At 50.5% G+C, this 115343-nt stretch carries 102 protein-coding genes, 2 tRNA genes, 1 riboswitch and 1 other annotated feature (1 of these 106 cut by a window edge); of the genes, 81 read left to right on the top strand and 23 right to left on the bottom strand.

The features are described from left to right. The 3 genes in view from QOS46_RS08310 to QOS46_RS08300 are tightly spaced (each overlapping or abutting the next) and all read right to left on the bottom strand, a layout consistent with a single transcriptional unit that may run on beyond the window. On the bottom strand, window positions 1-27 hold the 5' end (the start) of the coding sequence (locus QOS46_RS08310; protein ID WP_283608824.1) for a phage tail sheath subtilisin-like domain-containing protein. It extends 909 nt beyond the left edge of the window; only the first 27 of its 936 coding nucleotides appear in the window; its start codon is at window positions 25-27; the stop codon falls past the left edge of the window. After that, window positions 24-527: a phage tail terminator family protein gene (locus QOS46_RS08305; protein ID WP_283608823.1), complete on the bottom strand. Its 504-nt coding sequence runs from the start codon at window positions 525-527 to the stop codon at window positions 24-26. The genes QOS46_RS08310 and QOS46_RS08305 overlap by 4 nt, the downstream gene beginning before the upstream one ends. Next, window positions 524-838 carry a hypothetical protein gene (locus QOS46_RS08300; protein ID WP_326521344.1) on the bottom strand — a complete coding sequence of 105 codons (315 nt, stop codon included), beginning with the start codon at window positions 836-838 and terminating at the stop codon, window positions 524-526. Before QOS46_RS08300 ends, QOS46_RS08305 begins: the two co-directional genes overlap by 4 nt. Before the next feature lie 25 nt (window positions 839-863). On the opposite strand from QOS46_RS08300, the gene QOS46_RS08295 reads away from it, so the two are divergent. Both QOS46_RS08295 and QOS46_RS08290 read left to right on the top strand, forming a co-directional pair. Then, window positions 864-1556, top strand: a complete 693-nt coding sequence (locus QOS46_RS08295) for a hypothetical protein (protein ID WP_283608821.1) — start codon at window positions 864-866, stop codon at window positions 1554-1556. Then, window positions 1531-1908, top strand: coding sequence for a tyrosine-type recombinase/integrase (locus QOS46_RS08290; protein ID WP_326521343.1), 378 nt, complete (start codon window positions 1531-1533; stop codon window positions 1906-1908). The genes QOS46_RS08295 and QOS46_RS08290 overlap by 26 nt, the downstream gene beginning before the upstream one ends. A 127-nt stretch (window positions 1909-2035) precedes the next feature. Here QOS46_RS08290 and QOS46_RS08285 read toward each other — a convergent pair. Then, window positions 2036-2111 (bottom strand) — tRNA-Pro (locus QOS46_RS08285). A gap of 176 nt (window positions 2112-2287) precedes the next feature. Here QOS46_RS08285 and QOS46_RS08280 point away from each other — a divergent pair. Together QOS46_RS08280 and QOS46_RS08275 are read left to right on the top strand one after the other, a co-directional pair. Continuing rightward, complete coding sequence (locus QOS46_RS08280; protein ID WP_283608820.1) at window positions 2288-3016, top strand: NAD-dependent protein deacylase; 729 nt, start codon at window positions 2288-2290, stop codon at window positions 3014-3016. 96 nt (window positions 3017-3112) lie between these two features. Beyond that, window positions 3113-4063: a phosphodiester glycosidase family protein gene (locus QOS46_RS08275; RefSeq protein ID WP_283608819.1), complete on the top strand. Its 951-nt coding sequence runs from the start codon at window positions 3113-3115 to the stop codon at window positions 4061-4063. Window positions 4064-4148: 85 nt separating this feature from the next. Here QOS46_RS08275 and spo0A read toward each other — a convergent pair whose 3' ends face one another. The 3 genes from spo0A to QOS46_RS08260 all read right to left on the bottom strand — a co-directional run bounded on the left by spo0A (window position 4149) and on the right by QOS46_RS08260 (window position 7310). Further along, on the bottom strand, window positions 4149-4928 hold the full coding sequence (spo0A, locus tag QOS46_RS08270) for a sporulation transcription factor Spo0A (RefSeq protein ID WP_283608818.1): 780 nt from the start codon (window positions 4926-4928) through the stop codon (window positions 4149-4151). A gap of 129 nt (window positions 4929-5057) precedes the next feature. Continuing rightward, window positions 5058-6305 (bottom strand): SpoIVB peptidase, encoded by a 1248-nt coding sequence (gene spoIVB, locus QOS46_RS08265; protein WP_283608817.1) that lies wholly within the window; start codon window positions 6303-6305, stop codon window positions 5058-5060. A 243-nt stretch (window positions 6306-6548) separates the two neighbouring features. Continuing rightward, window positions 6549-7310: a M23 family metallopeptidase gene (locus QOS46_RS08260; RefSeq protein WP_283608816.1), complete on the bottom strand. Its 762-nt coding sequence runs from the start codon at window positions 7308-7310 to the stop codon at window positions 6549-6551. A gap of 496 nt (window positions 7311-7806) precedes the next feature. Between QOS46_RS08260 and lexA the strand changes: the two genes are divergently transcribed. After that, the gene (gene lexA / locus QOS46_RS08255) at window positions 7807-8394 is read left to right on the top strand and encodes a transcriptional repressor LexA (RefSeq protein WP_283608815.1); all 588 of its coding nucleotides are present in this window, start codon (window positions 7807-7809) and stop codon (window positions 8392-8394) included. 134 nt (window positions 8395-8528) lie between these two features. Further along, complete coding sequence (locus tag QOS46_RS08250) at window positions 8529-9080, top strand: hypothetical protein (protein ID WP_283608814.1); 552 nt, start codon at window positions 8529-8531, stop codon at window positions 9078-9080. Between the two features lie 123 nt (window positions 9081-9203). Here QOS46_RS08250 and QOS46_RS08245 read toward each other — a convergent pair whose 3' ends face one another. Then, window positions 9204-9635 carry a Fur family transcriptional regulator gene (locus QOS46_RS08245; protein WP_283608813.1) on the bottom strand — a complete coding sequence of 144 codons (432 nt, stop codon included), beginning with the start codon at window positions 9633-9635 and terminating at the stop codon, window positions 9204-9206. 254 nt (window positions 9636-9889) lie between these two features. On the opposite strand from QOS46_RS08245, the gene QOS46_RS08240 reads away from it, so the two are divergent. From QOS46_RS08240 to QOS46_RS08205, 8 genes are all read left to right on the top strand, one after another. Next, window positions 9890-11026, top strand: coding sequence for a cysteine desulfurase family protein (locus QOS46_RS08240; RefSeq protein WP_283608812.1), 1137 nt, complete (start codon window positions 9890-9892; stop codon window positions 11024-11026). 9 nt (window positions 11027-11035) lie between these two features. Further along, window positions 11036-12220 (top strand): tRNA uracil 4-sulfurtransferase ThiI, encoded by a 1185-nt coding sequence (gene thiI, locus QOS46_RS08235; protein WP_283608811.1) that lies wholly within the window; start codon window positions 11036-11038, stop codon window positions 12218-12220. 15 nt (window positions 12221-12235) lie between these two features. Further along, entirely contained in the window at window positions 12236-13480 is a 1245-nt protein-coding gene (locus QOS46_RS08230; protein ID WP_283608810.1) for a competence/damage-inducible protein A, read from the top strand. Then, entirely contained in the window at window positions 13477-15294 is a 1818-nt protein-coding gene (locus QOS46_RS08225; RefSeq protein WP_283608809.1) for a serine hydrolase domain-containing protein, read from the top strand. Before QOS46_RS08230 ends, QOS46_RS08225 begins: the two co-directional genes overlap by 4 nt. A gap of 180 nt (window positions 15295-15474) precedes the next feature. Further along, window positions 15475-15855 (top strand): BlaI/MecI/CopY family transcriptional regulator, encoded by a 381-nt coding sequence (locus tag QOS46_RS08220; protein ID WP_283608808.1) that lies wholly within the window; start codon window positions 15475-15477, stop codon window positions 15853-15855. A gap of 4 nt (window positions 15856-15859) precedes the next feature. Then, the gene (locus QOS46_RS08215) at window positions 15860-16963 is read left to right on the top strand and encodes a M56 family metallopeptidase (RefSeq protein ID WP_283608807.1); all 1104 of its coding nucleotides are present in this window, start codon (window positions 15860-15862) and stop codon (window positions 16961-16963) included. 350 nt (window positions 16964-17313) lie between these two features. Beyond that, window positions 17314-17928 carry a hypothetical protein gene (locus QOS46_RS08210; RefSeq protein WP_283608806.1) on the top strand — a complete coding sequence of 205 codons (615 nt, stop codon included), beginning with the start codon at window positions 17314-17316 and terminating at the stop codon, window positions 17926-17928. Between the two features lie 143 nt (window positions 17929-18071). Then, the gene (locus QOS46_RS08205) at window positions 18072-18494 is read left to right on the top strand and encodes a hypothetical protein (RefSeq protein WP_283608805.1); all 423 of its coding nucleotides are present in this window, start codon (window positions 18072-18074) and stop codon (window positions 18492-18494) included. 87 nt (window positions 18495-18581) lie between these two features. Here the strand turns inward: QOS46_RS08205 and gpmI are convergent, their stop codons facing one another. The 4 genes from gpmI to trmL all read right to left on the bottom strand — a co-directional run bounded on the left by gpmI (window position 18582) and on the right by trmL (window position 22948). Continuing rightward, window positions 18582-20096: a 2,3-bisphosphoglycerate-independent phosphoglycerate mutase gene (gene gpmI, locus QOS46_RS08200; RefSeq protein WP_283608804.1), complete on the bottom strand. Its 1515-nt coding sequence runs from the start codon at window positions 20094-20096 to the stop codon at window positions 18582-18584. Window positions 20097-20126: 30 nt separating this feature from the next. Next, window positions 20127-20897, bottom strand: coding sequence for a triose-phosphate isomerase (gene tpiA, locus QOS46_RS08195; RefSeq protein ID WP_283608803.1), 771 nt, complete (start codon window positions 20895-20897; stop codon window positions 20127-20129). A 106-nt stretch (window positions 20898-21003) separates the two neighbouring features. Further along, window positions 21004-22200, bottom strand: a complete 1197-nt coding sequence (locus QOS46_RS08190) for a phosphoglycerate kinase (protein WP_283608802.1) — start codon at window positions 22198-22200, stop codon at window positions 21004-21006. A gap of 253 nt (window positions 22201-22453) precedes the next feature. Further along, window positions 22454-22948, bottom strand: a complete 495-nt coding sequence (gene trmL / locus QOS46_RS08185) for a tRNA (uridine(34)/cytosine(34)/5-carboxymethylaminomethyluridine(34)-2'-O)-methyltransferase TrmL (protein ID WP_283608801.1) — start codon at window positions 22946-22948, stop codon at window positions 22454-22456. Between the two features lie 178 nt (window positions 22949-23126). On the opposite strand from trmL, the gene QOS46_RS08180 reads away from it, so the two are divergent. From QOS46_RS08180 to QOS46_RS08170, 3 genes are all read left to right on the top strand, one after another. Beyond that, a complete protein-coding gene (locus QOS46_RS08180; protein WP_283608800.1) occupies window positions 23127-23351 on the top strand; it encodes a hypothetical protein in 225 nt (74 codons plus the stop codon). Between the two features lie 260 nt (window positions 23352-23611). Further along, the gene (locus tag QOS46_RS08175; protein WP_283608799.1) at window positions 23612-25420 is read left to right on the top strand and encodes an MORN repeat-containing protein; all 1809 of its coding nucleotides are present in this window, start codon (window positions 23612-23614) and stop codon (window positions 25418-25420) included. Window positions 25421-25743: 323 nt separating this feature from the next. Then, complete coding sequence (locus tag QOS46_RS08170; protein WP_283608798.1) at window positions 25744-28932, top strand: hypothetical protein; 3189 nt, start codon at window positions 25744-25746, stop codon at window positions 28930-28932. 911 nt (window positions 28933-29843) lie between these two features. Here QOS46_RS08170 and spoIID read toward each other — a convergent pair. Further along, a complete protein-coding gene (spoIID, locus tag QOS46_RS08165) occupies window positions 29844-30869 on the bottom strand; it encodes a stage II sporulation protein D (protein WP_283608797.1) in 1026 nt (341 codons plus the stop codon). A gap of 144 nt (window positions 30870-31013) precedes the next feature. Here spoIID and QOS46_RS08160 point away from each other — a divergent pair, with 144 nt between their 5' ends. Next, entirely contained in the window at window positions 31014-31886 is an 873-nt protein-coding gene (locus QOS46_RS08160; RefSeq protein WP_283608796.1) for a hypothetical protein, read from the top strand. A 95-nt stretch (window positions 31887-31981) separates the two neighbouring features. Then, window positions 31982-32998: a type I glyceraldehyde-3-phosphate dehydrogenase gene (gene gap, locus QOS46_RS08155; protein WP_283608795.1), complete on the top strand. Its 1017-nt coding sequence runs from the start codon at window positions 31982-31984 to the stop codon at window positions 32996-32998. Window positions 32999-33468: 470 nt separating this feature from the next. On the opposite strand, the gene QOS46_RS08150 is transcribed toward gap, so the two are convergent. After that, the gene (locus QOS46_RS08150) at window positions 33469-34515 is read right to left on the bottom strand and encodes a PocR ligand-binding domain-containing protein (RefSeq protein WP_283608794.1); all 1047 of its coding nucleotides are present in this window, start codon (window positions 34513-34515) and stop codon (window positions 33469-33471) included. 701 nt (window positions 34516-35216) lie between these two features. Between QOS46_RS08150 and glgB the strand changes: the two genes are divergently transcribed. From glgB to QOS46_RS08120, 6 genes are all read left to right on the top strand, one after another. Further along, entirely contained in the window at window positions 35217-37154 is a 1938-nt protein-coding gene (glgB, locus tag QOS46_RS08145) for a 1,4-alpha-glucan branching protein GlgB (RefSeq protein ID WP_283608793.1), read from the top strand. Window positions 37155-37197: 43 nt separating this feature from the next. After that, on the top strand, window positions 37198-38409 hold the full coding sequence (locus QOS46_RS08140; protein WP_283608792.1) for a glucose-1-phosphate adenylyltransferase: 1212 nt from the start codon (window positions 37198-37200) through the stop codon (window positions 38407-38409). Then, the gene (gene glgD / locus QOS46_RS08135; protein WP_283608791.1) at window positions 38409-39524 is read left to right on the top strand and encodes a glucose-1-phosphate adenylyltransferase subunit GlgD; all 1116 of its coding nucleotides are present in this window, start codon (window positions 38409-38411) and stop codon (window positions 39522-39524) included. Before QOS46_RS08140 ends, glgD begins: the two co-directional genes overlap by 1 nt. Window positions 39525-39642: 118 nt before the next feature. Further along, complete coding sequence (gene glgA, locus QOS46_RS08130; RefSeq protein WP_283608790.1) at window positions 39643-41067, top strand: glycogen synthase GlgA; 1425 nt, start codon at window positions 39643-39645, stop codon at window positions 41065-41067. Next, window positions 41064-42332, top strand: a complete 1269-nt coding sequence (locus QOS46_RS08125) for a glycoside hydrolase family 3 N-terminal domain-containing protein (protein ID WP_283608789.1) — start codon at window positions 41064-41066, stop codon at window positions 42330-42332. Before glgA ends, QOS46_RS08125 begins: the two co-directional genes overlap by 4 nt. Window positions 42333-42440: 108 nt before the next feature. Continuing rightward, window positions 42441-42665, top strand: coding sequence for a hypothetical protein (locus tag QOS46_RS08120; protein WP_283608788.1), 225 nt, complete (start codon window positions 42441-42443; stop codon window positions 42663-42665). A gap of 208 nt (window positions 42666-42873) precedes the next feature. Here QOS46_RS08120 and QOS46_RS08115 read toward each other — a convergent pair whose 3' ends face one another. After that, window positions 42874-43578: a helix-turn-helix domain-containing protein gene (locus QOS46_RS08115; protein ID WP_283608787.1), complete on the bottom strand. Its 705-nt coding sequence runs from the start codon at window positions 43576-43578 to the stop codon at window positions 42874-42876. Between the two features lie 119 nt (window positions 43579-43697). Here QOS46_RS08115 and QOS46_RS08110 point away from each other — a divergent pair, with 119 nt between their 5' ends. The 8 genes from QOS46_RS08110 (at window position 43698) to QOS46_RS08075 (ending at window position 51205) form a co-directional block, all read left to right on the top strand. Further along, window positions 43698-44399, top strand: coding sequence for a histidine phosphatase family protein (locus QOS46_RS08110; RefSeq protein WP_283608786.1), 702 nt, complete (start codon window positions 43698-43700; stop codon window positions 44397-44399). 61 nt (window positions 44400-44460) lie between these two features. Further along, window positions 44461-44715 (top strand) — a binding site (T-box leader). Between the two features lie 125 nt (window positions 44716-44840). Continuing rightward, a complete protein-coding gene (leuA, locus tag QOS46_RS08105; RefSeq protein WP_283608785.1) occupies window positions 44841-46544 on the top strand; it encodes a 2-isopropylmalate synthase in 1704 nt (567 codons plus the stop codon). A gap of 192 nt (window positions 46545-46736) precedes the next feature. Next, on the top strand, window positions 46737-47810 hold the full coding sequence (gene leuB / locus QOS46_RS08100; RefSeq protein ID WP_283608784.1) for a 3-isopropylmalate dehydrogenase: 1074 nt from the start codon (window positions 46737-46739) through the stop codon (window positions 47808-47810). Then, window positions 47791-48561: an AzlC family ABC transporter permease gene (locus QOS46_RS08095; RefSeq protein ID WP_283608783.1), complete on the top strand. Its 771-nt coding sequence runs from the start codon at window positions 47791-47793 to the stop codon at window positions 48559-48561. Before leuB ends, QOS46_RS08095 begins: the two co-directional genes overlap by 20 nt. Continuing rightward, on the top strand, window positions 48558-48884 hold the full coding sequence (locus tag QOS46_RS08090; RefSeq protein WP_283608782.1) for an AzlD domain-containing protein: 327 nt from the start codon (window positions 48558-48560) through the stop codon (window positions 48882-48884). The genes QOS46_RS08095 and QOS46_RS08090 overlap by 4 nt, the downstream gene beginning before the upstream one ends. A gap of 307 nt (window positions 48885-49191) precedes the next feature. After that, on the top strand, window positions 49192-49869 hold the full coding sequence (locus QOS46_RS08085) for a Crp/Fnr family transcriptional regulator (protein ID WP_283608781.1): 678 nt from the start codon (window positions 49192-49194) through the stop codon (window positions 49867-49869). A 143-nt stretch (window positions 49870-50012) separates the two neighbouring features. Next, on the top strand, window positions 50013-50876 hold the full coding sequence (gene rsmA, locus QOS46_RS08080) for a 16S rRNA (adenine(1518)-N(6)/adenine(1519)-N(6))-dimethyltransferase RsmA (RefSeq protein WP_283608780.1): 864 nt from the start codon (window positions 50013-50015) through the stop codon (window positions 50874-50876). A gap of 5 nt (window positions 50877-50881) precedes the next feature. Then, window positions 50882-51205, top strand: a complete 324-nt coding sequence (locus tag QOS46_RS08075) for a hypothetical protein (protein ID WP_283608779.1) — start codon at window positions 50882-50884, stop codon at window positions 51203-51205. Between the two features lie 47 nt (window positions 51206-51252). On the opposite strand, the gene QOS46_RS08070 is transcribed toward QOS46_RS08075, so the two are convergent. Continuing rightward, entirely contained in the window at window positions 51253-51783 is a 531-nt protein-coding gene (locus tag QOS46_RS08070; protein ID WP_283608778.1) for a superoxide dismutase family protein, read from the bottom strand. A 169-nt stretch (window positions 51784-51952) separates the two neighbouring features. Between QOS46_RS08070 and QOS46_RS08065 the strand changes: the two genes are divergently transcribed. The 9 genes from QOS46_RS08065 (at window position 51953) to QOS46_RS08025 (ending at window position 56471) form a co-directional block, all read left to right on the top strand. Further along, the gene (locus QOS46_RS08065; protein WP_283608777.1) at window positions 51953-53290 is read left to right on the top strand and encodes a hypothetical protein; all 1338 of its coding nucleotides are present in this window, start codon (window positions 51953-51955) and stop codon (window positions 53288-53290) included. An 87-nt stretch (window positions 53291-53377) separates the two neighbouring features. Continuing rightward, window positions 53378-53776: an MmcQ/YjbR family DNA-binding protein gene (locus tag QOS46_RS08060; RefSeq protein ID WP_283608776.1), complete on the top strand. Its 399-nt coding sequence runs from the start codon at window positions 53378-53380 to the stop codon at window positions 53774-53776. Beyond that, a complete protein-coding gene (locus tag QOS46_RS08055; protein ID WP_283608775.1) occupies window positions 53773-54210 on the top strand; it encodes a YaiI/YqxD family protein in 438 nt (145 codons plus the stop codon). Before QOS46_RS08060 ends, QOS46_RS08055 begins: the two co-directional genes overlap by 4 nt. Window positions 54211-54219: 9 nt before the next feature. Beyond that, window positions 54220-54390, top strand: coding sequence for a hypothetical protein (locus QOS46_RS08050; RefSeq protein ID WP_283608774.1), 171 nt, complete (start codon window positions 54220-54222; stop codon window positions 54388-54390). After that, complete coding sequence (locus QOS46_RS08045; protein ID WP_333782972.1) at window positions 54387-54728, top strand: MmcQ/YjbR family DNA-binding protein; 342 nt, start codon at window positions 54387-54389, stop codon at window positions 54726-54728. Before QOS46_RS08050 ends, QOS46_RS08045 begins: the two co-directional genes overlap by 4 nt. Window positions 54729-54734: 6 nt before the next feature. Continuing rightward, complete coding sequence (locus QOS46_RS08040) at window positions 54735-55337, top strand: GNAT family N-acetyltransferase (protein ID WP_283608773.1); 603 nt, start codon at window positions 54735-54737, stop codon at window positions 55335-55337. A gap of 2 nt (window positions 55338-55339) precedes the next feature. Next, on the top strand, window positions 55340-55729 hold the full coding sequence (locus tag QOS46_RS08035; RefSeq protein WP_283608772.1) for a flavodoxin family protein: 390 nt from the start codon (window positions 55340-55342) through the stop codon (window positions 55727-55729). Next, window positions 55729-56211: a VOC family protein gene (locus QOS46_RS08030; RefSeq protein ID WP_283608771.1), complete on the top strand. Its 483-nt coding sequence runs from the start codon at window positions 55729-55731 to the stop codon at window positions 56209-56211. The genes QOS46_RS08035 and QOS46_RS08030 overlap by 1 nt, the downstream gene beginning before the upstream one ends. A 41-nt stretch (window positions 56212-56252) precedes the next feature. Beyond that, complete coding sequence (locus QOS46_RS08025) at window positions 56253-56471, top strand: DUF1653 domain-containing protein (protein WP_283608770.1); 219 nt, start codon at window positions 56253-56255, stop codon at window positions 56469-56471. Between the two features lie 149 nt (window positions 56472-56620). Here QOS46_RS08025 and QOS46_RS08020 read toward each other — a convergent pair whose 3' ends face one another. Next, window positions 56621-57109 carry a low molecular weight protein-tyrosine-phosphatase gene (locus QOS46_RS08020; protein ID WP_283608769.1) on the bottom strand — a complete coding sequence of 163 codons (489 nt, stop codon included), beginning with the start codon at window positions 57107-57109 and terminating at the stop codon, window positions 56621-56623. Between the two features lie 249 nt (window positions 57110-57358). Here QOS46_RS08020 and QOS46_RS08015 point away from each other — a divergent pair, with 249 nt between their 5' ends. After that, window positions 57359-57823 carry a pyridoxamine 5'-phosphate oxidase family protein gene (locus QOS46_RS08015; protein ID WP_283608768.1) on the top strand — a complete coding sequence of 155 codons (465 nt, stop codon included), beginning with the start codon at window positions 57359-57361 and terminating at the stop codon, window positions 57821-57823. A 76-nt stretch (window positions 57824-57899) separates the two neighbouring features. Here the strand turns inward: QOS46_RS08015 and QOS46_RS08010 are convergent, their stop codons facing one another. The 3 genes from QOS46_RS08010 to QOS46_RS08000 form a co-directional block, all read right to left on the bottom strand. Then, complete coding sequence (locus QOS46_RS08010) at window positions 57900-58706, bottom strand: lytic transglycosylase domain-containing protein (RefSeq protein WP_283608767.1); 807 nt, start codon at window positions 58704-58706, stop codon at window positions 57900-57902. Window positions 58707-58807: 101 nt separating this feature from the next. After that, a complete protein-coding gene (locus QOS46_RS08005; RefSeq protein ID WP_283608766.1) occupies window positions 58808-61033 on the bottom strand; it encodes a YhgE/Pip domain-containing protein in 2226 nt (741 codons plus the stop codon). 13 nt (window positions 61034-61046) lie between these two features. Continuing rightward, window positions 61047-63686: a YhgE/Pip domain-containing protein gene (locus tag QOS46_RS08000; RefSeq protein ID WP_283608765.1), complete on the bottom strand. Its 2640-nt coding sequence runs from the start codon at window positions 63684-63686 to the stop codon at window positions 61047-61049. Window positions 63687-63854: 168 nt separating this feature from the next. Here QOS46_RS08000 and QOS46_RS07995 point away from each other — a divergent pair, with 168 nt between their 5' ends. From QOS46_RS07995 to guaA, 19 genes are all read left to right on the top strand, one after another. After that, window positions 63855-63977, top strand: a complete 123-nt coding sequence (locus tag QOS46_RS07995) for a hypothetical protein (protein ID WP_283608764.1) — start codon at window positions 63855-63857, stop codon at window positions 63975-63977. Continuing rightward, window positions 63971-64810, top strand: coding sequence for a deoxyribonuclease IV (locus tag QOS46_RS07990; protein ID WP_283608763.1), 840 nt, complete (start codon window positions 63971-63973; stop codon window positions 64808-64810). Before QOS46_RS07995 ends, QOS46_RS07990 begins: the two co-directional genes overlap by 7 nt. A 409-nt stretch (window positions 64811-65219) precedes the next feature. Next, on the top strand, window positions 65220-65396 hold the full coding sequence (locus QOS46_RS07985) for a hypothetical protein (protein ID WP_283608762.1): 177 nt from the start codon (window positions 65220-65222) through the stop codon (window positions 65394-65396). A 147-nt stretch (window positions 65397-65543) separates the two neighbouring features. Beyond that, a complete protein-coding gene (locus QOS46_RS07980) occupies window positions 65544-66764 on the top strand; it encodes an HD-GYP domain-containing protein (protein ID WP_283608761.1) in 1221 nt (406 codons plus the stop codon). 296 nt (window positions 66765-67060) lie between these two features. Further along, window positions 67061-67573: a ferritin gene (locus QOS46_RS07975; RefSeq protein WP_283608760.1), complete on the top strand. Its 513-nt coding sequence runs from the start codon at window positions 67061-67063 to the stop codon at window positions 67571-67573. 513 nt (window positions 67574-68086) lie between these two features. After that, window positions 68087-68875 carry a ZIP family metal transporter gene (locus QOS46_RS07970; RefSeq protein ID WP_283608759.1) on the top strand — a complete coding sequence of 263 codons (789 nt, stop codon included), beginning with the start codon at window positions 68087-68089 and terminating at the stop codon, window positions 68873-68875. 251 nt (window positions 68876-69126) lie between these two features. Next, a complete protein-coding gene (eno, locus tag QOS46_RS07965) occupies window positions 69127-70413 on the top strand; it encodes a phosphopyruvate hydratase (protein WP_283608758.1) in 1287 nt (428 codons plus the stop codon). Between the two features lie 734 nt (window positions 70414-71147). Beyond that, window positions 71148-72482, top strand: coding sequence for a type I glutamate--ammonia ligase (gene glnA / locus QOS46_RS07960; RefSeq protein WP_283608757.1), 1335 nt, complete (start codon window positions 71148-71150; stop codon window positions 72480-72482). A 43-nt stretch (window positions 72483-72525) separates the two neighbouring features. Further along, entirely contained in the window at window positions 72526-73056 is a 531-nt protein-coding gene (locus tag QOS46_RS07955; RefSeq protein ID WP_283608756.1) for an ANTAR domain-containing response regulator, read from the top strand. Window positions 73057-73121: 65 nt separating this feature from the next. After that, entirely contained in the window at window positions 73122-73955 is an 834-nt protein-coding gene (dapF, locus tag QOS46_RS07950) for a diaminopimelate epimerase (protein WP_283608755.1), read from the top strand. 40 nt (window positions 73956-73995) lie between these two features. After that, window positions 73996-75216 carry an LL-diaminopimelate aminotransferase gene (locus QOS46_RS07945; RefSeq protein WP_283608754.1) on the top strand — a complete coding sequence of 407 codons (1221 nt, stop codon included), beginning with the start codon at window positions 73996-73998 and terminating at the stop codon, window positions 75214-75216. Window positions 75217-75422: 206 nt separating this feature from the next. Next, window positions 75423-76499, top strand: coding sequence for a carbamoyl phosphate synthase small subunit (locus tag QOS46_RS07940; RefSeq protein ID WP_283608753.1), 1077 nt, complete (start codon window positions 75423-75425; stop codon window positions 76497-76499). Further along, complete coding sequence (gene carB / locus QOS46_RS07935) at window positions 76496-79714, top strand: carbamoyl-phosphate synthase large subunit (protein WP_283608752.1); 3219 nt, start codon at window positions 76496-76498, stop codon at window positions 79712-79714. Before QOS46_RS07940 ends, carB begins: the two co-directional genes overlap by 4 nt. Before the next feature lie 408 nt (window positions 79715-80122). Continuing rightward, window positions 80123-80827 (top strand): phosphoribosylaminoimidazolesuccinocarboxamide synthase, encoded by a 705-nt coding sequence (purC, locus tag QOS46_RS07930; RefSeq protein WP_283608751.1) that lies wholly within the window; start codon window positions 80123-80125, stop codon window positions 80825-80827. 43 nt (window positions 80828-80870) lie between these two features. After that, window positions 80871-82322 carry an amidophosphoribosyltransferase gene (purF, locus tag QOS46_RS07925; protein WP_283608750.1) on the top strand — a complete coding sequence of 484 codons (1452 nt, stop codon included), beginning with the start codon at window positions 80871-80873 and terminating at the stop codon, window positions 82320-82322. A 93-nt stretch (window positions 82323-82415) separates the two neighbouring features. Continuing rightward, complete coding sequence (gene purB, locus QOS46_RS07920) at window positions 82416-83846, top strand: adenylosuccinate lyase (RefSeq protein WP_283608749.1); 1431 nt, start codon at window positions 82416-82418, stop codon at window positions 83844-83846. A gap of 154 nt (window positions 83847-84000) precedes the next feature. Then, on the top strand, window positions 84001-85278 hold the full coding sequence (locus QOS46_RS07915) for an adenylosuccinate synthase (RefSeq protein WP_283608748.1): 1278 nt from the start codon (window positions 84001-84003) through the stop codon (window positions 85276-85278). 271 nt (window positions 85279-85549) lie between these two features. Further along, on the top strand, window positions 85550-87379 hold the full coding sequence (gene glmS, locus QOS46_RS07910; RefSeq protein ID WP_283608747.1) for a glutamine--fructose-6-phosphate transaminase (isomerizing): 1830 nt from the start codon (window positions 85550-85552) through the stop codon (window positions 87377-87379). A 26-nt stretch (window positions 87380-87405) separates the two neighbouring features. Next, window positions 87406-88941 (top strand): glutamine-hydrolyzing GMP synthase, encoded by a 1536-nt coding sequence (guaA, locus tag QOS46_RS07905; protein ID WP_283610805.1) that lies wholly within the window; start codon window positions 87406-87408, stop codon window positions 88939-88941. A 214-nt stretch (window positions 88942-89155) separates the two neighbouring features. Here guaA and QOS46_RS07900 read toward each other — a convergent pair whose 3' ends face one another. Further along, window positions 89156-89677, bottom strand: a complete 522-nt coding sequence (locus tag QOS46_RS07900; protein ID WP_283608746.1) for a helix-turn-helix domain-containing protein — start codon at window positions 89675-89677, stop codon at window positions 89156-89158. Window positions 89678-89990: 313 nt separating this feature from the next. Between QOS46_RS07900 and QOS46_RS07895 the strand changes: the two genes are divergently transcribed. The 5 genes from QOS46_RS07895 to QOS46_RS07875 all read left to right on the top strand — a co-directional run bounded on the left by QOS46_RS07895 (window position 89991) and on the right by QOS46_RS07875 (window position 94380). Then, window positions 89991-90179 (top strand): DNA-binding protein, encoded by a 189-nt coding sequence (locus tag QOS46_RS07895; RefSeq protein WP_456298795.1) that lies wholly within the window; start codon window positions 89991-89993, stop codon window positions 90177-90179. After that, entirely contained in the window at window positions 90179-91261 is a 1083-nt protein-coding gene (locus tag QOS46_RS07890; protein ID WP_283608744.1) for a site-specific integrase, read from the top strand. The genes QOS46_RS07895 and QOS46_RS07890 overlap by 1 nt, the downstream gene beginning before the upstream one ends. A 5-nt stretch (window positions 91262-91266) precedes the next feature. Then, on the top strand, window positions 91267-91590 hold the full coding sequence (locus tag QOS46_RS07885) for a plasmid mobilization protein (RefSeq protein WP_283608743.1): 324 nt from the start codon (window positions 91267-91269) through the stop codon (window positions 91588-91590). Then, window positions 91590-92777, top strand: coding sequence for an AAA family ATPase (locus tag QOS46_RS07880; RefSeq protein WP_283608742.1), 1188 nt, complete (start codon window positions 91590-91592; stop codon window positions 92775-92777). The genes QOS46_RS07885 and QOS46_RS07880 overlap by 1 nt, the downstream gene beginning before the upstream one ends. Window positions 92778-93252: 475 nt before the next feature. Next, window positions 93253-94380: a plasmid recombination protein gene (locus QOS46_RS07875; RefSeq protein ID WP_283608741.1), complete on the top strand. Its 1128-nt coding sequence runs from the start codon at window positions 93253-93255 to the stop codon at window positions 94378-94380. A 56-nt stretch (window positions 94381-94436) separates the two neighbouring features. On the opposite strand, the gene QOS46_RS07870 is transcribed toward QOS46_RS07875, so the two are convergent. Next, window positions 94437-94682 carry a helix-turn-helix domain-containing protein gene (locus QOS46_RS07870; RefSeq protein WP_283608740.1) on the bottom strand — a complete coding sequence of 82 codons (246 nt, stop codon included), beginning with the start codon at window positions 94680-94682 and terminating at the stop codon, window positions 94437-94439. A gap of 112 nt (window positions 94683-94794) precedes the next feature. Here QOS46_RS07870 and QOS46_RS07865 point away from each other — a divergent pair, with 112 nt between their 5' ends. The 10 genes from QOS46_RS07865 (at window position 94795) to QOS46_RS07820 (ending at window position 109083) form a co-directional block, all read left to right on the top strand. Further along, complete coding sequence (locus QOS46_RS07865; protein WP_283608739.1) at window positions 94795-95265, top strand: SLOG family protein; 471 nt, start codon at window positions 94795-94797, stop codon at window positions 95263-95265. A gap of 182 nt (window positions 95266-95447) precedes the next feature. After that, window positions 95448-95654 carry a helix-turn-helix domain-containing protein gene (locus QOS46_RS07860; RefSeq protein WP_283608738.1) on the top strand — a complete coding sequence of 69 codons (207 nt, stop codon included), beginning with the start codon at window positions 95448-95450 and terminating at the stop codon, window positions 95652-95654. A gap of 92 nt (window positions 95655-95746) precedes the next feature. Beyond that, window positions 95747-98749: a type I restriction endonuclease subunit R gene (locus QOS46_RS07855; RefSeq protein WP_283608737.1), complete on the top strand. Its 3003-nt coding sequence runs from the start codon at window positions 95747-95749 to the stop codon at window positions 98747-98749. Continuing rightward, the gene (locus tag QOS46_RS07850) at window positions 98742-99989 is read left to right on the top strand and encodes a restriction endonuclease subunit S (RefSeq protein WP_283608736.1); all 1248 of its coding nucleotides are present in this window, start codon (window positions 98742-98744) and stop codon (window positions 99987-99989) included. The genes QOS46_RS07855 and QOS46_RS07850 overlap by 8 nt, the downstream gene beginning before the upstream one ends. Continuing rightward, window positions 99986-101089 carry an AAA family ATPase gene (locus QOS46_RS07845; RefSeq protein ID WP_283608735.1) on the top strand — a complete coding sequence of 368 codons (1104 nt, stop codon included), beginning with the start codon at window positions 99986-99988 and terminating at the stop codon, window positions 101087-101089. Before QOS46_RS07850 ends, QOS46_RS07845 begins: the two co-directional genes overlap by 4 nt. An 11-nt stretch (window positions 101090-101100) precedes the next feature. Beyond that, window positions 101101-102846 (top strand): type I restriction-modification system subunit M, encoded by a 1746-nt coding sequence (locus QOS46_RS07840; RefSeq protein WP_283608734.1) that lies wholly within the window; start codon window positions 101101-101103, stop codon window positions 102844-102846. A 664-nt stretch (window positions 102847-103510) separates the two neighbouring features. After that, window positions 103511-103598: riboswitch (ZMP/ZTP riboswitch) on the top strand. 84 nt (window positions 103599-103682) lie between these two features. Then, entirely contained in the window at window positions 103683-105914 is a 2232-nt protein-coding gene (gene pflB, locus QOS46_RS07835; protein ID WP_283608733.1) for a formate C-acetyltransferase, read from the top strand. Continuing rightward, complete coding sequence (gene pflA / locus QOS46_RS07830) at window positions 105914-106639, top strand: pyruvate formate-lyase-activating protein (RefSeq protein ID WP_283608732.1); 726 nt, start codon at window positions 105914-105916, stop codon at window positions 106637-106639. The genes pflB and pflA overlap by 1 nt, the downstream gene beginning before the upstream one ends. A gap of 459 nt (window positions 106640-107098) precedes the next feature. Continuing rightward, window positions 107099-108127, top strand: a complete 1029-nt coding sequence (locus tag QOS46_RS07825; protein ID WP_283608731.1) for a LacI family DNA-binding transcriptional regulator — start codon at window positions 107099-107101, stop codon at window positions 108125-108127. A 29-nt stretch (window positions 108128-108156) separates the two neighbouring features. Then, entirely contained in the window at window positions 108157-109083 is a 927-nt protein-coding gene (locus QOS46_RS07820) for a carbohydrate kinase family protein (RefSeq protein WP_283608730.1), read from the top strand. 405 nt (window positions 109084-109488) lie between these two features. On the opposite strand, the gene QOS46_RS07815 is transcribed toward QOS46_RS07820, so the two are convergent. Then, window positions 109489-109574, bottom strand: a tRNA-Ser gene (locus QOS46_RS07815). 260 nt (window positions 109575-109834) lie between these two features. Here QOS46_RS07815 and asnS point away from each other — a divergent pair. The 4 genes from asnS (at window position 109835) to secF (ending at window position 115314) form a co-directional block, all read left to right on the top strand. Continuing rightward, on the top strand, window positions 109835-111229 hold the full coding sequence (gene asnS / locus QOS46_RS07810; protein WP_283608729.1) for an asparagine--tRNA ligase: 1395 nt from the start codon (window positions 109835-109837) through the stop codon (window positions 111227-111229). Window positions 111230-111496: 267 nt separating this feature from the next. Beyond that, window positions 111497-112783, top strand: coding sequence for an aminotransferase class I/II-fold pyridoxal phosphate-dependent enzyme (locus tag QOS46_RS07805; RefSeq protein ID WP_283608728.1), 1287 nt, complete (start codon window positions 111497-111499; stop codon window positions 112781-112783). A 159-nt stretch (window positions 112784-112942) separates the two neighbouring features. After that, a complete protein-coding gene (gene secD / locus QOS46_RS07800) occupies window positions 112943-114352 on the top strand; it encodes a protein translocase subunit SecD (protein WP_283608727.1) in 1410 nt (469 codons plus the stop codon). Beyond that, complete coding sequence (gene secF, locus QOS46_RS07795; RefSeq protein ID WP_283608726.1) at window positions 114349-115314, top strand: protein translocase subunit SecF; 966 nt, start codon at window positions 114349-114351, stop codon at window positions 115312-115314. The genes secD and secF overlap by 4 nt, the downstream gene beginning before the upstream one ends. Window positions 115315-115343: the final 29 nt, after the last annotated feature.

Raw genomic sequence — 115343 nt, 5'->3', positions numbered from 1 at the left:
CGTGCCGGGCAGGATGCTTGTAATCAATTTTCATCAGCTCCTTGCTGTGTAATATTTTGGTCTGCGTGCTCGATAATCGGGCCGTCCGGTGCTTCTGTTTCCCACACGTTCACAATTCCGGTAATGTGCGCCAGACCGTCCGTAATGTCCGAATCCTTGGAAAAGCAGCGGAACGCGCCTATATCGCTTTCCAGTCGGTCAAGATTCTGCTGAATCAAGAATATAGCGTTCTGCAGCTCGCGTCGGTCGAGGCTGTCAGCAGGTACATAGGTAATCTCAAGCCCAAACTCATACTCAGATGTAGGCGCAAGCCGCTTTTGGTTGGTCAACGAATAGTAATCCACGAAAAGCACCGGGGCCTCTACGGCCTGTTGCTGGGAGCCGATATAGGTCTCAGCGGCGGGAAACAAAGCAGCGGTGAACTGCGCGGCGGCCAGCAGCAGGTGATCGGAGATTGTGAGCGTTCCCGCATCGATACTGTTCGCAAGCGATTGCGGGATAGTGATATTTTCGAGCAGCTCCCTCACCAGCCCCCTTTCTGCTTTACGCGGGCGATTTCCTGCCTAAACAGGGTTTCACTCTGCCGACGGGCAGCGTCGATGCCTTGTTCAAGCATCCGCTCACCTTTTACATAGCCAACAGTGACACCGTCCTTATTTACAACGCGGTGACCGTTATTTACAAAAACGCCGTATTCGGTATTATTAAACAGGCCTGATTCCCACATTTTACCAACTTTTTTAGTGCGACTCCGTGTCCAGCCACGCCGGAAAGTGCCACCTTGCTTGTGGGATACCTTAAAAGTGACCTGCTTGCCGGTGCTGGTAACAAATGACACCGTATCAGGATAAACCCCAACCGGCGTGTTTTTTACAGTAACGCTGTGGGCCACATCTCGCATACCGGTAACGACTCGCTTTGCGCTCACATCCGGTCATTATGCCACAGCGCAGGAGGCGAAAGACGCGCTTGAGGACTACCGGCGCAACCCGACGACAAAGCTCAATATAACCTTGCAACAGCTTTATGACGAATGGCAGCCGATCGGCCTGAAAGATAAATCAAAGCAGTTAGAGGACAGCTATCGGGCGGCATTTGCCAAGCTGGTTCCGCTGCATCAAGAAATATTTCGAGAGCTGTGTACCGCGCAGATACAAAAAATTATAGACGCCTTACAGAGCGAACGCCCCAAGCTGAATAAAAAATGGGAGCCCATCGAAAAAGACGGTCAGCCGGTGATGCTGCCGCCCATGTCGTATTCCGCTCTGCATGACATTAAGGTTTTGATGGGGCTTCTGTACAAATACGCAATGCAAAACGATATTATCAATAAGAATTACGCAGAATTTCTGGTGCTGCCGAAAAAGGGCGGATCGGTCAAAGATTGTTTCACCGATCTGGAATTGAAAAAAATAGAAAATGCGGTGGGGAAGATACCGTTTGCCGATTGCGTCTATTTGATATGCTATACCGGTCTACGAATCACCGAGTTTCTCATGCTCAATAAAGAGCGTCCACGAAAAGAACGGCGTGTGCGCCCTGTATGGTGGCATTAAGACCGATGCCTGTAAAAACAAGGTTGTGTCAGTGCATCATAAAGTAAAGCCGATCTTGGACGAGTGGTTGAGCAAAGACGGAAATACTATTTTCTGCCGACCGGACAGAAAGCCGTATACGGCAAAAAGTTTTCGTGAAAAATGTTTCTATGCGGCGTTGGAAGAAATCGGGGTACGAAAGCTGACGCCGCACGCAACCAGACGAACCTTTGCTACACGAATGAGCGCCGCCGGTGAACAGGAAGAAGATTTCATTACCTTGATGGGGCACTCGGATTTTAGTGTGGAAATTGAAAGCTATATCCTCCAATCGGCTGAAAAACTTTCAAAATCGATTGAAAAACTCTCTTAAAATCCGTAGTAACCCCGTAGCAACGCCCCCGAATTCAGGACAATTCCCACCAATTTTAAAGCAAAAGAAAAACCGCATCAAATAGCCAGTAAATGGCTGTCTAATGCGGTTCTTTCTTTATAAAAGCTGGTCCGAGTGGCGAGACTTGAACTCACGGCCTCTTGACCCCCAGTCAAGCGCGCTACCAACTGCGCCACACCCGGATTTGCAACGTTGATTATTTTATCATACTTACAGGCAAAACGCAATCCTTTTTTTGAGAAATTACGATTTTTTTGTAGCTTCCGGTTTCGTGCGAATGGGAAGATGCTTGATTTTCAGCTTCTTCCGGGCTAAGATAAGGATATAGAAAAGTGAATGGATGACGGGAGGAATCTGAATGACAAAGATGGAGCAGTTTCAGCAGATGATAGACGAAAGCAGCAGGATCGTGTTTTTTGGCGGAGCGGGTGTATCCACAGAAAGCGGGATTCCTGATTTTCGCAGCGTAGACGGCCTGTACCACCAGTCGTTTCGCTATCCGCCGGAGGAAATGCTGAGCCACAGCTTTTATGTGCATCACGCAGCGGAGTTTTTTGACTTCTACCGAAAAAAGATGCTGTTTTTGGATGCGAAGCCGAATGCGGCTCACCGTAAGCTGGCGGAGCTGGAGCAGGCGGGCAAGCTTTTGGCTGTTGTGACCCAGAATATTGACGGCCTGCACCAGAAGGCGGGCAGCAAGCGGGTGTACGAGCTGCACGGCTCCGTTCACCGCAACTATTGCCAGAAATGCCGGAAAGAGTACGATGCTGAATTCATGCTGCACAGTGAAGGCGTTCCCACCTGCACCTGCGGTGGCACGATCAAGCCCGATGTTGTGCTGTATGAGGAAGGCCTTAATCAGGACGTAATCAATGGTGCGGTCGGGGCGATTCGTAAAGCAGATATGCTGATCATCGGCGGAACCTCGCTGGCTGTGTACCCGGCCGCCGGGCTGATCCATTATTTTGACGGCAGCCGTTTGGCTGTGATCAACCGCTCCTCAACGCCCGCGGATCAAAACGCGGCACTGATGATCAATGACCCAATTGGCGAGGTGTTCGGTCAGGTGAAAATTAACAAAATTTAACAGGTGTTTTGGCGCAAAAAATGGCGATTTTTGGTTGACATAATCTTCCTGATGGTCTAAGATGGAGATAGCACAAGGAAGGGGACCTCAGCAAACATGAAACAATCAAAAAGCCCGAAAACGAAAGCAATGAAACGGAAGGTTGTATCCGCAGCGGCCGTTCTGCTGGCTGCTGTACAGATGTCCGCCACAGCTTCAGCGGCAGTGCCGGTGTTTGGCCAGCTTAGCCTGACGAATCTGGTGGCAACCTCTCTGATGAGTGACTACAGTAGAACCGTAGCGCCTGGTCTTGTAGAAACAAGATTCGCCTTTACCAATTTAAATTCTAAAATTAATGAGTGTTTTATGCTGGAATACGATCCCTCGGCAGGGCAGATTGGCATTACAGTCGGCACACCCGGTAATACTACATACGCAAGTGGTTACCATGCCGCAACGGTGCGTGCGCAGGCCGCTGCAGCCATGGCTCACGGGAAGCCGGTCGTTGCGGCAATTAACGGCGATATGTATAATATGGCTACTAACCAACCGTGGGGCGTCGTGATTCAGGATGGCGTCGAGCTCCAGGGAACGGTATCTTCGCGTGCCTACCGGTGGAACTTTTTCGGCATTAAGAAGGACGGCACACCGGTGATTGCCTCCAATGCCGATTACCCGAAGATGAAATCCGAGCTGCAGAATGCGATTGGCCTGTATGATACGCTGCTTGTGAAGGATGGGAATGTTGTCGCTCAGAAAAGCGAAGACCAAAGAACCTTTTCGCCTCGTCTCGGGGTAGGCATTCGTGCCGACGGAACCGTGTTTTTCGTGATGATCGACGGTCGACAGTCCCAGTATTCCACAGGAGCTACGCTCAAGGAGCTTGCCCAGATTATGAAGGATATGGGTGCGGTACAGGCCGGCAATCTGGACGCGGGTGGTTCGGCTACACTGCTCAGCCGTAATTCCGGGAGCAGTACGCTGATTCTGCGCAATAAGCCGTCGGATGGCAAAGAGCGCTCGGTACCGAATTCTCTGCTGTTTGTAACAAAGAGTGCCTCAATGTAATCTAATCTGTAAAAAATTGCAAAAAAATCTCCTTTCCCTAAAAAGCGGATCTTCATCCGGCTGATTGGGGAAAGGAGTCTTTTGTTTAGCTGGCGGATTTCATTTCCAGCCGCAGCTTGTCGCTGATCATTGCGATAAACTCACTGTTTGTTGGCTTTCCACGGGTGTTGTGAATCGTGTACCCAAAATAGGAATTCAGGATGTCGATGTCGCCTCTGTCCCAAGCTACCTCAATGGCATGGCGGATGGCACGCTCCACACGGGAAGGAGTAGTTTCGTACCGCTTGGCCACACTGGGATACAGCTGTTTTGTCACAGCGTTGATGATGTCGGGAGTCTGCACGGCCATGATAATAGAATCCCGCAGATAATGATATCCCTTTATATGAGCCGGAACACCGATCTGGTGAAGGATTTCTGTGACTTGGATTTCCAGAGAAGGTTTGCCTTTTTGTACCGGTATCGAAGCCTGTTCCGATTTGGGGGCGACACTGCCGCATATTTTTAAGATTCTTTGTGCCAGTTCTTTTGCATCAAATGGTGCGATTACAAAATATGCAGCTCCGGAAAGCATTACCTCACGCTCCAGCGTGGGGCTGCTGAATGTAGACATGACGATGAAGGAAGGCGCCTTAGAGGCGTACTTTTTTCGAATCCCATGAATGACTCCGATCGCATCCAGTCGGGGCATGAACAGGTCTAGAAGAACAACGTCGGGTTGTTCCAGATCAATGTGGTCGAGAACCCTCAGTCCATCCTTCGGAGAATAGACTACATCAATACCCGCAACTTCAAAATCATGAGAATAGCTTCGAGCAAATTCGTCAGTGTCATTAGAAATCAGCAGTTTTAAATGTTTTTCCATGAACATATCCCCCTGTTTTTTTAATTTACAGGCTGATTATACCATATATTGGCATTAATGGCAATACCTTACACAATATTTTTTGTGCGGATTTGGTAATTATATTTCAAAATATAAAAATATTTCGTGTTATGATGCCTTTTGCGCGCTTTCAAGGCTCGTTTTTTCAGAGATTTCCAACATATTTTCTGCCAGAATTCCGTACCCGCGCGTCGGATCATTGACAAATACGTGAGTTACGGCTCCTACTAATTTGCCATTCTGCACAATCGGGCTGCCGCTCATGCCCTGCACAATTCCTCCCGTTTTGCTTAAAAGCTCCGGGTCTGTTACTTTTACAACAAGATTTTTTGTTTTGGTTCCGTCCTGATAGTTAATAGATTCAATTTCAATACCATAGGCCTTGGGTACAGTTCCGTCCACGGTGGTGTAAATCTGCGCAGCGCCTGTTTTTACTTCCTGCTTCACCGCAAGGGGGATAGCCTCAGTAGAAACGGGAGAGGAATTTAGCGTGCCGTACACACCGGCTTCAGAATTGGACTGTAGCTGGCCAACAGGAAAATCGTTGTTAAAATACCCGCGCAACTCGCCTGCCCGGCCCTTCTGGCCCTTGACAATTCCGCTGATGGTTACCGAAACAACATCGCCGCTGCGAAGCGGCATCAGCTCGTTTGTGTCTACATCGCAAATGCCATGGCCAAGGCCTCCGAACGATCCGCTCGACGGGTCATAGAAGGTTACTGTGCCGATTCCGGCGGTGCTGTCGCGTACCCAAAGACCGCCCTTATAACTTCCATCCACATCGGACAGAATAGGAGTAAGAGTTGCTGTGAGAGTTTCTTCCCCTCGTTTAACAGAAAGCTCTACCGAGCTGCCGGCGCTGCTTTCAATCAGCTTTGCCACCTGACTGTTTTGGGTAACGGCCTTTCCATTGATGGCGGTAATGATGTCGCCCACTTTTACACCTGCCACAGCGGCGGGGTTCACCATCTTGCCGGCGCTTTCAATGTCGGCCACGCCGACCACCATCACGCCGTTTGTGAACATTTTGATGCCGAAAGGAGTACCGCAGGGCACCAAAAGCTTTTCTTCCACTACCTTTACACTGACTGTTTTGATGGGGATCACGTCAAACAGCATCAGCTGAGCGTGGTAATTTTGGTTTGCGGATTTCAGAGCAGACGCGGTAATTTCGTTTTTGTTTACCGCGTCGATAATGCTAAGACCGGTCTGGTTCAGCCGCAGCTTGGTTCCCGCCGTCACGCGGAACTGGTCAGGCAGGGTGTTGTGGTAATATCCCACCGCCGACCCTGTAAGCAGAGTAAGTGCAGTGAGCCAACCGGTCAATCGTTGAAAAATTTTTTTTCCTTTTTTCAAACATTCACCTCCTTTCGAACTTAATCTTTGTCAAACCGAAAGCATTTATGTTGTCAAATCCGCTTTTTTCTGGGGAAATGTGGAATAAAGCTTCGAATGCTTCATACGGTCGGCGATGAATGTCAGAAATTTTAAAAATTGGCTGAAATTTAGACGAGCCAGACAAAACCGTAAAAAGGCCCGCCGACGATTGCCAGCGGGTCTTTATCGAATTTTTTTATGCTTTTCTTTGTACGGTTTGGCTTACTTCAACAGGGTGGCCGGGTCGATTAGCTTGCCGGATTTTTTGATTTCCAAATGCAGGTGAGGTTTTTCCACCGATTCAATCGGCACAACATTAATCGAGCCGATTTTCTGCCCTGCGTTGACTGTGTCACCCTTTTTCACCAGGAAAGTGTCACCCATGCCACAGTAGTACGCGGTGATTCCGTCACTGTGTTCAATCACTACAACATTGCCCAGATTGCCGTTTGCGTACAGTTCCGTGACCTTGCCGCTGTCAATGGCTTTAACCGGGTCGCCGATTTTTGCCTCATAATCTGTGCCGGAGTGAACACGCCAATCCTGCATGGTGTCAGAAAAAATGGGATTATCTCCGCTGTAATTTTTAGTGACGGTTTCTCCAACTGGGTAAACGTACGAAGCGGGCTTTGCTGCCGTCTGTTTGGCTGGCTGTTCCGCTTTGGACGAAGCGGCCTTGTCCGGTGCCTGAGACGAAGCAGCCGGTTTGGAAGAAGACGGAGCGGTGGACTCCACTTCACTGGACTGTGGCTGAGACGAAGCCTCCGTTGGCTTGCTGCTGGCATAAACACCTGACTGTGTGCGACCGGTCGGTGAGGCGGAATACGAGGACGTATCCTGCGGATTGGCATATTTCACGACACTGTCATACGTAGTCCAGGCGGCAACGCCAACTGCAACCAGGCAAACGCCCAGCGCGACATAAAAACCCTTGTTGTTTTTCTTTGGGGATTGATTTTCTGATTTAAAATGCAGACTGCTCATCTGTAAAGCACCTCCGCAGATATTGTGACCAGAAAAAACACCAAATATGCCGTTTGAGATAAATCTGAAATGAAAAAATCAAAAAAGAATGATCTCTTTCCGTCGAAGGCGGAAAGAGATCACAATTAAAATTTTTGGTTTTTAGGAAAGCTCAATAGAAAATAAAAAAGCAAGCAAGCAGAAAAAAGACCGAATCCAATTGATTCGGTCTTTTTTCGTTAGCTTGAGGGGTATATTGAGGAGGGTAGAACTTTGTATTCTGATGGTGCGGCTCCATCGTTTGAATACAACCATATTATAATTTGAATTCGCGGGGCAGTTGTTAATACGCTATGAATATTCTTTTAACTTTTGGAGTCATGTAATTTTGCATTAAAATCAAATAAAAAAGGACGCTAAAACAAAGAAATTGTGAAAAAACCTCAAACATTTGTTTGCAATCTTGGAACCCCTGTGGTATGATAAAGTTGACTTGGAATACCTGGGAGGAAATGGGATGAAGGGACTAAGCAGCAGCCAGAAAAAGATATATGAATATTTAAAAGATAGAGCGCAGTATGGCCTGCCACCCTCTGTGCGGGAGATCTGCAAAGCGACCGGCCTGAAATCCACGTCTACCGTTCACCTGCATTTGAAAACGCTGGAGGACTTGGGATATATACGGCGTGAAGCCGGCCTGAATCGCGCCATTCATATTGAGGGGGCCGAGCAGGTCAGCCGAGTGCCTATTTTGGGCAGAGTAACTGCCGGTGTGCCGATTTTGGCTGTGGAAGAGGTTGAGGGCTACCTGCCGCTGGTGGGTCACCGTTACCCGGAAAAGGAGCTGTTCGCGCTACGTGTGCAGGGCGAAAGCATGAAAAACGCCGGAATCCTTGACGGAGATTATATTATTGCGCACCGCCAGGACACGGCGGAAAATGGGCAGATCGTGGTCGCGCTGATTGACGACGAGGCAACGGTAAAGCGGATTTTCTTTGAGCAGGAGTACATTCGCCTACAGCCGGAAAACCCGGCCTTTTCTCCGATTTTCTCTCAAAGCGCCCTGGTGCTGGGACGCGTGATTTCCGTTTATCGCTATTACTGATAAAAAATCTGTTAAAGAGCAGAAGTTTACGGTACGTGTCATTTCGTGATACGGAATATCCACAGATGCGGATTGACGGGGGGATCACCTCCTCAGGCGGTGAAACAGGAGATTGAACAGGGGAATACAAATGAGTGAAAGGCCCAATTTTAGATAAACAATTGAATGAGAAAACATTTCGTAGTTTTTATTACCTAAAAGAAGAGCTAGTGGATTTTTGCAGGACAAACGGATTGCCTGCTTCGGGTGGTAAAATAGAGATTACAGACAGAATTGCCTATTTTCTTTGCACAGGTAATATATTGCCCACTTTCACAAAAAGCAAAGTTAGACCAGACGTTGGTGTAATTACAGAGGATGCTCCAATAGAGCCGGATTTTGTTTGCTCAGAGAAAATCGGGATTGGTAAGCGGTCTTCTTTTAATGTTGCTTTTCAGAAGTGCTTAAAAAGCAATACTGGAAAAACCTATGGAGCTGCACTCGAAGCCTATGATCGGATTTTGGAAGAAAAGGAAAAAGGTAACACAACGATTGATAAGCAGTTTGAATACAATACCTATATTCGAGACTTTTTTGTAGACAACGAAGGCAGATCATTGGAAGAAGCGATTCAATGCTGGAAATACAAAAAAGGGTTGCAAGGTCATCATCGTTATGAAAAATCAGACTTAATTGCTTTATTGTAATTACGGCAAATTTCAATTTGTTGGTGAGTCTATGGGCTCAGCGCAAAAAAGCCGCAGAACATGATGTTCTGCGGCTTTTTATCCAGTTTTTATGGAATTCTTCCGATCCGTGAGGGAAGCACTTTATAGCTTGGTATGGTCAGCCTTCTTCACAGTGACGCGGGTACCCTTTTTCTTTTGACAGTCGGGGCATTTTCCGTAGACCGTCAGGCTGTGGCGCTCAATCTCAAAGCCGGTTGCTTTTGCAAGCTGCATTTCCAGCGGAGAAAGCGGACAGTCGTCCAGCTTAATTTTTTTGCTGCATCCGGTGCAGATTAAGTAGTGGTCGTGGCCCTTGGCCAGTGCATAGCGGATTACGCCGTCTTCAAAATTGATTTTCTGCAAAACCCCGCTTGCTGTAAAACGCTCCAGATTGCGGTATACGGTGGAAAGAGCCAGCTGAGGGAAAGAGGGCTTGAGCAGAACGAAAATATCCTCCGCCGAAACGGGATCCGGGCTGCTTTCGAGAAAATGCAGAATCGCGCCGCGCTGCTTGGTGTTTTTCAGTTCCGCCATTATGGTTCCTCCTTGCAAAACAAAAGGGTATCCATCCCTTATATAGATTTATCATAGCGCGGATTTGCAAAAAATGCAAGCAGGCGTGTATTCACTATTGAGAACTTTTCGTGTATAATAGGGCTGATTACGATTGATAACCAATTCGCTTTCAAAGGGGTTTTCTGTGAAAACAGCGATTTCTTCCTCCACCTGGGTAAGAAATCAACAGCCTGTTTGAAAGGGAAATTATGATTGGTTGGAGGCTTTCAGCTTTGGAGAAAATATATTTAGATAACGCAGCCACCACTCGCGTGTGTGAGCAGGCGGCGGAAAAGGTGCTTTATGTGATGACCGAGGCGTACGGCAACCCATCGTCGCTGCACACCATGGGTTTTGAGGCGGAGCGCGAGATGACCGCGGCCCGCGAGGCGGTTGCGGACAAGCTTTCGGTGAACGCCTCCGAGATTTATTTTACCTCGGGGGGAACGGAAGCAAACAATATTGCTTTGTTCGGTGCCGCCAAAAAGAACAGCAGACGCGGCAAGCGGATTGTTACAACAGCAGTGGAGCATCCCTCTGTGCTGCGCGTCATGGAGCAGCTCGAGCAGGACGGCTTTACAGTGGAATACCTGATGCCGGACGGCGAAGGACGTATCTCGCCGGAGCAGGTGGAGCAGAGCATTACCGCGGACACGATTCTGGTGAGCATGATGCTGGTCAACAACGAAACCGGCGTGCGCATGCCGGTTGAAGCCGCCGCGAATGCGATTCGACGAACGAATTCCCCGGCTCTTTTGCATGTAGACGCGGTGCAGGCGTTCTGTAAGCTGCCCATCAAGCCCGCGCGCGTGGGGATTGACCTGATGAGCGTTTCCTCGCACAAAGTTCACGGACCGAAGGGTGCCGGTGCGCTGTATGTAGCGGGTCAGAAGGGGTTCCCGGCCAGAACGTTCGGCGGCGGGCAGGAAAAGAACGTGCGCCCCGGCACCGAGCCGCTGCCGGCCATCGCGGGGTTTGGCGCGGCGGTGCGCGCCATGCCGCAGCCGCAGGAGCTGAAAGCGCACTTTGAATCGCTCGGCGCCTGTCTGCGAGAGCAGCTTTCCGGGCTTCCGGGTGTTGTGATTCATTCCCCCGAGGACGCGATACCCTATGTGTTCAGCTTTTCAGTGCCGGGTGTCCGCGCGGAAACAATGCTTCATTTTCTGGCTTCAAACAATATATTCGTCTCGAGCGGCTCGGCCTGCTCGAAAGCGAAGCCAAGCCATGTACTCACCGCCATGGGCCTTGCGCCCGAACTGGTGGAGTCCTCTTTGCGGGTCAGCTTTTCCCGCTTTACCACACAGGCAGAAATCGACGCTCTCACGGCCGCGCTGCAGCAGGGCCTGGAGCAGCTCGCGAAAAAATTATAAGGAGTTTATATGAGAGAGATCATTTTAATCAAGCTGGGCGAGCTGGTGCTCAAAGGCCTGAACCGAAAGAATTTTGAGGCATCGCTCGTTCGGAATATTCGCCACCGCATCGGTCGGTTCGGCAATTTCGACATCCGGGTGGCGCAGTCTACCATCACCATTTCTCCCAAAGGGGAAGAGGATCTGGATGAGGTCGCCCAGAAGGTGGGCAAAATATTTGGCATTGCGGCATTTTCACGCGCATGTGTGGCCGAAAAGAAAATGGATTCCATTTTCGCCGCGTGCGGAGAGTACCTCAGTGATGAATTGAACCGGGCGAAAACCTTTAAGGTGGAAAGCAAACGCTCCGACAAAAGCTTTCCTCTCAAATCCCCTGAAATTTCTGCCGAAGTCGGGGCATATATAATGGAGAACTTTTCCCACCTGACGGTTGATGTTCATCATCCCGATCTAGTGGTGATGGTAGAAGTGCGGGATTTTGGCGCATATATCCACGGCAGCTCCATTCCCGGCGCGGGCGGAATCCCCGTCGGCACGGGCGGAAGAGCGGCACTGCTGATTTCCGGCGGAATCGACAGCCCCGTTGCGGCGTGGTGCATGGCAAAACGCGGCGTGGAGCTGGTTCCCGTTCATTTTGCCAGCCCTCCCTATACGAGCGAGCGCGCGGAGCAGAAGGTGGTCGACCTGCTGACGAAGGTCAGCGACTATTCGGGCCGCATGATTCTTCGCGTGGTTCCCTTCGCGCATATTCAGGAAGAAATCATGGCGAAATGCCCCGAGGAGCTTTTTACAATTATCATGCGCCGGTTCATGATGCGTATCGCAGAGCGGATTGCGTTAGATTCGGGCAGCGAGGCGCTGATTACCGGCGAGAGCCTGGGGCAGGTGGCCAGCCAGACAATGCGGGCCATCGCCTGTACCGAAGCGGCCGTGAATATGCCGGTGTTTCGTCCGCTGATCGGTATGGATAAAACGGAGATCATCGCGATTTCCCGCAAAATTGATACCTTTGAAATTTCGATTCAGCCGTTCGAGGATTGCTGCACGGTGTTTACGCCAAAGCACCCCCGTACGAAGCCAAACCTCTATTTTGTAGAGCAGGCAGAGCAGCAGCTTGATGCCGACGCGCTGATCGACGAATGTATTTCGCAAATCAAATTGACTAAAATCGGATTTTTTCATTCAGGAGAATAAGGAGATGCCAATAGTATGAAAGCGGAAATCATATCAGTAGGAACCGAGCTTCTGCTCGGTCAGGTCATTAATACCGATGCTTCCTATGTGGCGCGGGCTTTGTCCGAGCTGGGAATCGATATGATGTTTTCCTGTACGGTGGGAGATAACAACGGCCGCCTGAAGGATGCGCTCACCTGCGCGCTCGAACGCAGTGATCTGGTCATCACCACAGGGGGCCTTGGCCCGACGGAGGACGACCTGACGAAAGAGGCCATCGCTGAATGTGCCGGTGCGCGTTTGGTACTGCACGAAGAGAGTCTGCAGCGCCTGAAGGAGCATTTTAACGGCAGATATATGGGCCAGAATCAAATGAAGCAGGCGATGCTGCCGGAGGGCTCTACCGTTCTGCTGAACGACCGTGGCACCGCGCCGGGCTGCGCGGTGGAAACCAAAGAGGGGAAAATCATTATGATGTTCCCCGGGCCCCCCTCAGAGCTGGTTCCCATGCTGCAAAATTACGGAATTCCGTTTTTAATGAAGCGGGAAAATGCAAGTATTTTTTCAATGAATGTGCATGTGTTCGGTCAGGGCGAGGGCGCCGTGGCGGAGATGCTCTCCGACATGACGGATGCCGCGAACCCCACGGTGGCAACGTATGCGAAGGAAGGCGAAATGTATGTTCGCGTCACCGCAAAGGCGGAGAGTGCGGAGAAGGCGGAGGAGATGTGCCGCCCCGTTGCGGAGCGCATTCGCGAGCGGATTGGCGACTGCGTGTACGGCATTAATGTAGACAGCCTCGAACAGTTAGCGGTGAATCTTCTGAGTGAAAGAAAAATGACAATTGCGACGGCGGAATCTTGCTCCGGCGGGCTCCTTGCCAAGCGGATTACGGATATTCCCGGTTCTTCCCAGGTGTTTGAAATGGGCGCGGTCACCTATGCAAACCGCATTAAAACTCTGCTGCTCGACGTTCCGGAAGAACTGCTCGAACACCATGGAGCGGTGAGCGAAGAGGTTGCGGCCGCCATGGCCGAGGGTGTGCGCAAAAAGGCTGGCAGCGACATCGGTATCGGCATTACCGGCATCGCCGGGCCGGACGGCGGCACCGAAGAAAAGCCCGTCGGGCTGATCTATGTGGGGCTCTGTGACAAAGCCGGTACCGTGGTGCGCAAGGTAAAGGTATTCAGTCATCGCCGTCCCCGCGGCTATTACAGATACACGGCGGCTTCCTTTGCGCTGGATATGGTTCGCCGCCGTCTGGAGGAGCTCCCCTTATGATTGATTTGAGAGCGCAGTTTAAGGCCGTGGATGCGGTGCGAAAAGGGATGCGCGGCGAGCTGCGCCATCTTTCGCCGGGTCCGTTTGTTCCGGAAAAGCCGCGGTATCCCGCAGGGCTTTCCCGCCGGCCCTTGCCGCGTTCTACGCCGGAGACCCAAGGGGTTTCTTCGGCGTATCTGGAGCGTTTTCTTCGTGAACTGGACGCTTGCCCGGACATCAAGGTGCACAGCATTGTGATCCTGCGCCACGGCAAGCTGATCGCACAGGCGCATTGGAGGCCCTATTCGGGCATTTATGCGCAGATGGTGTATTCGCTCTCGAAATCCGTCACTGCGATGGCGGTAGGCATGGCGGTCGAAGAAGGCCTGTTTACGCTGGATGACCGGATTGCCGAGCTATTTTCAGATAAAATGCCGCCTGTGCCCTTTCGGAAACGCAGGGTGGAGCAGATTACTGTGCGCCACCTGCTGAACATGACGTCCGGCATTCGATTTAACGAGGCGAACAGCGTGTTTGAACGCGATTGGCTCAGGTCCTACCTTGCGTCGGACTGCGCGTATGAGCCCGGTGAAAAATTCACGTACAACAGCATGAATTCCTACCTTCTCAGCGCGCTGATTCAGCGAAAAACAGGGCAGGGGCTGGTGGATTATCTTCAGCCCCGCCTGTTTGAGCCGCTCGGCATCGACCATGTGGTGTGGGAGCGCTGCCCTATGGGGGTTGAAAAGGGCGGCTGGGGCTTGTTCCTGCGGCCCGAGGATATGGCGAAGCTGGGCCAGCTGTATCTGCAAAAAGGCCTGTGGACGGTAGATGGTGAGCCTCGTCATCTGCTCTCGGAGCAGTGGATTGCGGAATCGACGGATATGGGAATGCGTACCCTGATGGGCGAGCATGAAACAGCCTACGGCTACCACCTGTGGGAGTTTCCCATTCCGGGGGCCTACCAGTTTAACGGTGTGTTCGGCCAGTATGTGGTTGTGATCCCGCAAATCGATGCGGTGATTGCGATTACAAGCGGCAGCCATGGCCTGTTTGTGGATAAAAGCGCCGAAGTAATCCAGAAGTATTTCGGAAGTAGTGAGGGCTTTTCCGCGTTTCCGCTTCCGGAGAATTTAGGAGCTGCGCGCTCTCTGAAAAAGACAGAGACTTCGCTTGCGTTGTTTCCAGATACCATCCCGGTGCGCAGGCGGCGCACGCTGTTGGAACGGGTGGAATATGCACTGTTTCCGCAGCGTTCCGTACCGCAGCTCAGTGCGGACGCCAAATGGATCAACGGCCGTTCTTATATGCTGGAAAACCCATATGGAACGATTCTGCCGTTTATCTTCTCTGTGGAAAAGGACAGTTTTCTTCCCGCGATTCAGCGGGTATCGTTCGCGTTCGCACCCGATTTTTGCACGATCGAGTTTTCAGACGGAACCGAAAGGCAGACCATTCGTGCCGGGCTGGACGGTGAGCCGCGACGCAGCGTGCTGAACATCAACGGAGAATTTTATGTTACTGGAAATATGGCGCGCCTGACCCGCGACGAGGATGGCCGGCCGGTTTTAAAGCTGTACCTCTCTTTCCTTGAAACGCCGAATACCCGCGTGATGAAATTTATTTTCAGCGGGGAACGCATTCTGGTTCGCTTTCAGGAGATTCCGTCCGTTGACAACGCTGCGAAGCTTCTTGCAGATTTACTGGGGAATTCCGGCGGCAATATGGAAAAACTCCTCTCAGAGCGCCTCGGCGGCGAGCGCGTGCCCGGCTACCTGCGCCGCATTGCCGTTCCAAAGGCCAGCGGTAAACTGGATTTAGAGGCCAGTGAGTGAAAATTTGCCGTGGTTATGTAATTCGAAGAGAGAACGAAAAGTATAGGTTAACCTGTACTTTTCGTTCTCTTCCTTTGTTCCGCATTTTATGAAAAGAGCAATATTGATTTAAAAATTATAGAAAATAGTTGACTTATATGAGATTATAATTATATTATTTAAAATAATAGGGGTGATTCAATGGAACTTACTAAAAACGAAACAGAAATAATGGATGTTCTCTGGAAAGAAGGGCGGCCTTTATCGCGTACAGAAATTGTCGACTTATCTCCACCGGATAAAACCTGGAAAGATAGTTCAATTCATATTCTTCTAAATAGCTTATTACGAAAAGAGGCAATCCGTGAAGCCGGTTTTATTCGCGCTGGAAAAGGATTTGGCCGCACTTTTGAACCGAGCATTTCACAGGAAGATTTTTATGCGGAGTTTTTGTCTGATGCTGCAAGAAAAGTCAATTCTACTACGTTCTTCTCAGCGCTTTTTAGAGATGAGAGCATAACAATGGACACTCTGTTGGAGCTTGAAAGAATGATTGAAAAGAAAAAGGAGGAATTAAAGTAAGGGGATGGGAATCAGTGTATATTCATTGATTAGTGCAGTGGTGTTTTTTAATGCTGCAATCGTAATCATTGCAATTTTTCGCCGCAATACCGGTTTTTTAAAAAACAACGGCATTGCCCTTCTTCTTTTGCTGACTTTGCTCAGTATCGTTCGTCTGTTTCTCCCGTTGGATTTTACGTTTGCATTTGTTATTGTTTCATATCGTATTCTGCCATCACTCTTAGATTGGCTTTCTTCCACTCAAATGAATGTGTTTCTGGGAGTTGTATGGGGGGCGGGGAGTATCCTCTTCCTTTTCAAAAGCCTGATTGTATATAGGGATGAAAGAAAAAAGTTAATGAGCTACCGCTGTGTATCGGACGAACAGGTAGAACGTGTCGCCCGCAGGCTTCGGCTCCATAAAGCAAAAATAATGGTTTCCCCTGAAGTGGATGTCCCAAAAGTTACGGGCTTTTTCAAGGCCTATATTTATATGCCGCAGCTTACCGCAACCGATGAAGAATTGGAATTCATTCTAAGGCATGAATATCAGCACTTTAAAAATCACGACTTATTCATTAAAATTTTCTATCTGCTTCTCACCGCCGTGTTCTGGTGGAATCCTGTGCTATATATTTTTCAGCGCGAGCTTGAAAATTTGCTGGAGCTGCGCTGTGATGTCTCAATCTCGCAGAATTTGAATGCCCGGGAACGAATCGGTTATTTGGAGGCTATTCTGCATGCTGCAATGCAGCTGAAAAATACAAAACAAAGAGCTTCTATCAACACAGCCGCCCTTATGAAACCGGAAGCGGGCGGCTTTATTGGGCAGAGATTTCATCTGGTGCTTTCTATGGATACTCGTAAGAAGCGAAAACAAACAATCCTCTCCAACATTTTTGCCATTCTCCTTTTTTTTCTTTCTTATCTTGTGATACTTCAGCCGGCGTATGATCCGCCTTTTGGCAATACCGGAGAAACCATTACAATCACCGCTCAGAACGCCTATATTCAGCGGAACCAAAACGGAACCTTAGAACTGTATATTAATGGTGAATCCTTCGGTACAATTTCTAAGGAGGATCTGACAGATGAACCTTATACCAGTTTAAAAATTATACAGAAGTAGGAGAATACGAATGAAAAGAGCAGTATCGATCTTTGCTGTACTAATAGCATTGATGTCTTTGGTCTTTCCGGCTTATGCTACGTCTGACATAAAATGTAAAAAATAGTTCGAATATCACATTGTTTTCTGAACAAAAGAGATGGGTATATAGACAGCATAATGGCATTAAGCAAAAACGCTTGTGGTCTGTTACGTATACAGATTGGTTGACGGATTGGATTCCAGTGAAATAAAAATATGATTTATTGATTTGTATATAATTTATATGATGATATTGACATTATTTAATAATACTGATATTATTTTATTTAGAAAAGCTGCTTTTCAAACAATAAAATAAGAACTCAATCATGGATAAGATGCGAAGATTTTCAGCGTTAGTTCTCACTCTGGCGGTCGCGTTTAGTTCAATATCTTTTTCATCCTATGCTGCACAAACAGAAAAGCCACTTGTAAATAAGGTCGTGACCTCTCAAGAAGAGCGTGATGCAGACATACAACGTCAAGTGGATGCCAAAATTGCTTCTTTGCAGGGGCAGTATCAGTTGGCTTCAGGTGATCGAGATTATACCTATGACACAAAGTATGTTCAAACGAAATATGTTACTAAGGGCGGGTATGCAGGTGGTCAGCCGAAAGGTGGTACACGATTTCCTTCAGGTGGAGGATTTTATTGGCTTAATGAAGGGGGGCCGTCAATTGGCGCTTCAGTTAGTTTCTCAAAGCCTTATAAACTTATAAATATTAATATTGAATTAGGTGTTGTTAGTAGTTCCGGAAGAACAGGTTGTTTTGCGACAGCAGATAATAAAACAGATTATTTTAAGCTATATGTGAGCAAAAAGATGGAGGTTCGACAGGCAGAAATTTACCGAACCAATATTAAGACCGGCAAGACTACGTTATATATGACAATGTATCCGTCCACTGAGTATAGTAATGAGTATTGGGCAAAAAAAGTATGATAATTTATACTTGATTTTTTAAGGCAATAGGAATGTCTATTTACTTAAATTGCTTTAAATCTATATGGACTGTTTGATGTGTTCCAGTTAAGTATGGCGAAACAAAATTAAATTCCCTCGATTTTATCAAGGAGGAGTTTTAGATGGGAAAAATTCCATTCAAAGAACGTTTTTTACGGTTTTATCATAAAACTATCCCTTTCCCAATCTTTTTACTGACAGTTATTTTGTTCTTGTGCTTAGTGTTGGGCATGATGAACAAGATAGAGCAGATTGCTCCTTCCGGTACAATTGAAGGCTTATATCAGTCAAGGTTCTTTTCCTCTACCTATTATAATGCTCGATTTTTTCACGATGAATTTCAAATCGAAAGGTTGGAACGAGAAGAAAAAAGTGGTAATAAAGAGAAGGTTTTATTGAAAGGAACCTATGAGCATGTGGAAGAAAATCTATATCTGCTCAAGGCGGATGATCCCGCCCAAAACACAATTGTCGTTTTGGGGAAAAACTCCTTTTACTTTTATGACGAGGAAACTGATACAACAGTCCGCTTCTTTCGGCATTAAAGCGTTAACTTACAAGAAACAGCAGAGGCTTTCCGAAATCGGAAAGCCTCTGCTGTTTCTTTGTTTCGTATCATTTGATTAGATTAGCTAATCTACAATCATGCTTTCACCCGTCATTTCAGCCGGCTGCGGCAGGCCGAGAATCTTGAGCATCGTAGGTGCTATATCCGCCAGCTTGCCGTCTGCACGAAGTTTGCACGGGTAACCGACAACGCACAGCGGAACGGGGTTTGTGGTATGTGCGGTAAAGGGAGAACCATCCTCCTCGTACATCTTTTCAGCGTTGCCGTGGTCCGCGGTGATGATCGCGGTGCCGTGCATGCGCTCGATTGCGTCGATCACGCGGCCTACGCAGGTGTCAACGGCTTCTACCGCGGCCTTGGCCGCATCAAATACGCCGGTATGTCCTACCATGTCGCAGTTGGCAAAGTTCAGAATAATCACATCGTACAAGCCGCTGTCAATTTTCTCCACCAGTGCGTCGGTTACGGCATATGCGCTCATTTCGGGCTGCAGGTCATACGTGGCAACCGCCGGAGATTTAATCAGCACGCGGTCCTCGCCGGGATATATCGTCTCTACGCCGCCGTTAAAGAAGAAGGTTACGTGCGCGTATTTCTCCGTTTCGGCAATACGGAGCTGCGTCATGCCGAGGTCAGAAAGATACTCTCCCAGTGTGTTCTTCAGGCTCTGGGGGTGGAACGCGACATCTACGTTCGGCATCGTCGCGTCATACTGCGTCATGCAGACGTAGGTGAGCGGGAAGAAGCCCTTGGCGCGCTCAAACCCGGTAAAATCGGGGTCAACAAACGCACGGGTCAGCTCTCTGGCGCGGTCGGGGCGGAAGTTAAAGAAAATGACGGAATCATCAGCGGAAATCCGGCCCTCCGGCCCGCAGACAACCGGCAAGACAAATTCATCGGTCACACCGTCTTCATATGATTTTGCCACGGCCGCTATGGGGTCGGGATTCTGAACGCCCTCGCCAAGCACCATTGCGTTATATGCCTTTGAGACGCGCTCCCAGCGGTTATCGCGATCCATTGCGTAGTAGCGCCCGGCAACCGTTGCAATTTTGCCTACGCCGATCTCCTGCATTTTTGCAAGGCAATCCTCTACAAAGCCTTTGCCGGAGGACGGGGGAACATCGCGGCCGTCGAGCAGCGCGTGAACGTACACCTTGGAAAGGCCGTGGCGTTTGGCCAGCTCAAGCAGAGCATACATATGGCCGTTATGGCTGTGAACGCCGCCGTCGGATAGCAGGCCGATCAGGTGCAGCGCCGTGCCTTTGGCTTTTGCGGCAGCAACCGCCTTGATCAGAGCGGGGTTTTGATAGAACTCGCCGTCTTCAATCTCTTTTGTGATGCGCGTCAATTCCTGATACACGATGCGGCCTGCGCCGATGTTGGTGTGGCCAACCTCAGAATTGCCCATCTGCCCGTTTGGCAGGCCCACATTCAGGCCGGAAGCACCGATTTGGGTAAGGGGGTTTTCACGGAACAGACGGTCAAGATTCGGCTTTTTCGCGGCCATGATGGCGTTGCCGTATTCAGGGGCGATGCCAAAGCCGTCGAGAATCATTAAAATCAAAGGTTTTTTCATAACAGTTCTCCTTTGCGATACAGTTGAGGATTAACCCTCAGAGGCCGCGCGGACAATTTCCGCAAAATCTGCGGCTTTCAGCGAAGCGCCGCCGATCAGCCCGCCGTCCACATCGTCCTGTGCCAGCAGCTCTGCGGCGTTTTTGGCATTCATGGAACCGCCGTACTGAACGGTGAAGGCGTTGGCTGTTTTTTCATCGTATAACGCAGCGATCACATTGCGGATGGCCCCGCAGACCTCGCCCGCTTGCGCGGAAGTGGCAGTACGGCCCGTGCCGATGGCCCAGATGGGCTCGTAGGCGATGATGACACGGGAAAGCTCTTCTTTGGTCACACCAAGCAGAGCAATTTTTGTTTGAAGGGCAACTAGCTCTTCCGTAATGCCCTGCTCGCGCTGCTCGAGCGTTTCGCCAACGCACAGAATGACGGAAAGCCCGGCGTTGAGCGCGGCGCGCATTCTCTTGTTTACGGTCTGATCGGTCTCGCCAAAATAAGTGCGGCGCTCACTGTGCCCGATGATGACATAAGAAACGCCGATTGAGGTGAGCATGTTGGCGGCAATTTCTCCGGTGAAGGCGCCGCTTTCCTCCCAGTGGCAGTTCTGCGCGCCAATTTGAATATCCGTGCCCTTCGCGGCCTCGATTGCCACGGGAAGATCAATAAACGGAACGCAGGCAACTACTTCACATTTTGCGCCCTTTACCAGCGGGGCAACCGCTGCAAGCAGCGCTTTGGTTTCCTCAGGGTTCTTGTTCATTTTCCAGTTGCCGGCAATCACGGCTCTTCTCAGCTCTTTATTCATAGGATTCTCTTCCTCTCTTTCTCTGTATGGGGCAGCCCGAACGTTTTGAAAACGGAGGAGGCCCCGGTTGAAAAAAGGGCAGACTTTCGCCCGCCCTTTTCTTTGCTTAGTTTTTATCGTTCAGGCAGGCAATACCGGGCAGCTCCAGGCCCTCCAGGAATTCCAGAGACGCGCCGCCGCCGGTGGAAATATGAGTCATTTTATCCGCAAAGCCAAGCTGTTCCACAGCCGCTGCGGAATCGCCCCCGCCGATGATGGAAACCGCGCCGCTTTCGGCAACGGCCTTGGCTACGGCCACCGTACCGGCCGCAAAGTTTTTCCATTCGCTGACGCCCATCGGCCCGTTCCATACAACCGTTCCCGCGCCCTTCAGAGCAGAGGTAAACAGCTCCTGTGTTTTCGGCCCGATGTCAAGGCCCATCCAGCCGTCCGGAATCTGGTCGGAATCGGAAATCTGGTGGTTGGCGTTCTCGTCGTATTTGTCGGCGACCACGTTATCCAAGGGAATCAGGAACTTCACGTTTTTCTCTTTCGCTTTTGCCATCATTTCCTGTGCCAGATCCAGCTTGTTGTCCTCGCAGATCGAGGTGCCGATGGAATAGCCCAGCGCCTTCATGAAGGTGTAGGCCATGCCGCCGCCGATGATCAGCGTGTCTACCTTGTCCAGCAGGTTGCTGATGACGCCGATTTTATCCGAAACCTTTGCGCCGCCCAAAATTGCGACAAAGGGGCGCTTCGGGTTTGCCAAAGCATTCCCCATGACGGTGATTTCTTTCTGAATCAAATAGCCGCATACGGCGGGCAGGTAAGCAGCTACGCCGGCGGTAGAAGCATGCGCGCGGTGCGCGGTGCCAAACGCGTCATTCACATAAATGTCTGCCAGAGAGGCCAGAGCCTTCGAGAATTCCGGGTCATTCTTTTCTTCTTCTTTATGGAAGCGCACATTTTCGAGGAGAGCGACCTCGCCCTCTTTTAAAGAAGTGCAGATCGCCTTGGCGCTGTCGCCAATCACGTCCTTCGCCATCTGTACGGGCTGGCCGAGCGCCTTTGAAAGGTAGGCCGCTACGGGGGCCAGGGAATATTGCGGGTTGAATTCACCCTTCGGGCGGCCCAGGTGAGAGCAAAGGATCACCTTTGCGTGATGGCTGATCAGGTAGCGAATGGTCTTGAGTGCTTCATCAATACGCTTAGGGTCCGAAATATTTCCTTCACCATCAAAAGGAACGTTAAAGTCACAGCGGACCAAAACGCGTTTGCCCGCAACATCAATATCTTCCACACTCTTTTTGTTCAGATAGTTCATAAGCTGCACTCCTTTAATTGATATCATAATTTTATTTTTTAAACAGGCTGTTGATTTCTTCCCCTGCCTGTGGAGAGGAAAGAAATGCTGTTTTCATAACAAGCCCCTTTACAGGCAAATGGCTATATGATCAAATTCGATTGTATGGCATGGGTACATATTGTTAAATTAATAATTATTTGATCCCATTTTATTCTATTTTTGCCTTTTTTTCAAGTGTGGGAACGTCGATAAATTCGATTTACGAAAAAAATTACCACTCAAAGCTGCGCGGGTGCCCAATGCGGGTAAGGCGGGGGTAATCCCACTGGCGAAGCGCCTCGTAAACGCCGATTGCCACCGCGTTCGAAAGGTTCAGGCTGCGCGCTTCCTCCAGCATGGGAATGCGCACAACAGAATCGGGATTCTTCTGTAGCAGCTCCTCGGGCAGGCCGGCGGTCTCTTTGCCGAACACCAGGTAGCTGTTGTCTGGGTAAGAAACCTGCGTATGGGTGTGCGGCGCCTTCGTTGAAAAATAAAAAAAATGCCCGGTATTTTGTTTGAAGAAATCGGACAAAGTAGCGTAGTAGTGAATATCGAGCAAATGCCAGTAATCCAGCCCGGCGCGTTTGAGCTTTTTGTCGTCAATGGTAAAGCCCATCGGCCCTACCAAGTGCAGGGTAGCTCCGGTTGCGGCGCAGGTGCGTGCCACGTTGCCTGTGTTCTGAGGAATTTCCGGTTCTACCATAACAATATTTAGGGTTGCCATGATTCGGGTGTTCCTTTCTGCTTTTGTTTGGGAATGATTGCCGTTTATCATACCAATCATAATCCAAGCGGCAAAAAAAGTCTATCAATAAATTGCAAATATTTCGGAAAAGATAAGTGTAAAAATTGGTTTTGCCATAATCTTTCTGATTATCTATGGAATCTGGAGGGAATAAATAATGTCGGGTCTGAAAATGATCTACACCATATGGAGGGTAATCGATATGTATAATGAAACAAAGGGTTTTGTAAAAGGCATGAGTGCGGGGCTGGTGGCTGGCCTGGCGGTAGCCGGTGTTAGCAGCAAGGCCATGAAAAGCAACCGTCAGTTGAAGCGTACCGCCGGCAAGGCGATGCGTAAGGTAAACGGTGTGCTGGACAACATGGAGTATATGTTCAAATAAACACGGCCCAGGCACGGCTGCCGTAAAACGGTTGCGGATTTCCGCATTGTTTTACGGCAGCTTTCATTTTGAGGAAAATCCGCAAAAATCCGGCATGATTCCCTTGCCAAAGACTTTCGAATCAGATACACTGATACATACCGTACCACGAATGCTTTGTTCCCCTGCCGCAGGCGGGGAAGAAACGATTTTTCGGCGGCACGAGGCTGATTTTATTGGCTCTCATACAGAGAGATCAGGCATTGGGAGGGCTTTGGGCCATGCGGGTTTCGGAGCAGGAAATATTAACGATTTATTATAAAGGATACAGCGCTCTGGCCTCGCTGCACGGGACGCTGTTTGAGGCGCGCCGTGATTTTTTGGGGAGCGGGAAGAAAGGGAAGGGGCGTATTTCAGGCCGGGAGGATGGAATGCAGGTGCAGGTGCGCTATGCACTTTCCCCAGGCGGCTTTGTCTGGGAGCGCTCGTGTGACCGCCGCCTGACAGAGCAGGTTCGCTCGATCCCGGGCGGCTATGCCCTATCCATATTAGATGAAAATGGAGCCGTGCGCAGCCGCACGGAATACAATAAGGAACATCACCTGCAAAAGGCGGAGTATTACGCGCCCGGCGGCGCGGTGCAGGAGTCGCTTTCTGTTTTGCCGGAGCGCCCGGAGGAGCTGATGCGGACGCACTGGCAGGAAAACGGGGAGCAATCCCAAACCATTCTGCGCGCCTGCCCGATTTGCATGGGCACGGTGGAGCAGACGATGATCGATTCCGAGGTGGGTGAACCGCAGATCATCGCGGCGCGGCTGGACGGCGACTTTTGCTACTGCACCGAACAGGAATATCGCAGGCGCGCAGAGCTGCAGGAGCGGCTGCGCAGTGGTGTGGTCTCATCCGTTCCCGTGTTTGTTCCGCAACAGGACGAAAAGAGCGCGGAGCATTCTCTCTCGGATGAGCCGTCCTCTGTTTCGCAGGAGGAGTTGTATGCGCCGCAGCAGGACGAGCCTTGGCCGGGAACGGCGATTTTGCGGGAGGAAAACAGTGCCGGGGAGGAATCACTTCCGCCGAACCCGGCGAAGGCGGGGGAGATTGCGGTTTCAGATTTATTGAAGCAAATTCAAAAAATGGAAGAAAATTTGGATGAAATCCGAAGTGATCTATGCGTCGAACCTGAAAATATGCAGGATTTTCCAAAAAAAGAATCCACCCAGCCGGATGTTCCCAAAACGCTATGTAATGCGATGAACGGCCAGCTGTTTCATGAGGAAGTCCATAAAAATAAAAGTTCTGCCGTTCGCTATGCGGTAGCAAAGTGCGGAGCAGACGGCGCCATCCGCGCGCCGGGGCTTTGTGCCTGTGCGGATGCCCATCCTGTGCCGCCGGAGGCCGCCGAGGAAATCCCCCGCGCGGTCAAGACCATCATAATCAGCCAGACGGAGCGCTACCACTATTACGGCGAGGTGTTGGATGACCAGCGCCACGGCCGGGGCCGCACGGAGATGCCGGATGGAAAAACCGCGTATGAGGGCACCTATTCCCGCGGCAGGCGCGACGGCTTTGGCGCCTACTACTATAGAACAGGCCGCCTGTGCTATGCGGGTACCTGGAAAAAAGACCGCCGCGAGGGCGTAGGAGTCGGCTTTCGTCCCGACGCAAGCGGGCTTTACGCGGGCACATGGAAAAACGACCGCCCCGGCGGCTGCGGCGCAGTAATCGGCCCGGACGGCTCCGTCTGCTACGCGGGCGCACTCGAAAACGGCCAGCGCCACGGAATGGGCGCCAGCTTCCGCACCAAAGACGGCACCTTGTTGGTTGCCCGGTGGAAGAACGGCACTCTGTGCGGAGAGGTCACTCTGTTCAGCGCCGAGGGACGAATCTGCTATACCGGCCAGTGGCAGAACGGCGTGCGCCACGGAATCGGCACCGCTTATTCTTCGAACGGGCAAATTGTTTTTACCGGCAGGTGGCAAAACGATGAACCGGTTTCGGGTGTTTATTATGAAGACGGCCTGGCTGTGCGTGTGCTTGCACCAGAAATATCCAAAGAAATCGGTGGAAAGAAAAAAGACAGAAAAATGTAATAATTCATAAATTGTTAACATATCGTCTATGAATTAGACATAACTGATTTTGCCATGGAAAATCCTGAGAAATCCAGGCGTACCAAGGCTTCGCGGGCTGTTAAAATTTGAAAAAAAGGCAAAATTGCCCTTGACATTCTGTCCGCCATCCCTTATAATTCAACTAAACATATAAGCGGGGTGGCTATACGTTTCTTACGAAACACCTGTTGCTGCCGCTTGTTCCGGGGGGCGAAACCCGGGGCTGCCATGTATGTTTACGTTTCATAAGCACAACGCAAATACGCACAACAAAAACAAATTTTTAAGGAGGACTAAAAAGGATGAACAAAACCAAAAGTAAAGTTTTGTCACTGATCCTGGCTTCCGCCATGATCGTGTCGAGCTTTTCATCCCTGAACTTTGCATCCGCTGCAAGTACCAGAGAAACAGGTTCTTTGACTGGCATTCAGAATTTGAATGACGATGATGAACTGTTCCTCGTCAGCGGGAGCTCTGCGAAGACAGTTTCTTTGGCTACTCTGATCGGTAACCCCAGCATTGAGACCTATGACCATGAGAATGCGGGTGCTGCTGATTACGATAGCTACAACCATGTTTCCGGCGACAAGTTGATTACTATCAATAAAGATGGTGATCTGACTCTGAAAAAAGATGCTTCCGGTAAAGAAGTGATCACCGTTACCTATGAGGTAGAGGATTATGATCGTGATGACAAAGAAGTAACTGTAAAGGCTTCTAAAGAGATTACAATTTATTCCGACAAAGAGAACGAACTGTTTCTTGGTAAGCCCACCACTGGTACCGCTGTAATTGACGAAAAACCGGATGACATTAAAACTGCTGCTGTTAACCAGATGTATTTGGATGTACAGGCGTATTACGCGGTACCCGAGAGCGGCAGCACGATTGTTGCTGACTACAAAAGAGCAGATGCCACTGCCACCGGCATTTCTGGTGGTATTACCGGTACGTACCTCACTACCGCAGCAAACTATGCTCTTCAGCCTTTGACAAATGTTGTTGTTGCACTGACAGCAACTGCTCCTACTGGAACTCCTACTGCTCTTAATGCAAAGAGCTATGCTGCAAAGGCAGTACTTCCGGCTTTGACTGCAAGTGATAGCTATTATGCATATGATGGCGCTGCTTGGAATAAGTTAACGGCTTCTACCGAGTATGCATCTAATATTCAGCTTATTGATACCAGCAAGCTCGAAATGAAGGGCGATAAGATATTTGATAAAGTTGCAATCGCTGGCGCATCTGAATTTGTAAAACAGGCTAATGGCAATTATACTGTTCAGAACGTTGATTCTACTTTGACAGATACGAGTATTGTTCGTTTGTTTACAACTTTTGAAGTGGAAGTTTCTGCGAGTGCTTCTGGTGTTACACCTGTTGTACCTCACAAGGATGCTGAGCTGGCCAAAACTGGCAATGATACCTTGAAGATTAAACTCGGTGACTTTGTGCCTGCAGTAACTACACCCACAACAGTAGCTGCACATTTTGACATTGATAGCTCCGTAACAAACCAGAAGGTGGAAGTTGCCAAGAAATGGGATGCGGATATTGATTTGCTGACTGGTTCGAAATTGACCGGTAGCAATCTGCCTTCCAAATGGGAGATTAACAAGAAGAATGGTAAAACTTACATTGCAGCCGGTGGTTTTGACTGGGATGATAAGGATTACTGGAAGACCAATAAGGACAACGCTGATGCAGTTGGTTCTTATGACGAAATTGTTTCCGACACTTCTATTAAGCTTTTGGGCGGTTCCGTTGAGCTTTTGAATGTTGGTAGCGATTCTAACCCTCAGTCCGTGACTGTAGAAGATGGTACTGTTGGCGACATTAAAGCCACTACCGTTGATATTCAGGGGGGCACGGTTGGAACTGTTAAAGACAGAGCAAGAACTATTACCATTTCTGAAGGTAAGGTTAAGGCAATTGATGCCGAAGATGCTTCGGCTAATATTACCGGTGGCGATATTACTGGTAATGTAGTTGTTTCTTCCTTGACTTTGGATGCAGAGGACGATGATGTTGACACCACAATTGGTGGCAATGTTACTGTTAAAAATAAGACTGTCGCAAACAGCGGTGTTTCTGTTGATTCTAGCAGCGATGCAACTGTGACTGTTAAAGGCACACTGAAGAGTGAAGATCAGGGTGGCGAGATTAAGATTTCTGGCGACAATGTTTCTTTGAACGTTGTTGACGGCGATTATATCAATGATGTCAGCTTTGATGATTTCACTGGTGCTATTAAGGGTATTGCGGCTGCTACTGAGCAGACTGTAAAGCTCGAAAATGAGTCTAAGGTTGTTCTCACCAGCAAGCTGATTGCCGATTCTGTAGACGTCGACGAAGATTCCAGACTGGAAGTTTCCGATGCTCGCATTGGCAGCATTGATGGCGACGGACGCTTTGCATTCCCTGCCGACAAGCTGTTTGTTGAAGATGGTGTAAGTGACGAAGTTAAGATGGAACTGACTGCTGGTCTGACTGCTGGTGCTACTGCATTCCAGTCTAATGAAGGCGCTGTAGACGGTGCTGACATTGATGGTTTGGGCTTTGGCTTAGAGACCAAGAGCGTCAATAAGACTACTGACAAGCAGGTAATTAAGAACGTTACTTTTGCTGGTCCGAAGTTCGATAAGACCGACCTGACCATTGCAAAGGGCCAGTCTACAACTGTAACGGTTGCAAACTATCCCGATGGGACTGCTTTGCCCTCCGGTGCTTCTATTGCCTATGATGTAGATGCGAATGACGATTATGTCTCCGTAACTCAGGAAGGCAATGTGCTGACCATTAAAGCTTTGGATTACAATGCTGATCGTTCTATTGACAACAAAGCCACTGTTACAGCTTCTGTTGTTGATGCAAATGGCGATGAGCTGGAAGACTATGCTGAGGCTACTCTGAATGTAAATGTTGTTGAGAAGCCCCAGTCCACCGTAACTCTGGATACCACTAAGCCCGTAACTCTGGGTACTGGCGCTGTGTACCAGTATATCGCGAAGTCCTCCACTGCGGCTGTTATGACCGCTACTTCTTCCGATACTCAGGTCGCAACTGTTGAGCTGTTCAACGCTGCTGATCCTCGCGGCTACAAGTTCCAGGTTAAGGGCGTTGCTGTTGGTACCGCTACCATCACCACAACTGATGCAAACGGCGCTACCGCTACTCTGACTGTGAACGTAGCTAAGGTAAACGGTACTCTGAAGGCTGATACCACTTCCTACACCTTTGCTCCTGGCAAAGCTTACGATGTGAAATTCTCCACCACCGGCACAACTGCTGTTCCGGTTGTTACCGTAAATGGTAAGGTTGTTTCCATCGCTCCCCGTGGCAACGGCGTATACAGAGTAACAGCTCAGAATGCTGGCACTGCTTTTGTAGTTGCTACTGTTGGCAACACCCATGTTTCCGTTAAGTTTGTTGTAGCCAAGGGCGCAGCTTCTGTCGGTGTAAAGGGTAACAACGTTTCTGCACTGAAGTAATTAAAAGCAAGTAAAGGTTCGCAAGGAACTAAATAATTTCTGTTAGCTGTATTTGCGTGGCGGCGGTTTGGACTTCATCTTCCAGACCGCCGCTTTGTGCATATTTGTGCGAAATATGACAAAAAAGAGGGGCTGCCCGAGAGGGCAGTCCCTTGTTGCGTTCACAGGTGAACAAGCTGCTTTTTTCTGTGAGTAGCCTCACGGGAAAATTCTGCTTGCGCAGGGCTTGCCCCTCATGCCGGGGCGGGCACTTACTTTCGTGAAAGGACGAAAGTAAGCAAAGGCCTTCCAAGGGGAGAGTTTCGATTCTCTCCCCTTGGATCCCCTCTCAACGACCAAAGGCTCTGCCTTTGGAAACCGGGAGGAGCTCCCGCTCTGGTGCGAATTTTCCGCACAGGAACAAGCCTGTGCGCGCAGCTTGTGCGTAAGAAAGCTTAGATGCCCGCAAAAACAAAAAAGGATCTCTCCGCTAACAGAAAGCATTCTTCTCCGAGCCAACAAGCGCACCTTGTTTTGTGAAAACAGACAGTTAACTAATTGCGTTCAGCGGCGAAGCCGCACCGAAAAACTGCGAGCCAACGAGAGCGCTTTGAAAATGCCCGCCGACAGACGGGATAGCAAGACTTATTTCGAGATCAAGCTCGGAGAGTGAGCATTTTCAATGGAGCGCCTTCCCGAGGGTTGTCGGTGATGCTTTCAGGAGCCGTTCCCCTAAACGGATTCCAAAGGCGGAGCCTTGGCGAATCTTTGCTTCCTTTCTTTTCGCAAGAAAGGAAGTGCCCGCCCCGGCATGAGGGGCAAGCCCTGCGCCAGCAGAATTTCCACGGGGAACCCCCGCAGAGAAAAAACAAATTCTGTTACAAGAAAAGCAAAGCCCGCCCCGGCACGGGGGCAAGCCTTGATTTATGCGCTCAGGTGGAAACAAGCTTCGCGCCGGGGTAATACCATTCAAGGATTTGCTTGTAGTTGGAGCCGTGTTGCGCCATGTATTCCGCCCCGGCCTGGCTCATGCCCACGCCGTGGCCGTAGCCCTTGACTGAGAAGGTGAATTTATCCTTGGCGTAAGTGACTGTGTAATTTGCGGAGCGCAAGCCGAACGCCGTGCGAACCTCGCCACCCTTGACGGTTTTTCCGCCGAGCGTTTGATTCGTCACAGAGCCGGAGGTCGTTCGTTCCGCCTTGCCGAACCACGCGGAGGGGTCGCCGTTCAAAGAGATTCCCCATTGCTTCTGTGCCGCTTGCTGCACCTGCTGAGCGGCCAAAGACACGGTGGTGCTGTAACCACTCGCGCTAACGTCGCTGGGGCTTGCAACCGGCACCAGGTAGCTGTAATCCCCACCCCAAATGTCTTTGGCAGCCTCCGTATTGCCGGAGGAAATCGCGTAATACGTCGCGCAGATCAATTGGCCGTCGCTTTGCAGCGTTTGGCCGTAAACCGCGTCGGCTACCTTTCCCAGCGTCTGGTAGTAGGTGTCAAATTTGGTGCCCCAGCGCTTCTGCATTTCCGCTTTGGTGGTGTAGAGCTTCCAGCCGGAAATGTCAGCCGAAAAATCCGCACCCTTCAGTGAGGCGTCCGGTTTCTCCTTCTGCTGCGCCCGCAGGCGGCCGTAATAGGTGTAAGCGCTCACCGCCTGCGCTTTGAGGGCTTCCATCGGGCTTTCGGGAGACATCTCCGTCGCGACGGCTCCGTAGAGGAATTCCTTATCATCAACCGTCAGCACCTCTCCGGTGGGCTCATCCAAAATCTTAAAAACAGCGGCTGTCTGGGTGCTTTGTGGCGGACCGGTTGCGGACTGTGGCGCAGACTGGCTGCTTTCTACGGCGGAAGACGCAGGGGAGCCGGATTCTTTGTCCGGCACCTTTGCGCCCAGCGCGATCAAGGGGATGAGCAGCAGCAGTAAGAATAAAATCATGCACCATGCGGTTTTTCCTTTCATACGGGCTCCTTTCCCCGCAAAGCATACACCTGTATTGACTTTGCGGGATGCGTGATATAAAATGGGTCATAGACTTCAGAAAACTGCCAAAACGGGGGACATCGCTGCGCGACCGCCGAACAAGATGAGAAAGGGCCAGAAAGCATGATGAAAAAAATGTGGATCGCATTTGCGGTCTCGTGTGTTTTGGCGATACCGATTCGCCTGTATCAGCTGATGAACTTTGTAGACAGTAAGACAGGTTTTTTTACGGATGGGAACGTAACGGCGGCGATTGTGTCTGTTGCGTTGGTTTTGGGCTGCGCGGGGATTCTGCTGCTGTCGTACCGTGAAAAATCCATTTCGTTTACCTTTGGGGATTTGTCCGGATTTCCGACAGTGATCTTCGGTGGCCTTAGCGGCGCCGCACTGCTGATTTATTCGCTGCACCAGCTGATGCTGGTGGCGGCCGGGCGCGATAACTTTTATGACGACGGTTTGCAGCAGCTGCCAGTCTGGGTGCAGCACCCGGGCTTGTATGGAGCGTTGGCGCTGTTCGGAATGTTGGCGTCCATTAATTTTCTGGTACTCACCTGGGGTCTGGCAACGGGCAGGAACCCCTATGTGGCTCTGCCGGCCGGTGCGCTGATCGTGCCGCTGTGGTCCTGCCTGGATCTAACGGTGATGTTTGTCAGGTACACCGAGGTAGTCAACACAATTGAGAGCCTGTATTCCATGTTTATGGTGATCTTTTTGCTCCTATGCCTGTTTGCCCAATCGCGCTTCTGGGCCGGTGTGGACGACCTCAAAAGCCGCCGGCTGATGGTTTCCACCAGTATGTGCTACGGCTTGCTTGCGCTGACCGTTACGGTGCCGAATCTTTTAATGTATGCCATGGGCCGGGGAGTGTTCTGCTCCATGAGTATGGAGAGCAGCGTTTTGTACTTGGTGATCGCGCTGTTTTTAGTCTCGCTGGGTGTAAAACTGGCCTGCAAAGGGAATGCTGATGCCAGACATGAAAATCAAAGTGTTAATTAGTTAAATTTTTCGCAATGTCTTGTAATATTCCTGAAAATCATATAAAATAATGGAAAGACAAGGAAAGCTTTAAATCGATTTTAGGAGGTTGTACTATGTCTATTAAAATTGGCATCAACGGATTTGGCCGAATCGGCCGTCTGGTCTTCCGTGCGGCGGTGGCTCAGCCGGATGTATTCGAGATCGTCGGGATCAACGATCCCTTCATTGATCTGGATTACATGGTGTACATGGTAAAGTACGATACGATGCACGGCAGATTTGAGGGCGAAATCGGCACACAGGGTGGCAAGCTGGTTGTAAACGGCACAGCAATCAACGTTCATTCAGAAAAGGACCCCTCTAACATTCCGTGGGGCGCTGACGGCGCAGAATATGTTGTGGAATCCACTGGTGTATTCGCCACAAAAGAAAAGGCCTCGTCTCACATTGCGGCCGGCGCAAAGAAGGTTGTTATTTCCGCTCCGGCCAAGGATGACACCCCCACATTTGTATGCGGCGTCAACCTCGATGTATATACCTCCGATATGACGGTTGTTTCCAACGCATCCTGCACCACCAACTGCCTGGCTCCGCTGGTGAAGGTCATCAACGATAAGTTCGGCATCGCAGAAGGCCTGATGACGACGGTTCACTCCACCACCGCTACTCAGAAGACCGTAGACGGCCCCTCCGCGAAAGATTGGAGAGGCGGCAGAGCGGCTTCCGGCAATATCATTCCTTCGTCCACCGGCGCGGCGAAGGCTGCGACTCTGGTGATCCCTCAGCTGAAGGGGAAACTGACCGGTATGTCCTTCCGCGTTCCTACCCTGGATGTGTCTGTGGTTGACCTGACCTGCCGTCTGGAGAAATCCGCTACGTATGAAGAAATCTGCGCAGCCGTGAAGGGAGCCTCCGAAAACGAGATGAAGGGTATTCTGGGCTATACCGAGGATGCCGTTGTTTCCTCCGATTTCCTGGGTGACCCCCGCACCTCCATTTTCGATGCAGAAGCAGGCATCATGCTCAATCCCAATTTTGTCAAGCTGGTTAGCTGGTATGACAATGAGTGGGGTTACAGCAACAAGGTGCTCGATTTGATCAAGCACATGTTCAGTGTCGATCATAAATAAAAACCGCATTAAACCTTATGATTCTTGATGGTTTAAAATAGTTGTCATGCTTCGCTAAGACCAGTTTCATTGTAAATAAGCCGTTTTTGTTATAACAACGGTTTTCGTTGTACCGTATTTATACGAGTAACAATATGGCTATCATAACACAAGTATTAACACTCTTTGTTATTTTGTTTTTGCAATTTAACAAGGGGTGTTTTGTTATGTTACTGCAAGAACTGTCAAAAGAATTCAAGTTCAATTGTCAATGCTGTTTATGGTGTCTTTGTGTAAGATTTATTTTTTAAACAAGGCCAAGATATTATTCCATGAGTTACCTCTGGAAAAGGACTAAATATAAGCTGTACTATTGAACCGGTATAACACTTTGGTATCATCCTGTTTACAGTAAAACCTCCTGCCGTTCTGCGGCAGGAGGTTTTACTGTAAGGAGACACTTCAAGAACTTATTCGTATAGTGATACTTATTAGCGGGTAGCTTTCATCATATTGTCAAGCTCGTCCGCCAATCCGACAATCTCCTGAACCGCATTGGACACGTTTTCCATTGCTTTTGTCTGTTCCGTTGTCGTGTATAAGGTGGACTGTGAGCTTTGAAGCGTACTGTCAATGGATGTTGTAATCTGCTGTGTAAGTTGTAAAATATTTTCTGCGGTCTTTTTTGAACTTTCCGAAAGATTTTGAATTTCCCGCGCAACCACGGCAAATCCTTTGCCGGCTTCTCCTGCTCGCGCCGCTTCAATCGAAGAATTAAAACCAAGCAGCATGGTGTTCGTCGCAATTTGAGAAATGGATTTTAATATGCCATTGATTTCCCGTGTGAACTTTCCGATCTGTTCAATTTCCTGATTCAACTGCTTCTGCTGTTCGCCAATACTCTGGGCAGATGCCGCAAGTTCCTCTAAAGTAGCGGAAATATCGACAAACTTATTGGCCAGCTGCTTAGCGACCATTTGCAGTTTTATCTTTGCAAGCCCGTTTTCCGCAAGTGTGTTTACCACAATAAACAGCACTTCAGCCGCAGCATTAATATTTCTTTTTTCCGTAACTTTTATTTCTTTCACCGCATCGACAAGACCATCTTCGCTGGAGCCGATTTTTTTTGCAACTTCACGGTAATAATCTTCCTTAGGCTTTTCCGAAAGGAGCTGTCCGCCCAGCACGGTTCCAATCAATTCGTCGTGGACGATGATCGGGGCGGCAAAATCGATCAGCCCGGCATGACACTGCCCCACATAGGGCCTTCCGGTGCGTGCGGCTTCCTGCCCCATCCGATTGTGAGAGTGGGCACATCTTTCATCACCAATTTTGCTTTTATGTACATATTGGTCACAAAACTTCGAATACGAACTCGGGTCAGTAACCGGATTTCCGCTTCTGTCCACCGTCACGCTTGCACAGTCCATGCTAACTGCAAAGTTGTCTTGAAAATTTTGCAGCAAAGTAATATCTACAATATCGTTTATTTCCAGTACACCCATGTCAATACTGCCGTCTTGCCTCATTCGAATCATTCCAGTCATCTCCTTAAAAGTAATTCATTTTATTACAGAATATGTTTCCTATATCGCGCTTTCCATCCATAATATACATAAAAAAATGTCTTATATAATTTTAGTGAAGAAATATCACTTATAGTTATTAACCTAATATCTAAATTTTTTTCATAATCGGATAGAGCCTTTTGAGCTTTATTCGATCATCATCAGTAGTAAGAAGGATAATTGTAAAATTTACTGATTTGTGCTGGATATACTAGTAAGCAAATCAGCAAAACGGCAAGTGGTACTTTCCCACGAGATGAAGAAATATTCGGTTGGCCGGAGCTTGATAACGGTGTATGTGCATAAAACACATGCACGTTTTTATATACGGCAAAAATACGGCGCGTCCTCTTTTTTCTAAAATCCGACACTGTCAATCCAGTAAGATACTGTAATGCCACTGAAACACACGCGATTTCATTTCTTATTCCTTTTTCCCAACCTGGTCAGGGAAAAGGAACATCCGGTTTTCAGTGTATCGATTGTTGGAATAGATTCTCTGTTGGGTTCTCCAACCCATTACCTAATCAAACTGGCAATTATTTGTATGATATAAACAAATTAGCAGAGTTGCTAACCTGATTGTTTTAAGAGAATTACTAAAAACTATTGAAATTTTAGGAATTTGTGGTATGATGAAATTAGAAAGCTCTGGAAGGGAGTGGATTCACATGTCATCGAAAACGCAGGGCTCCAGTTTGCCGCTTTTTCTGTTTCATCAAGGCACGAACTGCAAGGCTTATGAGTATATGGGCATGCATGAAACAGAACGGGACGGGTCCCCCTGCATGGTATGCCGGGTTTGGGCGCCGAACGCTCTTTCTGTTTCTGTTGCGGGCGAGTTCAACGACTGGGATGCCGACGAGTATCCGATGAAGAAAATCAGCCAGGGCGTTTGGGAGGGCTATTTGCCCTTTGTTCTGCCCGAGTACATGTCTTATAAATTCTGCGTTGGGCAGGCGGACGGCACCGAGGTATTTAAAAGCGATCCCTATGCCTTCCATTTTGAAAACGGTTTTGGGAACGCCTCCAAATATTATTCGTTGGATGGTTTTTCGTGGAAAGATGCGGCGTGGAAGCGCCGTCAGGCACAGAAGCCCCACTACAATCAGCCGGTGAATATTTACGAGTTGCACGCGGGCTCTTGGCGCAGAAATCCGGATGACAGCCCTTATTCCTACCGCCAGCTGGCCGAAGAGCTTCTTCCATATGTGAAAGAAATGGGGTATACGCACATTGAGCTGATGCCCCTCACGGAATATCCGTTTGACGGCTCCTGGGGCTACCAGGTGACAGGCTATTTTGCGCCGACCTCACGCTATGGCACGCCGAAGGATTTTATGTATTTTGTCGATCAATGCCACCAGGTGGGGATCGGCGTGATTCTCGACTGGGTTCCCGCTCACTTTCCCAAGGACGAAAACGGTCTGGCCCGCTTTGACGGTACCCCTTGCTATGAATATGCGAACCCAAAAAAGGGTGAGCATAAAGACTGGGGAACACTGGTGTTCGATTATGGCCGCAGTGAGGTGATCAGCTTTCTGATTTCCAGCGCAGTGTTCTGGTTGGAGCAGTACCATATTGACGGAATTCGGGTAGATGCGGTAGCGTCGATGCTGTATCTTGATTACAGCCGTAAGGCAGGCGAATGGATTCCCAACGAGCAGGGCGGGCGGGAGAATCTGGAGGCCGTTACGTTCCTTCAGAAGCTCAACGAAGCGGTGTTCGAGGTGTCGCCGCATGTGATGATGATTGCGGAGGAATCCACCGCGTGGCCGCTGGTTTCGCGCCCTACCTACTGCGGTGGGCTTGGCTTTAACTATAAGTGGAACATGGGCTGGATGAACGACATGCTGCGGTATATGTCGCTCGACCCGGTTTACCGCAGGTATAATCACGACAGCCTCACATTCTCATTTGTCTATGCTTTTTCCGAAAACTTTATCTTACCCATCTCACATGACGAGGTGGTACACGGTAAATGCTCGCTGATCAATAAAATGCCTGGCGATAATGAAGAAAAGCTTGCCGGTGTGCGTGCGTTTATGAGCTATATGATGGCGCATCCCGGGAAAAAGCTGATTTTTATGGGCACAGAATTCGGCCAGTTTGTTGAGTGGAATAATGAAAAGCAGCTGGAATGGTTCCTGCTGGAATATCCGCTGCATCAGCAGGCCCAGTGCTTCTTTAAAGCGCTGAATCACTTCTACCTGGAGAATTCCGCCCTGTGGCAGATTGATTTTTCGTGGGAGGGCTTTTCCTGGATTTCGAACGATGATTACACTCAGAGTGTTATTTCGTTCCGCCGGATCGATCAGGCGGGAAAAGAACTCATTGTCGTTTGTAATTTTCAGCCGATTCAAAGGGAAAACTACTGTATCGGCGTGCCGTGGGACGGCGTCTACCAGGAGGTGTTCTCTTCCGATCAAATCGAGTTTGGCGGTACCGGCGTTACCAACGGGGACTCCATTTCTTCTCATCCGATTCCCATGCACGGGTATGAACAAAGCGTCAGCCTTACGCTGCCGCCCATGTCCGTCTTCTATTTAAAATGCAGGCGGCGCCGTACGCAAAAGAACGGCAGCCGGTTGCCGAAACAGCCATCATAATCAGCGGCGCTTTTCAAAACACTAGCCAAGGAGGTAAGTTACGATGTTGCCAAAACAAGAAGTTGTCGCCATGCTGCTGGCCGGCGGGCAAGGCAGCCGCTTGGGGGTGCTGACCAAAAATCTGGCAAAGCCTGCGGTGCCCTACGGCGGAAAGTATCGGATTATTGATTTCCCGCTTTCCAACTGTGTTAATTCCGGAATTGAAACGGTGGGGGTGCTTACTCAGTACCAGCCTCTGGTACTGAATGATTACATAGGCAGCGGCCAGCCTTGGGATCTTGACAGCATGGATGCCGGTGTTCATATGCTGGCACCGTATCAGCGCGGACGCAAGGCCGATTGGTACAAGGGAACGGCAAATGCCATTTATCAGAATATTCCCTTTATCGAGAGGTACCACCCAGACTATGTGGTAATCCTTTCGGGTGATCATATTTACAAGATGGATTACTCGAGGATGGTTGCATATCATAAGGAGAAAGAAGCGGACTGCACCATTGCTCAGATCGAGGTGCCTTGGGAAGAGGCTTCGCGTTTTGGCATCCTGAATACTCGCGAGGATGGCTCCATCTACGAGTTTGATGAAAAACCTAAAAAACCGAAAAGCAACAAAGCCTCCATGGGGGTTTACGTGTTCTCGTGGAACAAGCTGCGAAAATATCTGGAGCAGGATGAAGCCACCCCCCAATCCTCCAACGATTTTGGCAAGGATCTTCTGCCAACGATGCTGGATGCGGGCGAGAGAATGTTTGCTTACGAGTTCAGCGGCTACTGGAAGGACGTCGGGACGATTGAAAGCCTGTGGGAATCGAACATGGATTTGCTCAACCCGCATACCGAGCTGGATTTGGGCGAGCCTTCGTGGAAAATCTATTCCCGCAACCCGGTGATGCCGCCGCATTACCTTTCACCGGAGGCCATGGTGCAGAATTCGCTGATTGCCGAAGGCTGCAACGTGTACGGCGAGGTGGATTTTACGGTGCTGTTTGCCGGCACTTATATTGCGCCGGGTGCGATCGTGCGCGATTCGATCATTATGCCGGGCAGCAGGGTGGAAGAGGGCGCTGTTGTTCAGTATGCCATAGTTTCTGAAAATGCTGTCATCGGCAAGGGCGCCGTGATTGGGGCCAGGCCCGAGGATATGGACGATAAATCCAAGTGGGGAGTCGCTGTGGTAGGAGAAAACTGCGTGATCGCGCCCGGCACGGTAGTGCCGGCTAAGGCGATGATCGACGCGGAGGAGGTGGCGAAATAATGCGCGGAAATAATGTGGTGGGGTTATTGTTCTCTAATGTACATGAAGAAAGAGTGCGTGAGCTGACAGAAAAACGCGCGATGGCCTCTGTGCCGTTCGGCGGGCGTTACCGTCTGATCGATTTCCCTCTCTCCAATATGGTCAACTGCGGCATCAATAAGGTCGGGGTCATGACCAAGAGCAACTACCAGTCGTTGACGGATCATCTGGGCTCCGGCAAAGCATGGGATTTGTCCCGTAAACGCGAGGGCCTTTATATGCTGCCGCCGTTTGGGGCGCAAAGCTCGATTTCCAACAGCCGTATCGATTCGCTTTCGGCCGCGTTCCGTTTTCTTTCCAGCTCGAAAGAGGAATATGTGCTGCTCAGCGACTGCGATATTGTCGCAAACATTGACCTCAAAAAAGTGATTGCCGCCCATATGGAAAAGCAGGCGGATATTACGATTGTGTACCGGTTTGGCAAGGTTCCTCCAAAGGTGTCTAACGTTGGCGTATTGCAGCTGGACCCCGAATTCCGCGTGCGTGATATGCTGATTGATCCCCGCGTGGAGGGAGAATGCAATTACAGCATGAATATCCTCCTGATCGGCCGACAATTGCTGATGAAGCTAGTGGAGGATTGCATCAGCCGCAATCTGTACGATTTCCCGCGCGATCTGCTGCAGCGCAACATTCCGCATTACCGCGTGTACGCTCATGAATTTACCGGCTTTATGCAGGTTATCCACTCCATGAACGCGTATTTTGAGGCCAACATGGCGTTGATGCTGCCGCAGGTACGCGCCCAGCTCTTCTGCCCTGACCGTCCCATCTACACCAAGGTGCGCGACGATATGCCCGCGCGCTATGGCCTGGGCTGCCACGTGACCAATTCGCTGGTGGCCGACGGCTGCCAGGTGGACGGTGAGGTTCACAATTGCGTGCTGTTCCGTGGGGTTAAGGTGGCGAAGGGTGCAAAGCTTGAAAATTGCGTCATTATGCAGGACAGCTTCATCGGCCGCGACAGTCACCTGAATTATGTGGTCATCGATAAGGATGTAGAAATCAAGGAAGAACGCTCTCTGATGGGATTCCAGTCCTATCCGGTCTTTATCAGTAAGGGGAGTATTGTATAATACGAATCTTGCATAAAACAGGCAAAAAGGGACATTTCTCCCACCATAGGCGGGAAGAAAGCGAAATTTCATTTTGCTGTTTTTTGGATGGTTTGTGTAACTGACAGGAGGCGTAGTGATGAAAGTATTATATTGCACGAGTGAAGCCTTACCCTTTGCCGTCACAGGAGGATTGGGTGACGTGGCCGGCTCTTTGCCACAGGCCCTGCGCCGCCGCCTGATTGGCTGCCGGGTCGTAATGCCGCTCTACGACGATATTCCGCAGGAGCTGCGTGACCAGATGCACTTTGTAACCAGTCTTTCCGTGCCGGTGGCGTGGCGCAGACAGTATTGCGGTGTGTTTGAAGCAAAAGCGGGCGGGGTAATTTACTATTTGATCGACAACCAGTATTATTTTAAGCGCCCCGGCCTGTACGGCCATTACGACGACGCGGAGCGGTTCGCCTTTTTATCTCGCGCGGCGCTCGAAATGCTGCCTGCCATCGATTTTAAGCCCGATGTGATCCACTGCAACGACTGGCAGACCGCAATGGTTCCGGTATATTTTCGTCTGTTTTATGCAAATAATCCCTGGTATGAGGGAATCAAGACGGTAATGACGATCCATAATATTCAGTATCAGGGAAAATATGGTATGGAGCTGGTGCGCGATGTTCTGGGAGTTCCGGATTCCGCCGCGCAGCTACTGGAATATGATGACTGCGTCAATATGCTCAAGGGCGGCATTGAGTGCGCCAATTGGGTAACGACCGTAAGCCCCACCTATGCCCAGGAGATTCTGGACCCCTGGTTCGCGTATGGGCTTGAGGGAATTCTCAGCTCACGCTCATGGAAGCTTTCCGGCATTCTGAACGGGATTGATATTGTACATTATGACCCGATGAATGACGACACTCTGGCGGCGCCGTTCAGCGCGGAGGATCTATCCGGTAAGGCAGAGAACAAGCGCATGCTGCAGGAGCAGCTTGGCCTTGCGCAGGAGGCGGATACCCCTCTCATTGGCATGGTGACCCGGTTGGTCGCGCAGAAGGGTCTTGATCTGGTGCGCGACTCGTTTGAGCGGGTCATGGCGGAAACGGACGCACAGTTTGTGCTGCTCGGCTCCGGTGATTATGAGTACGAGAGCTTTTTCCGCGACATGCAGGGTCGTTATCCCGGCCGTGTGTGCGCGTATATCGGCTTTGTGCCGGAGGTTTCCCGCCGTGTGTACGCGGGCTGCGATATTTTCCTCATGCCTTCTAAGAGCGAGCCTTGCGGCCTTTCACAAATGATTGCTCTGCGCTATGGCACCATCCCGGTTGTCCGCGAGACCGGCGGCCTGAAGGATTCGATTCAGGACAGCGGCGACGGCGAGGGCAACGGTTTTACCTTCCAGACCTACGACAGCGGAGACATGGTGTACGCTTTGTACCGCGCGCTGGAGGGCTACGCCAAGAAAGAGGGCTGGGAGATTCTGGTACGCCGTGCAATGGCATGCGACAACAGCTGGGGCCATTCAGCCAATGAATACATCCGACTTTACAGGGAGCTGCTGAAACAGTGAGAAGAAAGCATTACACACCGCAATATTCCAAACAAAGAAAAAACGTCGTCCCCATGGTCCTGCTGGCAGGTGTTCTGCTGGCAGGGGCGGGGGCGTTTGCTCTATTCGGCCCTTTTTCGCCGTTTGCGGCAAAAAATCCGGTGCCGAGCACCCCGCAGACGGGTTCCTCTTCCCAGGCATCGCAGGCGCAGTCGTCGGAGATCGCTTCTCAGGCATCTTCCGTGCCGGTGGTGGAAGGGACGGGAATCTTTAAGGATGCTTACCCTAAGGCCGCACAAACGCTGGCGGGCATGTCTCTGAAGGAAAAAGTGGGACAGGTCTTTTTGTTCCGTGCGCCAACCGAAGGGGATGTGCAGACGGTAACCGAGTATCAGCCGGGCGGCTTTTTCCTCATGAGCGACAGCTTCAAGGATAAAACGCCGGAGCAGGTGCGCAGCATGTTGAAGGGGTATCAGGATGCCAGCAAAATCAAGATGGCGCTGGCTGTGGATGAAGAAGGCGGCACCGTCACACGGGTTAGCCAGTTCTCCGCCTTGGCGCCGAAAAAATTCAATTCACCGCAGGTAGTCTACGCAAACGGCGGTATGGACAGCATCCGTCAGGATACGCTTGAGAAAGCTGATCTGTTGCTGTCTTATGGCCTAAATGTAAATCTTGCCCCCGTAGCGGACGTAACCTTTGACAGAAGTGCCTATATGTTCCCCCGTGCGTTTGCCCGAAACGGAACGCGCACCGCGGAGTTTGTCAAAACGGTGGTGCAGGCCGCGAACAGCAAGCAGCTTTCCAGCACGCTCAAGCACTTCCCGGGGTACGACAGCAATCCGGATACGCATACTGGAGTAGTGACGGACAACCGTGATCTGGCAACGTTCCGCGACAGCGATTTTCTGCCGTTCCAGGCGGGCATTGATGCCGGCGCGCAGTGCGTACTGGTGTCGCATAACATTGTAACGGCGATGGACGCGAAGAATCCGGCATCCCTGTCGCCGGAGGTACACCGCATTCTGCGCGAGGAGCTGAAATTTACCGGAATTGTGATGACGGACGATCTGGCCATGCAGGGGTTGCGCGATAAGGTCGGGGAGAGTTCTGCCGCGCCCACAGCCTTTCTGGCGGGGAATGATCTGCTGCTTTCTACCGATAGTTCGGGGGATTTCGATGCGTTGTATGCCGCCGTGCAGGACGGTTCTGTTTCTCAGGAACGGCTGGACGAAAGTGTGCTGCGCATTCTAGCCTGGAAATATACAATGGGTATTATGAACTGAAAATGCCCTTCTTGTATTTTTTTGAATCAATCATTCTGTATGAAATATTCCTACGCGCGGAGTGCAATGGCTTTCGTGCGTACCACAAAGCGAAAGAGAGCAGTGCAAATGAGTAAATATGATCCCTTATGGAAGAATCTAAAAGAGGATGGCCGCAGCCCGCTTAGGCTCTCCTTTGAAGACATCAAAAACATCCTCGGCTTTGAGATTGACCATTCTTTTTTGAATTATAAAAAAGAAGCTAAGGAGTACGGCTATGAGGTTGAGAAAATATCTTTGAAAGAGAAAAATGTTCTGTTTCAAAAAACAGAGGAACAGGAGAAGCAAGCATAAGTGCTTGATTTACTTGCCGCAAAGCTCAAAGTATAACTATTATTGATAGAGCGAAAAAGCGGTTAATTTTCAGAAGATAAAATACATTCCGTACTTTTTGTCGATAAAAATATGGAAATATACAAATTGTATACAAAAACCGCCTCGGGAAGACTCCCGTGGCGGTTTGCAATTGTCTGATGAATTTGTTATGATATGCCCCAAAGGATCATTTTTCCGGGTTTTTCATACCCATGCGCGATTCTGCACTTTGAACAAGGTGGAACAGCGAGCCGGCGAACAGTGGGTACTGTTCTTGAATCAGCTCGGGAGAAAGCACGGGTGCCTGATCTTTTTTCAAGCCCTTTTCCTGCTCCAAATCCTCGCCGCCGGCCACGTATTCTGCGTTGGCCTGAGCAATTGCCAGTGCGGCGTCCGAAAGGCCTCGCTCAAGGCCGGGCGGCGAGGCGAACATGCCTCGCGGGTTTTTCGGGTTTGCCGAATACAAAATCCGGAACGCCTTGTAAACCGAGAGAGTCAGGCAGGCCGAAATCTCGGTGGTGAGCGCCTTGTTCCCACACTTTTGCAGCAGGCTGAAAATAATGTTCAGCGAGTTGGCGAGCAGCTTTTTATTTAAAACAGGCAGCAGGCTGCCTTTCATTACATTTTCCTTCCCGACGGCGTCCGGCTCGGGAATATCCTCCACGGTCAGGGTCGCTCCGCTGCGGTCAGGGGTACGCCCCAGCAGATAATCGCAGGAAACATTGTAAAAATCCGCGGCGCGCACGACAAAATCCAGCCCGCATTCGCGGATGCCCTTTTCGTAGTGCGACAGCAGGGCCTGTGAAACACCCAGCTCTTCCGCTACCTTTTTTTGACTGTATCCCTGTTCTTTCCGCAGTAATGTCATAATTCTGGGAAAATTACTGTTCATGTCGGAAAAACCCCCGTCGAAATTTGTGGTACTTTAACGTATTGTAAAGTATATAACAAATACAACGGATTGTAAACCGCTAGATGTCGTAGGAAGAATGAAAAAAGGAGCAATATCTTATGAAATCATATCTCATCCATCTGATCCGCCACGGAGTGGCCGAGGGGAACGTGCTTGGTCAGTATGTGGGCAGCACAGATTCGCCCCTCTGCGAGCAGGGAATCGAGCAATTATTGCAGATCAAACAGAAGCAGGAGTACCCGGCGGCACAGGCGTATTACAGCAGTCCCCTTGGCCGCTGCGTTCAGACGATGCAAATACTGTACCCCAACGCAAAACCGGTGCTGCTCGACGGCCTGCGGGAATGCGATTTTGGAGACTGGGAGGGCAAAACAGCCAAAGAACTGGAGGGCGACCCCGCGTTCCTGCACTGGATGGAGAGCGGTCAGAAAGCCGCGCCGCCGAACGGCGAAGACAGCCGCGCATTTTTATACCGGGTGTGTTCCGCGTTTGAGCAGCTGGTGGAGGAGCTTTTGCGCTCCGGCACAACGAGCGCGGCGGTGGTGACGCACGGCGGGGTGATGATGGCCCTGCTTTCCACCTATGGTCTGCCCCGGGCCTCCGCTTACGAGTGGATGACCGAACCGGGCTGCGGATATACGCTGCGCGTGACTCCGGGGCTGTGGATGCGCTCGATGGTGGCGGAGGTGATCGCGACCATTCCGCAGGGTGAGCCGGGCGTTTTGCGCGAGCATACGGTTGTCGATTTGGCACGCGAAGCGGCGAGCCGGGCTTACGGAACAGAAGAGGAAGAAAAATAGGGGTTGACAAAACCAAAACCGGCTCATATAATAATAACAATTTCATAGACCATTTGGTCCCCCAAAGACATCGAAGGGAAAAAGACATTTGGCAAAGCAGTCAGAGAGCCGGCGGTTGGTGCGAGCCGGTGCGGAGCCTTGTGTGAATAGCTCATCCCGGAGTCGTCGGCCTGAAGAACGTTTCAGTAAGGCCGAACGCAGTAGGCAGCGTTATCAGCCGGAGCCTTGTCAGAGGCTTTTTAAGGGCTTTCCGCGCGAGCGGATTTCCGAATCAGGGTGGTACCGCGGGTTTGTTTTCAGCAAATTCGCCCCTGACTCAGCATGAGCTGAGTCAGGGGCTTTTTTTGATTTCTTTTCAATTTACGCAACAAGTAAATTGATGGAACATCAACCGCTCTTTTCTCAGCGGAACGATTTATGGTTATAAAGGAGAGATTGATTATGGTAACAGGCTATCAAAAGTACATTCCCTTTCAGCCGGTTCGTCTGCCCGATCGTCAATGGCCCGAAAAGGTGATTGACAAAGCACCCGTCTGGTGCAGCGTAGATCTGCGCGACGGCAACCAGGCACTCGTCAACCCGATGAATCTGGATGAAAAGCTTTTGTTCTTCCAAACGCTGGTAGACATCGGCTTTAAAGAGATTGAGGTGGGCTTCCCGTCCGCCTCCGAAACGGAATATGAGATGCTTCGCACCCTAATCGATCGAAACCTGATTCCCGACGACGTGACCGTTCAGGTGCTGGTGCAGGCTCGCCCGCATCTGATCCACAAAACGTTCGAGGCGATTTCCGGTGCGAAGAATGTCATCGTTCATTTTTACAATTCCACCTCCACCCTGCAGCGCAAGGTTGTGTTCAACACCGACATGGACGGTATCATCGATATCGCCGTCAAGGGCGCAAAGTTGATCCGCGAGCTGACGGAGGAGGAAATCGAGAAGAGCGGAGCGAATATCCGCTATGAGTATTCGCCCGAGAGCTTTACCGGCACCGAAATGGATAACGCCGTGCGTATCTGCGAGCATGTGCTCGACGAGCTGGGCGCCACACCGGAGAAACCAGTGATTTTGAACCTGCCCAGCACAGTGGAGGGCAGCACCCCCAACTGCTACGCGGACCAGATTGAATATTTCTGCCGGCATTTAAAGGGTCGCGACCGCGCGATTATCAGCATCCATCCCCATAACGACCGCGGCTGCGCTGTGGCCGCGACAGAGCTGGGCATGATGGCCGGAGCCGAGCGCGTGGAGGGTACCATCTTCGGCAACGGCGAGCGCACGGGCAATGCCGACGTGATGGTTGTCGCGATGAATCTGTACACGCAGGGTGTTGATTCCGGGCTGGATTTCACCGAGATGAATAAGATCCGCAAGGTGTACGAGTCCTGCACCAAAATGAGGGTTCACGAACGGCATCCCTACGCGGGTGAGCTGGTGTTCACCGCGTTCTCCGGCTCGCATCAGGATGCCATTAAAAAAGGCGTGGATTACATGCAGAAGAGCCGCTCTCCGGTATGGCAGGTTCCCTATCTGCCCATCGACCCGGCGGATGTGGGCCGCGAGTACGAGCCGATCATCCGCATCAACAGCCAGTCCGGCAAGGGCGGAGCGGCGTTTATTATGCAGCAGATGTTCGGCTACAACCTGCCGAAGGAGATGTACCCCGAGTTCGGCATGGTGGTGCAAACCGCCTGCGACAACGTGGGCCGCGAGCTGCAGCCACAGGAAATTTTCGATTTGTTCCAGAAGGAGTACCTCGAAATTCGCTACCCGTACAACCTCAAGAGCTACCGGGTGCATGAGGAAAACGAAGACGACGGCGAAACCATCGTTCACTTTGACGGTGTTCTGCGCTTTCACCATGAGGATCACAAGATCAGCGGGACGGGCAACGGCCCCATCGATGCGTTCTTTAAGGCGCTGGGCGGCGTAGGCATTAAAGATTACCGCTTTGTATCGTACCACGAGCACGCAGTTTCCAAAGGAGCGGATTCGAAGGCGCTGTCGTATATTCAGCTGACCACCCCGGACTACAAGACCGTATTCGGCGTGGGACTCGACAATAACATCAGCCTCGCGTCCATCAAGGGAATCGTGTGTGCCATCAACCGCGCACAGCTTTCCACCGCGGGCAATAATTTCTGAAATACTATAGCTTTTCTTTTATAAAAGGTTCAATGGGTTTCTTACCCCCGCCGCAGGCGGAGGTAAGAAACCGTAAGACTTGTTAAAGTGGCATTACGATATTCTATCGTTTTTCCGTCTTCGCAGGGGAAACAAAAGCTCTTCTTTGTGAGAGTTATAAATCTAGGATTGAAGGATTAAGGAGGAATATATATGCAGAAGTATCGGATCGCTGTACTTAAGGGTGACGGAATCGGACCCGAAATTGTAGAGCAGGCGCAGCGAGTACTGAACCGCGCCGCTGAAAAATTCGGATTTGCCGTGGAATATACCCCCGCGCTGCTGGGTGGCTGTGCGATCGACGCGGCGGGCACCGCTCTGCCGCAGGAAACCATTCATACCTGCAAAGCGTCAGACGCGGTTCTGCTCGGCGCGGTGGGCGGCCCTAAGTGGGATGTGCTGCCCGGCAATCAGCGGCCCGAAACAGGGCTGTTGGGGATTCGCAAGGCGCTGGGGTTGTTTGCGAATCTGCGCCCCGCCGTTATTTTTGAGCCGCTCAAAGGTGCGTCACCCATTCGCCCCGACATCATTGGTGCTTCGCTTGACCTGATGGTCGTGCGCGAGCTGACCGGCGGCATCTATTTTGGCGAGCGCGGCACAAAGCAGGTAAATGGGATGGAAGCCGCCTACGACACGGAGTTGTACAGTGTGCCTGAAATCGAGCGCATCGCCCATGTAGGCTTCGAAATGGCCCGCAAAAGAAACGGCCGACTGTGCAGCGTCGATAAGGCCAACGTGCTGGATTCCTCCCGCCTGTGGCGCAAAACAGTGACCCGCATCGGGAAAGAAGAATACCCCGACGTTGCGCTGAGCCACATGTATGTGGACAACTGCGCGATGCAGCTGGTGCGCAACCCCGGCCAGTTCGACGTGATCGTTACCTCCAATCTGTTCGGAGATATTTTGTCGGATGAAGCCTCGATGATCAGCGGTTCCATCGGTATGCTGGCCTCCGCCAGCCTGGGAGCGGGGAATCCGGGCATGTACGAGCCGATTCACGGTTCCGCGCCGGATATTGCCGGCCAGGGAATCGCGAACCCCCTGGCGACTATTCTTTCGGTGGCGATGATGCTGAGGTACTCCCTGAATCAGCCGCAGGCCGCCTCTGCAGTCGAAGCGGCGGTAGACGCCGCTCTGCGCGAGGCGCGCACGCCGGATTTAAAAGAGCAGGGGCTGCGAACCGTGAGCTGTGAGGAGATGGGAACGCTTGTCTGCGGACTGCTGTGAGGGACAGGCGGGCCTTGGGGAGGAGAATCTGGATTTGCCGGTTCTCAGCTTTCAGCGGGGGCTGAAAGACGGTCTGCCAATTTGTTTGGGGTATCTATCGGTATCCTTCGCGTTTGGGATGACGGTGGCTCAAAGCGGGATGCCGATTTGGGTGGCGATATTTATTTCCGTCACCAATTTGACTTCCGCCGGGCAGTTTGCAGGGTTTGACCTGATTCTGCACGGTGCGCGGTACCTGGAGATTGCGGTTACCACCTTTGTGATCAATCTGCGGTATTTTCTAATGTCGCTTTCTTTATCTCAAAAGGTGGACAAGGGGATGACAATGCTCCAGCGGTTTGTGCTTTCGTTTGGCATTACCGATGAAATCTTCGCCGTTGCCATCCAGCAGCCGGGAATGGTCGGTGCGCGCTATCTGGCCGGGCTGATTACCACTCCGCTGTTCGGCTGGTCGTTCGGCACCTTTTTGGGCGCGGCGGCAACGGGATTTCTGCCCGAAAGCCTGCGCACCGCGCTTGGAATCATGATTTACGGCATGTTTATTGCCATTATCATTCCTCCGGCCCGGCAGTCGCGGCCGGTTGCGATGGTGGTGGTGCTTTCAGCCGCGCTGAGCTGTCTCTTTCGCTATGTGCCGCTGTTTCACGGCATTTCGTCCGGTTGGGCGACGATTTTGTGCACACTGATTGCCTGTGCGGCCGCGGCGCGGCGCTACCCGATAAACTGTGCGGAAACGGAGGACAATGAATGAATACTGTTTATGTTGTGTCCTGCGTTCTGCTGATGGCTGGGGTGACATATGTGATTCGCATGCTGCCCATGGTGGTATTCAAGCAGCGGCTTGAAAATCGTTTTGTGCGCTCTTTTTTGGCATATGTGCCGTATGCGGTGCTTTCCGCCATGACCTTCCCGCAGATTCTGTATTCAGCGGGCGGCACGGCGGCTTCGGCAGCCGGGCTTTTCCTGGCGCTGGTGCTTGCGCTTCGCGGCAAGGGGCTTCTGATAGTGGCGCTCGGCGCGGCCGCTGCGGCACTGCTCACTCAGCAGCTGCTGTTATTGGGAGGATTCACATAAAGATCAAAAAGCTTCCGCGTTAGCGGAAGCTTTTTTTTGCTGAAGGCCGCCGAGAAAACTTCGCCTTTTGTTTTTTTGAACGATATGGTAAAATAGCCACAAGGGTGTAGGACAAGTTCCATTGGCACCTCTCTTCCGTTTCCGTACGGCGGCGGTCATTTCCAGAGCGCTCTCGTCGGCTCGGAGAAGCTTCTGAACGGAAGTTGGCCGCAGGGTTGTTTCTGCGTGAAAACAGGAAGTTTATTTTGCAGACTGTCCCGCGATGTGTCAGCGGGTTCAATCCGCCTGCCGGAGAAAGGAGCAGATCATGAACAAGGAACATACTATTTTGCAGTCCATGACTTTGTTCCGCGGCATAGAAGAGAAAGATCGTGAAACGATGATAAACTGCCTGAGTATCGGCGTCAGGGAGTATTCGAAAAACCAGATCGTGCTGCTGGTGGGCGAGCCGGTTGAATGGATTGGCGTTGTTCTGTCAGGCCGGGTGCAGGTGATGAAGGAAGATCTGCTTGGCGGCCGGTCGATTGTCGCGGAATTTTCAGAAGGCGAGATTTTTGCGGAATCTCTGGCCTGCGCGCAGGTGCGCCAGAGTCCAGTTACCGTTGTCGCGTCCGCAGACTGCCGCGTGATGCGTCTTTCCGCAGACAGATTGCTGTCTCCATGCCCGGCTATGTGTGGGCATCACGCCACATTACTGCGCAACATGATGCAGCTATTAGCGGAGAAGAATGTGTATCTGAACCGCAAAATGGAAATCCTTTCTCAGAAGAGCACGCGTGAAAAGGTGTTGGCTTATCTTGGCGAGCAGGCGCGCTTACAGGAAACCATGGAGCCGATGATTCCCTTTACGCGCGAAGAGCTGGCGGATTTTCTGTGTGTGAACCGCAGTGCCCTTTCCAAAGAGCTGGGGCGCATGCAGCGGGAGCGGCTCATCCGCTTTCACCGAAACCGATTTACTCTCTACCCGGACAAGCAGCAGACCTAACGGGATACGTCTTGATGGAATCCGTTCAAAAGGGAGATCTGTCTCCGCCGCAGGCGGTGAAAAGAAATCTAAATTTTATTTTCAGTTTTTTTAAAAAATATTGCCTATCACCGGCCAAGGCCGCATAAAACAGCGGAGGTTTCATGAACAGTTTATCCAACATTACTACGATCAAAGAGATTTTAGGCCGTCATGGCTTTCATTTCAGCAAGGCATTGGGGCAGAATTTTCTGATTAACCCCACAGTCTGCCCGCGCATGGCGGAGGAATCCGGCGCCGCGCCGGAAACCGGTGTGCTGGAGGTAGGCCCCGGCATTGGGGTGCTCACCCGCGAGCTGGCGGAGCGGGCGCAGAAGGTGGTTTCGGTTGAGCTTGACCGCCGCCTGCTGCCGGTACTGGAAGAAACGCTGGCGGATTACGATAACGTTACAGTGGTAAACGGCGATATTTTAAAGCTCGATCTGCGGGAACTGCTGGAATGCGAGTTTGCAGGAATGCCGGTGTCTGTGTGCGCCAACCTGCCGTATTACATCACCTCACCCGTGATTATGCGTTTTTTAGAGGAGCGGCTTGCGATTACCTCTCTGACCGTGATGGTGCAGAAAGAGGCGGCGCGGCGGATCTGTGCGCAGCCGGGCACCCGCGAATGCGGCGCGGTTACGGTGGCGGTGCATTACTATGCCGAGCCGGAGATTTTGTTTGAGGTATCGCGCGGCAGCTTTCTGCCCGCGCCGAATGTGGATTCCTCTGTGATCCGGCTGACGCTGCGCAAAGAGCCCGCTGTTTCGGTGGACAATGAAGAGGGCTTTTTCGCCCTGGTACGCGCGGCGTTCGGTCAGAGGAGAAAAACAATGCTCAATTCCGTTTCGGCCGGATTGTCTTTGCCGAAAGAAACGGTGGGGAAAGCGCTCGATGCTGCCGGGCTTGACCGACGCGTGCGCGCCGAACAGTTAACGATGCAGGAATTTGCCGGGCTATACACTTGCCTGGCTGCGCAAAAGGAGTGATTTATGTGCTGGATTCAGATGAAAAAATAGCAAAATTCTTTTTCGGATTTGGCTTATTACTTGCTGTGGGGGCGATGATCCTCGGCCCGCTGGATATTCGCAGCTGGTCGATTGCCTGCGGAGTAACGGCGTCCTTTGTGGCGCTGGCCGGCATGTTTTTTGCCCTGCAAAGCTGGAACGAGCCGGACGACGTGTCGAAGGTGCAGCCGATTGCGATGGCGCCGCCGGGCGTGGCAGCGGCAGCAGTGGTTGAATCGGAGCAGCCCGGCACGGTAAGCGGAGAAACTGCTGGAGCTGCGGCAGAGGAATCGGAACAGTCCATAGAGTAAACAATAGCACCGGCAGGAGAATATTCCTGCCGGTGCTTTTTTACGGTTCAGCAAACGGGCCGCACGGCGGCACATCCTCGCCGGGGCTGTTGGCCGGTTCGTTCAATCAGCCCGCAAGCGATTTTTGTCCCGGAATCACCGGATGGCTGGGTAGTAAAATCGTCTGGGTGAGAATGAATAATGACCGTACGCCCAATCACCTGTGAAACAGTGAAGCGGTCTGTAAAAAAGGATAAATACGCGGTACCCTGGTTCCCAAACAGGGGCGGCATATCGCCGGCGTGGGCCGGGTGCGGGCAGTTCCCCGGATTAAAGTGCCCGCCGGAGTCTGCGAAAGGGTCTTTGTCGTTTCCGGTACAGGCTTTCCCCTCGTGAATATGAAATCCAAACACATTTACCGGGCAGGAACCTTTCCCCTGAGGCAGCCCATGGATCAGGGCTGAAACTAGAACGCCGTCGGCCATTTGATGCAGCCGAACAGTTCCGCACAGCTCCGGGTATGCGGCGCTTCCCTTGATGACGGCATGTGCATCCGGAGTTCTTCTCCCGGTATTTTGAAGAGTATTAAAGTCGAGCACAGCAGCACCTCCTGTATTATTGTATGCTTTTGCAGAAGAATGTGATCAAAGGGTTTGACATCATGGGCAATCTCCGTGAAGAGGCAGCCTTCGTTATTCCGTTGGTTGACAAGTTCCCAAAATCATCGTATCCTTAAGCTATTCTATAATAAAAAGGAGAGACGCTTGGGTGATTTATCGGATAGCAATGCCACTGAAAGAGCATCTCGTCACATATCTTCAGGACAACAAATTGGAGTTTCCTGAAAATGTTGAAATCACATATTTTGTTTATGAAACCATTGAGCAGCTTTGCGATATCTACAATAAAATCCATTCGGATTTTCAGGGGATCATCACCAGCGGCGTCATTCCGAATCACGTGCTGGAGGAGCTGCGCCAGGGCAATACCCCGTGCCTGAGTTATCTTGATATCGACATTGAAAATACCTACCGCATCCTGCTTCGGGAGAGCATTCAGCGCAGGCAGCAGGATTTCTCGCGCATTGCGGTGGATTTTATGGCGGATAAAATGACCTTGCCGCAAGCGATCGAGAAGAACGCGCTTGCAGCCATTGCGCGGGAGTATGACAATACATTTCGTCATTATAGTCACAGCATCATCGAGGAAGAGGAAAAGCGTTTTTCTCATTATGTGGAGGAAAAGTTTCGGGCCGGTGAAATCGATTTTGCAGTCACCTATCTTTACACCACGGCGGAGCGAATGAAGAAAATGGGCTATTCCTGCTATTATATTTACCCAAGCCAGAACGCACTTACAAACACGGTAAGAGAGGTTATGGCTAAAATTGATGCCTCGCGCGCGAGAAGAAGCTACCCGGCCAATGTGCTGATTACCTGCTCTGAACTACTGACACGAAAATACAGCAATACGGAAATGAAGTTTTTGGCTTATAAAAAAGAAATTCTGACGCTGATCAGCCCTTACAGCGGCAGCCTAACCGTAAAAGACAGCCGCGACGGCTTTGAAATTTATACCGACTGTGATACCCTCGCAAAGCTCACGGATAATTTTTTGGGCTGCCCTTTTTATACGCACCTGCAAAAAAGCCTGAACTTTTCGGGGTCGATCGGCTACGGAATCGGTCGTAATTTCTATCAGGCCCGCATGAACGCCATGGACGCAGTGCGTCACGGAGAAAATTTTGGGGATGACAATCACAGAAGCTTTTTGATTGATGAAGACAACAAGATTATCTGCATGACTTCCGGCGGGGAAGCGGATCTTGTCATTTCGGATGTGGAGAGCGATTACATTTACCGTGTTGCGTCAGAGGTAAAGCTTTCGCCCGAAACAGTGTCAAAAATTATTCATGTCCTCAAGGAGGAAGGTTCAGATGAAATCTCCTCTCTGGACCTGATCAATCGGTTGGGTATTTCCACCAGAACGGCAAACCGCTTTCTGGCCAATCTGCTTAAATTTGGGAAGGCGGAGGTTGTCGGGCAAAAAAGGATTGTCCCGAAGGGCAGGCCGGTGAATATTTACAAAATCATGTTGGATTACTAAAATATGGTTCCATCCGTCGACAGCAGGTCCCCCGGGAAAGCTTCTGTTTCGATGTGCGTGGGTGGCCAGTGAAAAGGGGAAGATGACATGGACGGTGAACTGCATCCGTGGCTGGATGAATATTTGCTCGCAAAGCTCGGCGTTACAAGGGATTATAAAGAGGAATGGGGCTGGCTGCGTTACCAGGTAGGCGGACGGCTCTTCGCGGCCAGAATGAACCCGGGCCAGGAGCATGCTCCGATGTATGCGGGTAAAAGCCTGCTGAACCTGAAGTGTGACCCGATGCTTGCGGAGCTGCTGCGCCGGGAGCACGCCGAAATTATGCCCGGCTTTTATTCTGATAAGCGCTGCTGGAATTCGGTCGATCTGGGCGGCGGATTGCCGCAGGAGCTGCTGCGGCAGATGTGCGATGATTCCTACCGACTGGTATTCGATAAACTGACCAAAAAGCTGCAAAGAGAAATCATGGGGGAGAAAGCAAAGTGACTCGAGTTCTGATCGACGCGGACGGCTGTCCGGTGGTGGATGAAGCGGTAGCTCTCTGCGGGTCTTTCGGCGTGGAGTGCCTGATTCTGTGCGATACGTCCCATCATTTTGAGAAAGCAGGAGCGCGCACGCTGGTAGTTTCGAAAGGCGCGGACAGTGTGGATTTTGCTCTGGTGAACCTGCTCAAACCCGGTGATATTGTCGTCACGCAGGATTACGGCCTTGCGGCGATGTGTATGGCGCGCGGCGCACGGATTCTGAATCAGGACGGCATGGAATACACAGTACAGAATATCGACGCGCTTTTGCTCGCGCGCCATACCGCAAAAAAAATCAGGAATGCCGGCGGTAGGCTGAAAGGGCCGCGAAAGCGTCTGCCGGAACAAAATCGTGCGTTTCAGGAAAAGCTGGAGCTTTTGCTGAGGGCGCAATGACCATATATTATGCTGGAACGGCAGATTCACCCGCGCCATGAGGTCAATCACGGGGTGATTTTGGGTGTCTCATTTGAAGCAACTGCCAACGCAGTCTGCCTGATGCTTTCAGAGCGATTGGATGCAACGCTGACTTATATGAGCGGTATGCCGTGCATGCAGGGGAGGGATAAATCTTGACAAAGCAGGAAATGGTTTTATACTGCCTGACCTATCCCGGTGCTTACGAGGATTACCCGTTCGACGACAAATGGACGGTGCTGCGTCACAGAGAAAACCGAAAATCCTTCGCGTTTCTCTATGAGCGCGGAGGACATCTGTGCGTCAATCTCAAATGCGAGCCGATGTGCGCGGACTTTCTGCGTTCGGCCTTTGCCGGTGTTTTGCCGGCTTACCACATGAATAAAATGCATTGGAATACCGTGCTGCTGGACAGCGAAATACCAAAGCCGGAGCTGCAGGAAATGGTGCGCCAAAGCTATGAGCTAACAAAGCCCAAACGACGAAAGAAGAGGTAAGTGCGGATGGAGTACCGCGAGCATGATGATTACCCGATTTACAGGCACGGAATTTTACCGGCAGATAAGAAGGCGATCAGCCAACCTTCGTGGGTGCTGGAAACACCGCGTCTCGGTTTTCGCCATCTGAGAGTGGAAGACCTCACGGCCCTGCGTCCCATCCTCGGTGATGTGCAAACCATGTACGCATGGGAGTACGGCTTTACCGATGAGCAGATCGCCGAATGGATTGCGCGCGCGAACCGGCGTTATCAAACCTGCGGGTATTCCCACCATGCTGCCATTCAGAAAGAGAGCGGCGAGCTGGTCGGCCTGATGGGAGTCCTTCCGGAGGAAATCGACGGAAAAACCTGTTTCGGGCTCGGTTATATTGTTGCCCGGCGATTTTGGGGTCAGGGTTATGCCGCAGAGGGCGCGGCCGCCTGGCTGCGGTACGCGTTCGAACAGCTGGGCGCACAGCAGGTGATCGCCGACATCCGCCCGCAAAACACCGCCTCGCGCAGAGTGGCCGAGCGGCTGGGAATGACAGTGATCGGTGAGCATACGAAGCATCATAACGGCAAAGAAATGCCGCATCTGATTTATGCAAAAAACAGAAAGGAAGGATAGGTATGCAGGTGTATTATTTTACCCGTTCCGGGAGGAGCAAGGGGATTGCCGAACAGCTGGCCAGCCGATTTCAGGCGCAGGCGGAGCGGATTGAGGACGGTGTGGACTGGTCCGGAGCCGGGGGATATATGAAGGCCGGTTTTCTGTCCGCGTCGGGCAAATCCCTGCCGGCCACTTACCACAGCCCGGAGACAGAGGGAACGATTGCGCTTGTGTTCCCGGTTTGGGCCGGTACTTTTCCGCCGGCAGTGCGCACCTTTGTTGATCAGGTAGGCCGTGCGCGCATTGTGTGTATTCCCACCTCTCTGGGCAGTAAGCTCAAGGATCGGGACGGTTTTGCAAAGGTGATCGATCTAGTGGGAAAAACAATCTCCGCTCCGGAGGAGCTGTGATGGAGTATGTTTGCACGCTGATTTCTGTGCGGGATATGGAACGATCCAAACGGTTTTATTGTGATCTTCTGGGGATGACGGTTACTGCCGATTTCAGCGCGAACGTTACGTTATCCGGTCAAATTGCCTTGCAGACCAACGAAAGCTGGCAAGAGTTTCTTGGGGTTTCGGAAAAGCAGATTCATTTTACAAATCATGCCGCAGAGCTTTATTTTGAAGAAGCAGACCTGGATTCCTTTTTGCAAAAGCTCGCCGTGTGGCCGGGCATCGAGTATGTTCACCCGCTGAAGGAGCATCGATGGGGCCAGCGTGTGGTTCGCTTTTATGACCCCGACGGGCATATTGTGGAGGTTGGTGAGAAACTTCCGCAGGTAGTTCTTCGTTTTATTAAATCCGGTCTGTCACGGGAAGAAACCGCATGCCGGATGGATGTGCCGCTCGCATATGTTGAGTCCTGCGTCCGGGAGCTAACCCCTGTTTAGCCCGGGTTTGTAGGTTCCGGAAAAAGGAAAGGGAGAGAACGATGGAAGAAACCTTAAAACCCGGGCGTTACCGTCACTTTAAGGGCAATGAATACGAGCTGCTGTATGTTGCGCGCCATTCCGAAACGCTTGAGGAAATGGTTGTTTACCGCGCATTATATGGGGAGGGCGGTATTTGGGTGCGCCCGGCCTGTATGTGGAGTGAAACGGTCGAACGGAACGGCGTGAGCGTTGCACGGTTTTCCTATCTTGGGGAGTAGCCCGTTTTACGGATTGTTTCCCGGAAGAGGGGCTTTTAGCCCCTTGGGTACTGTTTGGCTGTGCCCGTATATTAGTTATGTAAAAAGCCCCTGCTTAGCAGGGGCTTTTTGGGCAAGTAATATTAGCTTTTCAAACAAAATTGCGAAATCTATTGATTCCTGTTTCTTTTGGGGTGAATCAGGCCGCTTGTTTCCAGAAAGTCCAAAAAAGCATTGCATCCCTCCAGAATATCTTCATAGGTAACGTCAAAGTTCCCGGTGTACCAAGGGTCTGCAATGTCACGCGGGTGAGCAGAAAAATCCAAGAGCCGCCGAATTTTCTGCGGGTCGTCCGTACCCAAAATGCGGGCCATATTCTGAAGGTTATGCCTGTCCATTCCCAACAGGTAATCATAGGTCGGGTAATCACGCCGTGTCAGCTGCACGGCATGCTTGCCCGCGCAGGAGATGCCGTGTTCCGCGAGCTTTGTTACAGTGCCGCGGTGAACCGGGTTCCCAATCTCCTCTGTGCTGGTGGCGGCGGACGCGATCAGAAGCTCGTCCTCACAGCCGCGCTCCGCGGCGAGACGCTTCAGTAAAAATTCCGCCATGGGTGAGCGGCAGATGTTCCCGTGGCAGACAAATAAAACTCGTACCATATTTACTCTCCTGTTGTGTTTCAGAAATATCACGAGGCTGGCGCTTTTATGCTCTCAGCCGCCCAAAGCAACGCTTCGGCGTGTAGTGTGAGGTTATTATAGCATGGTTTAAAGCACTCAAGCAACCTGAATCAACCCCTCTCGCGTACTTGCCCGGAACAGTTGCTCTTGCCGCAATTGGCTGGTATACTGAGAATAACATAGGATGGATTCCGCCGGGCACAGCCGGCAAAAAACAGGAGGAATTTCATGAGACCAAGCAGAAGAATGTCACAGGAAGAGGCCGAGCAGCTGCTATGCGAGGGAACCTACGGGGTGTTGTCCGTCGCTTCGCCTCAGGGGAAGCCATACGGTGTGCCGCTGAACTATTATTACCAGCCCGAAGAGCAGGCGATCTTTTTCCATTGCTTTGTAAAGGGACGAAAAATTGATGCCCTGAAAGAAAACGATCGGGTGGCTTTTGTAGTGATTGGCAGGGAAACAATCATGCCGGAGCGCTTTGTCACCCATTACGACAGCGTGATGGTCGAGGGCCGCGCGGAGTTCATCACCGACCCCGAGGAGAAAACAAAACGTCTGTTGCAGCTTTGCGATACTCTGGCGCCCGGCGTTTTGGAGCGCAGGGATGAAGTGATCCGCCGGCAGCTGCCGGCCGTGAGCATCGTGAAAATTCATGTGGAAACGATCAGCGGAAAGCGCAACCGCGACGACTGATCTTCGCCTAAATCAAAAGCAGCCGCGCCCGAGCATTGCTCCGGGTGCGGCTGCTTTATTATAATGTCTTTTCCGATTAAAAAAGGCTGGTCAGGGAGTCCTCTGTAGTGCTGGAACCAGAAAACAGGCTCTCCAGTTGATTCCCAGAGGAAAGCGAGGAAGAGGAATCGGAAAATAAGCTAGACAACGGGTTCTGTGATTCCTCCGAATCAGAAAACAAAGCCCGCAATGCCTGAAACTGGTATAGCTTCATCAACAGGTAGCTTTCCGAGGTGGAAACACCCGAAGAGGAGGTGCTGCCCGTTGTGCTGCCGGTTAAAGCGGAAAGAAGCTCCTGTGAGGAATCTGTACCGGTACTCTCGGCGGTTCCCGCTGTCAGCTGCGACCCGGACAGGCCCAGTACCTTTTCCACATAATTCTGCGTTTCGGCATAGGGGGGAACCCCGCCGTATTTTTTCACGCTGCCGGACCCCGCATTATAGGCAGCTACCGCAAGGGTGGTGTCGCCATTAAACTCACGCAGGAGCTGGCTTAAATAGTTGGCGCCGCCCATAATGTTCTGCTCCGCGTCAAACGGATCAGAAACGCCAAGGCTGCGAGCCGTGCTTGGCATCAGCTGCATGACACCCTGCGCTCCGGCGGAGGAAACCACATTCGGGTTAAAGTCCGATTCCGCTTTTGCCACCGCTTTGAGCAGGTTGACCGGTACCCCATAGGCTTCTGAGGCCTTTTCAAACGTGGCGTCAAGGTCTGTGCTTTTCTGCACAGAGCTGAAAATATCCGAAAACGAAGTGCCTGACGTCGTTTTCGCCGAAAAGCTTTGACTTCCATTACTGCCTGTGATACCGGTAATGCCGGTTGAGGGGAATTCCAGAGTGTTCAAAGCACCGCTTCCTTTTTTCGACAAATTGTTCTGCTTTAAGGCTAATACATGCTGCCCGGTTTGTCAATGCTTTTTTGCGTTTTTCAAAGTGGCAGGCGGCTTTACAGCCCGGATTTTTGGAACATCTTTTCAAAGAGAGTGTTGGCCTTGTGAAGCGGCTTTTTCAGCGCGGCCAAAGGCAGGAATACTGCAATAAAGCCGATCAGCGCCCAAATGTTTGTAAACACGCTGTCCCACGTCGGCCCGGCGATCGCTTCGCGCAAGCCGTTGATTCCGTAGGTGAACGGCCAGAGCGGGTGTAGAATGCCGAACACGCGCGGGTTGGTCTGGATGGGATAGATCCCCCCGGCACCTGCGATCTGAAAGACCATCATAATCACAACGATGGCCTTGCCCACGTTTCCGAACAGCGAAACCAGCGTAAAGATAATCACCACAAACGTAATGGAACAAAGCACGCTGAACAGCATCATCAGCCAGAAGTTTTCCGGCGCGACTCCCAAAACAAAAACATCTCCCAGTGTGATGATGGTGGACTGGATCAGTGACAGAAATAAAAACAGGTTCATCTTACCAAAGTGCTTTTGCTTCAGGTTCAGGTGATAGCCTTCCGGGTCTTTGCAGTGAACAGTCAGGAACGCGCATAGCAGCAGCGCACCTACCCAGATGGCCAGAACGGTGTAAAACGGAGTCAGACCGGTGCCAAAGGTACCGCCCTTGTAGATTTCTACCTGTTCCACTTCAAGAGGAGAAGAAATGAAATCTGCGATGGTATCCGGGTGATTTTCAATCAGATCCTCCAGTGTTTCCAGGTCTTCAGTTGAGATGGTGTCCAGCCGGGTCAAGATATGCCCCAAATCAGTTTGCAGGGTGTCGAGCACGTCGGTCATCTGTACGCCCTGCTGAACCGTCAGCTCACTGGAGGCCTTTGTAAAAGCGGCGAGCGCGTCCAGTTGCGGCACGATCGACATCGTTGAGCCAATCAGGCTGCTGGTGTCGTACAGCGACTGCACGATGCCGTCGCCAAGGCTGCTGAGCAGCGGGGCTCCCTGCGTGGCATAGGTGGAAGAAAGGTTCTGTGACAGCTGAGCCTGCTCGTCGCTCAGCTTTGAGAGCGTGCTGAGCATCTCGTCCATCGATTCCTTCGGCGTGCTGTTCTGCGCGTCAACCATTTGCCCCAGCAGCTCCTTTTCGGTCTTTACAAGGCGGTCTGCGTACCGCAGGGAGTTGACCAGAAGCGTCAGCGCGTTTATATCATAGGCTTTGTTTAATTCGGCCAGATCGTCCGCGTCGGTATCGAGAAGTACATCTAAAGAGGTGCAGAAAACCATGGTCTGCTGTGCAATACCCTTTGTGTTTTCATCGAGCGTGTTCCCGTTGATGCTGCGCAGTGCGGAAATCAGCTGCTGATTTTGCCGGTTCAGCTCCTGCACGCGGTTTAGGTCAGCGCTCAGGTTGGATGCAATTGACTGAACGGTATGTTGGGTTTTTTCCGCGAGGGAGCCCCCGGCCGACGCGATCTGCTGCAGGCCGGTGATCTGATCGGCGATGGTGGGGGAAAGCGCAGCGGCTTCATCCAGATACTTCTGAAAGCTTTTGGAATGATTGCCGGCTTCGTCGATCTGCGTCTTGGCGCGGGTAATATCCTGATCGGCCTGCTGCAGAGAGGTTTTCAGCTCCTTCAGGCGCGAGGGACTCATCTGCGTTTCCTTGGAGCTGTCGTTGATCATCGCCATCGCTTTTTCATTGACGGTTTTCACGAAGCTGCTTTCAATGCTGTCGATCAGGCGATCCTTTGCCACATTCGTGATTTTAGAGGCGATCGCGTTCAGCTTTTCGTTTACCCGGTAGGTCAGCACCGGTTTTTGCGGCGTTGAGGTGGTCAGGCTGGCCAGACGTTCCGAAAAATTGCGCGGAATTTCGATCATGGCGTAATATTTACCCTGGCTCAGACCATAATTTCCCTGCCAGTCGCTGACAAATTGCCACCCGATCGATTGGTTTTCCTTCAGCTCATCCACAATGGAGTTGCCCACGTTGATAATTTCTCCGTTGATCACAGCGCCTTCGTCGTTGTTTACGATCGCCACAGGTAAATTGCCGGTATTGGAGTATGGGTCCCAGCAGGCGTAAATGTTGACCCACGCGTACAGCGACGGCAGGATGCACAGGCCGACGACAACGGCCAGCGTTGCCTTGTTGTGGCGGATGGTTCTCAAATCCTGTAAAAAAATCAAAAACACAGGGCGAATTCGTTCGTGTGCAATCGAATGAAGTCTGGATTTTATTTTTGCGGGGAAGCCCCCAAGAATACGGATTCGTTTCATGCTGTTCCCCCTTTTATTCGCCCAGGCCGGAGCTTTCAAATGTTTCCTCAAAATGATGCACGGGTTCTGCCATCCGCTGAACGACAAAATATCCGGCAATTAAAAAGACTACGGCAAACAGGCCAAGCACGGCAAAATCCAGAAGCACCTGACTTGTCAGAGGGCCTGCAATTGCCTCGCGGAACCCGCTGACCGTGTAGGCAAACGGGAACAGTGGCTGCAAAACACTGAAAATTGGCGGGTCTACCTGAATGGGGTAGGTTCCTCCGCTGCCGGGAATCTGGAAAATCATATAGACGATAGCCAGCGCTTTGCCTGCGTTCCCAAGGGTGGAATACAGTGTATAAGTAATAATACAGAATACCAGCGATGAGAACACGGCGAAAAGGACGAACAGCATGCCGTCCACCACATAAATTTTTAACAGGAAAATATCGCCCAACGAGATCACGGTGCCCTGAATCAGTGCCATGGAGCAGAACGTCATCATCTTGCCGTAGTGCTTTTCGCGCAGCGTCAGATGCTCCATTCCGTCAAGCTCACGAGGACGCGAACGCAGAATCGAGTTTAAAATCAGGCAGCCCACCCACAGCGCAAGCGCGGTATAAATCGGAGCCATGCTCGAGCCGTAGTTTGGAACGGCATTAATGTATTCCACATTCTGTTCAAACGGCTCGGCGATAAAATCGCCCATAAATTCCGGGTTGCTTTGCAAAATTGAAATGATTTGTACAACGTCGTTATTGTCGACCAGCTCAAGCTTCCCGCCGAGCGTTTGAATCGTACCCTTGAATTCCTTCAGCTTGCTGCTGAGCGAGCCGGTCAGGTCAGAAGTCAGCTTGGTGCCGGACTGCGCCGTTTTCAGCATGGTGCCGATTTCAGAGCCCAGCTTTTGGGCAGACTGCGCCAATGTGGCGGCATTGTCGGCTGAGGTAACAAGGCGCTGGCCGATGGTGCTTACATCCCCTCGGATGCTCTGGTTGTATTCCTTCAGAATGTTGGTCAGCTGGCTTTCCATTTGATACAGGTCGTCGTTTACCGTGTTGGCCTTTCCGGCGGTCAGCTGAGCCACGGCATCGGATTGTTTATGAATGGTTGAGAGCTTGGTGCGCATGCTGTCTAACTCGACCCCGATGGAATCGAGTGAGCGAATCATTTTAGTCAGCTGCGCTTTTTTATCGGACTGATTATCCTGCACCTTTTGCAGAAACTCGACTGTCTTGTCGATCTTCGGGATCGCGTCGTCAATCATATTGATTCCGGTTGCTGCGGCCTGATCGGCCGAAGCAATTGCCGCAGCGGTATCTTGCCGGGTGGCCTGAATTTCTTTTAAGCTGGTGATCAGATTGTCACCGACGCCGGAATCACGCAGTCCTTTCAGCGCATTGATCATCGTCTCCAATTGGGTGGAGTTTAGGGATTTGTTTAAGGATTCCAAAGTAGGAATCAGCGTGTCGAGCGCTTCGTCCATTTCCTGAACCTGTTTTTCTAGTTGGGGGATCGTTTTATCAAGGGTATTGTAAAAGGCCTCTGAATCCGCGGACAGCTCCTTTAGGTTTTTCCGCAGCTGTACCAGTTGGGCACGCAGATTCACCAGCGAAGCACGCAGAGAAGTAAGCTGCTTTTCAGCGTTTTCAGCATCCTCGCCCCAGTCGATCGTACGGTATTTTTTGAGATAGGAAGCGGTTGCGTCCACGGAGCTGGACATCGCCGACAGAGTCGCGTCCAGATCAGAAAAGGCCGTGTCCATTTTTGCGGTGCTGCCTTCTTTCGCGGCGCTGTTCAAATCCGTCAGCAGCGCATGCGTGCGTTGGCTGGAGGTTTGAACATACGAAAGGTTGGTATCCAGATAGGTCAGCGAATTGCTCAGGCGCTTTTGGGCGTCGCGCGAAAGCGTCTGCTGGCTGGCGGCGGTTTTTCCGGCGGTTTCCAGCCCGCTTTCTACCAGTGGCCACGCGGTGTTGACGCTGCTCAGAAACTGATTCAGGTTAATCGAGTTCGTGTGCAGGCCATCCAGAGAAGAGGAGATGACATCCATATTCTGGTTCAGGTTCACAATGGCGTCTTTCATCTTAATGACGCTTTGCAGGTTTTCGTCGGCATCCTCACCCACGGGGTTAAGCATGGAAAAAATCGACTGATTCACCGTGGACACAAAGTTGGATTTAATCTCCTGCACCAGTGTATTTTTGGCGCTTTCCGTAATTTTTTCCGCCACAGGGTTTACTTTGGTATCTACCTTATAAATGATTTTTGGTTTGATCGGTGTATCGGAAAGCAGGGTGGTAAAGTGTTCGGAGAAATCCTCCGGCAGCTCGATCGCGGCAAAATAGGTACCATCGGCCAGGCCAAGGTCTGCTTGCCGCTGACTGACGAATTTCCAGTCGATCTTTTTGTTGTTTTTCAGCTGATCTACAACACCTTTGCCAATGTTGACCTCTTTCCCCCTAAAGTCCACGGTCTGATCGTTGTTGACGACAGCCACCGGGATATTGCCCGTATTTTCATATACATCCCAGCAGGCCTTGATGTTGACCCAGGCGTAGAGGGCGGGGAGAACACAAATGCCGATGGTGATGATTATGGCAACAGGATTATGCAGGATCCTGCGCCAGTCATTGATAAAAACCTTTCGTATGGTCTGAAACTTCATGAAGACTCCTCTCTCTGGCCGGATGGCCGCGAACGGTTTTCCGGTGTTACTCCGGGGTCGCATGGTTAATTATAGTACACCTTTCCGGTGTTTTGTCAATGGAGAAGAAAATCTCTTCCTGTCTTCCCAGGATCAAACAATGTAGCGGCTTCCTGGAGAATTATATTTTTGGTAGAAAAAAACAAGACAGATGTAGATAAAACGGGTATACTGACAGCAGAGGGGCGGCGCAAAGCCGCAAAAGAAGTGATGGAACAACCATCATTCGGTAAAGGAGAAACAGAGTGCTGAAAATTGGATGTCATCTGTCTGCCGCAAAGGGATTCCTGGCTATGGGAAAGGATGCGGTTTCTATTGGAGCGAACACCTTTCAGTTTTTTACACGCAACCCCCGGGGCAGCAAAGCAAAAGAAATCAACCCCGCAGATGCCGCCGCGCTGCGGGAGCTTGCGCAGCACGAGGGAATCAGCCATATTCTAGCCCACGCGCCCTATACACTGAATGCCTGTTCCGCAGACCCAAAGGTACGGGAATTTGCTTCTCTTATGATGCAGGATGATCTGCGGCGCATGGAATATCTGCCCGGCAGCAGCTACAACTTTCACCCCGGCAGCCATACCGGGCAGGGGGAGGACGTTGGAATTTCGCAGATTGCGCAGCTGCTCAACGCGATCTTGCGAACAGAGCAGACAACAACGGTACTGCTCGAGACTATGGCCGGGAAGGGAACCGAGATCGGCGCGAATTTTTCGCAGCTGCGCCGGATACTGGATCGCGTTTCTCTGACGGAGAAAATGGGTGTTTGTATGGATACCTGCCATGTGTACGATGCCGGGTATGATCTGGTGAACGACCTCGATGGTGTGCTGACCCAATTTGATAAGGAGATCGGCCTTTCACGGCTGCGGGCCGTACACCTGAACGACAGCATGAATCCCTTTTGCAGCCATAAGGACCGCCACCAGAAAATTGGACAGGGTAGTCTGGGACTTTTTGCAATGGAGCGGATCATCAATCATCCGGCCCTGCGAGATCTGCCCTTTTACCTGGAAACGCCGAATGAATTGCCGGGCTACGCGCAGGAGATCAGTCTACTGAAAAGCCTTTACCGAGAAGTAATGTAAATAGCAGGTAATTGTTTTACAACATTTTGAACCGCTGACCGGGAAATTTTACTCTGCGGTTGAGTTGAAAATATGGTGTGGCAGAAGGAAAGCGACACTCAATAGAGGTATTTCCTTTTTTGTCTATTTCCGTGTTAAATCCGTAAGGTACAACTAAGAATTGGATGTGTTTCGCTTGTTTTCTTTGTCCTGACGTAAAATGCAGAAATTGTTATTTCGTGTCGTTTTTGCTTATGATGAAGTTTGATTAGCGGAATAGTGTATGGTATAATAAAACAATAATACTGGAAGTATTTTGTCAATAAACAGGTTAATTTTTATTAATGAATGAATTATTTTAAACAATCATGCGGTGCAATACGAAAAAACAGGATGCGTATGGAAAATCAGAAGTCAATGGGGGGTTATCATGACGCAGGAAGAAATTAAGAAAATGGACCGCAGAATTCAGCAGGTAAAGGACCCTTTTGGAACCGGATTTCCCAGCTTTTATCGTCTGTTAGATGATATGGCTCAGAAAAAAGGAGAATCCCGGGAAGAAATATTGAGACAGCTGATCGTTTGGAAATCGAAATACCGCATGTGATTTTTCTTGTTCATTCATCATCAGTTTTATTACGAACCTCTTCATTTTGAAGACGATAGTCCGATAAATCAAATATATAGACTGTTGCTTTTGAAAACGTTTCCAGAAACGAGTGATGGATTTGGACATAGAAAATGAGGCGGAATCATGAAGTTGAATGTGAATCAAATGCTGCTTTCTTTTTCCTTTACATTGGATTTTGTGGAAAGAGATTTATTGAAAGATGTTACCAATCACACCAGACATGTAGCGTATATCTGCGCACGAATTGCAAAATTGAGGAACCTTCCTGAGCAAGATTTTTTTGATTTGATTTCTTATGCGCTTTTGCATGATAACGGGATTGCGCGTTCTCTGCTCGACAGGGCCCCTGTGGATATGGCAGGGCTCGAGCGCAACATCAGGCACTGCGAGCTAGGGGAAGAGAATGTTTCGTACTTCCCGTTTAACCACCCGATTCCCGGTGTGATTTTATACCATCACGAGTGCTATGACGGAAGCGGCTTTTTCGGAAAGCGCGGGGAAGAAATTCCGTTTTATTCCCGCCTGATCGCTCTGGCGAATCGCGTAGCGGTGGAATATGCGCAGGGGAACGCTCCGTCTAATATTATGGACGTGTTGCGCAAGGACGCGCATCTTTTTGACCCCGAGCTGCTGCAGCTATTTTATCGTGTTTCACAGCACGGAGAGTTTTGGCTGAATATGCAGCCTATGTTTATCGAGCCTGTTCTGGAGCGCCTGCTCCCGCAGCAAACACGGGAGTTCAGCTATCGGAATATCCGCCGTATTTCGCGGCTGTACAGCAACATCATCGATGCCAAATCACCGTTTACGGGTGGTCATTCCCGTGGCATCAGCAAAAAAGTCGGCATTCTGTGCCGCTACTACGGTCGCAACGAAGAAGAGTATTGGAAAATGCGGATTGCGGCAGATTTGCATGATCTGGGGAAGATCATGGTGCCGAACGAAATTCTGGATAAGCCGGGCAGTCTGACCCGGGAAGAAATCGACGTAATTCAGTCGCACACCTACTATACCCGCAAGGCGTTGGAGATGGTGCAGGGCTTTGAGGATATTACCGAATGGGCGGCCAACCACCATGAAAAGCTGAACGGAAAGGGTTACCCCTACGGCCTTACTGCCGAGCAGCTGGATTTCAACTCCCGTTTGATGACCTGCGTGGATATTTACCAGGCACTGACGGAGGATCGCCCTTACCGCATGGCGCTTACTCATGCGGACGCCGTCGGTATTCTCGACACCATGTCCAGGCAGAATTTGATTGATGCGTCGATTGTCAATGACATCGACATGGTTCTGGGTACCGTTTTTTACGAAGAGGATTTGAAAATACAAAAGGCACACTGATCCGCGCCTCGCTCCCTGCGCGGGCAAGGAAGCGAAAGTTTTTAAGACATGAACAATTGATAATAATAATTATTGTTATTTAGTATAAGAACTCTGTGAGAATTCCGGCATTTTTTTCCTTTTTGCAGGCTTGTTTTACTACTGAGCCATGGTATAATAATAACTAGAAAGACGATTACCGTTTTTGAATGCCGAAGCAATGGTGAACTTCTTTTCGGCAGACAGGTGCTTACGGTCAGCCGTAAAAAAGCAGAGCCGGCAGGCGGAAGAAACCAAACGCCAAAGGAGTGATATTTGTGTTAAATGAAAAGGTTGTAAAGCTGCTCAATACGCAAATTAATAAAGAGTTCTTCTCCGCTTATCTGTATTTGGATATTTCCAATTACTATAAGGACGAAGGACTGGATGGCTTCTCCAACTGGTATCAGATTCAGGCGCAGGAGGAACGAGACCACGCGATGCTGTTCCTGCAATATATGCAGAACAATAACGAGAAAATTGTGCTGGAGGCCATTGCAAAACCCGACACAAAGTTCAGTGATTTGATCGGCCCCGCAAAGGCGGCGCTGGCTCATGAGCAGTATGTAACGAAGTCGATCCATGCGATCTATGAGGAAGCATACGAGGGAAAGGATTTTCGCACCATGCAGTTCCTCGACTGGTTCGTAAAGGAACAGGGCGAAGAGGAAATGAACGCGGAAAATATCATTAAGAAGATTGAATTGTTCGGTTCCGATTCCAAGAGCTTGTACCTGCTGGATCAGGAACTGGCGGCTAGAGTATACGCGGCGCCAAGCTTGGTTCTGTAAGCTGGCTATGTTCGGCCGGGTGAATCGGGTGTACTGGCGGAGTAAGTGACACAGGGCTGCTTGCTTCCAGGTGCGCAGGGGCTTTCACCGCCGGCGCGGGAACAACCGCAAAAAGGGTTTGCCCAACAGGACAAACCCTTTTTTCTTTCGTCGGCTGTAAAGAGAATTAGGTGCCGAATGTGTTCTCCTCCAGGCGAAGGAGAGGATTTCCCGCTTCGAGGTTCTTATAGTCGGCCATTTGCTTGCAGGTATTCTGCGTATTGATGCAGCTGAGCTGCTGTTTTTACGTGCTCGTTATACCGGTGCAGTTCCATTTGATCTGGCACGGGTAGCGACATGAAATATTGTCTGGTACTGCTGCTTCGACGAATCAGATCCTGAAGATTTTGTGCTTTCACCAAGTATCACCCTGTTTTACTATGTGTGGTTTGGCTCTGCTTTATGGCAGGAAATTTCCGCCAGAAAACAGGAAACAAACTGTGTTTTCAGAAATGGAATAGAATGGGAGTTGTTATGGATTCTGTTGTATGGCTGGCGTTCGGGTTGGCGTTCCCGTTTGCAATGACGACTTTGGGTGCGGCGCTTGTATTTTTCTTTCGCGGAGCCATTCATGAAAATGTACAGAGGGTGCTGCTGGGCTTTGCCGGCGGCGTAATGATCGCCGCTTCCGTCTGGTCGCTTTTGATGCCGGCCATTGAGCAAGCGGAGGAGCGCGGGCAGGTGGGCTGGATTCCCGCGGCAGGTGGATTTGTCTTGGGAGGATTGTTCCTTCTGGCTCTGGACAATGTGCTGCCGCATCTGCATTTGGGCGAAAGTCAGCCCGAAGGTGTTTCCTCCTCGTGGAAGAGAACGACGCTTTTGTTTTTAGCTGTTACCCTACATAATATTCCGGAGGGCATGGCCGTGGGGCTTTCTTTTGCGCTTGCGCTGCAAAGCGGGGAGCAGGGCCCGCTGACGGCGGCCGTGGTGCTGGCGATTGGTATGGGCATTCAGAATTTCCCCGAGGGCGCGGCGATTTCGCTGCCGCTGCGCAACGAAGGCCTCAGTGTGGGGAAAGCGTTTCTGGGCGGTACGCTGTCGGGCGCGGTGGAGCCGGTGTTTGCGGTTCTTACTATTCTGCTGGCAAGCCATGTGCTTTCCATGATGCCTTGGCTGCTGGCGTTTGCCGCCGGCGCGATGATTTATGTGGTGGTCGAAGAGCTGATTCCGGAGGCCAGCCGCGGGGAGCATTCCAATATGGGAACACTCGGCGTGATGGGCGGGTTTGTCCTCATGATGATTCTGGATGTTGCTTTGGGATGAAGCGTTTTAGAGCTATCCGGCTTTCGTAATATCTGCTTTCTTTTTCTGCCTGTAAAGTGAAAAAACGGCCATTTTTAGCCAAAATTCTGGTTGGTCTGTTTGATTATAATTCGCTTGACAAAATAAAAACATATGATATATTTATGGAAGTAGATGGATAGTAGAGCGTTCTGAATGGGATGTCTTTGTTCTGTATTGTTGTTTTACCGGCGCATTAAGGATGCCGTCAATAAATATAAAGGAGCGGTTTTATGGCTTATCAAATTAAAGATGTAAAAGGCAGGGAAATTCTGGATTCCCGCGCGAACCCCACGGTAGAAGCGGAGATTCTTCTGGAAAATGGTGTAACAGCTCGCGCAGCTGTACCCAGCGGTGCATCTACCGGTCAATTTGAGGCGTTGGAGCTGAGAGATAAAGACCCGGCCCGCTTTGGTGGAAAGGGCGTTCAGAAGGCTGTTGCGAACATTAACACCGTCATTCGCGATCGTCTGATTGGCATGGATGCTGCCGACGTTGCCGCAATCGATGCCGCTATGTTGGAGCTGGACGGAACAAAGGATAAATCGAACCTCGGCGCGAATGCGATTCTTGCTGTTTCTCTTGCGGCTGCACAGGCTGCGGCGAAAGCTCAGGGCGTACCGCTGTACCGCTTTTTGGGCGGCGCCGCTGCTGATACATTGCCGGTTCCTATGATGAACATCCTTAACGGCGGCGCACATGCTGCGAATAACGTTGATGTTCAGGAATTCATGATCATGCCCGTGGGCGCCCCCAGTTTCCGTGAGGGCCTGCGCATGTGCACAGAGGTATTCCACGCTCTGGCTGCCATCCTCAAGAAAGAGGGTCTTTCCACCGCTGTTGGCGACGAGGGCGGCTATGCTCCGAACCTGAAGAGCGACGAAGAGGCGGTTCAGTACCTGCTGCGCGCCATCGAAGCGGCCGGTTATAAGCCCTATGATGATTTCATGTTGGCGATCGACGCTGCTTCCAGCGAGTGGAAGAGCGATAAAGGAACCTATCTGCTGCCGAAGAGCCAGAAGCATTACACCACCGATGAGCTGATTGCTTTCTGGGAGAATCTGGTTTCGAAGTACCCCATCGGCTCCATTGAGGATGCGCTCGATGAGGAAGACTGGGATGGCTGGAAGAAGCTGACCGCTCGCCTGGGCGACAAGGTTCAGCTGGTAGGCGACGATCTGTTTGTAACAAACACTGAGCGCCTGCAGAAGGGCATTGAGAATAGCTGCGGTAACTCTATCCTCATTAAGCTCAACCAGATCGGTTCTTTGACCGAAACCCTGAACGCCATTAAGATGGCGCACAGCGCGGGTTATACCGCTGTTGTTTCTCACCGTTCCGGTGAAACGGAGGATACCACCATTGCCGATTTGGCGGTTGCGATGAACGCTGGCCAGATCAAAACCGGTGCCCCCAGCCGCAGTGAGCGCGTAGCGAAGTACAACCAGCTGCTTCGAATCGAAGAGAATCTGGGAAAATCTGCCCGCTACCCCGGCAAAGCCTGCTACGACTGCAAATAAAAAAATGCTGCTTCCGCTGACCTGGTGAAGCTTCTATGGTGGCGGAAAAGGTGCCAAATGGCATCTTTTCCGCCGCTTTTTTATGCTTATTCTTCGGCTTACAGTGCCTTTTTCTCCAGCAACAAAGAGATTGATGCTGAATAATTATTCATCGGTTTGTAGCTGCTTTGTCCCGTTTTCCTGCTGGGATTTTTTCTGCCGCACGCTCCAAGAACGTGCGGAAATTGGCGAAAAATCCTGCCGGAGTAACGCTTTTGGCGGTTATGGTGCCGTGGTGTGGAAAAAGATAAGGTCCGCCGCAAAAGTGTCATGCTCAGCCGGGGGTTGTGAGTACGTGCCTTCCGCCCGCGCTCTGTGCCTTTTGAAAGGAGGCGGTGCCGACTGTTCTGACTTGCATTTTCTCAATGAAATTCCTGCATAATAATCAGAAAATCATCCCCGTATCTGGCATATTGTGCAGAATTTTCCTAGAACCTGTTCATTCTGTCTCTCATATTGGAAGGTTTTGTCAAGTAGAGGAATTCACTCCGCCCCGTGAGAAAGTCGGGAAATGAACTCGCTTCCCGGGGAAATTTGTGCATTACCATAAATTCAAAGAAGTCTGAGGAAAATGATTGACAACCAACGTATAAATAGTTACAATATATACGATATTATTCATAAATTCTGTGACAGCAAGGAGGTTCTGACAAAGAGCGGCCTTGCTGTTTTTATTTTTAAGGAGGTAGAGGTGTTTGAGCAGGTATACCAAAGCGGATATTCTGGAGCTGATTCAGCAGAATAATGTCCGCTTTATCCGTTTGCAGTTTACCGATATGTTCGGCGCGATCAAAAATGTGGTCATCACCAGCGGGAAGATTGAAAAAGCCCTGGATAATCAGTGCATGTTTGATGGTTCCTCTATCGAGGGATTTGTTCGCATCGAGGAGTCCGACATGTATCTCCACCCGGATCTGGATACCTTCCTGATTCTGCCCTGGAGCCGGCAGATCGGCGGTAAGACCGCCAGGCTGATCTGTGACGTTTACAAGCCGGACGAAACACCGTTTGAGGGAGACCCACGCTATATTCTGAAAAAAGCGCTGAAAGCTGCCGCTGATATGGGCTTTACCCTGAACGTGGGGTTTGAGTGTGAGTTCTTCCTGTTCAATACAGATGAATTCGGCCATCCTACCACCGTAACCCACGATACTGCCGGGTATTTTGATCTTGGCCCCGCGGATCTGGGCGAGAGCGCCCGCCGCGACATCTGCATGACCATGGAGGAGATGGGGTGTGAGGTGGAAGCTTCTCACCACGAGCTCGCTACGGCGCAGCATGAGATTGATTTTAAATATCAGGAGGCGCTCTGCTCTGCCGACGAGATGATGACCTTCAAGATGGTTGTTAAAAATGTGGCGAATGCCCACGGCCTTTGCGCGTCTTTTATGCCAAAGCCCCTTTCCGGGCAGGCTGGTTCGGGTCTGCATACGAATATTTCGCTGTTCAAGGACGGGGAAAACGTGTTTTACGACCCGGGAAGCGAAACCGGGCTGAGCCCGCTTGCATATCATTTTATAGCAGGTGTGATCCGCCATATCAAAGGAATCTGCCCGCTCACCAATCCGTTGGTGAACTCCTATAAACGTCTTGTTACGGGCTACGAGGCGCCCCGTTACATCGCCTGGACCACGGGTAACCGTAGCGCGCTGGTGCGCGTGCCAAGCGCACGGGGCATCGGCACCCGCGTGGAGCTGAGAAACCCCGATCTGGCGGCAAACCCCTACCTGCAAATGGCAGTGCTTCTCGCCGCAGGGCTTGAGGGAATCCGCGAGGAGCTGGAACCGCCCGCGCCGGTTGGTTCCAATATTTATGATATGACGCCCGACGAGCGGCAGGAAAAAGAAATTGACAGCCTTCCCGCCAATCTGATGGAAGCTGTTCAGGAAATGAAACGGGATTCGTTTTTGCGCGAGGTTCTGGGCAATCATGTGTATCAAAAATACATTGTTGCGAAGGAGCAGGAATGGAACCGCTTTAACAGCACAGTAACCCAATGGGAGCTGGAGGAATATCTAGAAAAATTCTGAGAGCCGCAAGGGTTTTGATTCTCCGACGGGGGTGTGACCATGAATGGGCAGTGTGATCGTTGCAAATGCAAATAAGGATTCTGCCCGACGAATCGGCGCAGTGCTGAAAACCGGGGGTGTGCTGGTGTACGGCATTTGTACCACCGGCGCTCAGCTGCTGGAAATGACCAGCTACCACTATCGCGGCGGGGTTGTGGTGTGTACTCTGGACCTGCAGGACGTTACGGCGTGGGAGCTTCCCCAGATGGCGCCAAACTACGATTTTCTGTTTATCGTAAAGCCTCATCAGGCAGAAATGGCCGCAGACCTGGACTCTGCCTGCCTGATGTCGCCGCTGGGTAAGCCAGATCTGACCGCGTCGGTCAACATGCTCCTCAATCTGGCGGAGCCGGGGGTTCCCGCCCGTAGAAATTTTGAGGAAGATCCGAAGGAGCTTCATCAGCGCGCCAAACAGCTGTTAATGGAGCGCAATTATTTTACCGAGGCACAGGCACACCGCTTTTTGCAAAAAAAAAGCATGGATACCGGCAAGCGACTGATCGAGGTGGCGGCCATCGTGCTGGAATTGTTTTAGCGCAAACCCCATGCTTAGCTCAGCGTTTCAGATAGATGGGATGTTTTTAGAAGGAGGAGTGAAGATTGAAATTTACGAAGATGCAAGGCATCGGAAATGACTATTTATATTTCAATTGTTTTGAAGAGCCTGTAACAGACCCGGCCGCGCTGTCGATCCGGCTTAGCGACAGGCATTTTGGGGTGGGTTCAGACGGGATCATCCTGATCGGCCCAAGCGATAAAGCGGATTGCTCGATGGATATTTACAACGCGGACGGCTCCCGCGCCATGATGTGCGGCAACGGCATCCGCTGTGTAGGCAAGTACGCCTACGAGCGGGGCATCGCGAGGAAAAAGACCCTTACGGTAGACACCCAGAGCGGCGTAAAAACGCTGTTTTTGACAGTGGACGAAAACGACCATGTCACCAGCGTTACGGTTAATATGGGCAAGCCAGAGCTTTCCGCGCCGAAAATCCCCACACTGTTTGAAACCGAGCAGGTGATCGATCACCCGGTGGAAATCGCCGGTAAGGAGTATCGCGTTACCTGCGTTTCGATGGGCAATCCTCACTGTGTTGTTTTTGTGGAGGATGTGGATGCGATTGCGCTGGAATCCATCGGCCCGTCGTTTGAATTTCACCACATGTTCCCGCAGCGCGTTAACACAGAGTTCGTGCAGATGATTGGTGAGAATGAGGTGAAAATGCGCGTGTGGGAGCGCGGCTCCGGTGAAACCTGGGCCTGCGGCACCGGCGCGTGCGCTGTGGCGGTTTCCTGCGCGCTGGGCGGCAAAACTGGCCGGCAGGTACTTGTACATCTAAAGGGCGGCGACCTGAACATCCGTTGGGAGGAAGAAACCGACGAGGTTTTTATGCAGGGTCCCGCAGAATTTGTATTTGACGGGCAGATCGATTGAGACTGCCCAGAATGAAGATAAAAACAAAGGAGATTGTACTATGCTGAAGGTCAATTCGAATTTTGTCAAGCTTCCCCCCAGTTACCTCTTTGTAGACATTGCAAAGAGAGTGAATGAATTTGTGAAAAACAATCCCGATCGTCCGATTATCCGCCTTGGAATCGGAGACGTAACGCTTCCGCTGCCGCAGGCAGTGGTAGAGGCCATGAAGAAGGCCTCCGATGAGATGGGGAAGATGGAGTCCTTCCGCGGCTACGGCCCGGAATGCGGCTATGAATTCCTTCGTCAGGCAATTTCTGACAATGACTTTAAAAAGCACGGCGTTCAGATCGACATCGACGAGATTTTCGTCAGCGACGGCGCGAAGTGCGATACCGGCAATATTGGCGATATTTTCGGCCAGGACAACGTTGTGGCTGTGTGCGACCCGGTTTACCCCGTGTATGTGGATACCAATGTGATGGCCGGGCGTGCCGGTGAGTTCGTGGAGGGCAAGGGCTGGAGCCGTATTGTATATATGCCCTGCGTAAAGGAAAAGAATTTCTTGCCCGACCTGCCGAAGGAGCCGGTGGATTTGATCTACCTTTGCTTCCCGAATAACCCCTCCGGCGTGGGTATCAGCAAGGAAGAGCTGAAAAAATGGGTGGATTACGCCAACGAAAACAAGTCGCTCATCCTTTTTGACGCCGCTTATGAGGCGTTTATCACCACTCCCGATATGCCGCACAGCATTTACGAGATTGAGGGTGCCAAGACCTGCGCGATCGAATTCCGTAGCTTCTCCAAGACAGCCGGCTTTACCGGTACCCGCTGCGCCTTTACCGTTGTGCCGAAGCAGCTCGAATTTGACGGCGCTTCTCTCAACCGTCTGTGGAGCCGCCGCCAGTCAACGAAAATGAACGGCGTTCCCTATGTGATTCAGCGCGCGGCAGAGGCTGTGTATTCGGAAGAGGGCGCAAAGCAGATTCGCGAGAATATCGCTTATTACCAGAACAACGCGAAGATCATTCGCGAAGGCCTTGCCGCTGCCGGATTTGAGGTATACGGCGGGGTGGATTCCCCGTACATTTGGCTCAAAACGCCGGGCGGCCTCACCTCATGGGAATTCTTCGACCTGCTGCTGCAAAAAACAGGCGTGGTTGGCACTCCTGGTTCCGGCTTCGGTCTGAACGGAGAGGGATATTTCCGCCTGACCTCCTTTAACACGAAAGAGAATACGGAAAAGGCCGTGGCAAGAATCATTGAGTCCTTTAAGGCCTAACCTTCCAATTGACGAAACAGCGGCCCTGCCGCCGGATCGGCCCAATCTTTTGACTGCCGGGCAGCCATGGAAAAGGCTCCGGCAGCAGGGCTTACCGGCGGGGTTTGGCCGCCGACAACAAGCCGGGACCTTTCCCCGTGCTGTGGCAAGTCGCGCGCTGCCGCAGTGACCGTAAATTAGCGGCGCGAAGAAATGGTGGGTTTAGCGTGAAAGCATTATTACTGTTAGAAAACGGGATGACCTTTGAGGGTCAGGGCTTTGGAGAGCCCCGCGATGTGCTGTGTGAGGTAGTATTTAACAGCGCAATGTGCGGGTACACCGAGCTGCTTACAGACCCCAGCTATGCAGGCCAGGGTGTTGTGATGACTTACCCCATGATCGGAAACTACGGAATCTGCTATGAGGACGCGGAGGCCGATCACCCCTGGGTGGAAGCGTTTATCGTTCACTCTGTTTCCGGGATCGCCAGCAATTTTCGCTGTGATATCGATCTGGACGGATACTTGAAAAACAACCGAATTCCCGGAATCAGCGGGATTGACACCCGTGCGCTCACCCGCTGCCTGCGGGAGAGCGGTACGATGCGTGGCATGATCTGCTTCGGCGATTCAATCGACCGTGAGGAAATGAAGCGCAAAATTGCCGCGCATGTTGTGCCGAACGGCGTTTCACTGGTGAGTACCAGAGAACCGCGCGATTATGGCAATGGTTCGGTCAAGGTGGCGCTGCTTGATTATGGAACCAAGCAGAATATCATTCGCTCGCTCACCCGCCGCGGCTGCACCGTGCGCCGCTTCCCGAATGACGCGTCTTTGGAAGAAATCAAGGCGTGGAATCCGGACGGTGTGATGCTTTCCAACGGCCCCGGGGATCCGCAGGCCTGCGTAAAAGAGGTGGCGGAGCTGCGCCGCGTTTACCAGAGTGGTATCCCCACCTTCGCTATCTGTATGGGGCACCAGCTGATGGCGCTTGCGCAGGGCGCAAATACGTACAAGCTCAAATACGGCCACCGCGGCATCAACCATCCGGTCAAAGAGCTGAAGACCAACCGCGTATATATTACCTCGCAGAATCACGGCTATGTGGTAGACGCGGGCACAATTGATTCTTCCGTTGCCGAGGTCAGCTATGTGAGCATGAACGACCAGAGCGTGGAGGGCCTTGACTATAAGAACGGCCGCGTGTTCTCTGTGCAGTTCCATCCGGAGGCCTGCTCCGGCCCGCTCGACACAGGCTTTTTATTCGACAGATTTATGGATTTGATGGGAGGGGGCCGCGTATGAGCAAGCTTGACAGCATTCAGAAGGTACTAATTATCGGTTCCGGCCCGATCGTGATCGGTCAGGCCGCCGAGTTCGACTATGCGGGCACACAGGCCTGCCGTGCTCTGCGAGAGGAAGGCGTTGAGGTTATCCTCGTCAATTCCAACCCCGCGACGATCATGACGGATGGAGAAATCGCCGACAAGGTCTATATCGAGCCGCTGACCATTGACACCTTGAAAAAGGTGATTCTGAAGGAACGGCCCGACAGTGTTCTGCCTACCCTTGGCGGTCAGAACGCGCTGAACCTTGCGGTAGAGCTGGAGGAATCCGGCTTTCTGGTGGAGCATAACGTCAAAATGATCGGTACCAATGCCGACACCATCCGCATGGCGGAGGATCGCGAGCTGTTCAAGGAAGCCATGGCCCGCATTCAGCAGCCCTGCGCAGAAAGCGAAATCGCCGAAACAGTGGAGGACAGCCTGCTGATCGCAAAGCGCATCGGCTACCCCGTAGTGGTGCGCCCCGCGTACACGCTCGGCGGCAGCGGCGGCGGCATCGCCTATACCGAAGAGCAGCTCCACGCGATTGCCTCTATGGGCCTGCACCGCAGCCGTGTGAATCAGGTACTCATTGAGCGCTGCATCTCCGGCTGGAAGGAAATCGAGTACGAGGTGATCCGCGACGGCAACGGCAACTGCATTACCGTCTGCAATATGGAAAACTTTGACCCTGTTGGCGTTCATACCGGCGATTCCATCGTCGTCGCGCCCTGCCAGACTTTGGCGGATAAAGAAATCCAGATGCTGCGCAGCGCGTCGATTGCCATTATCAACGAGCTGAGGGTGGAGGGCGGCTGCAATGTGCAGTTTGCGCTGAACCCCGAAAGCTTTGAATACTGTGTCATCGAGGTGAACCCCCGCGTCAGCCGTTCCTCCGCGCTGGCCTCGAAAGCGACGGGCTACCCGATTGCGAAGGTTGCCTCTAAAATTGCGCTTGGCTATACGCTCGACGAGATTCAGAACGCGATTACGAAAAAAACCTACGCCTGCTTTGAGCCGACGCTCGATTACTGCGTTGTGAAAATTCCGAAGTGGCCGTTTGATAAATTCGTTCACGCCCGCCGCAGCCTTGGCACACAGATGAAGGCTACCGGCGAGGTGATGGGCATCGCCCCCACCTTTGAGGCGGCTCTGATGAAAGCCATTCGCTGTTTGGAGCAGAATATGTATGATCTGACCGACGCGGAGCTTGACGGCATTTCAGATCTGGATGTTTCCGAGCGCATCCACGCGGTGGATGACCGCCGCCTGTTTGCGGTGGCAGAAGCGCTGCGCCGCGGCTTCGCGATGGAAAAAATCCACAGTGTAACGAAGATAGACCGCTGGTTTTTACAGAAGCTTCAGTCTATTATTGCTGTGGAAAAACGCCTTGCAAATGAGCCGATGAGCAAGGAATTGCTTCGGAAGGCCAAGTCGTTCGGCTTCCTGGATGAAACAGTCGCGAAGTTTTCCGGTATCAGTATTGAGGAAATTCGCGAGCTGAAACAACAGTGGGAAATCCGCCCGGTTTATAAAATGGTTGATACCTGCGCCGCGGAGTTCGAGGCCGAAACGCCGTACTATTATTCGAGCTATGGCGACGAAAACGAGCTGCACGCAGAAAGCGGCCGCAAAAAGATTATGGTAATTGGTTCCGGCCCCATCCGCATCGGTCAGGGCATTGAGTTTGACTTCTGCTCCGTCCACAGTGTGTGGGCGCTGAAAAAGCTGGGCTTTGAGACCATTATTGTGAACAATAACCCCGAAACGGTCAGCACGGATTTCGATATTGCCGATAAACTGTACTTCGAGCCCTTGACTCCGGAGGACGTTTGGCATATTGTAGAACTGGAAAAGCCCGACGGAGCTGTGGTACAGTTCGGCGGTCAGACTGCCATCAAGCTGGCGGGTGCCATTGAAAAAATGGGCGTTCCGCTGCTTGGCACCAGCTTTAACAGCATTGACGAAGCGGAAGACCGCGAGCGGTTCGACGCGATTCTGGCACAGTGTGGCATTCCGCATGCTGCGGGCCGCATGGTGTTTACCTGCGAAGAGGCGCTGAAAGCGGCTCACGAGCTGGGCTACCCGGTGCTGGTTCGCCCGTCCTATGTGCTGGGCGGCCAGGGGATGGACATTGCTTATAGTGATGACGATATCCGCGAGCAGATCAGCATCATTAATACCATCGCGCAGGAGCACCCCATTCTGGTGGACAAGTACCTGATGGGCACCGAGGTGGAGGTCGACGCCGTCTGCGACGGAATCGACACCGTGATCCCCGGTATTATGCAGCACGTGGAGCGCGCGGGCGTTCACTCCGGCGACAGTATCTCGGTTTACCCGGCGCAGAGCCTTTCGAAGCAGGTGGAGGACACGATTGTGGATTACACCCGCAAGCTGGCGTTGGCGCTGAAGGTAAAGGGACTGTTAAACATCCAGTTTATCGTCAAGGATGAGCAGGTGTATATTATTGAGGCGAATCCCCGTTCCTCCAGAACAGTGCCTTATATCAGCAAAATTACCGACATCCCGATCGTGCACCTGGCGGTGCGCACCTTCTTCGGTGAAACGCTGCCGCAAATGGGCTATCAGTACGGCCTGCAGCCGAGCAAGGCCTTGATCGCCATCAAGATGCCTGTATTCTCGTTTGAAAAGTTGTACGGCGCGGATGTGAATCTGGGGCCGGAAATGAAATCCACCGGCGAGGTTCTCGGCATTGCCAGAAGCTTCGAAGAAGCCATGATCAAGGCGTTCCAGGGTGCCGGCATGCATCTTTTGACCAACGGCAACGTGATCATCACCGTAAAGGATCAGGACAAGGAAGAGGTTCTGCCCATCGCCAAGGGGCTGAAGGAACTCGGCTGGACCATTTATTCCACCGAGGGAACCTCCCGCTATCTAAACGAGAACGGCATTACGAATGTGCGCCTGAACAAGGTGGGGGGAGAAACACCCGACATTCTGGACGTGATCCTATCCGGCACCATCGATCTTGTAATTAACACGCCCTCCAAAGGCGCCGAGCATCGCCGCGATGGATTCCTGATTCGCCGCAACACGGTAGAGGCCGGTATTCCGTGCCTGACCTCGCTCGATACCGCAAACGCGTTCCTGCGCTGCGTGCAGCACGTAGAGGACACGAACCTTTCCGTTGTAGATATCACGAAGGTTTCGTCCTTCCTGGTATTTTTATAACGAAAAGTATTGGAGTTTCAAGGCTCTCTCAGCCGTCGGCAGCTTTGCTGCCGGAAACGGCGTGAGGTTGTTATAACGAGAATTCAAAGCATTCTCGCCAGAAGCTGCGGGTATCATCCCGCTTCGAGTTTCAAGGCTCTCTCAGCCGTCGGCAGCTTTGCTGCCGGAAACGGCGTGAGGTTGTTATAACGAGAATCCAACGCATTCTCGCCAGAAGCTGCGAGTATCGTCCCGCTTCGAGTTTCAAGGCTCTCTCAGCCGTCGGCAGCTTTGCTGCCGGTAACGGCGTGAGGTTCTTATAAATCTGTTCGCCCGCGGGCAGCCTTGCCCGGCGGATCAATCATCACCGAACCGGCGCGGGTCTTTTCAAAAGGCCCACCGATTGAAACAAAACAGGGGGAAAGAATCATGCAAAAAGGGAAATTACTGTACGAGGGAAAAGCAAAGAGAGTTTACGCTACTGAGGATCCCACTTGCTACATTGTGGATTATAAAGACGACGCCACTGCATTTAATGGCCTGAAAAAGGGCACCATTGTGGGCAAGGGCGTGGTCAATAACCGTATGTCTAATTTCATGTTCCAAATGCTGGAAAAAGACGGCATCCCCACTCACTTTGTAAAAGAGCTGAGCGACCGTGAAACGCTGGTGAAGAAGGTAGAGATCGTTCCGCTTGAGGTGATCGTTCGCAATAAGGCGGCCGGCAGCCTTGCCAAACGCCTTGGCCTGGAAGAGGGCACTCCCATGCGTACCCCCGTGCTCGAATTCTGTTATAAGAACGACGAGCTCGGCGACCCGATGGTGAACGAATACCACATTCTGGCGGCTGATTTTGCCACCAAAGAAGAAGTTGATACCATCAGTGAGATGGCTCTGCACATCAATGAACTGATGTGTGAATTTTTCCGCTCGGTCAATATTGAGCTGATCGATTTCAAGCTGGAATTTGGCCGCTGCGACGGCAAAATTATACTGGCGGACGAGATTTCTCCCGATACCTGCCGCTTCTGGGATATTCATACCCATGAAAAGCTCGATAAGGATCGTTTCCGCCGTGACCTGGGCGGTGTAGAAGAAGCTTATGCCGAAGTGATGAAGCGCATTGGCCTGTAATTCTTTCAATACTTGTGTTAAGACTGATGAGGAGTTGAATTCGTTGACGAATTTTGAAGATACCTCCTGGAAGCCCCATGAGGAATGCGGGGTATTCGGAATTTACAGTAAAACCGGAAAAGAAATTCCGCCCGCTTACGCATGCTATAACGGCCTTTTGGCGCTGCAGCACCGGGGGCAGGAGAGCTGCGGCATCGCGGTAAACGACTGCGGTGTGATTTCTTATTTCAAAGATATGGGGCTGGTGTCCGAAGTGTTCAGCGACTCGATTCTGAATCGGCTGAACGGGCAAATCGCCCTTTCTCATGTACGGTATTCTACTTCGGGCGACAGTGTGCGTGAAAATGCTCAGCCGCTTGTGATGCGCTATATCAAGGGCACGCTGGCAATTGCCCACAACGGCAATTTGACCAATGCCCACGCCCTGCGCCGCGAGCTGGAGAAAAACGGTTGTATTTTTCAAACCACCATCGATTCTGAGGTAATCGCGTATATGATTGCCCGGGAGCGGGTCGGTGCGGCCTCCATTGAGGAGGCCGTGTTCCGTGCCATGCAGAAGATTGAGGGCTCGTTCTCGCTGCTGGTTATGAGCCCCCAGAAGCTGATTGCGGTGCGCGACCCCAATGGGTTCCGCCCGCTGTGCATGGGCAAAATCGGCGAGGATATTGTGTTTGCTTCTGAAAGCTGCGCACTGGACGCGGCAGGTGCGGAATTTGTGCGTGACGTTCAGCCGGGCGAGTTGATTGCCGCCGGCCCCAGCGGGCTGAAATACCTGTACAATAAAGCTCCCGCCAAGCATTCGCTGTGTGTGTTCGAGTATATTTACTTTGCGCGCACCGACAGCAAAATCGACGGTCTCGGTGTGTATGAGGCCCGGAAAGAGGCGGGGCGTCTGCTGGCGCGCCAAAGCCCTGTGGATGCCGACGTAGTGATCGGCGTGCCGGAATCCGGCATAGACGCCGCCATCGGGTACAGCGAGGAATCCGGTATTCCGTATCAGAAGGGCATCGTTAAGAATTCCTATATTGGCCGCACCTTTATTAAGCCCACGCAGCTCGAGCGCGAGCGCAGTGTTCGCATTAAGCTCAACGCGCTGGAAAGCGAGGTGCGAGGCAAGCGTGTCGTGCTTCTCGACGACTCCATTGTGCGCGGCACCACCAGTGGGCGCATTGTTTCGATGCTGAAGGATGCCGGCGCCAAAGAGGTTCACCTTCGCATCAGTTCGCCGCCATTTCTGTGGCCCTGCTACTACGGTACGGATATTCCCACCAAGGATGAGCTGATCGCTGTTCAGCACACCGTGGAGGAAATTGCCGAGATGAATTTTGCGGATTCGCTGGCCTTTTTATCGCTGGACAGTTTGCCCCATATGCTCAAGGGCAGGTGTTCCGGCTACTGCGACGCGTGCTTCTCCGGGAGTTATCCGACGGAAATTCCGCAGGACATGATCGATCACAAGCCGCAAAGCTACTGTATGCCGATTCAGCGGCTGTAAATATAATCAATTCGCTTTCCAATGACTTTACGGGAAGAAATCAACGCTCTTTTTCAAAGTGAATGATTATAAATATGCTTGGAGGTTGCAGCATTGAAAAATACGTATGAATCCCCCTTGTCGGCGCGGTATGCCAGCGCCGAGATGAAATTTTTATTTTCGCCGGACAAAAAGTTCCGTACCTGGCGCCGCCTGTGGATTGCTCTGGCGGAATCGGAGATGGAGCTGGGCCTGCCGGTGACGCAGGAGCAGATTGATGAAATGCGCCGCTTTGCCGACGACATCAATTACGATGTGGCCGGGGAGCGCGAAAAGATCGTGCGCCACGATGTGATGGCCCATGTGTATGCTTACGGCGAGCAGTGCCCGAAGGCCCGCCCCATCATTCATTTGGGGGCTACCTCCTGCTATGTGGGAGACAACACCGATATTATCGTTATGACAGAAGCTCTGCGCCTGCTCCGCGACAAGCTCGTCGGCGTGATCCGTATTCTGTCGCACTTTGCGATGGAATACAGAGAACTGCCCACACTGGCGTTCACGCATTATCAGCCCGCTCAGCCTACCACTGTCGGCAAGCGCGCCACACTGTGGATTCAGGATCTTCTGATGGATCTGGAGGACGTGGAGTACCAGCTCGGCAAGGCAAAGCTGCTCGGCTCCAAAGGGACGACCGGAACACAGGCCAGCTTTTTGGAACTGTTTGACGGCGACTACGAGAAGGTGAAGGCGCTGGACGGTAAGATTGCGGAGAAGATGGGCTATTCAGCCTGCTTTGCCGTTTCCGGCCAGACATATTCAAGAAAGCTTGACAGCCAGATTCTCTCCATTTTGAGCGGAATCGCGCAGAGCGCCACCAAGTTTTCAAACGACATTCGCCTTTTGCAGCACATGAAGGAGATTGAAGAGCCCTTTGAGAAAGGGCAGATCGGTTCTTCCGCCATGGCCTATAAGCGCAACCCAATGCGCAGCGAGCGAATTGCGTCGCTGGCGCGCTACGTGATCGTTGACAGTCTGAACCCGGCCATTACGGCTGCTACCCAGTGGTTTGAGCGCACGCTCGACGATTCCGCGAACAAGCGTCTGAGTGTTCCCGAAGCGTTTCTGGCGATCGACGGAATTCTCGATTTGTACAGCAACGTGGCCGATGGTCTTGTGGTATACCCCAAGGTGATCGAGCAGCATCTGTTGCGCGAGCTGCCTTTTATGGCCACCGAGAACATCATGATGGATGCGGTCAAGCGCGGAGCGGACCGTCAGCAGCTGCATGAGCAAATTCGGGTGCATTCCATGGAGGCGGCCAAGGTGATCAAGGAGCAGGGCGGCGAAAATGATCTGCTCGACCGTATTGCGGCCGATCCGGCCTTCGGTGTTACGCGTGAGGAGCTGTCCGGCCTGGTAGACCCGTTGCAGTATACGGGCTGTGCCGCGGTACAAACTCTGGAATTCATCAATCAAGTGGTAAATTCCGTTCTGAAGGAATATGATTCCATAGAAATCAAAAAAGCAGAAATCAATTTGTAAACAAAACGTAAAATCCGTGGGCGCAGGAAAGAAAAACATAGGATTTTCAGGCGCTTTGTGGTATGATAATACAAGTTGATCCGCTGCCAAATGCAAGCCGCGGGCGGCGGAAAATATTGGCTGGTGCGGCACCGGCGGAGAGTGAGCAGTTCTGATGGTAAAAGCGATAGTAGGCGCCAATTGGGGCGATGAAGGAAAAGGGAAAATTACCGATGTCATGGCGGCGCAGTCCGACATTGTCATTCGGTACCAAGGCGGCAGCAATGCGGGCCATACCATTATCAACGAATATGGCAAATTCGCGCTGCACCAACTCCCCTCGGGCGTATTTTATGGCCACATCACCAACATCATCGGCAATGGCGTTGCACTGAGCGTGGAAAACCTCATTAAGGAGCTGGATTCCCTGCGGCAGCGCGGAGTTCCGGAGCCGAAGCTGATGGTTTCCGACCGAGTGCAGATTGTGATGCCCTACCATGTTGAAATGGATGCTTTGGAGGAAGCGCGTCTGTCCTCCAAATCCTTTGGTTCTACCAAATCCGGCATTGCGCCGTTTTATTCGGATAAATATGCGAAGATCGGTTTTCAGGTCAGTGAGCTGTACGATGACGAGGATCAGCTGAAAGAGAAAATTCAGCGGGTTCTGGATGTGAAAAACGCATTGTATCAGCATCTGTACCACAAAGAACCGCTGACGGTGGAATCCGTTTATGAAAAGCTGATGGAATACCGCCAGATGATCGAGCCCTATGTGGCGAATACATTTACCTTTTTGCATCAGGCGGTCAAAGAGGGCAAAACCATTTTGCTCGAAGGCCAGCTCGGTGCTTTGAAGGACCCGGATTTCGGCATTTACCCGATGGTGACCTCTTCCTCCACCTTGGCCGGTTACGGCGCTGTCGGTGCCGGTGTGCCGCCGTATGAGATCAAAGAGATCATCGCTGTGGTAAAGGCATATTCCAGCGCCGTGGGCGCGGGTGAGTTTGTCAGCGAAATCTTTGGCGACGAGGCCGACGAGCTGCGCAAACGCGGCGGCGACGGTGGTGAATACGGCGCTACAACGGGCCGTCCCCGCAGAATGGGCTGGCTTGATCTGGTGGCTTCGCGCTATGGCTGTGAGGTGCAGGGCGCTACCAGTGTGGCTCTGACTGTGATTGACGTGCTGGGGTATCTTAAAGAGATTCCCGTTTGCGTGGCCTATGAGCTCGACGGCAAGCAGATTGACTATTTCCCGCCGGCTTCTCAGCTGCGCCGGTGCAAACCGGTGCTGAAAATGATGCCTGGCTGGGGCTGCGATCTGCGTGGTATTACCCGTTACGAAGATCTTCCCGAAAACGCGCGCCGCTACATTGAATTTGCGGAAGAGCAAATTGGGGTTCCGGTGAAAATTGTGTCGAACGGGCCTTCCCGCAGCGATATTATCTATCGGTGATTGCAGGGGATTGTTCCTTCGCTTTCAAAACGCAAGAGAGTTTAAAGAGGAATCACTCTAGGTTCCTCTTGGGGATTTTCTAAAATGAAAAGCGTCAACTCGAAAAAACGGTTGGCGCTTCTTCCTATTTTTAATTCCTTTCTTGCTGCGTTCACTTGGAAAGTGATTTAGCATAAAAACGGCAATTTTTCGCCAAAGGTGAAAGAAGAAATCAACAGCCTTTTACAGTTGTATGAAATGATATTACAGGGAAAGAAAGGTGGCATTTATCATGTGTGGAATCGTTGGCTATATCGGCGGTGACCAGGCGGCGCCCATTTTGTTAAACGGTTTGGAAAAGCTGGAATACCGCGGATATGATTCCGCAGGAATGGCAGTATATACAGGGGACGCGCTGCGCGTTGTGAAAAGCAAGGGCCGCCTGCAGGTGCTGAATGACCTGGTGGACGGCGGCAAAGCGCTGCAGGGCACTGTGGGAATCGGCCATACCCGCTGGGCAACCCACGGCAGGCCCTCCGATGTAAACTCTCATCCGCAGGTGAGCAATTCCGGAAAGTTTGCAGTGGTGCATAACGGCATCATTGAAAATTACCAGGAAATCAAAAATAAGCTGATGAAAAAGGGTGTCAACTTCGTTTCTGAAACAGATACCGAGGTTGTGGCTCAGCTGCTTGAATATTATTACGATGGCGACATTCTCGACGCGTTTATCCGTGTGATTTCGCGTTTGCAGGGTTCTTACGCACTCGGTATGCTGTGTGTGGATGACCCAGATAAGCTGTATGCGGTGCGCAAAGACAGCCCGCTTGTGGTTGGCCTTGGCGAGCACGAGAACTATGTTGCATCCGATATTCCCTCCATACTGAACCGCACCCGCGATTTCTATCGCCTAAAGGACAACGAGATTGTCGAGCTGTCCCGCGACGGCGTGCGGATCTGCAATATGGAGAAGGAACCCATTGAAAAAGAGCTGGTTCACGTCGACTGGGACCTCTCCGTTGCGGAAAAGGGCGGCTATGAACACTTTATGTTCAAAGAGATCATGGAGCAGCCGAAGGCGCTGCGCGACACGATTTCTCCCCGCCTCAAGGACGGCCGCATTGTGCTTGACAATGTGACCCTCACTGCGGAGCAGCTCCAAAAATTCAACCGTATCAGCATCGTGGCCTGCGGTTCTGCGTACCATGTTGGCGTGGTTGCAAAGTATGTCATTGAAAAGCTGACCCGTATCCCGGTAGAGGTGGATGTTGCGTCTGAGTTCCGTTACCGCCACCCGATCCTTGACGGCAATTCGCTCGTCATCGTGATCAGCCAGTCCGGAGAAACGGCAGATACACTTGCGGCTCTGCGCGAGGCAAAGCGCCTTGGCGCGCGCATCATTTCCATTGTGAATGTGGTGGGCAGCTCCATTGCCAACGATTCCGACGATGTTCTGTACACCTGGGCCGGCCCTGAAATCGCGGTCGCGACGACAAAGGCATACAGCACGCAGCTTGCGGTCGTTTATCTGCTGGCCATCTATATGGCAGATCTGCTTGGCCGCCTCACGCCGGAAGAATATGCAGACTATGTCAAAGAGCTGCAGGAGCTGCCGGATAAAGTGGAGAAGTCTTTGGAAAACAAAGAGAATATTCAGTATTTTGCATCGAAGCATTTCAGCGCAAAGGATATTTTCTTCATTGGTCGCAATCTGGACTACGCAATCTCTCTGGAAGGTTCTTTGAAGCTGAAGGAGATTTCATACATTCATTCGGAGGCCTATGCCGCCGGCGAGCTGAAGCATGGCACCATCTCTCTGATGGAAGAGGGCACGCTCGTCGTGGCCATCGCCACGCATCAGCAGCTGCTGGAGAAAATGATGAGCAATGTGATCGAGGTTCGAAGCCGCGGTGCTGTGGTGCTCGGCCTGACTACCGAGGAAAACGCCGAAGAAATCGGCAAAGATGTGGATTTCCTGTTCTCGGTGCCGACCGCTTGTGAGATTATGCGGCCATCCCTTGCGGTGATCCCGCTGCAGCTGTTCTCGTATTATATGGCGTCGATGAAGGGCTGCGATATTGATAAGCCGCGCAATCTGGCAAAATCCGTGACTGTGGAATAACTGAGGAATAGGGGAGTTTTATGACGATTCATAACGAGGCTGTTTTAATTTTGGATTTCGGCGGACAGTACAGCCAGCTGATCGCGCGCCGTGTGCGCGACCTGAAGGTATACTGCGAAATCAAATCGTACAAAACGCCGATTGAGGAGATTCGGAGCGCAGGCTATAAGGGGATTATTTTTACCGGTGGCCCCAACAGCGCATATGCTCCCGGAGCGCCCGGCTGCGAAAAGGAGATTTTCGAGCTTGGAATTCCGGTTTTGGGAATTTGCTACGGGGCGCAGCTGATGGCCTACAAGCTGGGCGGCAAGGTAGAGCCCTCTACTGTGAAGGAATACGGAAAAACTCCGGTGGAGTTCGATCTTTCTTCGGAGCTGTTTCACGGTGTGGAGCAAACCAGCGTGTGCTGGATGAGCCATACCGATAAAATTGTTGATCTGCCCGAAGGGTTTACGGCGCGTGCCAAAAGCCGCGCCTGCCCTGTTGCGGCGATGGACAACGCAGAGAAGAAGCTGTACGCCGTACAGTTCCACCCTGAGGTGGAACATACGGTACAGGGCAACGAGTACCTCAAAAACTTCCTGTATCTTGTCTGCGGCTGTGCCGGCGATTGGCGTATGGATGCCTTTGCGGCGGAAACCATCCGCCAGATCAAAGAGCGAGTCGGTGATAAAAAGGTGCTTTGCGCGCTCTCCGGCGGCGTGGATTCCTCTGTGGCCGCGGTGCTGGTGCACAAGGCGATCGGTAAAAACCTGACCTGTATCTTTGTAGATCATGGCCTGCTCCGCAAAGACGAGGGCGATCAGGTGGAGAAGGTGTTTCGCAAACAGTTCGACATGAACCTGATTCGCGTTAACGCCGAAGACCGCTTTTTGTCGCGCCTGGCCGGTGTGTCTGAGCCGGAAACAAAGCGCAAGATCATCGGCGAGGAGTTTATCCGCGTTTTTGAGGAAGAGGCCAGAAAGCTTGGCCACATGGATTTCCTGTGCCAGGGCACGATTTATCCCGATGTTGTTGAAAGCGGTGTGGGTGAAGCAGCAGTCATTAAGAGCCACCACAACGTAGGCGGCCTGCCGGAGGACATTGGCTTTACCGGTCTCGTGGAGCCTCTGCGCGACCTGTTTAAGGACGAGGTTCGCCGCGTCGGTCTGGAGCTGGATATCCCCGAGTTCCTCGTCTGGCGTCAGCCGTTCCCGGGCCCGGGCCTTGCGATCCGCGTGCTGGGCGACATTACAAAGGACAAGCTCGACCTTCTGCGCGATGCCGACGCGATTTTCCGTGAGGAAATTGCTGCTGCCGGTCTTGACAGAAAGATCAGCCAGTATTTCGCGGTGCTCACCGGCATGCAGAGCGTCGGCGTGATGGGCGACGGACGCACCTACGATTATACCGTTGCGCTGCGCGGCGTGACCACCACCGACTTTATGACGGCGGACTGGGCCAGAATTCCGTACGATGTGCTGGCGAAGGTTTCAAACCGTATCATCAACGAGGTGAGCGGCGTCAACCGCATTGTGTACGATATTACCTCTAAGCCCCCGGCAACCATTGAGTGGGAATAATTAACGAAGCCCCAAAAGTCTTGAAATCTCAGGACTTTTGGGGCTTATTTTCACCATTTGATAGCAGATTGATAGCAGAAGCCATTTCTCGGTTTACTCTGTTTACTCCTGTATAGCAGGTGGTTTGCAGGTAAATCTGGATTTATCCTATAAAACGGTCTTGCTGACTTTGAAAAGTCGGCAAGACCGTTTTTGTGTGTCTGAAAAAAGGTACTTATTTCTTCTTTTTTGCGGCTTTTACGATGGCATCGCTGAGTTCTTGAGATGGAACCTTTATCCACCGCTGTGTGGTGTCAAATTCGGGGTATCTGTACCGCCACTGGTCGTATTGCTCTTTGGAAATCTCCCCTGCTTCCAGCTTTGCAGCTTGTTCCCGCCAAGCATAAAGCATTTTGAGCATATCGTCAAAAGTTCGACCTCTGGATTTATCCAGGCGCAAACATATTTCACCGTCAAATTCGCCGACACGTAGGCCGCGCAAATCCTCAAGCGCAAACAGGGTGTGCATCAGGCCAATATCGCTGTCAATATCAGGTACAGCCAAAGCCTGTGGGCAAACGTCCAAGACATTCGCAAGGTCGGAAGTCATGCTTTCTTTCGGCGTCCGAGCACCCGATTCATATTGCGCCATGCGAACATCAGCCGTCTTTTCGGTGAAGCCGATGGCCATTCCAAGATACTTCTGCGTCATGCCGCGCAGATTGCGGATAAACCTGATTCTTTCACCGATTGCCATAGCATCGTCCCCTGTTCATAAGTAATTGACTTCTGGCATGAGTATAGCATATATGTTTAAGGATAGTCAAGAGAAACTTAAATAAAAAAGTTAAGGATTATCTTGAAAACCGCTTGACTTAACGGAATAGTGTTAGTATAATGAAGGTAACTTAAATAAATATAGTTAAGTTTGGCGAAATGACCGTCGCGCGTCACGGTAATGGCGCGTCCGCCCGGGCGAATCGGATGGCGGCCAGAAAGTAATTCCGACACGAAAGAAATCACTATGCCCAAAAGGGTCATAAAAAGGAGGTTATTCAGTGGCAGGACAAATGTTTTTACGAGTTGAGGAAGTTGCGGAGGAATTGGGAGTTTCCAAGCCCTATGCCTATAAGCTAATCCGTTCCATGAACGCGGAACTGAAAAAGACCGGCTGCATCACGATCTCTGGCCGAATCGACAGGAAGTTTTTCTATGAGAAGTTTTATGGAACCCGCGACCAGCGAGAAAGGAGTATCTGATGGCAGCATTTAAGAATTACGATAATGGCACATGGTACGTGCAATTCCGCTACACCGACTGGAAGGGCGAGCGGCAGCAGAAGTTGAAACGTGGCTTCACCACCAAGAAGGAGGCGCAGGCGTGGGAGCGGGAGTTTCTCCAGCAAAAGCAGGCAGATGTGAACATGACCTTTGAGAGCTTTGTTCAGCTTTACGAAAAGGACATCAAACCCAAGCTGAAATTGAACACATGGCTGACCAAGGACAGCATCATCCAAAAGAAAATTCTTCCTTATTTTAGGAAACGTAAGCTATCTGAGATTACGGCAAAGGACATTATCGACTGGCAAAATGAAATACGGGAACTGACGGATACAAAGGGAAAGCATTACTCCCTGACCTATCTAAAAACAGTTCATAACCAGCTTAGCTGCATTTTCAACCATGCCATCCGATACTATGGCCTGCAACTCAACCCTGCGCAGAGGGCGGGCAATATGGGGACAGAGGAACGCCGGGAAATGCTCTTTTGGACAAAGGAAGAATATGAAAGGTTTTCCGATGCCATGATGGATAAACCCATGTCCTACTACGCCTTTGAGATGCTTTACTGGTGCGGAATCCGAGAGGGTGAGCTTCTGGCGCTCACCCCGGCAGACTTCGACTTTGAAAACGAGACGGTGCGCATCAACAAATCCTACCAACGGCTAAAAGGACAGGATGTAATCACAACGCCCAAAACCAAAAAGAGCAATCGTATCATAACGATGCCGCAGTTTTTGTGTGCCGAAATGCAGGACTATCTTAAGCAGTTTTACAACGTGGAGCCGGATAGCCGAATTTTCCCCATCAGCAAACATTATCTTCATCACGAGATGGATAGAGGAACCAAGGAAACCGGAGTAAAGCGGATCAGAATCCATGATTTGAGACACAGCCACATAAGTTTGTTGATTGATATGGGCTTTACAGCTCTGGCGATTGCCGACCGCGTGGGTCATGAGAGCATCGACATTACGTATCGTTATGCACATTTGTTTCCCACGCGGCAGACGGAAATGGCGGAAAAACTGGATGTTCAAAGAACCGGGAAAGGAGTTTGAATACTATGTCACTAAAAAGTTTAGACAATAAAGGGCGCTGGCGCAACAAGACTGTGGCGTTCCGCGTATCACCGCAGGAAGATGCGCGGATTGAGACCGCCGTTCGTCTTTCCGGCCTGACCAAGCAGGATTATATCGTCCGGCGGCTGCAATGCTTGGATATTGTGGTGCAGGGCAATCCCCGTGTGTATAAAGCCCTCCGTAATCAGCTTTCCGCCGTGCTGGAAGAATTACAGCGCATTGCTTCCGGCGAACAGATTGATGATGACTTGCTGGATACGATTCAGCTTGTCACTAAAACGATGGATGGCTTGAAGGAGGAGTGCTAATGGGCGAAACCAAAGAAAAAGTGACTGCCCTGTATTCGCCTGCGGTAACAGGCGAGGGGCAATCACCATCGCTAAAACTTGAAATTAGTATACCTGAAGATGAGGCAAAAATCAATGATAATTTCGAGGACGATTATATAAGAGAGTATTTTCGAATAATGAACAATCCCGATTATCTGCACACCGTTTCCCTCACAGAGCTATATGACACAGTTTACCAGCCGAGGGCGCAGGTGATTGACGGACTGTTATGCTCCGGCGCATACCTGTTCGCCGGAGCACCTAAGGTCGGCAAGTCCTTCTTCATGGCACAGCTTGGCTATTATGTGAGCGGCGGTATTCCCCTATGGGAGTACGCCGTCCACAAAGGCAGCGTCCTCTATCTTGCGCTTGAGGATGACTATGCGCGGCTGCAAAAGCGGCTGTCGCGGATGTTTGGTATGGACAGCATAGATAATTTCTATTTTGCTACTCACGCCAAAAATGTGAGCGAAGGGTTGGACGGTCAGCTCAAAAAATTCGTGAGTGAGCATCCCGATACGAGACTCATTATCATCGACACTTTGCAAAAGGTACGTGAGGTCGGTGGCGAAAAATACAGCTACGCCAGCGACTATGAAATTGTGACCAAGCTCAAGCAATTTGCAGACCATCACAATGTCTGCGTTATACTCGTCCATCACACGCGAAAGCAATCGGCGGGCGATTCCTTTGATACCATATCCGGCACAAACGGTCTGCTTGGCGCAGCGGATGGCGCGTTCATTATGCAAAAGGAAAAACGCACGGAAAACAAGGCCGTGTTGGAAATCGTCGGCAGAGATCAGCAGGATCAAAAATTGCATCTTCTCTTTGACCGTGATCGTTGTTTATGGCAGTTGACCGATAAGGAAACGCAGCTTTGGAAAGAGCCGCCTGATCCGATACTTGAGGCCGTTGCTCGTCTCGTAACGGATGTCGCTCCGAGTTGGAGCGGCAGCGTAACGGATGTCGCTCCGAGTTGGAGCGGCAGCGCAACGGAGTTGATTGATGGATTGGATAGGATGGATATTCAGCCAAATGTTCTGACACGAAAATTAAACATCGAGGCGGATAGGTTGTGGAACGAATATGGCATCCGATATGAGAGCAGCCGTACCCATGCCGGAAGGACGATCAAGCTGACGCTGGACAACTCCCACGCGTGACGATGGTGACGGTCGTGTCGATATTTTCGGGAATGGCGGCGGTATCAAAAATACCGTCACTATCGTCACGACCGACACGGGGAGCGGGCGCAAAGTCAAGGGGGCATACCTGCGGGTGGAGATTGCCGCACCGAGGTCCCCGGCGAAACGAAGTTTCGTTGGGGTGGAAAGCAATACAACCCGGACCCCTTGACGCCGCGCCACGGACAACACTCGCCAGCGAAGGGATGGTAGCGCCATTCCTTCTGCCTAGCGGCGAGTGAAATAAAGTTTAGGGAAGCCGTGCGGCCGCCCTTTTCAAAGGGCGATGAGTACTGGGGAGCCGTCCGCAGACGGCGGGGCAAAGCCCCTTCCACCCCGTAGGGCGCAAGGGCGCTTTTGATACGTAGTGTCAAAAGCGCTTTTGCGTTACTTTTGAAAAAAGTAACAAAACCCCGGCTCGCGCCGGATACCTGCCGAAAAGAAGGAGGATGTAATGAAGCGTACGATAAGCGTCATGCTCGGCAAAGGTTCTGTCAATCACAACAGCCGCTTATTCAAGGCGACTAATATAGATGCCGAGCGAACCCAGTTAAACATTTCATATTGCAACACACCTATCAAAGATGTCTACCACGAACTTTTTGATGAGGCGCTCCAAAGATATAATGTCAAGCAAAAACGCGCCGACCGCTGCATTAATGATTACTACGAAAAAATTCGGACGGGCAAACAGGAGAAGCTCTTCTATGAGATTATATTTCAAGTGGGAAACAAAGAAAATATGGCCGCAGAGAGCGAGGATGGTCAGCTTGCAGCAAAGGTTCTCGATGACTTCATGCAGAGCTTTCAGGATCGAAATCCGCACCTGAAAGTCTTCTCCGCACATCTCCACATGGACGAGGCTACGCCCCACCTGCATATAGATTTTGTGCCATTCATCACAGGCAGCAAACGCGGACTGGACACCCGCGTGTCACTCAAACAGGCACTTGCAGCGCAGGGATTCACTGGTGGCACCCGTGGTGATACCGAATGGAGCCAGTGGGTCAAATCCGAAAAGGAACAGTTCTCGCAGGTGATGGAGCGCCACGGTATCGAGTGGGAACAACTTGGCACTCACGATGAGCATTTGAGCGTCATGGATTACAAAAAAGTACAACGGTCAAAGGAAGTCGCTTCTCTGGAAGAAACCATAGCAAAGCTACAAAATAAGCAGGCCGATGTTCAGGCCGTTGAACAAATCGAGGCAAAAAATGTTCCTCTTTCCTCAAAGGTGATGCTTGAGAAGGTGGACTATAAAACACTTGTAACAGCGGCGCAGAAATATGTTGTCCAGGTGAAAAAAGAGCGAAAGCTCGAAAAGCTCTTGCAAGCCGCTGAAAAAACCATCGCCGGATTAAAGGCCAAAGTCGTGGAGCTGACGGAAACAATATCGTCGCTTACGAGGCAGCTTGACCAGTATCGCTCTGTCCGAGGGCAGCTCAATGTGGGGAGTTTACAGAAGGAAAATAAGGAGCTGAAGCAACGAAATAGTTTCTATAAATCATTTATTGAGCAACACGGTCTTGCTCATCTGCTTGGTAGGAACAAGGATCAACGGCAGACGAGGGATGCTCGATAATAATATGAGAATGATGATAGATTTAAGGCCGGGTTTGCGTTGCTGCGAACCCGGCCTTACTCTCTGCCCAAAAGCCAATCGACCGTAACATTTAATATGTCAGCTAAAGCGTTTAGCTCTAAGTCGGACACTGGACGCTTTTGCCCTTCCAGAAGTGAGAGTGCAGGGATGCTAATGTCAATTCCCGCTGTCTGCAATTTTGATAGAAGTTCCACTTGTTTCATACCAAGGTTTCCTCGCGCTTCGGCGACGCGAGCACCAATCATATTTCTATCGCCAAGCGGCAATTTGCGTTTTTTCATAACATCACCTCTGCCCCAAATTATAAAGGACAAAGGGGTTGCTATATTTGGCAATACCAAATATAATAAGTTTATTTGGAGATACCAAATAAAAACGATGAGGATGGGGATTATGAGAGTGAATACTTGCTGCTTCACAGGACATCGCAAACTGCCACAAGACAAGATTGAAAAGATCGTGCTGAATCTCAATCGCGAAATAGAAAGCCTTATTGCTCAGGGCGTGACGGATTTCATCTCAGGCGATGCATTGGGTTTTGATCAGATTGCGGCCTCCTTGATTATTGCAAAGAAAGAAATGGGGCAAAAAATCCGCCTAATTTTCGCCCTGCCTTGTAAAAATCAAGATGAGCATTGGACTAACGAGCAAAAACGATTATATCATAACATCCTTGCAGAAGCAGATGAGGTCGTCTATGTTTCGGAAGAATACGCCAATGGTTGTATGAAAAAGCGGAATCGTTATATGGTGGATCATTCAGCTTATTGTGTTTGTTCGTTACTGCATCCGATGAGCGGTACCGATCAAACTGTGCAATATGCAAGACAGAAAAAGCTGATGGTTATAAATGTGGCGAAATAAGAGATATAAACATCATAAAATGAAGAAACTGCTATGGCATATGCTATAATATGCATTTACAGTAATATAAATTTGCCATTTGACATGTTACACGCAAATTTCAGCGATTGCTGATTTTGATATTGCAAACGCTGAAACGAAGAGTTATAATCATCGTAGTATATTCTAGCGAGGTGAGAGCAATGGCTGTAAGCTATAAGAAGCTATGGAAACTGTTAATAGATCGTGATATGAAGAAAAAAGATTTATGTCTAGCAGCTGGTATAAGCCATGCCTCAATTGCGAAACTTGGGAAAAATGAGAATGTCACTACAGATGTTCTTGTGAAAATATGTACCGCGTTGAAGTGTGATATTAGCGATATTGTGGAGATAGATGTTCAGCAGTAATTGCGCTAAGCGGGTAGATAAATAAAGCGTTTAGCTCGGTATTTAGTAGCAATGATTATGCACGGTGAGCGAAATCAAGAGGAGTTTTGAGAATGAAATCTGAACATCAAATAGAGATGGACTTTATACGTAAGCTTCAGGATTTAAAATACACATACCGCGAGGACATTAGAGATAGAGCCTCGCTCGAAGCCAATTTCAGAGATCATTTTGAAAGATTGAATCGTGTAAAGTTGAGCGATTCTGAATTTGCGCGCCTCAGAGAGACAATTATTACATCCGATGTATTCGCTGCGGCAAAAGCGTTGCGAGAAATAAACACTTTCAAGCGCGATGATGATACCCCCCTTCAATACACGCTCGTTAATATCAAGGATTGGTGCAAAAACGAGTATGAGGTCATAAATCAACTGCGCATTAACACAGAAAACAGCAATCATCGTTATGATGTAATAATACTTATAAATGGCATCCCCGTTGTTCAGGTAGAACTTAAAACGCTTCAAATTACGCCAAAAAGGGCAATGGAGCAAATTGTTGAATACAAAAATGACCCCGGGAATGGCTATACAAATTCGTTGCTTTGTTTTATGCAACTTTTTATTGTGAGCAATGAGACCAATACATATTATTTTGCGAATAATCCCAAAGAGCATTTTTCTTTTAATTCAGATGAGCGTTTTTTGCCAATTTATCAAATGGCAGACGATGACAACAACAAAATCACACATCTACATGATTTTGCCGATAAGTTTCTACCCAAATGCACCCTTGGGCAATTAATAAGCCGTTACATGGTGCTTGTTGTAAGCGAGCAGAGATTGATGATCATGCGCCCGTATCAGATCTATGCTGTCAAAGCCATTGTGGATTGCATCGACCAAAACCGTGGAAATGGGTACATCTGGCACACGACCGGAAGTGGAAAAACCCTAACCTCGTTTAAAGCATCGACACTTCTGAAAGATAATCCTGAAATCGAAAAGTGCTTATTCGTTGTTGACCGAAAAGACTTAGATAGGCAAACACGCTTGGAGTTTAATAAATTTCAAGAAGGCTGTGTTGAAGAGAACACCAATACGGAAAGCCTGGTGAAGCGCCTTACCTCCGATGACTACAAAGATAAGGTGATTGTTACAACCATCCAAAAGCTTGGCCTTGCTCTTGATGAAAACAGTAAACGTAATAAAGAAAAAAAGAGGAGGGGTGAACCGACTTACAAAGACCGTCTGGAGAAACTTGCAGGTAAACGCATCGTCATTATTTTTGACGAATGCCATCGTTCTCAGTTTGGTGATAATCATGAGGAAATAAAGAATTTCTTCCCGAATGCTCAGCTTTTCGGGTTTACTGGTACGCCCATATTTGAAGATAATGCCACCTATAAGAAAATAGATGGCACGGTTGGCTCATATATCACGACGAAGGATGTATTCCAAAAAGAGCTTCATGCCTACACGATTACGAATGCCATTGATGACCGGAATGTGCTTCGTTTCCACGTTGACTATTTCAAACCGGAAGACGTTAAAAAAGCGGCAAAAGCGCCTGCTGTTTTGAGTAAAAAAGCAATAGCTGAAGCGATAATTTCAAAACACGATGCCGCCACCAATGGCAGACGTTATAACGCTATTTTTGCGACTGCATCTATTAACGATGCAATTGAATATTTTGAACTCTTTAAGTCGTTGCAGGATGAACTCAGTAAAGGCGAGGATTATGTGCCTTTGAATATCGCTTGCGTGTTTTCTCCGCCAGCCGAGGGCAATAAAGATGTCAAGCAATTACAAGAAGATTTACAGCAGGAAAAAATCGATAACGAAAAAGAACCGGAGAAGAAAAAGGCAGCCCTTAAAAGCATCATGGATAGTTATAATAAGCAGTACGGCACAAACCACAACATTAACGAGTTCGATTTGTACTATCAGGATGTACAGCAACGCATCAAAGACCAAAAATATCCCAACTCAGACTATCCTCACAAAAACAAAATTGACATAACCATTGTTGTGGATATGCTTCTAACCGGGTTCGATTCAAAATACCTGAACACCCTATATGTCGATAAGAACTTGAAGCAGCATGGATTAATCCAAGCATTTTCAAGGACGAACCGAATCCTGAACGATACAAAGCCTTATGGAAATATTCTTGATTTTAGGGGGCAGGAAAACGAAGTAAATGAAGCGATTGCTTTGTTCTCTGGGAAGGCCAACAGTAGCCGAGCAAAAGAAATCTGGCTTGTTGACCCCGCTCCTGTTGTGGTTGATAAACTGGACAAGGCGGTTTCTGAACTTGAAAAGTTTATGGAATCACAGGGCTTGGAGTGTAAACCTGAACAGGTGAGCAATCTGAAAGGCGATGCTGCGCGAGGTGAATTTATCAATAAATTTAAAGAAGTGCAGCGCCTCAAAACCCAGCTCGACCAATATACTGATATCAAAGAAGAGCAAGTGGCAAAGATTGAAGAGCTCTTGCCAGAGGACACTCTGCGTGCTTTCCGTGGTGTCTATATAGAGACCGCCCAGCAGTTAAAAGCACAGCAGGGCAAGGATATTGAGAACAAAGACCCTGCTATTGAACAGCTCGATTTCGAGTTCGTTCTGTTTTCCTCTGCCATCATTGATTATGACTATATCATCTCATTGATTTCAAAATACACACAGCCTGATGTGCCTAAAAAAGAGAAAATGAGTCGCGAACAACTCATCGGCCTACTCAGCTCAAATTCGAATATGATGGATGAGCGTGATGATATCATAGAATATATCAAAACGCTGGAGACCGGAAAAGGCTTAGATGAGAAGGCGATAAGAGAAGGCTATAGGATATTCAAGGACGAAAAGGCGGCAAAGGAAATGGCGGCGATCGCAGAAAAGCATGGTTTGCAGCCTGCATCGCTACAAACCTTTGTGGATGAAATTATGGATCGCATGATTTTTGATGGCGAAAAGCTGAGTGATTTATTGGTTCCGTTGAATCTTGCATGGAGAGACAGGGCAAAGAAGGAAATTGTGCTAATGGACGATTTAATTCCATTGCTGAAAAAACTTGCGGGCGGGCGTGAGATTGCGGGGTTGAAGGCTTATGAGTAAAAATGAGAAAACAGCTTTGATGCCGAGACTGCGGTTCCCGGAGTTTGTATCGGCAGATGAGTGGCAAGAATACACACTTGATGAAATAGCTGACAGAATTACTGAAAAGGTCGGTGATAGGCAGCTTACCACCTTGAGCATTTCGGCGGGAGCAGGTTTCATTTCGCAAGCAGAAAAGTTTAGCCGCGATATTTCAGGCAAACAATATAAAAATTACATTTTGTTGAGAAAAGGAGATTTTTCTTTCAACAAAGGCAATTCAAAGAAGTATCCTCAAGGTTGTATATATGAACTCAATGAGTATGACGAAGCCGCTGTGCCAAATGCTTTTATCAGCTTTCGTTTTAATAAAAACTATGTATCAGATTTTTACAAGGGATATTTTGAAAGTAATTTCCACGGCAAGCAATTGATGAAGTTCATAACAAGTGGCGCCAGAATGGATGGACTTTTAAACATTAACCCAACAGATTTTTTTAGCATCGTTCTGCCCACTCCAAAAGATAGGGCGGAACAACAAAAAATCGCTGATTGCCTTTCTTCTCTCGACGACCTTATCGCCGCAGAAGACAAAAAGCTTGAGGCACTCAAGGCGCACAAAAAAGGCCTTATGCAGAAGCTGTTTCCCACTGAAGGAAAAGCTGTGCCTGAAATTCGATTTGCGGGCTATACTGGCAATTGGGAACAGCGGAAGTATTCTGATTTAATCAATTTAGTGTCAGGCCAAGATTTTGAACCATCGGATTATAATGAATTAGGAATAGGTACGCCTTATATGACTGGTGCAAGTTGCATAGTCAAAGGTGAAACGATTGTGAACCGTTGGACAGAAAAGCCTAAATGTGTTGCTTATCAAGGTGATGTTTTGCTTGTGTGCAAGGGTTCTGGATATGGAACTCTTGCCAGATTAGCCCAAAAGCGCGCTCATATTGCAAGGCAATTTATGGCTTTGCAAAACCTCACCGCTCTTGATAAAAAATTCAATTATTATCTTGCAACTTCAGTAGTCGAAAACATTAAAAAGGACGCAAGAGGACTTATTGTAGGCATTGCACGTGACTCAGTTCTTCAACAGGATGTAATGATACCATCGCTAGCGGAACAAACCGCCATCGGCACTTTCCTCTGTAATCTCGACGAGGTTATAGCCGTACAAGCAGATAAAATCGAAGCTCTCAGACTACACAAAAAAGGTTTAATGCAAGGCCTATTCCCCTCTGTTGAGGAGGTGGATGAATGAGCAGCAAAACTTTTCCAAGCCTAAAAAAGCTTGCTCAGAATATGCGCGATATACTTGGCGATAAAAAATGCTACCTTCTTTTCGCCTATAATGGAACCGGAAAAACAAGACTCTCTTGCGCGTTTAAGGATATCGGCAAGAAGTCGATTCGTGGAACTGATGAAAAGACGGCGGACACGCTTTATTATAATGCGTTTACCGAAGACCTTTTCACTTGGAACAATGACCTTGATGGTGACACAGATAGACGGCTGCTGTTTAACAAGGATTCTCGTTTTTTCAGAGGGCTGGACGGCTTTGCAATTGATACCCGTATTCGTCCACTTCTGGATAGATATGCGGATTTTTACTTCGAATTATTTTTCGACGAGGGGTATATTGCTTTTTCGCGGGATGTTAAGAAGAGGGACTCCGTAGTTACGGAAAATCGAATTAAAGTTTCTCGCGGGGAGGAAAACATTTTTATCTGGTGCTTCTTTCTCGCCGTGGCTCAACTGGCGATTGATGGAGAGACTGCTTATGACTGGGTCAAATATATCTATATAGACGATCCAATTTCATCATTAGACGATAATAACGCTGTAGCTGTTGCTTGCCATCTTGCGCAATTGATTAAGAGTAGCGATATGAAAGTAGTTGTTTCTACGCACCATGCATTGTTTTTCAATGTAATGTATAACGAGCTAAAACGCGACAACACGGTAAAGCGGTTTGTTAGTAAAAAAGGTGATACTGGTAGATACATCGTTCGCGATACTGGAGATACTCCCTTTTTTCATCATGTCGAATTGTTGAAACAATTGAAAGAGGTTGCAGACTCCGGAAGGCTCTATACCTATCATTTTAATATTCTCCGAAATATACTTGAAAAGACAGCCTCATTCCACGGGTTTGACAAATTTTCTGCTTGCATCAAGCAAGACGAGACAGATGTAGATGGTATAGTTCATCTGCGAATGACAAACCTGTTAAGTCATGGGGCATATTCAATATTCGAACCCGTTGAAATGGTTGAGGACAACAAGAGAATTTTCAAAGAAATTCTGGATGGATTTTTAGAAACTTACAAATTCAACACCGAATTGTTTGGTGATGAATAGGAGGCGCAAGAATGAATGATACACAGCAAAAACAATTAGGCGCAACCCTATGGGCAATAGCCGACAAACTGCGCGGGGCGATGAACCCTGATGATTTCCGCGACTATATGTTGTCGTTCCTCTTCCTGCGCTACCTTTCCGACAACTACGAGGATGCCGCAAAGAAAGAACTTGGCGGCGATTATTTGCAATGTGAAGAGTATGTTAACGCCCTCAAATCAGAAAAGGAAAACAAGCATGCTACTGCTGTAAATTTCTCTGACTTTTTTAGCATGGAGCGGCTAGAAGAACGTGCAAAGGAAATACTTGCTGGAGATAATGGCCATGCTCCAGAGACAACAGCTTTGACACCGCTGTTGGTTTGGTACGCCAAAAACCCTGACGATGTGGCTATGCTTGAAAAACAAATGCGCCGCAAGCTTCATTATGTGATTAAGCCTCATTATCTTTGGAGCAACATTTGCGAATTAGCACGCACACAGAGTGATGACCTTTTAAAGACTTTACAAGCTGGTTTTAAGTTTATTGAAAACGAGTCCTTTGACAGTGCGTTTCAGGGTCTATTTTCTGAGGTTAATCTCGACTCTGAGAAACTGGGAAAGAATTATCCGGCGCGAAATTCCATGCTGTGTACAATTATAACTGAAATTGCTGAGGGCCTTTCTAAATTCACCGACGAAACTGATCTCTTGGGAAATGCTTATGAATACTTGATTGGTCAATTTGCAGCAGGTTCAGGAAAAAAAGCCGGAGAGTTTTATACTCCACAACAGGTATCGACCATTCTTTCTCGCATTGTCATCCTTGACAGTCATAACCCTAGTTCAGGCAAACGGGCGAGAATTAACAACTTACTAGACTTTGCCTGTGGTTCAGCTTCCTTGCTAATAAATGTAAAAGAACATCTTGATCCAAATAGCATTAGCCAGATATATGGACAAGAAAAAAATGTCACAACGTATAACCTTGCACGTATGAATATGCTTCTTCATGGATTTAAGAGTACAGCGTTTCAAATCTTTCACGGAGATTCGTTGACAAATGACTGGGATATCTTGAACGAGATGAATCCAGCCAAAAAATTGGAATGCGATGCAGTCGTTGCAAATCCACCGTTCAGCTACCGCTGGGAACCAACCGAAGAGATGTCCGAAGATTTCCGCTTTAAAAGCTACGGCCTTGCTCCGAAATCTGCGGCTGACTTTGCTTTTCTGTTACATGGATTTCACTTTTTAAGTGATAACGGCACGATGGCAATCATTTTGCCCCATGGCGTTTTGTTCCGTGGCGGTGCAGAAGAGAAAATTAGAAAGAAACTACTCACGGATGGAAACATCGACACGATTATCGGATTGCCTTCAAACCTCTTTTTCTCAACGGGCATCCCGGTTTGCATTCTTGTCTTGAAAAAGTGCAAGAGACCGGACGATGTGTTGTTTATTAATGCGAGTGAGTATTTCGAAAAAGGGAAACGACAAAATGTCTTATTGCCTGAACACATCGACAGAATCGTAGAGACCTATCAGTTCCGCAAAGAAGACGATAAAAAATATTCGCGCCGTGTGTCAATGGAAGAGATTGAAAAGAACGGCTTCAATCTAAACATATCAAGATATGTGAGTACTGCTGAGAAAGAAGTGATTATTGATCTTGCAACAGTAAAAAAGAATCTTGATGAAACTGAAGAAGCTATAAAAAAAGCAAAGGCAAAGCACAATCAGTTCCTGAAGGAACTTGGTTTGCCAGAGCTTCCTTGAATCCGCAGAGGTTGAAAGTTTTTGATTTGGAGATACATGGGGAATCCTTGCACTATGAATAATACAGGCAAGATCGTTCAGATTGTACCCCAAGAGAGCAAGTATAAGCATTCACAATAGCATCCGCCCAACCCGCAAGCCCCTTGCAAGAGCACAGTGAATGCGACCTGCGATAGACACACCCTGATAGATTTTTGATAGCAAAAGTTCGGCAACCCGTTAGGATAAAGATAGCTGAAGCTATATCGTATCAAATGGAATCAAAATATCTAAACAGAAAAGTTTAGAAACGAGATTAACTCGGCGAGTGGGAATAAAAAACACAAAGCCACAAATCCAGCAGCAATGCGGGTTTGTGGCTTTTTATTGTTGCGTATGGTTCTAAAATGCTTCTATTTAGTGTTTAGCGAACGAAGAGGGAGAATGTTCGAAGGTATGGCTTAATTACAACACAATAAAGGGGATGATATGATTAGATCCCAATATTCTTATCTCTGAAAGGACGTACTAGCTGTTACTTGGTAACTGCTTGCCAGCAGTACGGTTGATTGTAATAAAACACAAAATTCAGAAGCTGCTATTGCACATTTTTGTGGGTAAGAAAAAATGTGATTTACCTGTTGACAGATGCTCCCCGCATCTTCTATAATGAAAACACAATTAAACAGGCTTTTATGACTGACGGGTAATGTGGAGATCAAACCACAGGGGAATAAAAGCTGTATCTTCAGCCGACCGTCTGGGCAGCATTTTGGTTTTTACCAAGTGCCGCCCTTTTTTGTTTTGAAAATGGCGGTACAGGGAAAGCCGAATGCCTTGAAACAAAAGGAGAGCTTATGAAGGCACAGGCATGGAACGAGTTTCACGGCGGAAACTGGGAAACGGAGATCGACGTTCGGAATTTTATTCAGACGAACTATACGCCGTATGAGGGCGGTGCGGAGTTCCTGACCCCGGCAACGGAGAGAACAAACGCGTTGATGAAAAAGCTGAATCACCTGCTGGAGATGGAGCAGGAATTCGGCGGCGTTCTCGACATCGATACGCGAACCGTTACCTCATTGACCAGCTATAATCCCGGCTATCTGGACAAGGATCAGGAAATCATTGTGGGTTTGCAGACTGATCGCCCGCTGCGGCGTGGTGTGAACCCTTTCGGCGGGCTGAACATGACGCGCAAGGCGTGTGAAGCTTACGGGTATCAGCTTTCTCCGGAGGTGGAGAAGGAGTTTCAGTACCGAACCACCCATAATGAAGGTGTTTTTCGCGCCTATACCGATGAGATTCGTGCGGCCCGGCACTGCGGCATCATCACCGGCCTGCCGGACGCGTACGGAAGAGGGCGCATTATCGGCGATTATCGCAGAGTCGCGCTCTACGGGGTGGACCGGCTGATTGAGGAAAAGAAAAAGGACAAGGCGAAAATCGGCGAGGGTGTTATGGATGCGGATCATATCCGCCAGCTGGAGGAGCTGTATCAGCAGATCACATTTTTGGGGTACCTGAAGGACATGGCCGCTCTGTATGGCTTTGATCTTTCAAGGCCCGCAGAAAATGCCAAAGAAGCGGTGCAATGGCTGTATTTCGGCTACCTCGGCTCGATCAAGGAGCAGAACGGCGCGGCGATGAGCCTCGGCCGCGTCAGCACATTCCTTGACATTTACTTTGAACGCGACCTGAAAAACGGCCTTATCACGGAGCAGCAGGCGCAGGAAATTTTCGATGATTTTGTGATGAAGCTTCGTATGGCGCGCCACCTGCGCACACCGGAGTACAACGAGCTGTTTGCGGGCGACCCGATGTGGATTACGGAATCGGTCGGCGGCATGGGGGAGGACGGCCGAACTCTGGTAACCAAAAGCTCCTTCCGCATGCTTCATACGCTGTATAATCTGGGTGCGTCGGCGGAACCCAACCTCACCGTTTTGTGGTCTGACCATCTGCCGGAGGACTTCAAGCGCTTTGCCGCGAAGGCTTCCTGTGAAACGGATGCCATTCAGTATGAGAACGACGACATTATGCGCCCTAAATTCGGCGATGATTATGGAATTGCCTGCTGTGTTTCGGCGATGCGCCTGGGGAAGGACATGCAGTTCTTCGGCGCGCGGGCAAACCTGGCAAAGCTCCTGCTCATGAGCCTGAACGGCGGCCGAGATGAGAAGAGCGGGAAGCAGATCGCCCCGGCCAAAACTCCCTATGAGGGAGAGTACCTCGATTACAAAACGGTTCTGGATGGCATGGCCTTTTACCGCGACTGGCTGGCGAAAACCTATGTGAGTGCAATGAATATCATCCATTATATGCACGACAAATATGCCTATGAAAAAACGCAGATGGCGCTGCATGACACCGATGTACACCGCTTTATGGCGTTTGGAATTGCGGGGCTTTCCGTTTTGGCCGATTCGCTTTCCGCTACCAAGTACGCAAAGGTCAGGTGCATTCGCGACGAGAGCGGGCTGATCACAGGCTTTGAAACAGTCGGTGAATATCCGGCTTACGGCAATGATGACGACCGCGTCGATTCCATCGCGCAGGAGCAGGTCAGGCTGTTCTTTGAGGCACTTCAGAAGAATCCGACCTACCGCAACGCCGAGCACACGCTCTCTATTCTGACCATTACCTCCAACGTGGTTTACGGCAAAAAGACCGGGGCAACGCCCGATGGGAGAAAGGCCGGCGAGCCGTTTGCTCCTGGCGCAAACCCCATGCATAACCGCGAGAAAAACGGCGCGCTCGCATCCCTGAATTCTGTCGCAAAGCTCTCTTATGATGTCTGCAAGGACGGAATCTCCAACACTTTCTCAATCATCCCGCAGGCACTGGGGCATAGCGACGAGGAGCGCCACGCGAATCTGGTTTCCATTTTGAATGGCTACTTTCTGCAAAAGGCACACCACATCAATGTCAATGTGTTAAATAGAGAAACCCTGATGGAAGCCTATGAGCATCCGGAGCGCTATCCCAATCTCACCATCCGCGTATCTGGCTATGCCGTGAATTTTCACAAGCTCTCAAAGGAACAGCAGCGCGAAGTGATTTCGCGTACCTTCCACGAGGTAATGTAATGAAGGGTCGGGTTCATTCCTTTCAAAGTCTGGGCGCGGTAGACGGCCCCGGGCTCCGCTTTGTCATTTTTCTGCAGGGGTGTACTTTGCGCTGTGCTTATTGCCACAACCCCGATACTTGGAGCCTGACCAGCGGCACGGAGTACACCGTTGATGAGGTGGTAGAGAAGGTTCTGCGTTACAAATCTTATTTTGCCACGTCCGGCGGAGTGACTGTTTCAGGCGGAGAACCGTTGCTGCAATGGGGATTTGTTTCTGACTTGTTTCGCCGCCTCCACCGCGAGGGAATTCATACTGCGCTGGATACCGCCGGGATCGGTGACCCTGAGGGGGCCCGTTCTGTGCTGCTCCACACCGATTTGGTTCTCTGTGACCTTAAATTTTCCAATGAAGCGGATTACCTTCACTATGCCCGGGGAAATATGGATCAGGTGCTGCGCTTTTTAAAGCAGACGGAAGAGCTTGGGGTGCCATTGTGGATTCGGCATGTCGTGGTTCCGGAACTTACCGACAGCGAGGAACATATTCTGAAAACAGCAGAATTGGCTGCCCGGTACACAAATCTTCAGAGGCTTGAGCTGCTGCCGTTTCGCAAATACTGCATCAGCAAATACGAGGCCATGAAGCTTGAATTTCCGCTTCGAAATTTTGAGGAATGTACGGACGCGAAAATACAGGAGCTGTACCGAAGCATTGAGGCGGGCGTTCCAACGGTTTTCCCATAAAACGAAATCCTATATACAATGAATTCCCGGAAGGCGTTCTGATCGCCTTCCGGGAATTTGTTGTTTTGTTCAAAAACCAAACGCTAACATGGGCACCTTGGGCCGCATCCGGAAGTTCTTATCAACATCGTTTTAAAAATACCAGGGCTTCATGGCCCAAGCGCTTTTTTGCCACATGGAAAATAGAATCCCGATGAAAGCTGGGATAGGATCGGGTGTGGGTGCTGCCATGTTCGGAATCAATATTGGCGGAAACACCGGTATTTTGTTGAAAAATAGGAAAAATTGTTATATGATAATAATGATTTGTCATGAGGAAAAATCCTGAAAGGGTTGATCAATCAGAAGCGGCGATTCAAAGAATCGAATTTAAACGGTTGACAGGCTGATCTGTTGCATATTGCAGGTCTGGCAGCTCAAGAATACAGGGTTTTACCAAAGAAGGATTTGAGGGTCAATATGGCAGGGATTAAAGATGTGGCCAAAAAGGCAGAGGTATCGGTAACAACGGTTTCCCGCGTGCTGAATAAGCGTGGATATATATCGGAGGAAATGTACCAAAGGGTGTATCAGGCTATTGATGAGCTGAATTATTGTCCGAATCAGATTGCGCGGAATCTATATCTAAAGCGAACGTTTATGGTTGGACTGCTCATACCGGATATCAGCCATCCTTTTTTTGCGCGCCTCACGAAGCATATTGAGATGGATCTGAATCATTGCGGCTACAAAATGATCTTGTGCAACACAATTGAGAAAGCAAGCAAAGAAAAGGAATACATGGCAATGCTGCGCCAGAATAAGGCGGACGGCATCATTGTGGGCAGCCATGCGCTGGACGTTTCAGATTATTTGAAAGCGACGCTCCCGATGGTTTCCATCGACAGGAAGCTGGGGGATCGGATTCCAAATGTTTCTTCGAATCACCAAATGGGCGGTGAGCTGGCCGCACGAAAGCTGATGGAAAACGGCTGTAAAAATGTGGTGCAGGTTATGGGGGACCGCCGTATGAAGACTGCCTTGCTGGAACGGCACACGGCATTTCAGAAAATGCTGAAAAAGAATGGCGTTCGGTGTTCCACAATTGAACTAAAAAAAACGGAGTTTTGTTTTGGAAAATACAGTAAGGCCATTCAAGAAGTGCTTTCCAGTAATTCCAATATAGACGGTGTTTTTGCGGTAGATTCCATTGCGGCCAGAATTCTGCAGACGGCACAACTGTACGGTATCCGCGTGCCGGAGGACCTGAAGATCGTTGGCTATGGCGGCTCGGAGCTTGCGGGGCTTACCTATCCAAGGCTGACAACGGTTTGTCAGGACTGTTCCGCGCTTTCGCATTCGATTGTAAACGCTCTGGTTCTTCAGATTGAGCATAAAGAAGTGGGGAAAATCGATCACGTTCACGATGTCACCTTATTGGAAGGTGGGACAACGGTGCCCATAACGAAATGCGAATGGAAAGAGCAAGCCGGTTTTAAAGTGGATTGACTATAACAGAGACAGGACGGCAAAACATTATGATACATTCCAACTCTCAAAAGCGCGGACACAGCCGGGTGCTGTTGTTTGGAGAGGTGTTGTTTGACAGATTCCCAAACGGTACCTTTATTGGCGGCGGGCCGGCAAACTCCGCTGCCCATTTGGCAAGGCTGGGGGCCGGCAGCTCTTTGCTGTCTTGCGTCGGTCAGGATGAGCTGGGGGACAACGCCATTTCTCTGCTTCATGGCTTTGGCGTGAATACTGCTCTGATCGGTCGGAGCAACCGGCCAACAGGCCAGGTGCAGGTAGCTGTGGACGGCAGCGGCATCCCCAGCTATCACATTATGGAAAACGTAGCTTATGATCATATTGCTCTTTCCCCGCAGGAGCTGTTGCACATTGGGCAAGGTGGCTATGATGCTCTCTTTTTCGGTACCATGGCTCAGCGCTCGCCCGGGAGCCGCAGTACGCTTCATCAGTTGATTGAAAGCGTGCCGTTCTCCGTTCGCTTTCTCGATATTAACCTGCGCGACGGCTTTTATACAGAGGAGATTCTCCTCTATTCGCTCAGCCATTGCACGATTTTAAAGCTGAATGACGAGGAACTGGCGGTGCTTCGGCAAATGCTCAATTTAGGGGAGGACCCTGTTTCCCGGTTGTTTGCTCACTACCCGGAGCTGCAAATCTGCCTGGTTACCAAAGGGGCGCAGGGGGTATTGGCGTATACACGCGAGATCCGGCTCGATGTTCCCGGCCAGCGGGTACAGGTTGCGGATACCGTCGGCGCTGGGGATGCATTTTCCGCCGCGTTTCTGTACGTGTATTTACATACGGGGAACATGGTATCCGCGGTAAAGGCCGGGAACCATCTTGGCGCCTATGTCGCTTCTCATAGCGGCGCTGTCCCGGGGTATGAGGCCGGTCTTACCGAGAGAATCGCCTCGTTGGCGGAAAGCCGAACGTAATTCCTTTCCCGGTTTGCAGAGCTTCAACGGGAAGAAAGAGCAGCGGCCACAGGTTATACTGTGGCCGCTGCTCTTTTATGATTAGAGGAATATACTCGTAAGCTGTTTCATGGCGGCAAGATCGACGCCGCTGCTGTCGGGGTGAACATGCTCTCTTAACGCGGCAATCTGCGGTTTGTTGTTCCGCAGAGAATTTGAACTATGTTTATGTCGTAACACTTTTTCATAACCGTCCTAACAAGAAGAGAGGCTTTCGATCAAACGAAGGCCTCTTTTTTTGCATATAAAATTAACTTTAAGTATAATATAAATTACAATATCCATTTTGTATTTAAGCGTTTGCCCGAATCTACTGGATATTGTAGGAAAAAAGAAAAAAGCACTCGCAATTGCGAATGCTTTTTATGGCGGAGAGGATGCGACTCGAACGCACAATGCCTTGCGGCACACCACATTTCCAATGTGGCTCCTTACCATTAGAATACCTCTCCATGGCAATATCAAACCCGCTGTCGGGCTGACGACTATGTTATTATAGCGAACCTTTTTGCAAAAATCAAGACTATTTTAAAATATCCAGTAAAATTTTTTGTTTTGTCGCTGATTGTGGGGGAAAGGATGTTATAATAACCTCAAACCGCAAAACGAAGCAGAGCGAATATTTTCATTCTGCTTATAACATAGTAAAGCATAATTGTGAGTACCGTGCCGCAGGGTGGACTGCGGCAAAAAATCAGGAGGTATCGATGGTATGGAACGAATCGAAATCGCAAAGATTCTTGCGGACCCGCAGAAATACGCGGAGCAGACAATCACTGTCTGCGGGTGGGTCAAAAGCATCCGGGATTCCAAAGCACTGGGATTTATTGATTTGAACGACGGCAGCAGCTTTGCGGGGCTTCAGGTTGTATTTGAAGCGCAGAAGGTTGAAAATTTTGCGGAGATTGCAAAGCAGAACGTAGGGGCCGCGCTTTGTGCGACCGGTACTCTGATGCTGACTCCTCAGGCAAAGCAGCCGTGTGAGCTGCACGCCGTACAGATTGCGGTAGAAGCTCTCTCTGCGCCCGAATACCCGCTGCAGAAAAAACGCCATTCCGTAGAGTTTCTGCGTACCATCGCACATTTGCGCCCGCGCACCAATTTATTCAGTGCTGTGTTCCGTGTGCGCTCCGTTGCGGCTTTTGCCATTCACCGCTTTTTCCAGGAACGCGGCTTCGTCTATGCCAACACACCGCTGATTACCGCCAGTGATTGTGAGGGCGCGGGCGAAATGTTTCATGTTACCACGCTCGACCCGATTAATCCGCCTTTGAACGAGGATGGTTCGGTCGATTACACGAAGGATTTCTTTCAGAAGCACACCTCGCTGACAGTATCCGGTCAGCTGGAGGGGGAGTGCATGGCACTCGCGTTTGGCAAGATCTATACGTTCGGCCCTACCTTCCGCGCTGAAAAATCATATACCGCGCGCCATGCGGCAGAATTCTGGATGGTCGAGCCTGAAATCGCGTTTGCTGATCTTTCAGACGATATGCGTCTGGCCGAGGATATGCTCCGCTCTGTGATTGGCTCTGTGATGGATTCCTGCCCGCAGGAGCTGGACTTCTTTAACCGGTTTGTCGATCCCGGCCTTCTGGAGCGCCTGCGCCATGTGGCGGAATCGGATTTTGCACACGTGACGTACACACAGGCAGTGGAGCTGCTTGAGCGCGAAAACAGCCGGTTTGAATACCCGGTTTCATGGGGCAGTGATCTGCAGACCGAGCATGAGCGGTATTTGACTGAGCAGGTGTTCGGCAAGCCGCTGTTCGTTACGGATTACCCGAAGGAGATCAAGGCGTTCTATATGCGCACGAACGACGATGGAAAAACAGTGGCTGCTATGGATCTTCTTGTGCCTGGTATCGGTGAGATCATCGGCGGCAGCCAGAGAGAGGAACGGCTCGAACTTCTGCAAAGCCGTATGTGTGAAACGGGTCTCTCCGAAGAGGAATATGGGTGGTATCTCGATCTGCGTCGTTACGGCGGGGCGAAACATGCGGGCTTTGGCCTCGGTTTTGAACGCATGGTGATGTACCTGACCGGCGTTTCCAATATACGGGATGTCCTGCCTTTTCCGCGCACAACCGGCTCTGCGGAATTTTAACAGGAAGCTTCCCTATAAAAAAGAAGAAAGCTATGCCTCCCCGACCTTCAATAGGGGAGGCATAACTATTATAATTAATTATTTTTTAAGATTAGCATTTCAGAAAATCCGTGAAAAAAGCAATTTGCTCTACTTTTTTGTGAAAAACCTGCCAAATATAACAAAAATGCAGGAAAGATAAATTTAACTTGCGCTTTTGATCTGAATATATTAGAATAGTAATACTTTCAATATCATTTATGCAGGTTTGGAAAAGGAGATGCTCAAATGGAATATGGTTTGTTGTCCAGACAAGAACTGGAACAGGAAAAGCAAAAGGTTCAGCAACAGTATGACGCTTTCAAGGCACAGGGTCTCAAGCTGAATATGGCAAGAGGGAAGCCCTCTCCCGAGCAGCTGAATCTTTCTATGGATATGCTCAATATGCTGACGTCGGATTCTAATATGATTGCTTCCACCGGGGATGATCTGCGCAATTACGGTATGCCTGAGGGTCTGCCCGAGCTGCGCGCAATTCTGGCAAAGATGATGCAGGTAAAACCGGAAAATGTCATTATCGGCGGCAACTCCAGCCTCAATATGATGTTCGACTTTATTTCCTGCGGCATGACACATGGCTTTTCTGGCTGCAAGCCCTGGGGTAAGCAGGAAAAAATCAAGTTTTTGTGCCCTTCTCCCGGGTATGACCGTCATTTTGCTATTACGGAATATTTCGGCTTTGAGCTGATTCTGGTTCCGATGGTGGACGGCAGCCCCGATATGGATCTCATTGAGCGCCTGGTGGCTGAGGACGATACCATTAAAGGAATGTGGTGTGTGCCGAAGTATTCCAACCCGCTCGGAACCACCTATTCCGATGAAGTGGTTCGCCGTGTGGCGGCACTGAAACCTGCCGCTCTGGATTTCCGCGTAATGTGGGATAATGCTTACTGCGTTCATGACCTGACGGATACGCCCGACGAGCTTCTTGATCTGTACGCGGAATGCGAAAAGACTGGGAACACCGAGTTGCCGGTATTCTTCTGCTCTACCTCTAAAATCACATTCCCGGGAGCAGGGATTGCCGCCATGGCGGCAGGAGAAACAACCTATCAGGATATTAGAAAGCACCTTTCGTTCCAAACGATTGACCCCGACAAGCTCAACCAGATGCGTCATCTGATGTACCTGCGCGATATGGACGGCATTCTGGAGCATATGAAGCATCACAGAACCATCATCGCACCGAAGTTTCAGGTGGTGCTTGATACCCTCGGCAGCGAGCTGGGGGATAAGAACATCGCTTCCTGGACGAATCCGAACGGCGGTTATTTTGTGAGTGTGGATGTGATGGAGGGCTGCGCGAAGCGCGTGGTTCAGCTGTGCAAGGAGGCCGGAGTTGTTCTTACCGGCGCGGGCGCGGCGTTTCCCTACGGCAAAGACCCAAAGGATACCAACATCCGTGTAGCACCCACATATCCGTCCTTGGAAGAGATGAAAAAGGCCATCGCGGTGTTTTGTGTCAGCACTCGTCTGGCTGCTTTGGAGAAGCTGCTGGGCGCCGCTGCAAAATAATACCTTTTTGCGAAATCGTCTGTGAAACAAACAGCAATTCAGGGCTTTTCCATTGACTTTTTGCGGGTATCATCCTATAATAAGCTTTGTTATGTACGCGGCTGCGGTTCCATCTGGAACGCAGCCGCGGAAACCTTAATGCTATTGGAGGATATTTGCATGAAGCGAGTAGGAAAACCGGTGTTTTTCATCGTCGCCCTCCTTATCCTGCTTTTTACCTACACCGCCATTTTTGGGGTATACGCGCAAAACGGGGATAATCGCACTACATATGTAAAAGGTGCGGGCGACATTCGATGGGGCATCGACATCCGCGGAGGGGTAGAGGCCACCTTTACTCCCGATACCGGAAAGGGAGCGACTGAGGATCAGCTTAACGCGGCAAAGTCGACGATTGAGCTGCGTCTGGTCAACAACAATATTACGGATTACGAGATCTATACTGATGATCACAACGACCGTATTATTGTCCGCTTCCCCTGGAAAAGCGGCGAACAGAGTTTTGACCCAGAAGCAGCCATTCAGGAACTGAGCGCGACCGCGCTGCTTACCTTCCGTGAAGGGGGAGATTACGCAACCACCGAGACCGGCTCTGACGGTCAGCCGGTTTACAAAACCCCTACGGGTACGACAAAGGATGCGATTATTCTGCAGGGCGACGAGGTTGTGTCAGCCCAGCCGCAGGTATATCAAAATCCTGATACCGGCAAAACGGAGTATCTGGTCGCACTGGAATTCAGCAAAGAGGGCTCAACCAAATTTGCCGAAGCAACAGAGCGTTTGGTTGGACAAACCATTTCCGTCTGGATGGATGACGTAATGATTTCTGCCCCGAACGTAAAAGAGGCGATTACGGACGGTAAATGCACCATCGAGGGAAACTTTACAGCGGCGGAGGCTTCCTCCCTGGCTGCGAAGATCAGCGCCGGTGCTCTGCCGTTTAAGCTAACGACCACCAACTTCCAGACGATCAGCCCATCCCTCGGCAGCAGCTCTCTGGATGCCATGCGCTGGGCCGGCGTTGTCGCGTTTGCGCTGGTGTGTCTGTTCATGCTGGTGGTGTTCCGTCTGCCCGGCCTGATTGCGGTGATTGCCTTGATGGGGCAGGTTGCCCTGTCGTTTGCGGCAGTTTCGGGATATTTCCCCTTCCTCAATAGCTTTACGATGACGCTGCCTGGCATCGCCGGCATTATCCTTTCCATTGGTATGGGCGTGGATGCGAATATTATCACTGCCACCAGAATCAAGGAAGAGCTGTGGGCTGGTAAAACGCTCGACGGAGCGATTCAAAAGGGTAATGCCAACAGCTTCTGGGCGATTTTTGACGGTAACATTACCGTTATTATCGTTGCTGTGATTCTGATGCTGGTGTTCGGACCTACAAACCTGTTCTCAGCTTTGTTTGGTTCCTCCACAACAGGGGCTATCTATTCCTTTGGATATACTCTGCTGGTCGGAACGATTGGCAACTTTATCATGGGCGTTACCGCGACTCGCTTGATGACCAAATCAATCTCCGGGTTCCGATTCGCGCGCAGCAAGTGGCTGTATGGAGGTGCCGATAAATGAAAACTTTTCAAGTTCATTTTTATGAGAACCGCAAGATCTACTTTACGGTTTCGTTGGGCCTGATGGCAATCGGCCTGATCTTTAACGTTATTTTCGGCACTCAGCTTGATATTCAGTTCACCGGCGGTGCGCTGATTAAGTACTCCTATACCGGCACCATCGATCAGGAAAAGGTACAGGATATTGTTCAGACTACGACGAGCAAGCCTGTTACCGTTAACATCAATGAGGATGTAAAGTCCGCGACCGGCAAGGAAGCTCTCAATAATGTGTCGATTTCCTTCTCCGGTACGGAGTCGCTGAGCGTGGAGCATCAGCAGGCGGTGGCCACCGCGTTGGCAAAGGAATACCCGAAAGCAAACTTTGCCGTAGTGGAATCCAGCTCTGTCAACCCGGTTATGGGCCGCGATTTCTTCCTCAAGTGCCTGTTGTCGGTATTGGTTGCGGCTGCGCTGCTGATTGTCTACATTGCAATCCGCTTTAAGAAGATCGGTGGTGCTTCCGCGGGTACTATGGCGATTATCGCCCTGCTGCACGACGTGGCGATGGTGTACTTTACATTTGTCATCTTCCGCATGCCGATCAACGATAACTTTATCGCGGTTGTTCTGACCATTCTCGGCTATTCCCTGAACGATACGATCATTATTTACGACCGTATCCGTGAAAACCGCAAGCTGATGGGTCCCAAGACCGATTACGGCGTTTTGGTCGACACCAGCATCAATCAGACCCTGACCCGTTCTCTGTATACCGCGGGCTGCACCTTTGCCGCAATCGCGGTGGTGTATATCGTCAGCGTAATGTACAATCTGGATTCTGTGCAGACCTTTGCTCTGCCGATGATGGTAGGTATTATTACCGGCTGCTATTCCTCCATCTGCGTGGCTGGCCCTCTGTACGTAATGTGGCAGAAGCATAAGCAGCAGAAGAAGCTGCAACAGACGGCTTCATCCCGCTGAGTCCATTCAATAGCAATGAAAAAGGGGCA

The organism is Faecalispora anaeroviscerum (genome assembly GCF_947568225.1).
Classification (GTDB): domain Bacteria; phylum Bacillota; class Clostridia; order Oscillospirales; family Acutalibacteraceae; genus Faecalispora; species Faecalispora anaeroviscerum.
This window is presented reverse-complemented; position numbering and strand designations above follow the sequence as displayed.

What these genes read in the sequence shown, in the direction of transcription:
- QOS46_RS08280 (WP_283608820.1), top strand. Translation starts at nt 2,288, where the DNA reads ATGACAAAGATGGAGCAGTTTCAGCAGATGATAGACGAAAGCAGCAGG.
- QOS46_RS08275 (WP_283608819.1), top strand. Translation starts at nt 3,113, where the DNA reads ATGAAACAATCAAAAAGCCCGAAAACGAAAGCAATGAAACGGAAGGTT.
- spo0A (WP_283608818.1), bottom strand. Translation starts at nt 4,928, where the DNA reads ATGGAAAAACATTTAAAACTGCTGATTTCTAATGACACTGACGAATTT.
- QOS46_RS08260 (WP_283608816.1), bottom strand. Translation starts at nt 7,310, where the DNA reads ATGAGCAGTCTGCATTTTAAATCAGAAAATCAATCCCCAAAGAAAAAC.
- lexA (WP_283608815.1), top strand. Translation starts at nt 7,807, where the DNA reads ATGAAGGGACTAAGCAGCAGCCAGAAAAAGATATATGAATATTTAAAA.
- QOS46_RS08245 (WP_283608813.1), bottom strand. Translation starts at nt 9,635, where the DNA reads ATGGCGGAACTGAAAAACACCAAGCAGCGCGGCGCGATTCTGCATTTT.
- thiI (WP_283608811.1), top strand. Translation starts at nt 11,036, where the DNA reads ATGAGAGAGATCATTTTAATCAAGCTGGGCGAGCTGGTGCTCAAAGGC.
- QOS46_RS08230 (WP_283608810.1), top strand. Translation starts at nt 12,236, where the DNA reads ATGAAAGCGGAAATCATATCAGTAGGAACCGAGCTTCTGCTCGGTCAG.
- QOS46_RS08225 (WP_283608809.1), top strand. Translation starts at nt 13,477, where the DNA reads ATGATTGATTTGAGAGCGCAGTTTAAGGCCGTGGATGCGGTGCGAAAA.
- QOS46_RS08220 (WP_283608808.1), top strand. Translation starts at nt 15,475, where the DNA reads ATGGAACTTACTAAAAACGAAACAGAAATAATGGATGTTCTCTGGAAA.
- QOS46_RS08215 (WP_283608807.1), top strand. Translation starts at nt 15,860, where the DNA reads ATGGGAATCAGTGTATATTCATTGATTAGTGCAGTGGTGTTTTTTAAT.
- QOS46_RS08210 (WP_283608806.1), top strand. Translation starts at nt 17,314, where the DNA reads ATGGATAAGATGCGAAGATTTTCAGCGTTAGTTCTCACTCTGGCGGTC.
- QOS46_RS08205 (WP_283608805.1), top strand. Translation starts at nt 18,072, where the DNA reads ATGGGAAAAATTCCATTCAAAGAACGTTTTTTACGGTTTTATCATAAA.
- gpmI (WP_283608804.1), bottom strand. Translation starts at nt 20,096, where the DNA reads ATGAAAAAACCTTTGATTTTAATGATTCTCGACGGCTTTGGCATCGCC.
- tpiA (WP_283608803.1), bottom strand. Translation starts at nt 20,897, where the DNA reads ATGAATAAAGAGCTGAGAAGAGCCGTGATTGCCGGCAACTGGAAAATG.
- QOS46_RS08190 (WP_283608802.1), bottom strand. Translation starts at nt 22,200, where the DNA reads ATGAACTATCTGAACAAAAAGAGTGTGGAAGATATTGATGTTGCGGGC.
- trmL (WP_283608801.1), bottom strand. Translation starts at nt 22,948, where the DNA reads ATGGCAACCCTAAATATTGTTATGGTAGAACCGGAAATTCCTCAGAAC.
- QOS46_RS08180 (WP_283608800.1), top strand. Translation starts at nt 23,127, where the DNA reads ATGTCGGGTCTGAAAATGATCTACACCATATGGAGGGTAATCGATATG.
- QOS46_RS08175 (WP_283608799.1), top strand. Translation starts at nt 23,612, where the DNA reads ATGCGGGTTTCGGAGCAGGAAATATTAACGATTTATTATAAAGGATAC.
- QOS46_RS08170 (WP_283608798.1), top strand. Translation starts at nt 25,744, where the DNA reads ATGAACAAAACCAAAAGTAAAGTTTTGTCACTGATCCTGGCTTCCGCC.
- spoIID (WP_283608797.1), bottom strand. Translation starts at nt 30,869, where the DNA reads ATGAAAGGAAAAACCGCATGGTGCATGATTTTATTCTTACTGCTGCTG.
- QOS46_RS08160 (WP_283608796.1), top strand. Translation starts at nt 31,014, where the DNA reads ATGATGAAAAAAATGTGGATCGCATTTGCGGTCTCGTGTGTTTTGGCG.
- gap (WP_283608795.1), top strand. Translation starts at nt 31,982, where the DNA reads ATGTCTATTAAAATTGGCATCAACGGATTTGGCCGAATCGGCCGTCTG.
- QOS46_RS08150 (WP_283608794.1), bottom strand. Translation starts at nt 34,515, where the DNA reads ATGATTCGAATGAGGCAAGACGGCAGTATTGACATGGGTGTACTGGAA.
- glgB (WP_283608793.1), top strand. Translation starts at nt 35,217, where the DNA reads ATGTCATCGAAAACGCAGGGCTCCAGTTTGCCGCTTTTTCTGTTTCAT.
- QOS46_RS08140 (WP_283608792.1), top strand. Translation starts at nt 37,198, where the DNA reads ATGTTGCCAAAACAAGAAGTTGTCGCCATGCTGCTGGCCGGCGGGCAA.
- glgD (WP_283608791.1), top strand. Translation starts at nt 38,409, where the DNA reads ATGCGCGGAAATAATGTGGTGGGGTTATTGTTCTCTAATGTACATGAA.
- glgA (WP_283608790.1), top strand. Translation starts at nt 39,643, where the DNA reads ATGAAAGTATTATATTGCACGAGTGAAGCCTTACCCTTTGCCGTCACA.
- QOS46_RS08120 (WP_283608788.1), top strand. Translation starts at nt 42,441, where the DNA reads ATGAGTAAATATGATCCCTTATGGAAGAATCTAAAAGAGGATGGCCGC.
- QOS46_RS08115 (WP_283608787.1), bottom strand. Translation starts at nt 43,578, where the DNA reads ATGAACAGTAATTTTCCCAGAATTATGACATTACTGCGGAAAGAACAG.
- QOS46_RS08110 (WP_283608786.1), top strand. Translation starts at nt 43,698, where the DNA reads ATGAAATCATATCTCATCCATCTGATCCGCCACGGAGTGGCCGAGGGG.
- leuA (WP_283608785.1), top strand. Translation starts at nt 44,841, where the DNA reads ATGGTAACAGGCTATCAAAAGTACATTCCCTTTCAGCCGGTTCGTCTG.
- leuB (WP_283608784.1), top strand. Translation starts at nt 46,737, where the DNA reads ATGCAGAAGTATCGGATCGCTGTACTTAAGGGTGACGGAATCGGACCC.
- QOS46_RS08090 (WP_283608782.1), top strand. Translation starts at nt 48,558, where the DNA reads ATGAATACTGTTTATGTTGTGTCCTGCGTTCTGCTGATGGCTGGGGTG.
- QOS46_RS08085 (WP_283608781.1), top strand. Translation starts at nt 49,192, where the DNA reads ATGAACAAGGAACATACTATTTTGCAGTCCATGACTTTGTTCCGCGGC.
- rsmA (WP_283608780.1), top strand. Translation starts at nt 50,013, where the DNA reads ATGAACAGTTTATCCAACATTACTACGATCAAAGAGATTTTAGGCCGT.
- QOS46_RS08060 (WP_283608776.1), top strand. Translation starts at nt 53,378, where the DNA reads ATGGACGGTGAACTGCATCCGTGGCTGGATGAATATTTGCTCGCAAAG.
- QOS46_RS08050 (WP_283608774.1), top strand. Translation starts at nt 54,220, where the DNA reads ATGCTGGAACGGCAGATTCACCCGCGCCATGAGGTCAATCACGGGGTG.
- QOS46_RS08040 (WP_283608773.1), top strand. Translation starts at nt 54,735, where the DNA reads ATGGAGTACCGCGAGCATGATGATTACCCGATTTACAGGCACGGAATT.
- QOS46_RS08035 (WP_283608772.1), top strand. Translation starts at nt 55,340, where the DNA reads ATGCAGGTGTATTATTTTACCCGTTCCGGGAGGAGCAAGGGGATTGCC.
- QOS46_RS08030 (WP_283608771.1), top strand. Translation starts at nt 55,729, where the DNA reads ATGGAGTATGTTTGCACGCTGATTTCTGTGCGGGATATGGAACGATCC.
- QOS46_RS08025 (WP_283608770.1), top strand. Translation starts at nt 56,253, where the DNA reads ATGGAAGAAACCTTAAAACCCGGGCGTTACCGTCACTTTAAGGGCAAT.
- QOS46_RS08020 (WP_283608769.1), bottom strand. Translation starts at nt 57,109, where the DNA reads ATGGTACGAGTTTTATTTGTCTGCCACGGGAACATCTGCCGCTCACCC.
- QOS46_RS08015 (WP_283608768.1), top strand. Translation starts at nt 57,359, where the DNA reads ATGAGACCAAGCAGAAGAATGTCACAGGAAGAGGCCGAGCAGCTGCTA.
- QOS46_RS08005 (WP_283608766.1), bottom strand. Translation starts at nt 61,033, where the DNA reads ATGAAACGAATCCGTATTCTTGGGGGCTTCCCCGCAAAAATAAAATCC.
- QOS46_RS08000 (WP_283608765.1), bottom strand. Translation starts at nt 63,686, where the DNA reads ATGAAGTTTCAGACCATACGAAAGGTTTTTATCAATGACTGGCGCAGG.
- QOS46_RS07985 (WP_283608762.1), top strand. Translation starts at nt 65,220, where the DNA reads ATGACGCAGGAAGAAATTAAGAAAATGGACCGCAGAATTCAGCAGGTA.
- QOS46_RS07980 (WP_283608761.1), top strand. Translation starts at nt 65,544, where the DNA reads ATGAAGTTGAATGTGAATCAAATGCTGCTTTCTTTTTCCTTTACATTG.
- QOS46_RS07970 (WP_283608759.1), top strand. Translation starts at nt 68,087, where the DNA reads ATGGATTCTGTTGTATGGCTGGCGTTCGGGTTGGCGTTCCCGTTTGCA.
- eno (WP_283608758.1), top strand. Translation starts at nt 69,127, where the DNA reads ATGGCTTATCAAATTAAAGATGTAAAAGGCAGGGAAATTCTGGATTCC.
- QOS46_RS07955 (WP_283608756.1), top strand. Translation starts at nt 72,526, where the DNA reads ATGGGCAGTGTGATCGTTGCAAATGCAAATAAGGATTCTGCCCGACGA.
- QOS46_RS07945 (WP_283608754.1), top strand. Translation starts at nt 73,996, where the DNA reads ATGCTGAAGGTCAATTCGAATTTTGTCAAGCTTCCCCCCAGTTACCTC.
- carB (WP_283608752.1), top strand. Translation starts at nt 76,496, where the DNA reads ATGAGCAAGCTTGACAGCATTCAGAAGGTACTAATTATCGGTTCCGGC.
- purC (WP_283608751.1), top strand. Translation starts at nt 80,123, where the DNA reads ATGCAAAAAGGGAAATTACTGTACGAGGGAAAAGCAAAGAGAGTTTAC.
- QOS46_RS07915 (WP_283608748.1), top strand. Translation starts at nt 84,001, where the DNA reads ATGGTAAAAGCGATAGTAGGCGCCAATTGGGGCGATGAAGGAAAAGGG.
- glmS (WP_283608747.1), top strand. Translation starts at nt 85,550, where the DNA reads ATGTGTGGAATCGTTGGCTATATCGGCGGTGACCAGGCGGCGCCCATT.
- QOS46_RS07900 (WP_283608746.1), bottom strand. Translation starts at nt 89,677, where the DNA reads ATGGCAATCGGTGAAAGAATCAGGTTTATCCGCAATCTGCGCGGCATG.
- QOS46_RS07895 (WP_456298795.1), top strand. Translation starts at nt 89,991, where the DNA reads ATGTTTTTACGAGTTGAGGAAGTTGCGGAGGAATTGGGAGTTTCCAAG.
- QOS46_RS07890 (WP_283608744.1), top strand. Translation starts at nt 90,179, where the DNA reads ATGGCAGCATTTAAGAATTACGATAATGGCACATGGTACGTGCAATTC.
- QOS46_RS07885 (WP_283608743.1), top strand. Translation starts at nt 91,267, where the DNA reads ATGTCACTAAAAAGTTTAGACAATAAAGGGCGCTGGCGCAACAAGACT.
- QOS46_RS07880 (WP_283608742.1), top strand. Translation starts at nt 91,590, where the DNA reads ATGGGCGAAACCAAAGAAAAAGTGACTGCCCTGTATTCGCCTGCGGTA.
- QOS46_RS07875 (WP_283608741.1), top strand. Translation starts at nt 93,253, where the DNA reads ATGAAGCGTACGATAAGCGTCATGCTCGGCAAAGGTTCTGTCAATCAC.
- QOS46_RS07870 (WP_283608740.1), bottom strand. Translation starts at nt 94,682, where the DNA reads ATGAAAAAACGCAAATTGCCGCTTGGCGATAGAAATATGATTGGTGCT.
- QOS46_RS07865 (WP_283608739.1), top strand. Translation starts at nt 94,795, where the DNA reads ATGAGAGTGAATACTTGCTGCTTCACAGGACATCGCAAACTGCCACAA.
- QOS46_RS07860 (WP_283608738.1), top strand. Translation starts at nt 95,448, where the DNA reads ATGGCTGTAAGCTATAAGAAGCTATGGAAACTGTTAATAGATCGTGAT.
- QOS46_RS07855 (WP_283608737.1), top strand. Translation starts at nt 95,747, where the DNA reads ATGAAATCTGAACATCAAATAGAGATGGACTTTATACGTAAGCTTCAG.
- QOS46_RS07850 (WP_283608736.1), top strand. Translation starts at nt 98,742, where the DNA reads ATGAGTAAAAATGAGAAAACAGCTTTGATGCCGAGACTGCGGTTCCCG.
- QOS46_RS07845 (WP_283608735.1), top strand. Translation starts at nt 99,986, where the DNA reads ATGAGCAGCAAAACTTTTCCAAGCCTAAAAAAGCTTGCTCAGAATATG.
- QOS46_RS07840 (WP_283608734.1), top strand. Translation starts at nt 101,101, where the DNA reads ATGAATGATACACAGCAAAAACAATTAGGCGCAACCCTATGGGCAATA.
- pflB (WP_283608733.1), top strand. Translation starts at nt 103,683, where the DNA reads ATGAAGGCACAGGCATGGAACGAGTTTCACGGCGGAAACTGGGAAACG.
- pflA (WP_283608732.1), top strand. Translation starts at nt 105,914, where the DNA reads ATGAAGGGTCGGGTTCATTCCTTTCAAAGTCTGGGCGCGGTAGACGGC.
- QOS46_RS07825 (WP_283608731.1), top strand. Translation starts at nt 107,099, where the DNA reads ATGGCAGGGATTAAAGATGTGGCCAAAAAGGCAGAGGTATCGGTAACA.
- QOS46_RS07820 (WP_283608730.1), top strand. Translation starts at nt 108,157, where the DNA reads ATGATACATTCCAACTCTCAAAAGCGCGGACACAGCCGGGTGCTGTTG.
- asnS (WP_283608729.1), top strand. Translation starts at nt 109,835, where the DNA reads ATGGAACGAATCGAAATCGCAAAGATTCTTGCGGACCCGCAGAAATAC.
- QOS46_RS07805 (WP_283608728.1), top strand. Translation starts at nt 111,497, where the DNA reads ATGGAATATGGTTTGTTGTCCAGACAAGAACTGGAACAGGAAAAGCAA.
- secD (WP_283608727.1), top strand. Translation starts at nt 112,943, where the DNA reads ATGAAGCGAGTAGGAAAACCGGTGTTTTTCATCGTCGCCCTCCTTATC.
- secF (WP_283608726.1), top strand. Translation starts at nt 114,349, where the DNA reads ATGAAAACTTTTCAAGTTCATTTTTATGAGAACCGCAAGATCTACTTT.